The following is a 109,951-nucleotide window of genomic DNA, read 5'->3' as shown; positions in this document are numbered from 1 at the left end:
GGTGCCAGGTGAAGTCAGACGGATACACCTCGACAGGCAGCGGCAACCTGCCGAGGGTGTCGGGTGCGGTGATGAAGAACAGCCGCTCACCCATGGTTGTCGGCGACCGCACCAGCACCATGGACTCGCAACCCGTATCACTGCCACTGAGGTTGAAGGTTGTCCCGTCGACCGTCACCGGAGAGGGGAACTCAGACGCCTTCCCGTCAGCGAGCAGCTGGATTCCCCCCGGCCCGCACTGCCGGCGCGCCTGCACATATCCCCTGCCGTCACCGTTCACGAGTGCGGCACCGGCGAGGAAGCGCGTCGACGCCAGAGGCTCGAACGTCTTGTCGGCCGGCGAGTAGGTGAGCAGCTCCGTTCCGTCCCAGCCGCATTCGAGGGCCACCCCGAGGTCGCCGTCGGGGTCGGCGAACAAGAAGCTGAACAAGCCCGCTTCGCAGGCGGGCACCGCCGGGGCGCGCGTGAGAACGGCTTCCTCGCCGCTCCCGTCGGGCCGCTGCCGCCACACCTCGGCTACTCCCGAGCCCGAGGTCGAGGTCACCTCCCGCAGGTAGTAGACCCAGCCGTCGGCGGCCCACACCGGATGGAACAGGGAGACGGAATCCAGGAGCCCCGAGATCCGGCCGCACCCGCCCACCAGGATCACGGCCAGTACGAGGACCGACGTCAGAGCCGTACGCAGCGTCCGCACACGCGACCTTCTGGTGCTCACCTGCCTCATTCCGTCCGTCACTCAGCGGGCTCACCGTAGGCGCCGCCGCCGTTGCCGGGGACTGTACACCCGTTAGGTACTCAGGGTGGCGACCTGTGCCGGCCGTGGATACGGCCCGTCGATCGGGAAGCGCAATCGTCGCGACACCTAGCGGGACCGGACCACGGCCGTGACCTCGACCTCGAGCACAGCGCCCGGCAGGAAGAGCTTGCTGATCTCGACAGTCGTGCTCGCCGGCGGCGGTGTGCCAGTGAAGAGCCGTCGTCGGACGGCCGCGTACGCCGACAGGTCAGCCAGGTCCGTCATGAACGTGCGGACGTGCAGCACGTCGTCGAAGCTCGCACCGTGCGCCGCGAGCACGCCGCCCACGATCTCGAAGATCCGTTCGGCCTGGGCGCCGGCGTCTCCGGGGGCCACCACCTCGCCGTCGTCGTCGACGGCGACCTGTCCGGCGAGCATCAGCAGCGCGCCGCCGCCGACATCGATCCGGGCGACGTGCGCGAAGCGGTCGCCGAACGGGGCCGCGACGGATTCGGGGTTGTCCAGGGTGAGGCGCATCAGCGTCCCTTCGCAGAAGTCGGGGGAGACGAGGGAGGAGAGATCGGCGTCCTGGTCCGGCGCGGCCCGCATCAGGTCGAGGGCGGCCTCCAGCACGGGGGCCGGCACCGGGCGGCGCAGCGCCAGCCGCGCGTCCTTCGCCGCCATCGTGACTGCGAACGAGGCGCCCGGGGCTGTGGCCCGTCCGACCGCGCCGCCGAGGGCCCCACGGTCGAGCACGTCGAGGGCGGTCTGCCTGTCGACACCGAGCGCTGCGGCGACAGCCAGCGCGTCGTGCAGCGCGGCGACAGCCGTCACCAGGCCCGTGTTCGCGACGAGTTTGACGGCGGCACCTGCGCCGATCGGACCGCAGTGACGGACCGTCCCGAGCTGCCCCAGCACCGGAGCCGCCCTCTCCACGGCATCGGCAGGGCCGCCCGCGAAGATCACCAGCGTGCCGGCCCGGGCGGCGTTGACGCTGCCGCCGACGGGGGCGTCGAGGAGGTAGACGCCCGCCGGAAGCCGGCCGGCCACCGCTCGGACTTCGTCCGGCCCGATCGTCGACATCTGCACCACGACCGTCCCGGGTCGGAGCGCGGTGGCGGCGCCGTCCGGCCCGAACAGCACCGTCTCGACCGCGCCGGCGTCGGCGAGCATGACGACGACGACCTCGGCTCCGTCGACTGCGGCGGACGGGCTCGCGGCCACCGTCGCGCCGACCGCGGCGAGCGACTCCGAACGCTCCGGGCTGCGGTTCCACACTCTGACCCGGTTGCCGCCGGCCAGGAGGCGGCGCGCGATCGGCGTACCCATGTGCCCGGTCCCGAGGACCGCGATGATCTTCACGCGGTAACGCTAGGCCGGTGAGGGTAATGCGACCAACGAATGTCTCGCATGCCTGCCATGCGTGATTACCATGCCTGCCCATGGAGACTCAGCTGCTGGAGGTGTTCCGCGCCGTCGCGCGGCACGGCTCGATCACCACCGCCGCCCGCGCACTCCGCTTCACCCAGTCGGCTGTCTCCCGGCAGATCGCCGCGCTCGAGGCCGACATCGGCGCCCGGCTCTTCGACCGGCTGCCCCGCGGCGTCGCCCTCACCGAGGAGGGACGAGAGCTGCTCCCGCACGCCGAGGCGGTCCTCGACCGGCTCGCCGCGGCCCGGCGTGACCTCGACGACCTGCGCGGGCTCGGCCGAGGGCGGCTGCGTGTGGGCGCCTTCCCGACCGCTGTCGCGGCCCTCGTACCCCGGGCGATGGCGTCGTTCCGCTCGGCCTACCCGGAGGTCTCGCTTTCGCTGGTCGAGGGCGTGACGCCGCGGCTGCTGGAGCGCCTGCTCGCCGAGGAGGCGGATGTGGCAGTGGTCAGCACCTCGCCCACGGGCGAGCTGGACCGCGAACGATTCGACCTGCGACACCTGCTCGACGAGCGGCTCCTGGTCGCGGTCGCGCGTGACCACCGGCTGGCGCGCCGCCGCTCGGTGCGCCTGGCGGACCTCGCCCCGGAAGCGTTCGTCGTGGGCTCGGCCACCGCGGAGAACAGCCTGCTCCGCGCAAGCCTGCCCAGCGGTTTCTCGCCGCGCATCGACATCGTCGCGGCCGAGTGGACCGGCAAGCTGGGATGCGTCGCCGCCGGGTTGGGGGTGGCCCTGGTTCCGGCCCTGGCGGTACGCGGAACCCCGCCGGACATCGCCCTGCTCCGCCTGCACCCGGACGACGAGTCGGTACGGCAGATATTCGCGGCGACCGTGCGGGGCAGGACGCCGCCGCCGGCAGTCACGCATTTCCTGGAGCACCTGCGGGCGGAGGCGGCCCGCCTGGGCTGAAAAGCAGAACGCCGACCTGCGTATCCGCTGGTCGGCGTTCCTGTAGCCCGGCGAAAGGCTATGTGGCCAGGGGCGGGGTCGAACCGCCGACCTTCCGATTTTCAGTCGGACGCTCGTACCAACTGAGCTACCTGGCCGTGGTGCTCGGCACATGCTACCGCATGAGCCGATACGCAGAACGCCGCGCATTGAGCTGCGCGGCGTCAGCGCTTGCGGTCCTGACGGGACTTGAACCCGCGACCTCCGCCTTGACAGGGCGGCGAGCACTCCAACTGCTCCACAGGACCTGGCTGGTGTTGCATCCGGCGCGAGCCGGACCGTGCCCCCAACGGGATTCGAACCCGTGCTACCGCCTTGAAAGGGCGGCGTCCTGGGCCGCTAGACGATGAGGGCGGCCCCGCCATCATTGCACACTCGCAACTTCAAGCGGACTTGCTCCCATCCGGCCCCGCCGGAGGCAGGAGAAGCATATGTCATGTCTGCACGGACGGCCAAACCGGTATGGGCATGGCCGCGACGCCGGGCAAAACCGCAGTTCAGGGTAGTCGCGCGATCCCGTACCGCCGCTTCAGGTCCGGGATCAGGTGCCGGCACGCGGCCATCGTCTGGGCCCGGTCACCGCCCGCGTCGTGCATCAGCACGATCGAGCCGTTCCGGGTGGCGCCCTTCACCCGCTTGATGATCGTCTTCGCCGGCGGGTGGTCCCAGTCCTGCGGGTCCACGCTCCAGTGCAGCGGGCGCAGGCCCATCTGCCGGGCCACCACGATCTCCTCGGCGGTCCACCGGCCGCCGGGCTGGCGGAACCAGGTGATCGGCGCCTTGGGCGCGGCGGCGCGGATGGCGTCGTTTGTCCGTTCCAGGTCGGCCCGGATCTCGGTGGCCGACCGCCGGCCGAGGTTCACGTCGTGGTGCCAGCTGTGGTTGCAGAGCTGGTGACCCTCGCGGACGATCCGGGCCACCAGCTCCGGGTAGCGCTTGGCCTGCTGGCCGACCACGCAGAACGTCGCGGTGACCCGGGCCGCCCGGAGCTGGGCCAGGATCTGCGGGGTGTAGCGGGGATCCGGTCCGTCGTCGAAGGTGAGCGCCACCCCGCTGCTCCCGCTGGCCCGGTGCAGGCCCGCCGGGAGCTTCTTGGGCACCGGGCGCAGCTTCGGCTTCCTGGGGGTGGCGGTCGGGGTCGGTGAGGGCTTCGTCACGGGCGACGGCGACGCCGAGACCGACGGCGAGGCCGCCGCCTGATCGGGTGACTTGCCGGCTTCGCCGCAGGCGGTGACGAGGAGCACCAGGCCCAGGGCGAGCGCCGGCAGGGCGCGTGGACGCATTCGTCGCTCCCGGAGGGGTCGGGGTCAGACGGACTTTCCGACCGTAGTGGACGCGCCCCGGAGCGAAAAGGGCCGTCAGCCCTTCGTCGACTGGTCCAGCGAGTCCCGTACCGCCAGGGCGAGGGAGAGCGCCTCGGCCAGATCCACCGGCCGGACCACCCCGGCCGGCAGCGAGTCGGCCCGCCAGCCGGGCCCGGCGGCGAGCACCAGCAGCGGCCGGCGGGGGACGGTCAGCAGCGCGGTGAGCTGGCACGGGTCGGCGGTCGCGCGGGTGTGCGACCAGAGGACCACGGCCGCCGGCCCGGTCCGGTTGACCGCCTCAACCAGGGCGGGCAACGGCACCCGGGCGCCGAGCATGCGACAGCTCACACCGGCCTCCGCGAGCGCGGCGGCGAGCGCCTCCAGCGGCAACGAGTGCTGTTCCTCGTCGGCGCAGGAGAGCAGGATCCGGGGCGGTCCGCCGTTCGGGTGGGCCCGGATCACCGTGGCGAACGCCACCGAGACGCACCGGGACATCAGGTGTTCCACCTCGATCAGGCCGGCGGTGGCGGCGTGCCGTTCCCCGATCCCGGTGAGCACCGGCCGGAGCAGCCCCTCCCAGGTCGCCACCACCCCGTCGGCGGCGAGCGCCTCGGCGATGGTCCGCGCGATGGTCACCGAGTCCAGGCGCATCGCGGCACGGGCCAGCCCCCGTGCGGCGGGGCCGGCCCGGCCGACCGGGATGGTCGTGCCGCCGCCGTCGCGTACCGCCGAGGTCCGTGCCTTGAGCGCGAGCCGGTCCGGCGGCGGCACGGCCGGGGCCTGCCGGGCCCAGCGGGCCGCCTCGGCGGGCGCCACCCCCTCGGTGGTCAGCCGGCGCATGATCTCCAGGCGGGCGAGGTCGGCGGGCGTGTAGCGCCGGTGGTGGCCCGGCACGTGCTCGCTGGGACCGAGGCCGTACCGCTGGTGCCAGGTGCGCAGCGTGGTGACCGCCACACCCAACCGGCGTGCCACGGCCCCCGCGCTCAGCGCCTCATCGGCCACCCGACCGCTCCGGTGCCTCGGAGGCCGCGACGCCCGGCCGGGCCGGGCCCGCCGGATGCAGCAGCCGGTTGACCACGCCGCCCAGCCACGGGGCGTACGCGCGGGGGTCGGCGTCCAGGTCGGCCACCACCGCGCCGGGGTCGGCCCAGCGCAGCTCGGCCACCTCGTCCGGATCGGGCCGCGTCACCAGGTCGGCGGGTACGTCGGCGCGCAGCACGTGGTCGTACTCGAACTCGACGCGGCCGGTCGCCGGGTCCTCGGCGTAGTAGATGTAGACGCCCACCTCGGTGAGCTCGACCGGGCCGACGCCGAGTTCCTCGCCGAGCCGCCGGTTGGCGGCCTCGGTCAGCGACTGGCCCGGCAGCGGGTGCCCGCAGCAGGAGTTCGCCCAGCGCAGCGGGAACCGCGTCTTCACCGCGGCCCGCTGCTGCAGCAGCACCCGCCCCTGCGGGTCGACCAGGAGCACCGAGAAGGCCCGGTGCAGCCGGCCGGGTGGCTGGTGGGCGGTCGCCACGGTGGTCTCGCCGAGCACCTGCCCGTCGTCGCCGACCAGCTCGACCAGGTGTTCCTCCCGCTCGCTCATGCCGTCGCCCCGGTGATCCGGGCCGCCGCGAGCTTGCCGCTGATCAGCACCATCGGTACCCCCACGCCCGGCTGCGTGCCGGAGCCGACGAAGACCACGTTGTCCAGCTTCCGGTGCAGGTTGGAGGGGCGGAACGGCCCGGTCTGGAAGAGGCTGTGCGCGGCGGCGAACGGCGTGCCGGCGGCCATGCCCTGTGCCGCCCAGTCGGCCGGGGTGACGGCCCGCATCACCTCGATGCCGTCGCCGAAGCCGACGTATCCGCGTTCCTCCAGCGTGCCTACGAGCTGGTCGGCGTACCGCTGGGTGAGGTCGCCCGTCCAGTCGAACGGCGCCCGCTCCAGGTTCGGCACCGGCGCCAGCACGTAGTAGGTGTGCTTCCCGGCCGGCGCCACCGACGGGTCGGTGCGGCTCGGGTTCGTCACCAGCAGCGACGGGTCGGTCATCAGCTCGCCTCGGCGGATCACCTCGTCGAACGTCCCCTTCCAGGAGCGCCCGAAGTGGATGTTGTGGTGGGCGATCTTGCCATAGCCCTGCGTCGAACCGATGTGCAGCACCACGCAGGACGGCGAGTAGGTGAGCTTGCGTTGCCGGCTGGGCGGCAGCAGGTCCTCGTAGGCGACCGGCAGGTCGGGGTTGAGCACCACCGTGTCGGCGGGGACGAAGTCGCCGTCGGAGGTGATCACGCCGGTGGCGCGGCCGTTGGCGGTCTCCACCCGGGTCACCGTGGTGCCGTACCGGAACTGCACGCCGTGCTTCTCGGCCGCGCCGGCCATCCCGCGGGAGACCGCGTGGATGCCGCCGCGCGGGAAGCAGACACCGGCCACCGAGTCGAGGTACGCGATGACCGCGTAGATCGCCAGCGCGTCGTGCGGCGACAGGCCCGCGTACATGGCCTGGAAGGAGAAGATCCGCTGGGTACGCGGGTCGCGGAAGAACTGGTTGATCTTCGTCTGGAGCCGCCGGAAGGCGCCGTTGGCGAACAACTTCAGCAGGTTGCCGGTGAGCAGGTCGGTCGGCGCGTCGAGGTTGCGCTCGATGAAGTCGGCCCGTTCCCACTGCCACAGGTTGCGGGCGTAGTCGACGAAACGCAGGTAGCCGTCCGCCTCCCGGGGACCGCAGACACGCGCGATCTCGGCCGCCATCCGGGTGGTGTCGGTGATGACGTCGAGCGTCGACCCGTCCGGGTAGTAGGCGCGGTACGCCGGGTCGAGCGGGCTCAGGTCGAGCCAGTCGGTCAGCTCCTCGCCGACCGCGCCGAGCGCCTCGGCGATCAGGTCGGGCATGGTGAGGACGGTCGGGCCGGTGTCGAACTCGTACCCGTCGACGCTGAGCCGCCCGGCGCGCCCGCCGGGCACCGGCTCGCGCTCCAGCACCGTCACCTGCCGGCCGCTGCCGGCCAGGTGCAGCGCGCACGCCAGTCCACCCAGCCCGGCGCCGACCACCACCACCCGGTCGGTCCGTCCCTTGACGGTACGCATTCCGGCCCCCTTGCTCGCGAAGTTGCTCATCATGCCCGCCGCGCCGTGGCGGCGGTGGCGAGACCCGTCAGCGCGGTGCGCGCGGTCTCGTCGATCGGTGCGGTGCCGAGCGCGGCGAGCGCCTCGGTGACCCGGTCGGCGATCATCCGTTCCACCCGGGCGGTGGCGCCGGTGTCGCGGACCACGTCGGCAAGCCGGTCCACGTCGCGTGCCGTGGTGACCGAGCCGGCCCGGTCCAGCGCCCGGCGCTGCGCCGGGTCGGCGAGCTGCCGGGCCAGCATCAGCAGCGCGGTCGGCTTGCCGGTACGTAGGTCGTCCCCGGCCGGCTTGCCGGTGGTCTCCGGGTCGCCGTAGACGCCGAGCAGGTCGTCGCGGAGCTGGAACGCCTCGCCGACGGCCAGCCCGTACCGGGTGTACGCGGCGATGAGCGGGTCGTCCGGGTCGGTGCCGGCCAGGCAGGCGCCGAAGAGCAGCGGCCGCTGGACGGTGTAGCTGGCGGTCTTGTACCGGGCTACCCGTAGCGCCCGGTCGACGGTCCAGTTCCCCGCGTCGTTCTCGCCGAGCACGTCCAGGAACTGCCCGGCGACCGTCTCCACCCGCATCTGGTCGTAGCAGCGGCGCACGTCGAGCAGCCGCTCGGCGGGGACCGCCGCGTGGCCCATGAGCCGGTCGGCCCACACCATGCAGAGGTCGCCGATGAGGACGGCGACCGCTTCGCCGTACCGGTCGGGGTCGCCCGCGTGCCCGGCGGCGCGGTGCCGGGCGGCGGCGGCCCGGTGCGCGGTCGGCAGCCCGCGTCGGGTGTCGGAGGCGTCCATCACGTCGTCGTGCACGAGCGCGAACGTGTGCAGCAGTTCGAGGGCGGACAGGGCCGGGAGCACCGAACACATCGGTTCCTCCCCGCCGACAGCGCCCCGCCATCCCCAGTACGCGAACGTGGGCCGGACCCGTTTGCCGCCGGCCAGCACGCAGTCGCGCGCGGTTGCGGCGAATGCACCCATCGCTGCGTCGATCTCGGTCAGCGAATCGACTTCCGCGGCCAGGAACGCCACCAGCGTCTCATCGACCCCTTTGATCAGGTCTTTCGTGAACGCGGCCAGTACGCCGCGGACCGGATCGTCCGTCGCCCCGGCCTGAGCCGGCGCGACGCGGAGCGCATTACCCGCAACTGCGTCGTTGGCCATGTGGGCGAGCGTACCCTAGGGTTACGAGTTGCGTCGATTGCTGCGTCGAAACTGAGGAGGGTCGATGGACGTGGATCTGGCCGCCGCCTATGACCGCTGCCGCGAGCTGCACCGGCGTCACGGCCGTACCTACTATCTCGCCACCCGGCTGCTCCCCGCCTGGAAACGGCGACATGTGCACGCCTTGTACGGATTCACCCGCTACGCGGACGAGATCGTCGACCGCACCGAGGACCTGCCGCCCGCCGAGCGCGCGGCCCGGCTGCGCGAGTGGTCGGATCGATTCGTGGCCGGGCTGCACGGCGCGTCGGTCGACGACCCGCTGCTCCCCGCCGTGCTGCACACCATCGCCGTGTTCGACCTGGACCGCGACGACTTCGCGTCGTTCCTGCGCAGCATGGCGATGGACCTGACGGTGATGTCGTACCCGACCTACGACGACCTGCTCGACTACATGGAGGGCTCGGCCGCCGTCATCGGCACCATGATGCTGCCGATCCTGGGCAGCTCCGACCCGGCCGCCGCCCGGGAGCCCGCCCGCCAGCTCGGCTTCGCCTTCCAGCTCACCAACTTCATCCGGGACGTCGCCGAGGACCTCGACCGGGGCCGGACCTACCTCCCCGACGAGGATCTGGCCAAGTTCGACGTCACCCGCGCCGACCTCGTTGCGGCCAAGGCCGCCGGTCGCACCACGCCGCGCATCCGCGAGCTGATCGAGTACGAGGTGACCCGCGCGCAGGCCCACTACCTCGCCGCCGCGCCGGGCATCCCGCTGCTCAACCCCGCCTCGCAGGCGTGCATGCGCACCGCGTACGCGCTCTACGGCGGCATCCTGGACGAGGTCGCCGCGCAGGACTACGACGTCTTCGTCCGCCGGGCCCTGGTGCCGCAGCGGCGCCGGATGGCGGTGGCCGCGCGGGCGCTGCTCACCCCGCCCGGCACGCCGGTTCAGGTGCCCGGCCCGGCGCTGGAACCGGCCCTGGCCGGATGACCGGCCGGACGGCGGTCGTGCTGTTCACCCGCGACCTGCGGGTGCACGACCACCCGGCGCTGGCGGCCGCCTGCTCCGCGTTCGAGCGGGTGGTGCCGCTCTACGTGCTCGACCCGGAGTTGCAGCAGCTCTCGCCGAACCGCACCCGCTTCCTGCACCAGAGCCTGGCCGACCTGCGCGAGGCGCTGCGCAAGCGCGGCGGCGACCTGGTGATCAGGCGCGGCGACCCGGTGGCCGAGACGGTGAAGCTGGCCCGGAAGGTGGGCGCCGAGGGCGTCGGGCTCTCCGCCGACGTCAGCCACTACGCCCGCAGCCGGGAACGCCGCCTGCGCGCCGAGTGCGACCGGCACCGCATGTTCCTGCGGCTGTTCCCCGGCCTGACGATCGTCGAGCCGGGCGCGCTGCGCCCGAGCGGCGGCGACCACTACCGCGTGTTCAGCCCCTACTTCCGCGCCTGGCAGGGCGTGCGCCTGCGGGACGAACTGGCCGCGCCGAAGCGGGTCCGGCTGCCCGACGGCGTCGACCCGGGCCGCCTGCCCGACCCGCCGAAGGGCGACAGCCCGGCCGCCGCCGTGGGCGGGGAGAACGCCGCCCGCCGCCGGCTCACCGCCTGGCTGCCCACCCTCCATCGGTACGACGACATCCACGACGACATGGCCGGCGACGAGACCTCCCGGCTCAGCCCGTACCTGCGCTTCGGCTGCGTCTCCCCGCTGGCGGTGGCGACCCGGGCCGGCGACCGCGACGGCCCGTTCGTCCGGCAGCTCTGCTGGCGCGACTTCTACCACCAGGTCGTCGCCGGATTCCCGGACCTGTCCACGGCCGCCTACCGGCGGGGCGCCCGGGAGGACTGGCGGTACGACGAGCACGCGCTCGACGCCTGGGCCGAGGGACGGACCGGCATGCCGATCGTGGACGCCGGCATGCGTCAGATGCGCACCGAGGGCTGGATGCACAACCGGGCCCGCCTGATCACCGCCGGCTACCTGACCAAGCACCTCGGGCTGGACTGGCGGCCCGGCCTGGAAGTCTTCTTCCGGTGGTTGCTCGACGGCGACCGGGTCAACAACTCCGGCAACTGGCAGTGGGTGGCCGGCACCGGCAACGACACCCGGCCGTACCGCGGCTTCAACCCGGTACGGCAGGCCGAGCGCTACGACCCCGACGGCGCGTACGTGCGGCGGTGGGTGCCGGAGCTGGAATCGGTGGCGGGCAAGGCGGTGCACCAGCCGTGGCGGCTGCCCGACGCTGTGCGTCGCACGCTCGACTACCCGCCGCCGCTGGAGGTGCCCGGCGCCGACCCGGTCTGGCTCCGCTGACGCCCTCCCCCCCCCCTCGCCGCCCGCCGAGCGCGAACGTCACACGAGCCCAACGTCGCTGGCGCACAGCCCGCGCGGGTCGCGGCACGGCGCCCACGATTACTGCGGGTGACTGCACCTCTAGCCCGCGCCTATCCACCTCCGCCGACTTTGCTCTGCAGCCATATCCGCACCCGTTGCGGAACGTGACCGGTGCGGGCCTCTCGCGGATTTCGGACCTAGCGGAAATCCGCTGCTCAACTCGGTGCTGCGCCAATGGGTGCAGAGCAAAGTCGGAAAAGGGGAAGCCAGGCGCGACTGCCGGCCGAATGCGCTGCGTGACGACGCGCCGGAATCACAGAACGTGACTGACCGTCAGAGGCAGGAGTGCAGCGCCTCGACCAGCTCCTCCACCCGATCGTGGTCGGCCAGCCGGGCGGTCGCGTACGCGAAGGTGTAGCCCCGCTCCGGGTCGGCCCAGGCGCTGCTGCCGCCGATCCCGCCCATGCCCCAGCTGCCGTCCGGCTCCCACTGCATGCCGAGCGTCCAGTCCACCGGCCGGTCCAGCAGCAGGTCCGGCCCGGAATACTGCACCCGCGTCGCCTCGGCGACCAGCTCCGGGCTGAACAGGCGTACCCCGTCCAGGGTGCCGCCGGCGAGCAGGCCCGCGTACAGCCGGGCGAGCCCGGCGGCGGTGGCGTGCAGGTTCACCGCCGGGATCTCGGCGGCCCGCCAGAGGTCGCTGTTCACCATCGCGACGTCGCGCCCGCCGGGCGGGTTGTCCAGCGCCCGCGCCCGCAACGAACCCGGCTCGCCGCGCATCGCGTCCGGCCAGGCCGGATCGGCGTACGACAGGTCGGCGCACCGCCGCCGGTCGGCCTCACCCAGCCCGAAGGCCAGGTCCAGGCGCCACGGACCGGCGATCTCCTCGGCCAAGAACCGGCCCACCGGCCGCCCGTCCACCCGGCGGACCAACTCGCCCACCAGGTGCCCGTACGTCCAGGCGTGCTCGCCCGCGACGGCGCCCGGGTCCCACTCCGGCTCGGCCGCCGCCAGGTCGGCGCAGAGCAGGCCCCAGTCGGCGATGGCCGCGGCGGGCCGGGGTACCGGGAAGGCGGGCAGCCCGGCGGTGTGGGCGAGGACCTGCCGGACGGTCGCCGGGGTGCGGAACTCCGGCCAGTACGCCGACACCGGCGCGTCCAGGTCGACCCGGCCCCGGTCGACGAGCAGCAGCAGACAGAGCGCCACCACCGGCTTGCCGGTCGAGTAGACGTCCACGAGCGTGTCCGGACGCCACGCGCGGTCCGTCCCTGCCATCGGCACGACCGCACTGGGCGGGACCGCCGCCCCCGTGCCGCCCATCAGCTCGATCACCGGTACGCCGTCGTGCCACACCGCGAGCGACGCGCCGGTCTCCCGGCCGGTGACGAACAGGTCGTGGAAGCAGTCCCGGACCGGGGTGAAGCGCGTGTGCATGCGGCCACGGTAGGCGGTCGCGTTCGTGACGAGCGCGGGAATTCGGGGCCGGTGCGGTGGCCGGTGTCCCGAAGGTACGGAATGCTTGCGGAATGGCGGAGCCGGAACAGGTTGACGTAGTAGTGGTCGGGCTCGGCGTCGGCGGCGAGGAGGTGGCCGGACGGCTCGCCGAGGCCGGCCTCACAGTGGTCGGCATCGAACGGGACCTGGTCGGCGGCGAGTGCCCCTACTGGGGGTGCGTGCCGAGCAAGATGATGATCCGGGCGGCGAACGCGCTGGCCGAGGCGCACCGGGTGAACGAGTTGGCCGGGTCCGCCCAGGTGCGGCCGGACTGGGCGCCGGTGGCGAAGCGGATCCGCGCCGAGGCCACCGACACCTGGGACGACAAGGTGGCGGTGGACCGCTTCACCGGCAAGGGCGGCCGGTTCGTCCGGGGCAGCGGGCGGCTCGACGGCCCGAACCGGGTACGCGTCGGCGACCAGGTGTTCCAGGCCCGGTACGGCGTGGTCCTCGGCACCGGCACCCGGCCCTCGGTCCCGCCGATCGACGGGCTGGCCGACACGCCGTACTGGACGAATCACCAGGCCATCGAGGTGGAGGAGCTGCCCGCGTCGCTGCTGGTGCTCGGCGGCGGCGCGATCGGGCTGGAACTCGCGCAGGTCTTCGCCCGGTTCGGCGTGCGGGTGACGGTGATCGAAGCGGCCGACCGGGTGCTCGCCGTCGAGGAGCCGGAGGCGTCAGCGCTCGCCGCCGACGCGCTGCGCGCCGACGGGGTGGAGATCCACACCGGGGTCAAGGCCGGCCGGGTCGGCCACGACGGCGGCGCGTTCACCGTGTACGCCGACGGCGCCGAGTTCACCGGCGAGAAGCTGCTCGTGGTGACCGGCCGCAAGGCGCACCTGGAGGAGTTGGGCCTGGACACGGTCGGGGTGGACGCCGGGCAGCGCTACCTGCCGGTGAACGACCGGATGCACGTCACCGACGGGATCTGGGCGGTCGGTGACCTCACCGGCGAGGGCGCGTTCACCCACATCGCCATGTACCAGGCCGGCATCGTGGTGGCCGACGTCCTCGACCACATGCGGCGTACCAAGGGCGGCCCGGACGCCAGCGGCACCGCGAGCGTGGTCGGCGGCGCGGCCGGTGTGGTCAGCTCGGTCGGCGGCGCGATGAGCGCGGGCGGGTCGAGCGTCGCGCCGGGCAGCGTCCCGGTCGCCGACTACCGGGCGCTGCCCCGGGTCACGTTCACCGACCCCGAGGTCGGCGCGGTCGGCCTCACCGAGCAGCAGGCCCGCGAGCGCGGCGTCAACGTCCAGGTCGGATACGCCGATCTCACCTCGTCGGCCCGGGGCTGGATCCACAAGACCGGCAACGCCGGGTTCATCAAGCTGGTTGCCGACGCCGACCAGGGCGTGCTCATCGGGGCCACCTCGGCCGGACCGGCCGGCGGCGAGGTGCTCTCCGCGCTCGTCGTGGCGGTGCACGCGGCGGTGCCGATCAGCCAGCTCCGGCACATGATCTACGCGTACCCCACGTTCCACAGGGCCATCGAGGACGCGTTGCGCGCCCTGAAGTGACGCCTCAGCCGGCCGGCGCACCGTGCCGGCCGGCCCCGGCGGCGAACCGGCCGGCGCCGCGTACCCCGTCCACCGCCAGCGACTCCATGCCGTAGGCCAGCTCGGTGGCCATCGCCTCCGGCTCCGGCCGCCCCGCGCCGTCCAGCACCGCCGCCCGGTCGTTGCGCAGGCACGTCTGCGGATGCCCGGCGATCGCGGCGGCCAGTTCCTCGGCCGCCGCGCGGGCCCCACCCGGCGCGACCAGCCGGTTGACCAGACCCATCGCGTACGCCTCGTCGGCGCCGACCGGGCGTCCGGTGAGGATCAGGTCCATCGCCCGGCTCTCGCCGATCAGCCGGGGCAGCCGGACCGTCCCGCCGTCGATCAGCGGTACGCCCCACCGGCGGCAGAACACGCCGAGCGTCGCGTCCGACTCGGCGATACGCAGGTCGCACCAGAGCGCCAGCTCCAGCCCGCCCGCCACCGCGTACCCGGAGATCGCCGCGATCACCGGCTTGGACAGCCGCATCCGGGTGGGGCCCATCGGTCCGTCCCCCTCGGGCTCGACGCGGTTGCCGCGCGGCGTGCCGACGGCCTTCAGATCGGCGCCGGAGCAGAACGTGCCGCCCGCGCCCCAGAGCACCGCGAGCGCCGCGTCCGGGTCGGCGTCGAACGCGCGGAACGCGTCGGCCAGCGCTCGTGCGGTCGGCCCGTCCACGGCGTTACGGGCCTCGGGCCGGTCCAGGATCACAGTGGTCACGGCACCGGCGTGCTCGACGCGTACCCCCATGGGCTCAGCATGCCCGCGACGGCGCTGCCGTGGCTACGCCCTATTTGATCGAGCCGGGTCGGGTCAGCCAGCGCATCGGCTGGCCGGTGACGGCGCCGACCTGGTCGAAGTCCCGGTCGTAGTGCAGCAGCGAGAGGCCGTGGTACTCGGCGGTGGCGGCGATGAGCAGGTCGACCGCGCCCGCCGAGCGGTGCGTGCCCCGCGCGGTCAGCTCGCCCTGGATCTCGGCGGCGCGTTCGTAGATCCGGTCCGGCATGACCACCCAGCCGAAGGCGGCACGGAGCTGCTCGGTCAGGCGCGCCCGGTCGGCGACCGAGCGGGCGGTGTAGAGGAATTCCAGCTCGACCAGCGGGCACACGGCGAGCAGACCCGCTGTCACCTGCTGTTCCCAGCGAGCCAGCACGTCGGGATCACGCAGGAGCCGGACGAGGGCGCTGGTGTCGATCAGGTAGTCGGCCAGCTTCACGAGCGGTAGGCACCCTTGTCGAGCAGTTCGTCGAAATCACCGGCCTGCCCGCGCTCGGCCAGCTCCGCCAGTGCCCGGGCGCGGCGCAGTCGCGCCGCGCCCTCGCGGAGAGCGACGTTCACCGTGTCCTTCTTGGTCTTCGTGCCGAACGCCTCGGCGGCATCCGCCAGCGCCTCGTCGTCGACGTCCACCAGGATCTTGGTCATCGCGGCTCCCTATATACGACCAGCCGCCCGAGTATATCCAGCGCGGAGGTCGTGCGAGGGAATTCCGGGGCGTCCGGTTTGGGGGCTCTCCTGCCGGGAAGTCGGAACGGGTGCGCGAACTACTGACGAAGATCGAACAGGCCACCGGTCTCGACCGGGTGGGTGACCGGTTGCAGCGCGCCGTCCAGGGCACGTTGCGTTCCCAGCGGGTACGCGACGCGCTGCACGGCGTGTGGCTCGGCCATCCGCTGCACCCCGCGATGGTGCAGGTGCCGGTCGGCGCGTGGATCTCCGCCGCCGTGGTGGACCTGCTGCCCGGCCAGCGCCGGGCCGCCACCGCGCTGGTGGGTCTCGGTACGGTCAGCGCGCTGCCCGCAGCGGTCGCCGGGCTCAACGACTGGGCCACGCTCTCCCGCGACCAGCGCCGGATCGGCCTGGTGCACGCCGCCGCCAACACGGTCGGCCTGGCGCTGTACGCCGGCTCGCTGGCGGCCCGCCTCAACGGGCGGCACGGCCTCGGCCGGGCGCTGTCCTACCTCGGTCTGTCCGCCGCCAGCGGTGGCGCGTACCTGGGTGGGCACCTCGCGTACAAGCAGGGCGCCCAGGCCAGCCAGAGCGTCTCCGAGCTGCACCTGATCAGCGACGGCTGGCACCGGGTCGGCGATCTGGGCAGCCTGCCCCGGCACGAGCTGGTCACCAAGAAGATCGACGACGTCTCGGTGATCCTCTACCGGGACGGCGACGACGTCACGGTCATGCTGGAGCGCTGCCCGCACCAGAGCGGCCCGCTCGGCGAGGGCACTGTGGAGCAGATCGACGGCCACGCCTGCGTGGTCTGCCCCTGGCACGGCAGCGCGTTCCGGCTCAACGGCGGCGAGGTGGTGCACGGCCCGGCCGCGAACGACCAGATCGTGCTCCCCACCCGCGTGGTGTCCGGCCGGGTCGAGGCCCGGCTGCCCTGACTCAGTCCCGCCGGTGCCGCCCGCTGGAACCCGCGCGGGCGGGCACCGGCCGCTTGCGCAACCCCAGCAGCGCGCCGATCTGCGCGCCCACGATGCTCGCGACCGCCAGCACCGCCGAGATGGCGAGCGGACGGTTGATGCCCTCCTCAGCGGTGGGCCGGGACGCGCCCGCCGACATGGCCGGCGGCTGACCGACCGGCGCCTCCACTGTGGGCGTCGCATCCCGCGGGGTGGGCTTCGGCTTCGCCTGCGGCGCGCTCGACGACGCGCCGCCGCCACCCGGCTTGACCGGTGCGGTCTGGGCCGGCTTGGTGACCACCAGCCGTCCGGTGGCGTGCCGCCGGGCGCCGGAGTCCGTCGCGCCGTCCGGCAGCGTGATGAGCTGGCCGGGGCGGATCCGGTCCGGGTCGGCGAGCCGGTTCAGCCGGGCCAGCTCCTTGTACCTGTCGAAGTCGTCCAGGTAGCGGTCGGCCACCTCGCCCAGGTAGTCGCCCTTCGCCACCCGGTACACGGCCGGGTCGTCCGCCTTCGACGCGACCGGGGCCGGCGGCGCGACCCGGCTCGGCGCGGTGACGGCAGAAGCGGCGACCGCCGGCTGCGGGGCGGTCAGCGCGGCGGCGCTCGCCGCGGCCGGGCTCGCGGCCAGGATCAGCGCGACCGAACCGACGAGCGCGGCTGCGGCCTTCTGCTGGCGGTGCATGCCGGGCAGCTTCGGCGCCGGCCGGCGTACCGCAGCCGCGAGCAACTCCACCACGACGGAGAACGCGAACGTGGCCCAGCCGAACCAGCCCACCACCGCCAGCGCGCGCAGGAACAGTTGACCGTCGTCGCGGCTGGTCAACGTCGTACCGATCTCGGCGAACGTGGGCAGGTGATCCGGCAGCGGGTTGCCGGCGAACGCCAGCAGCGCGACCGGCCCGCCGGCCAGCACGCCGACGAGCACGACGAGGGCGCCGAGGCCGGTGAGAACCTGGCCGGCGCGGCGGACGGGGGAGCGTCGGGGTGCGCCCATGGCGGCCTTCCCTTCCTACGGTGGGCCGGTGAGCGCCCGAGCGGTGGCCTCACCGGTGACGGTGGCGGATTTCTGCACGCCGAACAGACTCAGCAGGTCCCGGCTGTAGGTGATCTGCACGCTCACCCGGATCTGGGTCTCGGCGCCGACCACGGGGAAGTCGACCTCGTGGTCCTGGACGCCGCCCGCCGCGTCGAGGTAGGCGGCGACCGCGGCGCGGGCGGCGACCTGGTCGATCTGCTTCGGGCCGCCCTCGATGGCCCGCGCGCGGTCGATCATCTGGCCGCCGGCGCGGGCCGCCTCGGCGGCCAGGTTGTCCGCGCGTTGGAGCGTGCGCAGCTGGCCGGCGCCGTCGTAGGCGAGGCTGATGATCGCCAGTACGCCGGTCATCGCCACGGCCAGGAAGAGACTCACCCGGCCGTTCTCCGCCGCGCGCCGCCCGGTCATCCGCGACTCCGGTAGGTGTCCAGCGGCGAGGTGAACCTCGCCGAGACGGTCTTGCCGCCGGGCACGCCGGGCAGGCCGGGCGCGCTCAGGTCGTCGAAGGAGACGGTGCAGGTCACAGTGACCGTCACGGTCGCCGGCACGCCTGCGGCGCTTGCGTACGCGGCGGCGAAGCTCGTCGTCGTACCGGCCACCGAGCCCGCGAGGTCGAGCTGGGGCGGGCCGGAGCAGTTCAGCCCCGCCCAGCCGAGCTGGTTCCGGGCCGCCTCCTCGGCGGCCTCCGCGCCGTCGTCGGCGTTGCGGGCCAGCGAGGCGGCCCGCGCGGCGTCGTGCGCGGCCGACTCCACCGCCTCGTCCGCGATCGCGGTCCGCCCGGCGACCCCGGCCAGCACCATCAGCCCGATGAAGGCGGGCGCGAGCACCGCCACCTCGATCGAGACGGAACCCCGGTCCCGCCGCGGCCCGGCGCTCATCCGGTGGTCCAGCGTTCGGCCGGGCCGTGCGCGGTCTGCGTGACCGCGAACGAGACACCCGGGATGACCGACAGGGAGCGCCCCTGCACCGTGCAGGTGACGGCGGTGGCGGTCTCGACGCACGTCGGGCCGGTCTGCTCCCAGCCGACCAGCCAGTCCCCGGACTGCTGCAGGAAGCTGATCGCCCGCTCCCGGCCGGCGTCCGGCCCGGCGTCGATCGTGCGCTGGGCGTTCACACCGGTCTGCGCGGCGTTGAGCGCCGTGGACCGGGCCACGAACCAGACGGCGACCTGGATCGAGCCGAACAGCATCACCAGGATCACCGGCATCACCACGGCCAGCTCGACCGGATTGGCGCCCCGCTCGCCCTCGGCCAGACGGGCGCGCAGAGCAGCGGCGATCCGCCCCGGACCGGGCGGACCGGCGGGCCGGCCGGCGGGCGCCGGCCGGCTCCGGACCGTACGGGCGGGGCGGGGCATCACGGGGCCTGCGGCGCCGTGTTGTTCGGGATGGCGTTCATCCAGTTGTTCGCCTTGGCCAGGGCCAGCCCGGTGACCGCCATGGCCACCGCGACCAGGCCGAAGATGATCACCGCGGTCGGCACCGGGCTGTCGCCGCGCTCGGAGTCCCGGCGCAGCTCGGCGAGGCGGGTGCTCACCGCCACGTACAGGTAGGCGTAGAGGTGCATGGTCGTCTCCTTCTCGATGGGGTTTACAGACGGGCGAGGAACGGATAGACGGCGAAGCCGAGCAGGACGAACACCAGCAGCGAGCCGGGGATGTCCAACTTGCTGGTGACCCCCTCGGCCCGGGCCAGGTTGTCGGTACGGATCTGGTCGCGCAGCGAGTCGGCACGGGACCGCAACGTCTCGTGCACCTGGGCGCCCTCGCTGCCGGAGGAGCGCATGATCGCGCCCACGTCGCCCAGCTCCGGGATGCCGATCCGGTCGGCCAGCTCCTGCAACTCGTCCCAGGGCGAGTGCATCTGGAGCTGGGCGAGCCGCAGCGCCTCCCGGATCCGGTCGAAGACCCAGCCGTCGCAGACCGCCGCCGCGCGTTCCAGCGACTGCACCGGGCCGTGCGCGGCGGACAGCTGCAGCGCCACCAGGTCGAGGTAGGTGCAGACCGCCTGCCGGAACTCGTCCCGGGCGGCGTCGGCCTTGGCGAGGACCGAGCGGTGCGCGAGCAGTCCGGCGCCGAGCGCCAGACCCAGGCTGGCCACCACCGGCACGGCCAGCGGCAGCGCCACCCCGCCGACGAAGAGCACCGCCGAGGCGACCGCCGGGGTGGCGAACCCGACGAGCGCGGAGAGCAGCACCGACAGCGCGTACTGTTCGGGGGTGCGGTCGAGCAGGGCGAGTTGCCGGTGCGGCGGGCGCAGCCAGCGGGCGAACCCGCCGAGCCAGTCCGGTCCGGCGCCGGCGGCCGGGGCCTGGCCGGGCGGCTGGTGCAGCCGGCGCAGCGCCGGGCCGAGCGCCGGGGTGGCCGGCAGCGCCTCGCGTACCACCAGGAACAGCCCGAGCCCGACCGCGCACCCGCCGAGGACCGCGATCGCCATCTGCCAGTTGAGGATCACCGTGGCCGCCTTTCGTTCGCGACTGCGGGGCTCGCAAGCTCACTCCTCGCGCTCACGCGATCGCCTCCTCCGGATCGGGCGCCGGGAGGAAGCGCGCGGGCCGGGGCGGCTGGCTCATCGAGCGCACCCAGACCAGCAGGCCGACGAACGCCGCGCCGAGCACCGCCATCACGAGCTGACCGGTGAGCGTCCCGTAGGGACGGATGTAGTCGCTGTTCACCAGCCCGTACGCCAGGGTCGCCAGCGTCATGCCGGTGAGGAAGCGGACCGCGAACCGGGGCTGGGTGCGTTTGGCCTCGACCTCGCGCCGCGTCGCCACCTCGGCCGAGGCGGCGGTGGCGATCGAGCCGAGCACGTCGCCGAGGCGCTCACCCCGGTCGGTGAGGTGCAGGATCAGCGCGGCCACCACCTGGTCGGCGACCGGGTCGGCGATCTCGTCGGCGAAGGCGAGCAGCGCGGAGCGGGCCAGCCAGCCGGCCTGGAGGCGGGCGGCGAGCGTGCGTACCTCCTCCTGGATCTCCTCCGGCGCGGTGGCGATGGTGCCGATGATCGCCTGCTGGAGCCCCTGGCCGGTGGCCGAGATGTCCTTGAGCCGGCGGGTCCACTCGCCTACGGCTTCGACCCGGGCGATGGCCCGCTGCTCGGCCCGGCCCACCGCGAACAGCCACGGCACGCCCGGCACCGCGAGCGCCACCAGCAGGCCGACCACCGGCAGCCCGGTGAGCAGGAACGCCGCCGCCCCGGCGACCACCGCGGCGCCGAGCAGGAGCTGGTAGCGGCGCTGGTCGGCGCGGCTCGCGCCGGAACCGGTCCAGAGCCGGCTCAGGCCGGGCCCGGCGCCCGGGGCCGGGCCCGGTGGGCGGCGGGTGCCGACGAGCGCGACCACCGCCAGCACCAGCCCGGCCACGCAGGCCGCGCCGGAGACCAGGGCGATCAGTTCGATCTGCGTCACGCCGGGCCTCCGTTCGGCCGTGCCCCGAGGCGGGTGTGCCGGGGCCGCCGCCACGCGCCCACGCCGGCCTCGACGAACCGGGTGAGCAGCCGGGCGTCGTAGCCGACGCGCAGCAACTGCTCGCGGATGCGTTCGGGCAGGTGGCGGGGGACCGCGCGGCCGTCCGGCCCGGGGCCGAAGACGGTCGTGGTGGTGATCCGGTTGCCTTCGCCGACGCCGATGACCTCCTCGACGTGCGAGACGAAGCGGTGCTTGCGCCCGCCGATCGCGGTCTCGTCCTCGACCGTCACGTAGACGATCAGGTCGAGCGCGTTGCCGGCCATCCGGCGGGCCTGGTCGACTGTCATCTCCCGGCCGTGCGACAGCGCCAGCTCGATGATGCGTTCGCTCACCCCCGAGGGGGTACGCGCGTGGATGGTGCACATCGACCCGCGGCTGGTGGTCATCGCCTGGAGCATCGGCACGATCTCCCGGGACCGCACCTCGCCGACGATGATCCGCAGCACGCCCATCCGCAGCGACACCGGGATCAGGTCGGCGATGCTGACCTCACCCGCCGGCCGTCCGTCCGCGCCGCGCTCGCCGTGCCCCTCCCGGGACTCGAAGCTCATCACCGCACGGTGCTTGTGCCCACGCCGGGCCGGCAGCAGTTCCCGGCTCTCCTCCAGCAGCACGTACGGCTCGTCGGACGGGATCTCGTCCATCAGCGCCCGGATGACAGTGGTCTTCCCGGCCCCGGCGAGCCCGGCGACCATGATGTTCAGCCCGGCCCGCATGGACGCGCGCAGGAAGTCGCGCAGCAGCGGGTCGATCATCTCGTCCAGGTCGGGCCGGCCGCCCGCGATGTCCTCCAGGCTCACCGCGAGCGTGTTGTGCTTGCGGATCACCGCGTACGGGCGGTGGCTGACCAGGAACACGGCGGCCAGGCGGCTGCCGTCGGGCAGTTGCAGGTCGAGCGTGGGCTTCGAGGTGGACAGCGACCGTTCGGTGGCACCCGCCCGGCGGGCCGCCGCCTGGAGGATCTCCACCAGCTCGTCGTCGGTCTCGGCGATCGGCTCGGCCCAGTCGACGCCGCCGCCGTGCCGGGTGATGCGTACCTGGTCGCAGCCGAGGATGTGCACCTCCTCGATGCTGTCGTCGACGAGCAGCGTCTGGAGCCGGCCCAGCCCGACGAGTTCGGCTGTCACCTGGTCGAGCAGCAGCCGTTCCTCGTCCGCCGCCATCGGCGTGCCGGACCGGCGTACCGAGTCGGCGTACGCGGAGACCACGGTGACCGCCAGCCGGGCGCGCTCGACCTCCTCGGCGTCGGCGTCGAACTCGCGGCCGCGCTGCCAGTGGGTGAGCCGTTCGCTCAGTTCCCGGCGCAGCTCGCGGACCACGGCGAAGTCGATCCGGGGGCGCGGCGGTGGCGGGGGCGCGGCGGGGAGCGGGCCGGGCACGTGGTGCCGCCCGTTCGGCGGCGCCAGCGGCGGAACCGTGGAGACGACGCCGGGCTGCTGCCCGCGCGGGTCGTGGGAGACCGGCTCAAACCGCACCGGACACCCCCGGCACGCTCGGGGCGGTCACCGCGCGCGGTGTGGTCGCGCCCGGCCAGGCGAGCCGGGCCCGCCGCCGGTCCAGCAGCGCCCGGACCGGCACCTCCAGGGCGCCGGCCGCGCGCATCAGCGGCCGGTTCGCGCGTACGGTGCCGCCGTGTGCGAGCACCTCGGCGGTACGCGGGTCGTGCGGCAGGCGGGCGATCACCGGCAGCCGCAGCGCCTTGCTGATCTCGCTGGTGCCGTGCCCGTCCCCGACCACGAGCAGCCGCAGCGTGCCCGGCGGTACGCGGTGCTCGGTGAGGTCCCGTTCGATCGCCCGGGCGGTGGCCCGGGTGGCGGAGAGGTCGGGAAGGGTCGCCCGGGTGACCAGCAGCACCACGGTGGCGGCCCGGAGCAGCGGCCACGGTGGACCGCCGACGGCGAGCCGGCCACAGTCGACGAGCACGTCGTACGGCGGTTCGCCGCGCTCCAGCCCGGTGAAGTAGTCGGCGAAGCGCTGCCACAGCGGGATCACGCTGCCGGCCTGGGCCGGGTCCACCACGCCGGGCAGCAGCAGCCGCTCACGCCGGGGCGCGTCCAGGTCGACCAGCTGGGACCAGAACGTGTGCTCCAGGCTGCCGTCGCGCAGCTCGCCCACCGCCAGCTCACCGATGCCGCGCGGGCCGTCCAGGGCCCCGCCGAGGTAGCCGGCGAGGATCGAGCCGCCCGCCGGGTCGCACTCGGCCAGCACGAGCCGCCGGTGCCAGCTCAGCGCGGCGGCGAGCGCCGCGGTGGTGACGCCCGGCGATCCCTTCGCCGAGACCAGGGCGATGATCGCCATCAGGCCGCCTCGGTGAGCACGAGCGCGATCCGGTCGGCGGCGGCGAGCGCCACGACCGCCAGCACGTCCCGCACGGTCAGCGCCAGGTAGACCACCACGTCGCCGTTCTGCGGCGTGGCGGTGTCGATCACGGTGCCCTCGAACCGGGTTCCGCCGGCACGGGACGCGTCGGAGCCGTTCGTGGCGTTGCTCGGGGTGCTGACCAGCAGCACCTTGTCGCCGGGGTTCAGCTTGCGGGCCGGCACCTGCTCGGGTTCCAGCCCGAGAGCGATCTGCTGCTGGCCGGCGCCGAGCAGCGGGGCCTCGGTGAGCTGCGCCTCGGTGAGCAGCGTGCCCGGGGTGAGCCGGACGGCCGCCCGCAGTCCCAGCACCTCGTCCATCCGGTCGGCCGGCACCGGCTGGAGTTCCCGCCCGCCGGAGACGCGCACCGGCACCAGGTCGTCGGCTGTGAGTTGCCGGCCCACGTCGACCGGCCGGGCCACGGCCAGGTACGTGCCGGTGGAGCGCACCGAGGTGACCGCGAACGCCGCGCCGAGCCCGCCGAGGGCGATCAGCAGGATCGCCAGGCCGAGCAGGCCGGGCCGGACACGTCGCTGCCGGACCACCTTCGGCGGCGCGACCGGCGCCTCCATCGGGGTTCCGTTGCGGGCTGCCACCACACTCATCGGGTCACCACCTGAAGCTCGTTGATCTGTACCGGGATGACGCCGCTGGACCGGCTCTGGGCGATCACGCCGCTCTCCCCGCCGCCGGACCACTCGACGGTCCAGAACGTGGTGGCGCTGACCTGGTAGGTGTCGGCCTTCGGATAGCCGGCGTCGAGACCGCAGTCGGGCGAGGTCAAGCCGGCCCGCGGCCCGTCGGCCCGGTACGGTGTGCCCGGTCCGTGGCAGGTGACGTCGATGTCGTCGGACATGTGCCAGACGATCCGGTCCACCTTCGCCGTGATCCTCACGGTCAGCCCGCGGTCGGAGGCGGAGGCGCTCAGCGGCCCGAAGTACGCCTCGCCCGGGCTGGCCCACATCCAGACCGGCAGCCCGACCAGGCCGGGTCCCTGACTGCGCCGGGGCGCGACCGAGGCCCGGGGCGGGAGCAGCGAGATCGAGGCCAGCGCGCGCCGGGCCAGCTCCTCCGGGTCCGGCGGGGCGCCGTAGCCGGGCGGCGGGGCGTCCAGGAGCTCCTGGCGCATGCTGCCCGGGCTGGTGTCGCCGCCGTTGCAGGTGAGCTGGTACCACTGCTTGCCGGGAGGTGCCTCGTCCTGCGGCTCGGCGAGCTTGTAGTAGCAGCCGTCGGCGTTGTTGAACCAGCCGAGCGTCTCGTTGTAGCAGGGGATGACGCGGCCGTTCCACTGGCACTTCGGCGCGCCGCCGCCGTTGCCGCCGCCGCCGTTGTCCCCGCCGCCCGGCCCGCCCGGGCCGCCCGGGGTGCCGGGGTCGTCGTCCCACACGTCGCAGTCGGTCTGTTCCGGCGGGCACGAGCCACCGGGGTCGGCGGCACGCGCGGGCGCGCCGGTGAGCGTCAGCAGCGCGGCGAGGCCGGCGGCGAGCAGCACCCGGCGGAGCGTCCCGGCCCGGGGCGGGCGGGCCGGGACACCCCTTCCTCCCCAGGTCAGCACGGCTGGTCCTGATGTGCGGCGCCGCCGTTGATCAGCCACCGGCCGTCCGGGAAGCGGGCCGCTGTGGCGGTGGCGAGGTAGCGCCCGCCGCGGGTGCCCGGCACGGCCTTGCGGTCCTTGGCGTAGACGAGCCGGTAGCCGCTCGCGTCCAGGCAGTCCTGGATCTCGACGGTGGGTGGGCGGGCGGTCAGGTCGACTGAGACCACTGTGGGGTCGGAGACCAGTTTCCCGGTACGCATCGCGCCGTGCTCCTTCGCGTCGAGAATTGCCATTCGCACCCGGGTCAGCAGCGGATCAGCCAGAAAACGGGCCAGAGCGGGATGGGACGGATCGCTTCGGGCGCTCGCCGCCCGGGACGCGTCGAGATAGCCGGAATACGCGGCAAGCGCCGCCTTTTCGGCTTCCTTCTCCGCCTCGGCGGAATGGGTGGCGGGGGCGGCGGCGCGGCCGGTGAGCGGTCGGTTGGCCGCCTCCGGCTCGGTGCCGCAGCCGGCCGCGCCGACCGCCAGCGCGAGGCTGAGCAGGTAGATTTCCCATCGGCGGGATTGCCGTGTGCGCAACGCCGATCCCTCCTCGGTGCCGGCCCGGGGCGATCACGCCGACCCGCTCCGGGCATGCGGAAGCGCACCCGGAACTGTCGCTCCGGGCCCCCGTCGCCGCCACTCGTATTGACCTGTACTGATAGCTGCGGGTTCTGTGCCCTGACTCCTCCGACGCCAATTGATCGGGGGTTGCGTCGTACCCAAGGGGCGAGCATAAGCTCACGTCCGCCGATGCAACAGAGGCAATTCACGTGAACACGGTGAGTGAAGATGGGAGGTGGTGGCCGGTGTGTGTCGTCACGATGACGAGCGGGCTTCCGGTGGGCTCCGGGCCGGCGGGCGTGTGCTCACCCGTACCCGCCGTGGCGGTGGCGACGAGCCGCCGGTATGGGTGGGGAGCGTGCCGCTCGTCCGATCCGTCCCGCCGGTTCGATAGGGCTCACACCGCGGTCGGTCCCGGCCGGTCGCGCGTCGCGCCGCACGCCGCTGCGGGCTCCCCCGTCACATCAGCGCGAACGAGAAATCACTCTGCGTGCTCCACCATGGAACGTGCGGCGACCGGACGGGGGAGCCGGCGTGACCACTGAACGGGTACGGCGTACCGGACCGGTGGCCGAGGCCAGCCGTCCGGTCGTCCGGCTGCTGGCCGCCCTCGCGGTCGTACCGCTGCTCCGGCTGGCGGTGGCGCGTTACGCCGTACCCCCGGATTGTCCGGACCGGACGGCGTGCGACGGCTGCGCCGCCCCGATCGGGCTGGACCGGCCACTGCCGGCGCTCGGCCCCGCGGCCCGGTGCCCGGCCTGCCGGGCCCGGGTCGGCGCGGCCCCGGCCGTGGCCGAGGTGGTGCTGCTCGTGGCGGTCGCCGTGCCGGTGCTTGCCGGCGGCGTGCCCGCCGCGCGCCTGGCGCTCGCCTGGTGGCTGCTCTGGGCGGTGCCGATGACGATCGTGGACGCGATGGTGCACCGGCTGCCCGACCGGCTCACCTGGCCGGCCGCGGCCGGCGCGTGGGCGCTGCTCGGGGTGGCCGCGCTGACCGGCACGGGCGCGGACCCGTGGATCCGCGCCACAGCCGCCGCTCTGGCGCTCGGCGGCGGCTTCGCCGCGACCACGCTGCTGCTCGGGCGGCGCGGTTTCGGCCTCGGCGACGCCAAGCTGGCGCTCGGCGCGGGCGCGCTGCTCGGCTGGTACGGCTGGCCGGTGCTGGTGGCCGGGCTGGTGCTCGCGCTCCTCCTCGCCGGGGCGACCGGAGTGGCGCTGCTCGCCGCCCGGCGGGTCCGCTGGTCCGGGCACCTGCCGTTCGGGCCGTTCCTGGTGCTCGGCACCGCCGCCACGCTGGTGCTCGTCACCGTGTGATCGGCCACCCGCAGGTGCGGGCGGGGTCGCCACGGGTATCGGGGTCCCAGCCGCCTCCCAGCCGGGTCTGGTTCGGTGGCGGTCCAGGCTTCGGACTCGGGAGGGCACGTGTCGCACGGCGACGACGGTTGGCGGATCCGGCGTACCAGCGCGGACCTGGACCGGCTGGGCGAGACCGAGTCGGTCTTCGCGCTCGCCAACGGCTGGGTGGGCTGGCGCGGGACGCTCGACGAGGGCGAGCCGTGCGGCATGCCGGGCAGCTACCTCAACGGGTTCCACGAGCAGCACGAGCTGAGCTACCCGGAGAGCGGGTACGCGTTCCCGGAGCGCAGCGACACCGTGATCAGCGCGCCGAACGCCGCCCTGATCCGGCTCTGGGTGGGCGACGAGCCGCTGGACCTGGGCACCGGCACGATCCGGCGGCACCACCAGGAGCTGGACCTGCGCGCCGGGGTGGTCCGGCGGGAGACCGAATGGGTCTCGCCGGGTGGCCGGGGTGTCCGGATCCGCAGCACCCGCCTGGTCTCGCTGACCCGCCGTCCGGTCGCCGCCGTCGACTGGGCTGTCGAACCGCTGGACGAGCCGGTACGGCTGCGGATCGGCGCCGACCTGCTCGCCAACCAGCGTGTGCCGGAACGTGCCGACGACCCCCGGGCCGCCTCGGTGATCCACGACCCGCTCACCGGCGAGATCCGCCGCGACGACGGCCTGGACGGGGTGCTCGTGCACCGGACCGGGCGCAGCGGCCAGCGGGTCGCCGTCGCCGTCGCGCACCGGGTCGAGGCACCCGACGAGATCGCCACCGGCACCGAGCTGACCGCCGACCGGTTCCGGCTGGCGCTGTCCGGTCCGGTACGCCCCGGCGAGCGGATCCGGGTCACCCGGTTCGCCGCGTACGAGTGGGCGGAGGTCGACGGCACCCCGCCCGGTGAGCTGGCCGACCTGGTCGTCGCGGCGGCGGACGCGGCCCGGGCCGACGGGTTCGACGCCCTGCTCGCCGAGCAGCGCGCCGCGCTGGATGCCGCGTGGGCCACCGCCGACGTCGAGCTGGACGGTGACCCGGAGCTGCAGCTCGCGGTGCGGTTCTCGGTGTTCCACCTGCTCCAGTCGGGGCGCGCCGACGGGGCCCGGACCATCCCGGCGAAGGGGCTGACCGGCAACGGCTACGACGGGCACGTGCTCTGGGACACCGAGGGCTACGTGCTGCCGGTGCTGACGTACCTGGCGCCGGAGCTGGCCCGCTCGGCGCTGCGCTGGCGGCACGCCCACCTGCCCGAGGCCCGCGAGCGTGCGGCCGAGCTGCGTCTGACCGGCGCCACCTATCCGTGGCGGACGCTCAGCGGCCGGGAGTGCTCCGGCTACTGGCCGGCCGGCAGCGCGGGCCTGCACGTCAACGCGGACATCGCGGACGCGATCCTGCGGTACGTCGCGGCCACCGGCGACACCGCGTTCCTCGCCGAGTGCGGCGCCGAGGTGCTGATCGAGACCGCCCGGCTGTGGCACGGCTACGGCCATTTCGACGACGCCGGCGCGTTCCACCTGACCGGCGTCACCGGCCCGGACGAGTATTCCGCGCTGGTCGACGACAACGTCTTCACGAACCTGATGGCCCGGCGCAACCTGCGCGGCGCCGCCGACGCCGCCGAGGACTGGCCCGAGGTGGCCGCCCGGCTGGGTGTCGACGCCGCCGAGGTGGCCGGCTGGCGGGCCGCCGCCGACGCGATGTTCGTCCCGTACGACGGCAAGCGCGGCGTGCACGAGCAGTCGGCCGGGTTCACCGCGCAGCCGGAGTGGGACTTCGCCGGCACCGGCGAGGACGACTATCCGCTGCTGCTGCACTTCCCCTACCAGGAGCTGTACCGCAAGCAGGTGGTCAAGCAGGCCGACCTGGTGCTGGCCATGCTGCGCTGCCCGGGGGAGTTCACCGCCGAGGAGAAGACACGCAACGTCGCCTACTACGAGGCGCGGACCGTCCGGGACTCGTCGCTGTCGGCGTCCGCGCAGGCGATCCTCGCCGCCGAGGTCGGGCACCTCGACCTGGCGTACGACCTGTTCGCCGAGACGGCGTTGCAGGACCTCGCCGACCTGGGCGACAAGACCGCCGACGGGCTGCACCTGGCGTCCCTGGCCGGCGCCTGGCTGGTGGTGGCGCAGGGCTTCGGCGGGCTGCGCGACGACCGGGGCGTGCTCGCGTTCGAGCCGCGGCTACCGGGGCGGATCACCCGGCTGGTGTTCCACCTGCGCCGGCACGGGTACCGGCTGCGGGTCACGCTCACGCCGCGGGAGGCCCGCTACGAGCTGCCGGACGCCGGTCCGGGCGACGCGGTCGAGCTGTGGCACCACGGCGAACAGCTCCGCGTCACCGGCGACGGGCCGGTCACCCGGCCGATGCCGCCGGTGCCCGACCCCGGCCCGGAGCCGCAGGCTCCGCCCGGCCGCCGTCCGGAACGGCGCGCTCAGGAGGCGGCGGGCGGCGACGACTGAGCCGGCAGGCCGGACATCCGGGCGACGACCTCCTCCAGCGCCTCGAACGCGTACGCCCAGTTGTGGCACTTGAAGCTGCGCAACCCGGTGATCGGGGTGCGGCAGTCGGCACAGTGGACGCCCAGGATCGCGTCCGGGACCTCGGTGTTCACGTACTTGCGTTCGCCGAGGATCACCCGGGCGATCATCGTGCGGTCGTGCACGCCGTGCAGCGCGGACGCGACGATGTCGTACCAGGTCGGCCGCCGCCCGCACTTCGGGCAGTCCGGCTCGTCGCCGCTGACCCACAGCGGAGCGCCGATGCTGCGCGCCGGCATGTTCAGCAGCTTCTCCAGCCGGCGTACGTCCGCCTCCGGGGTGGTCCAGCGGTGCCGCCCGGGCAGCGACGCGGGCGAGTCGTAGACGGCGCGGAACACCGCCGGCTCGACCTCCACTGTCTCCCGTCCACCTGTCATCGGTACCTCCTCGCGACGGCGTGTCCCACCGTCGTACCAGGTGGACGGCGGGATCGGCCGGATCGTCGACACGACGGGTCAGCGGTGTGTCGCGCAGAGTGCTAGACATCGAGGCGTGACGGAGGCTGAGAACCGACCCAATGTCGCCCGGATGTACGACTACTACCTGGGCGGCTGCCACAACTTCGCCGCCGACCGGGCCGCCGCCGAGGAGGTCCTGAGGATCTTCCCGGACACCGGCGTCGCCGCGCAGAGCAACCGCGCGTTCCTGCGCCGGGTCGTGCGCTGGGCCGCCGAGCAGGGCATTCGCCAGTTCCTCGACATCGGCGCCGGCCTGCCCACGCAGGGCAACGTGCACGAGGTGGTGCGCGCGATCCGCCCCGACGCCCGGGTGGTCTACGTCGACCACGACGAGGTGGCGGTCGCGTACGCCCGGCGGTTGCTGCCCACCGACGGCCGCACCGTGGTGCTCCGGGGTGACCTGCGGCGGCCCGGCGAGTTGCTGGCCGACCCGACGCTGCGGGCCACCATCGACCTGAGCGAGCCGGTGGCGGTGCTGCTGTTGGCGGTGCTGCACTTCGTGCCGGACGCCGACGACCCGTACGCGGCGGTGGCGACGCTGCGCGACGCCACAGTGCCGGGCAGCGTGCTCGCGCTGTCCCACCTCACGCTGGACGGCCTGCCGACGCTGCCCACCGAGCAGGGCACCGCGATCTACCGCCGCAGCAGCTCCCCGCTGGTGCCCCGCACCCGCGACGAGGTGGCCCGCTTCCTCGACGGGTACGAGCTCGTCGATCCGGGCCTGGTCAAGGTGGCGGACTGGCGGCCCGACGGCGAGCCGCAGGCCGCGGTGTCGCACGGCTACGGCGGGGTGGGCGTGCGCCGCTGAGGCGGGAGTCAGTCCAGGCCGCCGTGCGCGGCCCAGAGCGCGGCGGCGCGGTCGGCCGCCGCCGCCACGAGCGCGGCCAGTTCGGGCCGGTCGGGCACCCGGAACGACACGTACGCGCCGCGGCCGCCGGCGGTGGGCCGGCCGTACGCCTTCGCGGCGAGCCGCCCGTCCGGCAGCAGCCGCACGTTGAGCGTGGTCAGGGTGAACTCCTCGCCGCGCCGGGTGTCGGTCCAGCGCAGCTCCTCCGGCACCGTCACGTTGATGGCGAGGGCGCTGACGTCGGGTGAGGCGGCGCTGCTCATCCGGCGATCGTCCCACGACCACGCGCTCACCGGCGCAGTGTGGTTTCCCGGGTCATGCGGGACAGCTTCTCCGGGTTGCGCACCGCGTAGAGGCCGCTGATCCGGCCGTCGTCGAGGCGTACCGCGACGACGGTGTCCAGCTCGCCGTCGAGGCGTACCAACAGTGCCGGGTAGCCGTTCACCTGCGCCGGTTCCATCGACGCCACGGCGGCGATCCGGGACCAGCCGCCGGCCAGCAGCCGGGCCACCTTGTCGCCGCCGGTGACCGGGCGGGCAAGCGCCTGCTTGATCCCGCCGCCGTCGCCGACCAGGACCGCGTCCGGGGCCAGGACGCGGAGCAGCCCGTCCAGGTCGCCGGTCTCGACCGCCCACCGGAACGCGTCGAGGGCGTCGCGGGCCTCGGCAGCCGGGACGGTACGCCGGGGGCGGCGCGCCGCGACGTGGGCGCGCGCCCGGTGCGCGATCTGCCGCACGGCGACGGGCGTCCGCTCGACCGTCTCGGCGATCTCGTCGTAGCCGACGTCGAACACCTCACGCAGCACGAACACGGCCCGCTCGGTCGGCGTCAGCGTCTCCAGCACCAGCAGCATCGCCATCGACACGCTCTCGGCCAACGCCACGTCGTCCGCCACGTCGGGCGCGGTGAGCAGCGGCTCGGGCAGCCACGACCCGACGTACGACTCCTTGCGCCGCCCGAGCGTGCGCAGCCGGGTCAGCGCCTGGCGGGTGGTGATGCGCACCAGGTAGGCGCGCCGGTCCCGCACCTCGCCGAGGTCGACGCCGGCCCAGCGCAGCCAGGTCTCCTGCACCACGTCCTCCGCGTCGGCGGCCGAGCCGAGCATCTCGTACGCGACGGTGAAGAGCAGGTTCCGGTGTGCGAGGAAGTCCTCGGTGGCCTGGTCCGCCATGACTGGCTCCTCCCTGTCCGGCTGCGCTCCCCACCAGACGCCGCCCGCCGCCGCCGTGTGACATCGGGTCGCTGTGGTGGTCCTCACCCGCCGGCGCCGTCACGCCGGAGCGGTCTCCGGCATCTCGTGTTCGTCCGACACCACCGAAGCAGAGAGGGCCAACCCATGCAGACCCGATTCAACCTGTTCGAGAACCCGGTCTCGGCGGCGTTCATGAAGCGTTTCGCCGGCGCGGGCCTGGCGATCCACCAGTCGACGTTGCCGCGCACCGTCCAGGAGCTGGTGTCGCTGCGGGCCAGCCAGATCAACGGCTGCGGCTGGTGCATCGACATGCACACCAAGGAGGCGGTGGCCGGGGGTGAGAGCGCGGTGCGGCTGAACCTGGTCGCCGCCTGGCGCGAGTCGACAGTCTTCACCGAGGCCGAGCGCGCGGCGCTGGCGTTCGCCGAGGAGGGCACCCGGTTGGCCGACGCGCATCAGGGCGTGTCCGACGAGACGTGGGCGCGGGTACGCGAGCACTACGACGACGACCAGATCGCCGCGCTGGTGTGCCTGCTCGGGCTGATCAACGCGGCGAACCGGTTCGCGGTGCTCGTGCACCAGCGCGGCGGCTCGTACGAGCCGGGGATGTTCGCGGCGGCGATGAGCTGAGCGTCGCCGTCACCGTAGGTTCCAGAAGAACGACCGGACGTCGTCGACGAACAGGTCCGGCACCTCGAGCGCGGCGAAGTGACCGCCCCGGTCGAACTCGCTCCAGTGCCGGATCGTGTACGTCAGCTCGGCGATCGGGCGTACGGACCGGGTGATGTCGTGCGCGAACACGGCGACTCCGAGCGGGGGCGGGCAGGGCGCGGGCGGGCCACCGAACGCGCTCTCCCGCACCAGCCGCGCGGACGAGGCGGCGGTGCCGGTGAACCAGTAGACCGAGACGTCGGTGAGGATGCGGTCGACGCTGACGGCCGATCCCGGGTCGGTCCACTCGGTGAACTTCTCCGCGATCCACGCGAGCTGCCCGACGGGTGAGTCGTTGAGCGCGTACGACACGGTCTGCGGGCGGCTGGCGTAGAGCACCTGGTGCGGGTGCCGCTGCGTCTTGAGTCGCATGATCCGGGCGAGCCGGTCCCGGTCCTCGCCGGACAGTCCGGCCTCGCCGGTCCAGCCGGGTGGCGGGGGCGTGGGCAGGTAGTTGAGGTGCACGCCGACGACGTGTTCCGGGTCGATGCCGCCGAGCCGGGTGGAGATCACCGAGCCCCAGTCGCCGCCCTGGGCGCCGTACCGCCGGTAGCCGAGCCGGCGCATCAGCTCGGCCCAGGCGCGGGCGACGCGGTCGACGTCCCAGCCGCGTTCCCGGGTCGGGCCGGAGAAGCCGAAACCGGGGATCGACGGTACGACCAGGTGGAACTGTTCGGACAGCGGGCCGATCACGTCGAGGAACTCCACGACCGAGCCGGGCCAGCCGTGCGTGAGGATCAGCGGCAGCGCGTCCGGGTCGGCGGCCCGTACGTGCAGGAAATGGATGTTCTGCCCGTCGATGGTGGTGGTGAACTGCGGATACCGGTTCAGCTCGGCCTCGGCCCGCCGCCAGTCGTACGCGGTGCGCCAGCGCTCGGCCAGCTCGCGTACGCGGGCCAGCGGGATGCCGTAGTCCCACCCGGCGCCTGGTAGCTCGTCGGGCCAGCGGGTGCGGGCCAGGCGGTCGGCCAGGTCGTCGAGGTCGGCCTGGGGGATGTGGATACGGAACGGCTCGATCACGGTAGCTCCGATCGTTGGTGTCACTAACGTTTGTGCGGCGAACGATAGCGCAGATCGTTGGGGACGCCAACGTTTTTGGATAGGCTGGGCATGTGGAGAACCCGGAGCCGGACGTCGTACCCACCCGCCTGGCCGGCTTGCCGAGCTGGCTGATCACCCAGACCGCCGTACGCGCCGGCCGGCTGGTGAGCGACGGGCTGGCGGCGGTCGACGCGCGTGGCTACCACTTCCGGCTGCTCGCCACGCTCGACGAGTTCGGCCCGGCCAGCCAGGCGGCGCTCGGCAGGCGTAGCGGCATCCACGTCAGCGACGTGGTGGCGGCCCTCAACGAGCTCGCCGAGCGGGAGTTCGTGGTCCGCGCCCCGGACCCGTCCGACCGGCGGCGCAACGTCGTCACCATCACCGCGGCGGGGCGGCGGCAGTTGCGGCGGCTGGAGAAGCGACTCGCCGAGGTGCAGGACGACCTGCTCGCGCCGCTGACGCCGGACGAGCGCGTGGACCTGACCCGGCTCCTTGCACGGGTGCTGGCCCACCACACCCGTCCGTCCGTCTGATCGTCCGGCTTTCGCGCCCGGTCGCCCCACTCCTACCTCTATCACTATCGATAGTGATACGGTTCGGTCATGGCGATGTCGATGGAGCGGTGGGCGGAGGTGGCGCTGCACCCGGTGCGGCTCCGCGTCCTGCGTGCTGTGGCGGGCACCCGGGTGACCACTCACGACCTGGCCGAGCTGCTGCCCGACGTCCCGCACGCCACGCTCTACCGGCACCTGGCGACGCTCGTGAAGGCCGGGATGCTCGACGTGGTGCAGGAGCGCAAGGTGCGCGGCGCCGTCGAGCGGGTGTACGCGCTGCCCGCGCACGGCGCGGCGCTGGACCCGGCGGCCCTGGCCACGGCCACGCCGGAGGACCACGCGCGCTACTTCACCGCGTTCGTGTCGAGCCTGCTGTCCGAGTTCTCCCGCTACCTCGCCCGCGACCGCGTCGACTTCGTCGCCGACGGGGTCGGATACCAGCAGCTCGTACTGCACCTGACCGACGCCGAGCTGCACGAGTTCGCGGCCGGGCTCAACGCGCTGGTCGGCCCGTTGCTCGCCAGAGGGCCCGGCGACGGCCGGATCCCCCGGCTGCTGGCGACCGTCCTGATGCCCGCCGATCGCCCGGTGCCCCCCGGCGACACGCATACGTCAGCGCACGACTCCGACACGACGAAGGGCGACGACTGATGGCCTCCGTAATGCTCAACGGCGATGTGATCGACATCCGGTTCACCGGATGGGAGCGGATGTGGGTCGGGCGGGAGCGGTTCGCGCTGCGCCTGGCCGCCGTGCGGCACGCCGCCCCGGTGGACGAGCCGATCCGGCTGGCCCGGGGCGCCCGGCGCGGGTACGCCGTGTCCGGCTTCGCCAAGATCGGCGTCTGGGGTCTGTTCGGCGGTCCCCGGCAGCTCGTGGCGGCCCGGCGCGGTCAGCCCGGCCTGCACCTGGTGCTGGACCGCGCGGCGGCCGGCGGCGAGTTCGACGAGGTGGTGGTCTCCGACCCGGCCGCGCCGGGCCTCGCCGAGACGATCGGGCGTGCGACGCGGGGCCGGCCATGACCGGCGACCACCTGGCGATCGAGGCGTCGGGCCTGACCAAACGCTACGGCGACGTCACCGCCGTACGCGATCTGACCTTCACCGTACGACCCGGCGCGGTCACCGGCTTCCTCGGCCCGAACGGCGCCGGCAAGACCACCACGATGCGCATGCTGACCGGGCTGGTGACGCCGACCAGCGGCACCGCCACGATCGGCGGGCAGCCGTACGGCCGGCTGGCCCAGCCGGCACGGACCGTCGGCGCGGTGTTCGACGGCAACGCGTTCCACCCCGGCCACACCGCCCGTGACCACCTGGGCGTCTACGCCGCGATGGCCGGCTGCCCGGACAGCCGGGTCGCGGAACTGCTGGATCTGCTCGGCCTCGCGCAGGCCGCCGACCGTCGTACCCGGGGGTTCTCCACCGGCATGCGGCAACGGCTCAGCCTCGCCACGGCGCTGCTCGGCGACCCGCGCGTCCTGCTGCTCGACGAACCGTCGAACGGCCTGGACCCGGAAGGCATGTCGTGGCTGCGCGGGCTGCTGCGCGGCCTCGCCGACGAGGGCCGCACCGTACTGGTCTCCAGCCATGTCCTGCACGAGGTCCAGCAGGTGGTCGACGACGTGGTGGTGATCCGGCGCGGCGAACTCGTCGCCGCCGGGCCGTGGTCGCGGCTCACCGGCCCGCCGACGGTGCTCGTCACCTCGCCGGACGCGACAGCCCTGGCCGCCGCGCTGGCGGCCGCCGCCGGGTCCGTCGAGGCCGCCGGGCCCGGCCGCCTGCGGGTACGCGGACTGGACGCGCCGCGCGTCGCCGACCTGGCCGCCGACCACCGGCTGCGGGTCCACGAACTGGTCACCGAGACCACAAGCCTCGAACAGCTCTTCCTCGACCTGACCACCGAAAAGGCGGAGGCCCGATGAACCTGATCAGAGCGGAACTACGCCGGGTCCTGGCCACCCGGATGTGGGGTGCGCTGCTGCTCGCGGCCGTCGCGCTCGGCGGCGGCCTGGTCGGGCTCATGGCGCTCGTCGGGCCGGAGAACTTCGACCCGCCGATGCCCGGCCTGCACACCGAGGAGGGCCTGCGGTCCATCCTCGGCATCCTCGGCTTCACCGCCTTCGTGCCCGCCGCCGCCGGCGCCCTCGCGGCCACCTCCGAGCATCGGCACGGCACCGCCGCCGTCACGTTCATGTTCGCGCCGCGCCGAGGGCGGGTGCTGGCCGCCAAACTCGCCACCCACGCGATCGTCGGCCTCGCCTACGGCCTCGTGCTCGCCGTGGTCGCCGCGGCGGCCCTGTTCACAGTCGCCGCCGCGCGTGGCGTGTCGCCGGGCCTGCCCGCTCCCACGGTGCTGGCGTTGCTCGCCCGCATCGGCGTCGCGATGGCGGTGTACCTGCTCGTCGGCACCGGCGTGGGCGCGCTGCTCCGCAACCAGGTCGCGGCCGTGTGCGTCGTGGTCGGCTACCTGTACCTGGCCGAGCCCGTACTGATGATGATCCCCGGCGTCAACGCGCTCTACCCGCTCCTGCCCGGCGGCGCCACCGCCGCGCTCACCGACTTCACGTACGTCGCCGACGCGATGTCCGCGCAGCTCGGCAGCGACGCCGTCGCGCTCCTGCCGCCGGCGGCCGGCGCGCTGCTGCTGACCGGGTACGCGCTCGCCGCAGCCGCGATCGCCGTGGTCGTCCCGATGCGCCGCGACATCACCTGAGGGTCGCGAGCCGGACGATCTCCTCAGCGGTCAGCGGGCTGCGGGGATGGTGGGTCAGGCACATGGGAGCTTGCATCTTGACGAACCGGGCCCCCTCGACCGCGGCGTAGAACTGGCCGGTACGCAGTTTGCCGATGTCCGGGACGTCGGTGCCCTTCGCCCTGGCCACATCCCGGGCCGCCTCGATCTGCACCGGCACGGTGAGCAGGCCGAAGAACTGCGTGGCGGCGTTGCCGGGGATCTGGTTGTGCAACGCCTTCGGTGCCTGGGTGGCGAAGACCAGCCCCAGCCCGTACTTGCGGGCCTGCGAGGTCAGCGCGAGCGTGCTCTGGGTGCAGGCGGTCACGGCGCCGGACGGGGCCAGCGTCTGCGCCTCGTCCATGACGAAGAGTCCACCGAGTGGCCGGTCCCCGGCCGGATGACGCTTGATCCAGGTGAACAGGGCGAGCTGCAACTGGTTGACGAAGCTCTGCCGCTGATTGTCCTCGGGCAACCCGGCGAGGTTGATCACCGAGACCCGGGCGCGGCGACCGGGGGGCGGGGTGAGCAGCTCGCCCGGGTCGACAGGCGTTCCGACGCCGCCCAGGAGCGGATCGTTGATCAGGGCGGCCTTGAGCAGCTGGGCCATGCCGGCGGCCAGCTTGGGCGCGCTGTCGAGCTGACTCACCCCGTCCGGTAAATCGTTGAGGACGTCGGTGAACTCACGCAGGTCACTCGCGCCGCTGCGGGCGTAGCCGATCAGCGCCTCGCGCAGCACGGCCCGGCCGAGCCGGGCCTTGTCGGTGCCGCCGTCCACCCGGGCGTGCGGGGCGAGCGTGGCGACGGCGGCGTTGACGGCCGAGGTGAACCCGTCCGGGTCGTCGAGCACGTCGGCGAAGGCCGGCAACGGCTGGAAGCTCAACGGCCGACCGGCCTGCCGTCCCGGCGTCCAGACGACCACGTCGGTGCCGGCCAGATATTCCGCCGCGCGGCGGGCGTCGTCCGCGCCCCAGCCCGGCGGTGCGGCGGGCCAGGTCTCGCCGAGCCGGGCCAGGTCGTTGTTGGGGTCGAGCACGATGGCCGACACGCCACGCAGGGCGCACTCCTCGACCAGGCGGCGGATCAGTACGGTCTTGCCGGAACCGGAGCCGGCGAAGATGACTGTGTGCCGGCGCAGCGCTTCCAGGTCGAGGCCGACCGGTTCGGGCCGACCGGTGACAGTGCCGATCTCCATCCGCTCCGGGTCGATGCCCGCCACCGGTGGCAGGGGAGCGACCACCGGCGGCGCCGGGTCGAGCCCGGCGGAGCGCGGCGTCGGGACGGGACCGGCGGAGCGCGGTGCAGCGGTGACCGGCGGTGGCGTCCCGACCGGGGGTCGGTCCGGCGCCTCCTCTGGCCGCTCCTCGGTCCGGACGGCTTCCGGCGCACCCGGCCAGTCGCCCAGCGCCTCCCGCAGGCAGGTGATGTCGGAGGCCGGCCGGCGATCGGCGAACCAGGGCCGCAGCGTCTCCCGCCCGTAGTCCTGGATGAGTTGTTCGAGCGCGGCCAGCCGGGCGACGTCCGGCGCGTCCAGGGGAAGCCGCCGACCGCCGGCCCGCTCGAACGCGTCAAGCACCTCGCGGGTACGGGCACCGGCCGACCACTCCGCGCTGCGCAGCAGGAAGAGCCGTCGTTTGGCGACCCCCTCGGTGAGTCCGGCGGTCGTGATCGCGTTGCGGATCCGGTTGAGCACGGCGATGTGGTGCGGCGCGGAGATCGCCCGGAACGACCAGTGCTCCTCGTCCTCGCTGTCCTCGCTCAGGCTGTGCCGTAGCCGGGCGTGCAGCGCCGGCTTGGTTCCGGCGGGGATCGGGTCGAGGCTGAACGCGTCGACTGCCGCGCCCTGCGCGGCGATCCACGCGGTCAGGCCGGCTTCGAGCAGGCGCGGGACGCGGGCGTCCTCCGTCTGCGGGGACAGGGCGGTGTCGGCGGCGGCGACCAGCTCCGCGTACCGGGCGTCGAGCTTGCCGAATCCGTTCGTCCGGCTCTCCGGTGGCGGCCCGGTGACCGTGGCGGGCGCGATATCCCCGGCGACGCGCTCGCCGGTCGCGTGCAGCAGGTGCCGCAGTTCCCGCGCCTCGCCGTCGGCCAGGCAGGCGCGGACGTGCGTGTCGATCCGCCGTAGCAGCTCACGAGGGGTGAAGCCGACAACCTCCTGGAACGCGTCCGGGTGGACCGGCCAGGTGGGGTGCGGCGGGGTGAACCCGAGGCCCTCGAAAAGCACCGCGAACCGCTTCTCGACCAGCTCGCGGCCAACCTCGACGGAGGGGATCTCCTTGAGCGGGGCGGCCTCCCGGAACCGGTCCTGGACGGTGTCCGTCGCCTGCTGCTGGATGCTGCGCCACGTCTGCGGCAGGCACGAGACGACGGACAGCGTCCGGCGAGTGGTCTCGCGTAGCGCCATCAGACCGCTGGCGACCTGTTCGAGCAGGAGCGAGGTCTGCCAGTCCGCCTCGCCCCGGGCGTCCTGGTTCGTGGCCTTCACGGACTGGGCGATCATCAGGTCGATCTGGTCCACCGCGATCACGGTCGGACCGACGACGGCGAGCAGCCGGGAGATGTCCCGGACCACCTCCTGGGGCGCACGACGATTGCGCCGCAGCCCCCACCCGGCCCGTTGGCCGGGCTCCTCCTCGTCCATCGAGGAGAGGAAGTCGTAGCCGATGTCCTGCACGGCTGACTGCTCGGCCGCGTAGAGCACCAGGGCCCGCGCGGTGTCCTGGCACTCCGTGCCGATCTGCCGGTCCTTCTTGCGGATCAGGTCGACGAAGGCGTCGAGCGTCGGACGGCTGAGTTCGGTCTCACCGGCGACCGCGCGCCGTACCGTCCGGGGCGCACCCACCGCGTCGGCCAGCCGGCGCAGGAACGCCCGTAGCTGGGTCGTCTCGTCCGGCATCGGACGGACCAGGCCCTCCAGCATCGAGATCGCGGTGCGTTGCCAGAACGTCCGGGCTTCGAGCAGTTCGACCAGGAAGAAGAAGCCGCCGCGTCCCTGCACCTGCTGGCGGACCGTGCCGATGAGGTGGGTCTTGCCGGTGCCGCGCTGGCCGAGGATGGCCACGCCCACCGGACTGGAGTCGGTGCTGGCCTGAGCCTCCGCGAAGCTGTCCAGCACCGTCGTGACGACGTCGTGGTGCAGACCCTCCACGTGGAACGGTGTGGGTTTCCAGACGTCGTCCGGGGTCGGAGCCCAGTTGAACCTCAGCGCCGCCAGGGCACGGCGTTGCTCGTCACCGATCATGACGAGATGGCGACCAGATGCTTGTCCTGGTTGCCGATGGTCACCGCCGCCGCCCGCTCCTGCGGCTTCAGCACCTTCTGGTTGGACTCGGGCACCAGGTGCACGCCGCGCTCCCGGTTGAGCGTCACGAGCGCGGCGTCGAACTCGGGGCGGGGCAGGTCGGAGAGGGCGTCGCGAAGATCGGCCAGCATGACGTAGTCGCCGGGCTTGGCGGCCAGCTCGTGGTACGCCTGCCGGATCAGCGCGACCGCGTCCGCGGCCGGGGACGCCGACGACGCCACCGGCGGCGGCGCGACGACCTCGTCCCGGTTGATCTGCATCCGGAACAGGTCGTCGGCGCGGGTTCCGGAATGGTCGATCAGCCGGCGCAGGAAGTCGAGCGCGACGTAGAGCGTTCCGCCCGCGGTACCGGCGCCCTTTGGCGGTTCCGCGCCCAACTCCTCGGTGGCGCGGTCCCATCCCTTGTCGGTGAGCGCCAGCGTGATCGGCTTCTCGGTGACCTCGATCAGGCCGAGTGATTCAAGTCGACGGCGGTGATCGGCTTTCAGGCCGATACCGGCGACATTGGTGAAGTAGGTCTGCGGCAAAGGCGCCGCCTTCACCATCAGCGTGACAAGAATGCACCGGTCGACGAGGGTCAGTTCCTTTTCCGGCATGCGGATGCTCCTCTGCGGCACGAGCTCCCACCGCGTCGACGGTGTGATCGAAGGCTCGGAAGGGGTGGCCATGATCGAGGTGGGCAACGGGGACGGCCCCGGCGCACGGGCCGATTCTGCCGACGGCGCCGGACTCGCGCAAGGTCACCGATCTCGCTGACGAAAGCCGACAGGGCCGCGTAGTGGATCTCCAACGGTCCTGCGTGGACGCCTCGATTGAAACGCCTGTTCGGCGGCTTCGGCGCGGTCGGTCGACCCGACCATTGCGAAATGACAAGGACAGCGGGCAGCATGGCAGACCGGCGCGAGGGCCGGAGTTCTGCTCCGCCGCGAACTCTCCCGCCTGTTCTCCAGAAATACGTCACGGAGGTGACCGTGCAGTCTGAGGTGGTCCGCTACCAGGTCGACGACGAAACGGTTGCCTTGATCGAAGTCGAGCCGACACCCGGTTTCCAGCCCGCAGGCTTCGGCGACGTCGCCGGCTGGGTACGCGAATCCGCGGCACCGGCGGTCGCCGCCGCCCGGGAATTGCTGGAACAGGTCAAGACCGTCTCTCCCGACGCGGTGGAGGTGCGCTTCGGGATCAAGGCCACCGGCACGGCGAGCTGGGTGGTGGCGAAGGCGACCGGAGAGGCGAACTTCGAGGTCACCCTCGCCTGGCAGCCGGACGGCCCCACCGATCGCGGTGCCGGTCCACGGCGCTGACGGACGGCTCGGCCCGTGACAACGGCCCCGGACGAGAGCTCGTGGGCGGTTGCCCTGCACCGTGAGGCGGACCCGCACACGGCACTCGGCACCGGCATCGTCATCGCCGCCAACCTGGTGCTCACCTGCCACCACGTGGCGTTCGCCGCCGATGGTACCCTCCGCCCCGATCTCACTGTCGCCTTTCCGCGCGCGCCCAAGGTCGCCTACTTCGACCGGCGCAAGGTCCGCCGGTGCCGGCACGACGGCATGCCGGCGGCGCACGTCGACGTGGTGGTGCTCGAACTCGTCGAGCCGGTGCCGGCGACCGTCACCCCGGCGCGGCTGCGCTGCCTCGCCCCCAAGCCGCTGCTCGACCGCCCCTTCTGGGCGTACGGCTTCCCGGCCGGGGTGGTCGGCGGCCTGCAGGCGACCGGTTCCGTTGTCGAAGACGGCGGGTACGGCCGCGTCACCATCGACAGCGGCGCTGCCGGGCCGCTCAGCAAGGGGTTCAGCGGGGGCGCGTTGTGGTCCCCGGAGTACCAGGCGGTGGTCGGCGTCGTCGTCACGGCCGACGGCAAGGGCAAGGGGCAGGCGGTGACGCTGCACCACGTCGACGAGCAGGTGCCGGCGATGACGTTGGGCGCGTTGTCGGCCTGGCGGGTCGAGGACGCCGACGACGCCGCGCTATCGGCCTGGGGGTGGACGTTGAGCACCGACGGTGAGGCCGGCCGGCACTGGCTGCCCCGGGCGCGGGGCGTCGCCGTGGACACCGAGGGCGGCGCGCGGTTCCGGGGTCGTACGGCCGCGCTCCGGCGGATCGTCGACTTCATCGACGGGAAGGCGCCCGCCACCCGGCCGCTGATCGTCACGGGTTCGCCAGGCGTCGGCAAGTCCGCCGTCCTGGGCCGCGTGGTGACCACGGCCGACCAGCAGATCCGGGACAGCCTGCCGGGCGGCGACACCGCCGTACGGGCCACTGTCGGCTCGGTGTCCTGCGCCGTGCACGCCAAGGGCAAGACCGCGCTGGAGGTGGCGCTCGAGATCGCCCGGGCGGCCGCCGTCGACCTGCCCGGTGCGCCGGCCGATCTGATGCCGGCCGTGCGGGACCGGCTGGCGCGGCGTCCGGCTCGCTTCGCGCTCGTCATCGATGCGCTGGACGAGACGGCCGACCCCGGTCAGGCCCGGCAGGTCATCGACGACGTCCTACTGCCGCTGGCCCGGGAGTGCGGCCGGTACGGCGTGCGGGTGGTTGTCGGCACCCGGCGCGGCGACGACCGGGGTGACCTGATCGCCTGCTTCGGTGATCCGGTCGAGCTGGTGGATCTGGACACACCGGAATACTTCGCCGGGGCCGATCTGGTGAACTACGCCCTGGCGACCCTGCGACTGCTCGGCGCGGAACGGCCGGGCAACCCGTACAGCGACTCGGCGGCGGCTATCCCGCTGGCGCGCCGGATCGCCGAGCTGGCGAAGGGAAACTTCCTGGTGGCCGGTCTCGTCGCACGGGCACACGCGCTGCGCGACATCGAGCCCGTCGACCCGGCTTCGGTGTCGTTCAGCGCGACAGTGGCCCATGCGCTCGACTCCTATCTGGCCGGGCTGCCGGCTGCCGGCTCGGCCTCCGCCCGGCTCGCCCTCACCGCCCTGGCGTACGCCGAGACGCCGGGTCTGCCGCTGTCGCTCTGGCGGATCGCGGTGACCGCGCTCGGCGGCACGGTCACCGAGGACGAACTCCTCGCGTTCGCCCGTACGTCGGCGGCGAACTTCCTGGTCGAGACCGGTGGCGGCAGCCGGCCCGCGTACCGCCTGTTCCACCAGGCCCTCAACGACGCGTTGTTGGACGGCGCGTCACGCCGGGACGACCAGCGACGGCTGGTCGCCGCCTGGGCGGACCTGGCGGCCGAGGTGGGATGGGCCTCGGTGCCCGACTACCTACGGCGCTCCCTGCCCCAGCACGCCTCCCGCGCCGGGCTCGTGGAGCGGCTCCTCGCCGACGAGGGCTACCTCCTGCACGCGCACCTGGAGCGGTTGCTCTCGGTCGTCGACATGGAGAGACCGCTGGAGCCGCTGTCCCGATCACGGGTGCGGCTGCTGCACCGGACGCCGCTCGCTGTCGCGGCGGCACCGGCCGAGCGCGCCGCCCTCTTCTCGGTCGTCGACCGGCTCGACGGACTGGGCAGCGGGATCGAGGCCGACGGCGCGCCGTACCGTGCGCGCTGGGCGCACACCCCGCCCCGGCAGGAGCGCAGCGTGCTGGACGGGCACTCGCAGTCCGTCTACGACGTGGCGGCCGTCGAGCTGGACGATCGGTGGTTGCTCGCCTCCGCCGGTGACGACGGCACGGTCCGGCTCTGGGACCCGATGACCAACCAGGCCGTGGGAGTCTTCCCGTGTCACAACGACACGATCCGCGGGCTGTGCGCTGTCCGTACCGGCGGCGGCGAGACGCTGATCGCCACCGCCAGCCACGACGGGACCGTCGGCCTGTGGGATCCCCGGACCGGCCAGCGTCGGCACGAACTGAGCGGGCACGACGACTGGGTCCGCAACATCTGCGTCATTCCACTGCCGGACGGCGACCTGCTCGCCTCGGCCGGCGACGACCGGACGGTCCGGATCTGGGATCCGGTGACCGGGACGCAGCGCTACGCGTTGACCGGACACTCGGGCTGGGTGACGGCCGTGACGTACGTCCCGTCGGACGGCCGGCACCTGCTCGCCTCCACCGGCTTCGACGGCGTGGTCCGGGTCTGGGAGCCGACGGCCGACACGCGCCCGACGCTGACCCTCACCGGACATGTCGGCTGGGTGACCACGCTCTACGCCGTTCGAGCGCCGGGTGGCACGTTGCTCGCCTCGGCCGGCTACGACGGCACGGTCCGGCTCTGGGACCCGCAGATCGGCGAATGCGTCCACGTCCTTGCCACCGGTGGACCGGTCACGGATCTGTGCACGGTCGAGGTCGACGAGGGCTGTCTGCTCGTGTCGACGGGTGAGGACGGGCTCATCCGGGTCTGGGACGTGCCGACGTGGACGAGCCGGCCGAGCCTGCGGGGGCACGCGAGCTGGATCCGTGCGGTCTGCGAGCTGCGTACGGCGAAGGACCGGATGCTGGCGACGGCGGGTGACGACGGCACCGTGCGGCTGTGGGACCCGGCCGGCGGCCGACCCGACACGGTCGCCGAGCGGGACCGGCTCGGGCCCGTGCACAGCCTCTGCGCGGTCCCTGACGAGCGACCGGGCCTGGTCGCCTCCGGCGGTGCCGACGGCCGGGTGCGGATCTGGGACGCCGCCACGGGCGAGCGGCTGCGGGAGATCCCGACACCCGGCGGGCCGGTGAACGCGATGTGCGCGGTCGCCGACGTCGAGGAGCCGCTGCTCGTCACCGCCCAGGACGACAACACGGTCGGAACCTGGAGTGTGCGGCACAGCGCCCTGGTGGGGGAGATGACCGAGCACCACGCTCCGGTGGCGGCGGTCTGCCCGATCGTCATCGGCGGTGAGACGCTCGTCGCGTCGGCCGGCGACGACCAGGCCATCCGGCTCTGGCACCCGCAGACCGGCACCGTGCGGGCGGTCCTGCTCGGGCACGTCACCCGCGCATGGGTGACGGCCCTCGCGACGGTTCGGTGGCCCGAGGTGGAGGCGCTCGCCTCGGCCGACAAGAGCGGCACGGTGATGCTGTGGGGCGGTGGTGACACGCCGGTCTGGACCCGGCAGGGACATCAGGACGCGGTCACCGCGCTCTGCGGCCTGGTCGTGGCGGGTCGCCGGATGCTGGCGTCGGCCAGCGCCGACCACACGATCCGTCTGTGGGACGCCGAGTGGGGTGAGCCCGTGGACGTGTTCACCGGCCACACGGCTGCCGTCACCGGGCTGAGCCTGGTGCGGGTCGGCGAGCGGGATCTGCTCGCCTCGACCAGCCGGGACCGGACGGTGCGGATCTGGGACCCGTCCACCGGACGGGCGCTGCACACCATCCCCGTCTATCACCCGGCGCTGACGTGCTGCACTGTCGACGGAACGTTGCTCGTCGGTCTGGATCAGGGCCTGCTGGCGTTGGACGTCGACGGCCGGAGCGACCTGCCACCCGAGGCCGCGGACCGTGCGGTCGCTCGGGTGGCGGTGCGCTGCTGATCAGGGGCGCAGCACGTAGCGTCCGCGTACCCCGCCCTCGGCCGCCGCCCGGTGGGCGTCCGCCACCCGGTCCAGCGGCACCACCGCGTGCACCCGAGCCGGCAGCTCACCGGCGGCGGTGCGGGCGAGCAGGTCGGCCAGACGTGTCCCGTCGGCGTGCACCTCGACCGCGCGCACCGTGACACCGCGTTCGGCGGCCGGGTGGGCGTTCGGCCGTACCCCGACGAACACGCCGCCGTCGCCTACCAGCGCGAGCCCTCGGTCCTGGAGCGCCGCGGCGTCGGCGACCGCGTCCCAGCCCGGCTCGGCGGCGGTGGTGAAGTCGGCGCCGAGCCCGCGGACGAACTTCTCGTCCCCGGCCCGCGCGAGGCCGGTCACCCGCCATCCCCGGTCCCGGGCGAGCGGCACGACGTAGCCGCCGACCGCGCCGGCGGCGCCGGTGATCAGCAGCCGGCCGCCGGCGGGCGGGTCGCCGAGCAGGTCGACGATCTGCGCCGCGGTCAGGCCGTTGAGCGGCACTGTCGCCGCCGCCACCAGGTCCAGATCATCGGGTACGACGGCCAGGTCGGCCACTGGTACGACGAGTTGCTCGGCGTACGTGCCGAAGTCGCGGTCGAACCCGCCGACCAGCCCGGCGACAGGGGTGCCGACGGCGAGGTCGACGCCCGGCCCGGCCGCGGCGACGACACCGGCGAAGTCCCAGCCCAGGCCGGTGTGGTGCGGCTGGTGGATGAGCCCCAGCGAGTGGAAGAAGCCGCTGACGACACCGAGGTCGGCCGGGTTGACCGGCGCCGCCGCGACGTCCACCCGGACCTCGCCGGGTCCCGGCTCGCGCTGCGGGACGTCGATGATCTCGATGGCGTCGGGTCCGCCCGGGGTGCGGACGACTGCGGCGCGGAAGGTACGCGTACCCATGGTTCTGTCTCCTTGGTCGTGAGGGATGCCCTGCTCCACGATGGAGGGGTAACTTTCCATCGGGAAGTACGCACTTCGGAGTGCGTTGGGTACCCCCGGGTAGGAGGCGCGGACGATGCCGACGCAGACGGCGGCGGAGAAGCGGGCGCAGGCGCGGGAGGAGTACGACGCGTTCCTCGCCGGCTGCCCGAGCCGGCAACTCCTGGACCGGATCTCCGACAAGTGGGTGGCGCTGATCCTGGCCGCGCTCGGCCGCGACGGGCCCGACCGCAACGCGGAACCGCGGGTCATGCGCTACTCCGAGCTGTCGCGGCGGCTGGCCGGGGTCAGCCAGAAGATGCTCACCCAGACGTTGCGCTCACTGGAACGCGACGGCCTTGTCACCCGGACCGTGACGCCGAGCGTGCCGGTGACTGTCACCTACGAGCTGACCGACCTCGGTCAGTCGCTGCACCGGCTGATGTACGGCATGAAGCTGTGGGCCGAGGCGCACATGGACGAGGTGCACGCCAACCGCGAGCGGTACGACGCCGCCGGTCACTGACCGGATCCCCGAAACTTTCGGTCGTGCTCGCGCTTCTCGGCGCCCTTCGCTCGCACGGTCATCCATGGACTCCCGCGCTGATCAGCCGGTTGAGTCCATGTTCGCGTCGACATCGACATTGACCGATCGTGCCGTCGCGGATATCTTCCCAGGGAAGTTACCGGTACATCTTCGAAAAGTTTCAGGGCAGTGACGCGGGGGGTGGGCGCACCGCCTACTCCACTCGCGTCAGGCCGGGCATCGCCAGCGCATCATCGTCCGATATGCAGAGGAGTGTCATGAAACATCTACCGAGGCGCAGCCACCGCGTGGTGCTGGCCGCCGTCAGCAGCGCGCTGGCTCTCGCCGGCGCCGCGCTCGTGGTGCCCACCATTGCCCAGGCGGCGGCGAGCACGCTCGGTGCCGCCGCAGCACAGTCGGGCCGCTACTTCGGCACCGCCATCGCGGCGAACCGACTGGGCGACTCGACGTACAGCACGATCGCGGCGCGTGAGTTCAACATGATCACCGCCGAGAACGAGATGAAGCCGGAAGCGCTCCAGCCCAACCGGGGCCAGTTCAACTTCTCCTCCGGCGACCAGATCTACAACTGGGCCACCCAGCGGGGTCTCCAGGTCCGCGGCCACACCCTCGCGTGGCACGCGCAGCAGCCGGGCTGGATGCAGAGCCTGAACGGCAGCAACCTGCGTCAGGCGATGATCGACCACATCAACGGCGTGATGGCCCACTACAAGGGCAAGCTGGCCGCGTGGGACGTGGTGAACGAGGCGTTCAACGAGGACGGCAGCCGTCGGCAGTCGAACCTGCAGGGCACCGGCAACGACTGGATCGAGGTCGCGTTCCGCACCGCTCGCGCGGCCGACCCGTCGACCAAGCTCTGCTACAACGACTACAACATCGAGAACTGGTCGTACGGCAAGACGCAGGGCGTGTACAACATGATCCGGGACTTCAAGTCCCGTGGTGTCCCGATCGACTGCGTGGGTCTGCAGACCCACTTCACCGGTGGCAGCTCGCTGCCCGGCAACTTCCAGACCACGCTGCAGAACTTCGCCGCGCTGGGTGTGGACGTGGCGCTGACCGAGGTCGACGTCACGAACTCCTCGACCAGCCAGTACGCCGGTCTGACGCAGGCGTGCATCAACGTGCCGCGCTGCATCGGCATCACCGTGTGGGGCGTGCGTGACAGCGACTCGTGGCGCTCGAACGAGAGCCCGCTGCTGTTCGACGGCGGAGGCAACAAGAAGGCCGCGTACAACTCGGTCCTCAACGTCCTCAACTCCGCGTCGCCCAACCCCACGCCGACCGCGACCGTCTCGCCGACCGTGTCCCCGACCGCCGGGCCGACCGGCGGACCGACCACGCCGCCGCCGACCACCGGCGCGAGCCGGATCGTCGGCAACCAGTCCGGCCGGTGCATCGACGTGCCGAACTCCTCGCAGAGCAACGGCACCCGGGTGCAGCTCTACGACTGCCACGGCCAGACCAACCAGCGGTGGACCTACACCTCCAGCCGGCAGCTGACCGTGTACGGCTCGATGTGCCTGGACGCCGCCGGCTCCGGCAACGGCTCGGCGGTCCAGATCTACAGCTGCAACGGCCAGACGAACCAGCAGTGGAACGTCAACTCCAACGGCACCATCACCGGAGCCCAGTCCGGCCGCTGCCTCGACGTCTGGGGCACCGGCAACGGCCAGCAGGTGCAGATCTACGACTGCAACGGCCAGGCCAACCAGCGGTTCCAGCTCGTCGCGACGAGCTGACCTTCGCGTACGGAAAACGGCTCACCGTCGTGGTCTCGGCCACGGCGGTGAGCCGTTTCGTGGTGCTCGCGTGCTGCCGGTGTCAGCCGATCAGCAACTCCGTGCGGTAGTCGGCGGCCAGCGCGGCGGCCCGGTTCCGGCGCTCGGCCTGCTCCTCCTCGGTGAGAGCCGGCGGCGGCGAAGTGGGACCGTCCACCCGGTCGCCGACGCGCAGGAAATACTCGTCCTGCCCGGCCGGCGTGCACATGCACAGCAGCCGCGCCGGCTGGTCGAAGGAGTTGCGGAAGAAATGCGGCGCGTTCGCCGGAATGTTCACCGTCTCCCCGGCCCGCGCGACGGTCTGCTCGCCCCGGAACGTGAACTCCACCGCCCCGTCGAGCACCGTGAACATCTCCTCGAAGTCGTGCCGGTGCGGAGGCGGCCCACCACCCGGCGGAACCCGCATGTCGATCAGGCAGTACCGGCCGGCCGTCTGCTCACCGGTGACCAGGATCGTGTAGGTGCCGCCCGCGATGGCGAGGTGCGCCAGGCCGGGGTCGTCGGGCCGGGCATGGACGAGGGTACGGGTCGGATCGTCGGACGGGATCGCACCGCTGGCCATCGGCTTTCTCCTCGATCGTCGGTCTGCGGATCGATTCCCCTCATAGCCATCCGGCAAGCTGCTAAACCTGGGCGCTTCCCGTGCTGGGACCGTCATGCCGGGCGGCGGGCGACAACCGCCAGGGCCATGCCGAAGAACTTCAACGGCGAGCGTTCGATCGCGTCGGTCACCGGCCGGATGCGACGCCCGAAGCGCGACCTGTCGAACGGCGGCATGATGTAGTCCACCGCTACCGGCTCCAGCCCGGCCCGCCGCAGCTGCGCGGACAAGCCACGGGCGGTGAAGGAACGGGCGTCGGAGAGCCGACGGTGCAGCGGCACGATCCACGGCAGGAACGGGCCCCGCGCCGGCCGGTACCGCCGGCCCCGGATCAGGAAGCCGTGCGTCTCGAACGGGAACCACCGGTTGGGCGTCGTCAGCGCGAACCGGCCGCCGGGCACGAGCACGCGGTGGACCTGCCGCAGGGCGGCATCCAGGTCGTCGATGTGCTCCACCACCTCGATGGCGGTGACCAGGTCGAAGCTGCCGTCCGGGTAGTCCAGCTCGGTGGCGGACAACTCCCGTACGTTGATCTTCCGGGCCGCCGCCGGATCGCCGGCCAGCCGCTCCCGGAACAGTTTCAGCCGATCCTGCTGGATGTCGACGGCCTCGATCTGCGCGAACGCGTCGACCAGCCGCATCGTGTACGTGCCGTCCCCGCAGCCGATCTCCAGTAATCGCCGGCCGGTCAGCGATGTGTGCCGGCTCAATGTGCCGAGCCTCTTCGCCACCCCACGCTCGCCGAATGCGCTGCCGTGCCCCAGCCCCAGATTGCGATTCGTATTCATCATGGTCGCTGACCATAGACCTAACGAGCGTTAGCGTGGGGGCACCCGAGCGGCCGGCCGCGTACCGCGTCGTCGTCAGCCGCTGTTGGTCACGTAGATGTAGTAGCGGGTGACATCGGTGTCGGTGCCGTCCGCCTTGTGACCCGTCACCGACAATGTGTACGTCTGGTAGTTCTGCGTCGGCGTGTAGGTGATCGACGCCTTCCCCTGGCTGTCCGCCGTTAGGTCCGTCGTCGATCTACCAGGTGAAGGAGACGATCCCGTTCCCTCACAGCCGTTGACAGCGCTTGTCGACCGCAGTTGTGCCCGATGGTCTTGTCGGTTCAATATGCGTCTGCCGTCGGTCGCTGCTGTCGCTCTTTCTGCCTTCTGATGAGTCGGACGTGTCGTCAGGTGTGGCGCGATGCGGCAGCGCTACCGGGCCCTTGATGCGTCTTCTTCGCTCCAGATGGAGATGACGTGCCCGTCTCCGTACTCCTTGATCACGTTGGTGGTCGCCTCATCGAGCGACCTGGCGAGGATGCGTAGGCGGATGCCGGGATCGTCGTCAATCCAGATCAAGCCGGTGTACTCCCGTATGGGGCTTTGGTCTGCGCTCATGGGGCACTCCATGGTGGCACTGGATCGAAGGCACCAACGCATAGCGAAGCGTGCTGTCGGTCTGCTTCTCGGTGGTCTCGTCGGCGGTCACCCGCGGCTTGCTCAAGCGACTTGGTCAGACGCTCGACCCATGACGGCAAGGGCTCCTGGTTCGGTCAAGTCCGCTAGCGGTCGCCGTAGTGGTAGCGGCAGGCGATGATCTCGACGTCGTCCTTGGTGATCCGGTACACCAGCCGGTGTTCGCGATCGATCCGGCGGGACCAGAAGCCGGACAGCTCTCCCCGCAAGGGCTCCGGCTTGCCGATGCCCTCGTATCCGTTGCGCATCACGTCCGTGATCAGGTCGTTGATGCGCTTGACCAACTTGCGGTCGGTGTGGCTGAGGTACTGATTCCAGGCCGTCGCGGTGAAGACCAGCCTCACGCGACGTCTCGCACGGTGGCCGGGTCGACGAGGTCCCGCTCAGCCGCGTCACCCTGCTCAAGCTCGGCGATCGATCGGCGCAGGGCTGCGGCGTTGGCCGGGTTGCGCAGGAGGTATTCGGTTTCCTTCATCGCCTCGTACTCGGCAAGCGGGACGATGACCACCGGTTCGTGGCCCGAGCGGGTCACCACCACTTCCTCGGCGTCGTTGATGACGCTGTCGAGTTCGGCGGCTAGGTTCTGGCGCAGTTGGGTGAAGTTCACGGTCCGCATGGGCCACCTCCAGGGCAGGTACAGAAAACTGTACCTCAGGCGGGCGATGTTGGCCCAACTCCTGGTCGCCTGCTGTACGGCACCGGGATCGCGGTTCGACAGGCGTCCGGGAAGGCTGCTGACCTGCGGAAGAGTGGGCCGCCAGGGACTCGAACCCTGAACCTATGGATTGCCGGCGAGCTGGCTGGATCAGGTGCAGTGCGAGGTCATCCGGCCTGCTGGCGTGCTTCTCGGCATGGTTCGGCTGGCACGGTTGCTGTACTTCGCTGCTGTACTGCTGGCACGGTGCCGCCCGTTCCCCGAGTCCATCCGAGGAACCTGCGGTGCAGGGCGCCGGCCGGCACCCACGTCAGGTCTTCGGCGGCCTGGACGAGGTAGGAGCCGAGGTAGAGGGCGAGGGAGACCGGGGCGTCGGCGAACTCGGCCTGTAGCTCCCGCCTGCGGGTCGGGCAGGGCCAAGCGGCGTTGCAGCCGCCGCAGCTCCAGATCGGCATGACCGGGCCGTGGGTGGTCACCGCACACCGCCGAGGATGCGGGTCGTGATCGTCCGCGCCCGCCGGCTGGTGGCCCAGTCCAACTGCCAACACGGGTACGGGGCCAGGCGCGACCACCAGGCGCGGCAGCCGACGCACATGCCGTCGATCCCTCGGACGTGTACGGCCAGGATCGCGTGCTCCTGGTCGGCTCTCACTGCGTCTCCTCTCCTGGCCAGTGGCCGCGGTTGATGGGGATGCGGTGCCGGGCGTGGCAGGGCAGATCGGCTCCGCAACGGCAGATCCGCCGCCACTTGCGCCAGGACCAGACCGGCCGGTGCCGCGGGGCGAGGGTGAGCGCTACTGCCAGGAGGTACTCGTCGTAGGACACGCGCCCTTTGTTCTCCGACCCCTGCTGCGAAGGGCCGATATCCCGGGCAGAGCAGCTGGCATCTGTGGTCGAAGCACTCGCATCGTTCGGTCCGGTCATCGCGCCTCCCGCCGACGCATGGGGTCCGTGGGCACCCCGCCAGCCGTGTCCAGAGACAGGGCACCCACGGCAGGACACCCGGCCGCCAAGCTGGGTAGCCCCACGAGCAACTTAGAACGCAATGTGCGCAGGGTCAACAGCTACGACACATAGCGTTGTAAGTCGAGCCCGCGATGTGGTCTGCTTGCACCAGCCGCCAAGCTGGGAGCACCACCTATGTCTGAAGCTGCCTACCTGCAGGTCGCCCGAGATATCCGCGAGCAGATCAGCTCCGGACAGTTGAAGCCGGGCGACAAGCTGCCCTCGTTCGCCGCCCTCTGCGAGCACTACGAGGTCAGCAACACCGTCATCCGCGCTGCCATGCTCTTGCTTAAAGCTGAGGGCCTGATCGACGGCCGGCAAGGCAAGGGCGTGTACGTAACTAGCCCCCTGCCGAGGTAGGCCTTGGGCAATAGGCCGGTCCGGATGCCTCGCCTACAGGCGCTGTGCGTCTCGCCCGCACACGTTCGGCAACGGCTGCACGCTCGGGGTTTCGTCCGTGCCTACGCTCGTCAGTGCGCTGCCGTCCGGCGCCGTTGCTGTCGGCAGCCGTTCTGCCATGCGGCTTTCCAGGTCCGCCCAGTGCCGTTCGTGTCCGGTTGACAGCGTCCGTGCCGCAGGTGCGGGCAAGGAGGTGGACGTTGTCGATTGCCCCTGGTTTGCCATGAACGAGACGGGAACTGAGACGACCCAAGCTTCGGCCGTCAGCACGTAGGAAGTAGCCATCTGCGGGAACAGCATGATGGCGTGATGGAGGCAGCCGAGGCGTGGGTTTTCGCCTATTCGCTCACTCGCTGCAGGGGCGCCTCGCCTAGGAGCTACGGGAGCGCTTGCCTGCAGCGACACCGCTACGTCGACGGATCAAGCATTTCCGCCAAGTTCTCTATCCCAAGAAACAGCTCATCATACGTAATGATGCTGAGATCCTTGAGCGATGTTCGGAATATCTCGAAAGAACGCCTTTGCGGCTCGGTCAAGGGAGTCTGGTGAGCGTCCCCCGCGATAACTACAGCGGTAGGACTATGTGCGGTCAACTCCGGCGATTCATGGCGAAGTGAATGAAGGTAGTTCATGAGAGTCATGCGATACTCCAACGCCTGCACGCAGGCTCCCATCAGCTCCGCTGATGGCGGGTATGCATTGTTGCGGTACTGAACTCCCACGAGTTTGGTGGAAGGCGTCTTTAGCTCAACCAGGACAGCATTCCCGTAACATTGCACTAGGAAATCGGCCACTCTGCCGCCGTGATTCGCTACGGATTTGCCACCAACGTAACACTGCTCGTTAAGCACATACGGACGACCGCTGAGGGTGGGCATCAACAGCTCAGGCCGGCCCCGAAACAACCTCTGCCAAAAACCTTCGGAAGTGTTAAGCCGCTCCGACTCCCAAATATCCAGCGCCTCTCGAAACCGATTAGCGCGAGAGAGTGGAGCGGCCTCGCTATTGAGGGAGGAAATAATGGTTGCGACGCGGTCAATGTGCCGCTGGCGCATCAAGGCTAACCGCTCTGCGGTGTACTCATCGGGCAGGCGATCGATTAATTCGTGATGGCTGGGACAAAGCAGAAGAAGGTTTTCGTACGCCGCCTCCCCTGAAGCGGCCGTGTCGGGGTCATACCGGGGCGCTCCGGGCATGGCTGACTTTATATAAACAACCTGTAAGATCGGCGTGCCGTCGGGAAGCCGAGATGGGTAAGGGCAGTCGCCGGCTCCACAGGTCCCGCCAAAGTCGGCATATAGCCTCTTGATGAACGCGCGCCTGACAGCGCTTCGGCGGATCCGCAGTGTTGTAATCCGTTGAAGCCGGGGTTCGAAGTCCACCGACCTTCCATACACGCAGTCGCCATGGCTTGTCGAGTGACAGGTCCGAGATTTGGAACCTTGTTCACCACTGCCCCCTCCTGCCTGACGAGCTGGTGGGGCACAGCGCGGACTTGAACCCTGAACCCGTCCAGCGGGCCGCCGATCATCTCAGATCGGGCGGATCGGCGTCCTGACCTGGGCCGGACCTCTCGTTGCCTTACGTCGGTTGACAGCCCTTGTCGATGTCAGTTGTGCCCGGCTTGTGCCCGATGATCTTGTCGGCCCATGGCTGTGGCGAGAGCGCGACGATGCAGAGAACTGGACATGCAGGCTAAGAGGCCGGGACTGGGACGCTCCAGGGTCGACATCGACCAGCCACAACTTGCACCCGCACGGACAGTCGCTCAACCGATCTCCGTCTGCAACGATGAACCGGACGTTCGGATCGATGGAGGCACAAGTGACGCGTAGGGGCCGGAGTAAGAGGCAGTTACAGGCCGTCACTGCACCCGCGACTCCTCCCAAGCCTGCCGGCACACTCCTACCGAAGGGGGTAATGGACAAGCTCAACGTGGGCCAGTCCTTTGCTGAGTACGATCCAGCCCTCGGAGATCCGAACGTCTACGTCCACACGCCCGCCTTCAATGCCGCCTTGGACCCTAGTAGCGGCAAGTACTTCTTCGTTGGACGGAGAGGTACCGGCAAAACCGCTCTTCGTAGTTACTGCGAACTGCACGGCGATCACGCCAGAGTCGTTATACCCGAGATTTTCTCGCCCGCATCAACGGCTTTCGACTTAAGTCTTTTTCAAAATCCACGGAAGGGCCCCTTCCGTGCACTGGTATCCGCCTTCAAGCGAGTCCTGCTCGGTGAACTCCTTTTGCTTTGGCGAGAACATCACCGCACCTACGCCGAATTGAACGAAACAGTTTCGGCGGAACTTGAGGGGCCCTGCCAGGTCGACTTCGATACACGCGCCCTATCTGCGATAGCCGAGGTAGCCCGAGCCGTTGCGTCCGAAGACGACCAGCAGATCGTTTCTGCAAATAAGCAAACAAAATCTCTTGTCGAATCGATGAAGCAACTCCGTGGCGGCGGAAGCTACACGCTCTTGATAGATAGCATTGATGATTTTTGGGACGCTTCCGACCAAGCGCTCACTTATCTCACGGCATTCCTACACGCTTGCCTTGAGGTCTCTACCCAGATCCCATGGGCAAGGGCTCTGATCTTCCTGAGAGAAAACATCTTCGAGCGAGTGCGGGCGCGTGATTCGGAATCCTCCCGCCTGGAGACCTCAATTGCGGGCTTGGGATGGACCCAGCGACAGCTCGTGGAGCTCGTAGAAAAACGCTTAAATCGCGCTCTGACCGCGAAGATTGCCCTGGGTGGTGCAACATGGGATGCCTTCTTTGAAGACGGAGCCGCGGCCCGTAGAGACATCTTTGACTTTTGCCACGACCGCCCCCGAGATGTCCTCATCTATGTTTCTCACGCGATCGACGGGGCAAGGGAACGGGGCCACGATCGCATCCTGCTTGAAGATGTCGAGGGAGCCCGCCGCAAGTTTTCGGACAACCGGTTAAAGGACCTCGGCGATGAATACGCTGAAAACTACCCACAGATCGCCGTTGTGCTCACTCGTTTCTATGGTCTGGGCCAGAGATTCACGCTTAGTGGAATTGAGGCTCTGATCCGAGGGCTGCTGGCAGATGGCGAGGTGAAGCGGCTTTGTGCCTCATGGATCTTCGACAACCAAGCACCCGAACTTTTCGTTCGACTACTTTACAACATCGGGTTCGTGGGCCTGCAAAAGCCTGGCCGATCGCTCAAATTCAGAGCATTGGGCCCTCAAGACACGAGCCCGCCGGCGATCGATTCCGATGTAACCATCGAGGTGCACAAGTGCTACTGGGATGCCCTTGACCTGCAAGACAGCCTTGTCCGAGAGCTTCCCGAGGCCACAGAGCTGGGCCGGGTCGGACTTGTGAGCGAATTGCCAGGCGGCCTCAATCTCACAGAGTATCAGGAGCACCTTGTCGAACTTGAAGAGCGCTTGGATTCTATCCCGCTGGGCAGGCCGGGTGCTAAGGACTTCGAGGAGGCTGTTGGCGACGTTCTTCGGTTGTGCTTCTTTAGAGCGCTAGAGAATGTCGAGTCGCGTGTTCGCACGGTCGACGGCGAGGCCATTCGAGACTGGGTGGCCGCCATCCGCGCCCACACGGGCTTTTGGGCGAGGATCCGGCATCGCTACAATGCCATGCAGGCAATCTGGGAGTGTAAGAACTATCAAGACCTGAAGGCCGATGACTTCCAGCAGGTCAGCTATTATTTGAGCGACGCTATGGGCAAGTTTGCGGTCATTGCATTTCGAGGTGAAATGCAAGCCAGCTACCTCACGCACATTAAACGAATATCCAGCGACAAGGGCGGGCTCGTGCTTCCGCTCGGGATTCGTGACCTCAAAGTGTTCGTTCGTCAGGCAAAGAATGGGAAGCTTAAAGAAGACCACATCGAAGATCGGTACGACGCAATCGTGCGAAAGATTTCGTAGCCGCGACTCCTATGCCGCCCCCCATCTTCTCGCCATCCCGTCTGCCCTCGACCCGCCCTCCTGGGGGGCGGTGGTCTGCTCGGCTCGCCCGGGTCGAGGGCAGGCGGGATGGCCTACCGCCACCACCCACGGACCGTCACCCGCCGGCGGAGCCCCGGCCATCCTGGAGCCGGAGCGCCCCCGCCGGAGGCGCAGTGACCGCGACCCCGCGACCGCCGCCAGCTCGCCGACGCGGCCGGCCCGGCCTGGCAGCCGTCGGATCTGATCTTCACCACCCGCTACGGTCGGCCGGTCGAGCCGCGCAACTTCAACCGCTTCTGGGACCGGCGCTGTGACGCAGCCGGCGTCCGCCGGATCACCGTCAGGGACGCCCGACGGACTTGCGCCTCGCTCCTGGCGGACCTGGACGTGCACCCCCGGGTGGCGATGCAGATCCTCCGGCACGCCCAGTTCGCCATCACCATGGAGAGATCTACACGGTGGTCTCCTCGGCGGCCACCCGCGACGCGCTCAAGCGGCTCGGCCAAGCGCTGGATCGGTGAAGGGCCCCTTATCGATGCGCTGTCGGCGTCCCGTCGGTCCTCCTGGTTAGGGTGCTGCCGTGGATCACGATGGTCGTACGTTGCCGACTCCGCTGGCCGAAGCTCATGAGGTCGGCTTCGACTACAGGGATGGGGCCGGCGTCGACTTCGAGCCGTACTCCCACTTTCTCGACTCGGGCGAGATTGCCGAGTGGTGGCGGGCGTGGACGGGAGATGGGGAGCTGGACGGGTCCGAGTTCCGGGCCTTCGGGCAGGACGGCACTGGTGGTCTTGCCGCCTTTTGGGTCGTGCGCCGTGGTGAACCGATCGAGCAGCAGCCGGTGGTGTTTCTCGGCTCGGAGGGCGAGATGGGCGTCGTGGCGCAGAACCTGTGGGACTACCTGTGGCTTCTCGCCGACGGCTTCGGTCCGTGGGAAGCGACGGCTTACCCCGATCACGAACATGAGCCGCGCACGGACATCCGCCTCGCGGAGATCGCCCAACGCTGGGCACCCTCGCACCGCAGGTCGGCGAATGAGGTCATCACCGGAGCGCGGGAAGAGTTCCCCGACTTCGAGGAGTTGATCGGCTCACTCTGCCGGTAGCTGGCGTGCGGCATGGGCAGCGGCTCGGCAGCGCGCTGGATCGGTAAGGCCCCTACTGCTGTACTTCGCTGCTGTACGAGCCGTGCTGACAAAGACAGCGACCCCGCGAAAGGGCCGCTGAGCTGGAACGGAGTGGGCCGCCAGGGACTCGAACCCTGAACCTATGGATTAAAAGTCCACAGCTCTGCCATTGAGCTAGCGGCCCGCCCGCTCAGGTTACCGGAACCCACCCGCCCTAAGCTCGCGGCTTCCACCGCCTGTCGATCTTCAGACCCGAACCAGGCGACGCGCCAGGCGCGAGGCGTGAACCTCCCCGCCCGGGGAACCGGGGCAACCATGCGAGTGACCAGCACCGCCGCCGTCGCGGCCTCCCGCGAGGTCCCGGGCGCCGACGGCGTACGCCGGCCCGGCGGCGAGGTGCACGCCTGGCTGCCGGGCCAGAACCAGACGCTGTGCGGGCTGCCGCTGAGCCGTACCCGCCTGCGCCGCTTCCCGCACGTGCCGTTCGACTACTCCGGCACCGACGTCCTCACCGAGGCCGACCCGGAAGGCTGGGTCTGCCCGCGCTGCCTGGCCGCCACGTCGGGTCGCCGCGATCGGGAGAAGGGCTGGGTGCGCACGAACCCCCGTCCGTGAGCGGTTGCTGCCCGGTTCAGCGGGTACCGCACCGGACATGCGCATCGTGATCGTGGGAGCGACCGGCAACGTGGGGACGGCCGTGCTGCGCCGGCTGCGGCGGGAGGCAGAAGCGGAACTGGTGGGCGTCGCGCGCCGGCTGCCCGGACCGGACGCCGGTGAGCCGTACGCCGACGTGGAGTGGCATTCCTGCGACATCGGCGCGCCCGGGGCGGCCGACCAGCTCGTGCGGATCTTCGCCGTGGCGCGGGCGGTGGTGCATCTGGCCTGGCAGATCCAGCCCAGCCACGACCGCCGCACGCTCTACCGGACCAACGTCGGCGGCAGCCGCGCGGTGATCGAGGCCGTCGTCCGGGTCGGCGTTCCGGCCCTGGTGTACGCCTCATCGGTCGGCACCTACGCGCCCGGCCCGAAGAACCATCCGGTCAGCGAGAACTGGCCGGCGACCGGGGTGGAGACGTCGTCGTACAGCCGGGACAAGGCGGAGGTGGAGGCGCTGCTCGACGGTGTGCAGCGGGAGCACCCGAAGCTCCGGGTGGTACGGCTGCGCCCGGGGCTGATCTTCCAGCGGGAGGCCGGTACGGAGATCAGCCGCTACTTCCTCGGCCCGCTGGCGCCGGTGCGCCTTCTCCGGTACGGCCGCATTCCGCTGGTGCCGTCGAACAAGCGACTGCGGATGCAGGCGGTGCACGCCGACGACGTGGCCGACGCGTACGCCCGGGCGGTTCTGGGGGATGCGAGCGGCGCCTTCAACGTGGCGGCCGACCCGGTGCTGACGCCGGAGCTGGTGGCCCGGCACTTCCACGGCTGGACGGTGCCGGTGGCGACGCCGGTGTTGCGCGCGGCGGCGGCGTTGACCTGGCGGGCGCGGCTGCAACCGGTCGACACCGGCTGGGTCGACCTGGCGCTGAACGTGCCGCTGATGTCCAGCCACCGCGCCGAGACCGAACTGGGCTGGACCCCGGCGGTCGACACGGTGACCGCCCTGAAGGACCTGTTTACCGGCATGGCCACGAGAGCCGGCACGGATTCCCCGCCGCTGTCCCCGGACCCGACCCTCCCCGGCCGCCCCGCAGCCCTGACCCGAGGCCACCTCCCCGGCCACCCCAACCCCTACTGATCCCACCCATCGCCGCTGCCCGCCGCTGTCCCATCCGCTCCGGCGTCGGCCCCGCCCTCGCCCCACCCCGCCACCCCGCCCCACCCCGCCCTGTTGATCAAGGAGTTTGTGTCACGCGCAGAGATCAACTGGAACACAAACTCCTTGATCACCGAGTTGAAAGGGCGGGTGCGAGGGTGGGGCGGGTGGGGCGGGGGCCGTAGGGCGGAGGACTGGCCGGTGATCATGAAGTTGGCGGGTCGACACGCCGATATCGGGACCGGCAACTTCATGATCGACGGGGCGGGGTGAGGGCAGCGTCCATGCGCCGGCTGTTCAGGCGGCGATCATGAGGTTGACGGCGCGACACGCCGATGGCGAGGCCGCCAACTTCATGATCGACGGGGCGAGGCGAGGCGAGGCGGGGCGAGGCGGGGCGAGGCAGGGCAGGGCAGGGAGGGGGTCAGGAGATTTGGGCACCCAGGAAGAAGATGCCGGGGTGGCCCTTGGTCTCGAAGCCTCTGCTCGGGTTGCGGCGCAGCGTCGAACTGTCGATCTGCAGCGTGCCGGTGCGGTTGTTGCTGACGAAGAAGATTGCGCCGCCGCCCTCGTTCGCGCTGTTGTCCTCGATCACCGTGCCGGCGATCCGTACCGCGAACTCGTTGCCGTCGCAGTAGATCGCGCCGCCGCTGCCACCACCCGGCGTGCCGCCCCGGGCCGGGTTCGCGCCGGTGCCGACCGCCCGGTTGTCGCGGAAGACGCTGTTCAGCACCGTCCAGGAGACGCCGATGCTGCTCAGCGCCCCGCCGTTGGCGCACACTCCGCCGGTGAAGGTGCTGCTCACCACGTACACCGGTTTGTTCTCGAACTGGCTGAGCACGCGCAGCGCCGCGCCGCCCAGGTCGGGGCCGGTACGGTCGCAGCGGTTGCCGACGAACCGCGAGTTGACCACCTTGAACCGCCCGCCCCGGACGAAGATCGCCCCGCCCCCGCCGCCCTCGGTCCGCTCGCCGGTGGAGTCGCCGTCGGCGAACGTCAGGTTCTGCACGGTGAGCTGCGGGTGGTCCTGATTCTGGCAGTGCGAGGTGGTGAAGCCCTGCGCCTGGTCGCAGGTGTTCATGTAGAGGATGCGGCGCTTGCCGCCGCCGCTGAGCGTGACAGTGCCGCCGCCGTCCAGCACGATGCGCGGGCCGTGCGAGTTCACCACCTTGGCGGTGGCCTTCATGGTGATGGTGACCGGCGCGGGCCCGCAGTCGAAGGTGATGACGCCGCCGGCCGCGACGGCCTTCACCACCGCCTCGGAGGTGCAGCTCGCCGGGGTGCCGCTACCGACGGTACGGGTCGGGCGCGAGGTGTCCACCGGACGCGCCTCGGCTGGCGCGCTCGCCCGGCCCGCGGGGTTGCCGGCGCGGAACGCCACTGTGGCGGGGGTGGGGCTCGGCCGGGCGCTGCCGAGTCCGGAACGCCCGCTCGGGGAGAGCGAGGGCGACGGGGCGGCTGCCGGACCGGCCGGCGAGCCGGGGTCGGCGGCGGGTGCGGGGGCCGGCTCGTCGCCGCAGGCGGGCAGCGTCGCCGTCGCCAGGGCGAGGACGAGGAGAGTGACAGCCGACTTCACGCGCACCGCTCGATGCTAGGAGGCCCGGCCGCCCCGGCACGACTCCACAGCCGATCCTTAACCCGCCGCTAAGCCGCAGCGAGCGGCCGCGCGACGGTCAGGCGTGCGACAGCGCGAACGCGACCAGGAAGCCGAGCACGGTGATCAGCCCGACCAGCAGGTGCGCGTCCGCGAACGCCTCCGGCACCATCGTGTCGGTGATCATCGCGAGGATCGCACCCGCCGCGAGCGCGGTGATCGTCGCCAGCACCTCCGGCGGCGCGCCGCCGAGCAGCGTGTACCCGGCCAGCGCCGCCGCGCCGGAGATCAACGTGATGGCCGTCCACAGCCCGAACACGTAGCGCCGGGTGCGTCCGGCCTGCCGCATCCCGGCCGCGCTGGACAGCCCTTCCGGCACGTTGCTGAGGAAGACCGCGATGACGGTGACCAGGCTGACCGGGCCGCCGGCGAGCAGGCTCGCGCCGATCACCACCGATTCGGGTACGCCGTCGAGCAGCGCGCCGACAGCGATGGCCGTACCCGAGCCGGGCTGCTCCCGCTCGGAGGGCTGCTCGTCGCCGGAGCGCTTGCGGTGCCGCGCGCCGTGCCGGGCCAGCAGGACGTTCGCCCCGGTGTACGCGAGCGCGCCGATCGCCGCGCCGATCACCACCGGCCGCAGGCCGCCCTGCTCGTGCGCCTCGTCGATCAGCTCGAACGAGACGGCGGACAGCAGCACGCCCGCCCCGAACGCCATCACCGAGGCGGTCGTCCGGCGCGGTACGCGCGCGAAGAACCCGACGGCCGCCCCGATCAGCAGGGCCGACCCGGCGAGCAGGCCCCAGAATCCCGCTTCCAGCCATTCCGGCACGCGCTGGACCCTACCCCCGGCCGCGTGCCGCCAACCGGGTCAGAAGTCGGCGAACAGGTGCGGCAGTTCGCGGGGGAAGAGGCGGCGCAGCTCACCGGCCGCGTCCACCGGCACGTCGCCCAGGCCGCGTACCACCACCTCGGCCGGGTCGAGTACCCCGTACGCCAGGGCGGACAGCCCGGCGGCGGTGAGCCGCGCGGCCGGCACGCCGCCCTCGGCGGTGGTCTGCGCGGGCAGCACCGCGAGCTTGCCGGTGGTGCCGTCGAGCAGGTGCCGGCCGGCGAGCCAGCGGTCGCCGACCACCTCGATCAGCACCCGGCCCACCCCGACCGGCTGGTCGGCGAGCGCGTCCAGGCTGAGCAGCCGGGCCATCGGCGCGGTCGGGTCGGGCCGGGCCACCCTCGCCTCCACCTGCACGTCGAGGTCGGTGAGCCACAGCTCCGGCAGTTCGTCCGGGGGAATCTGGACGCTGATCCGGGCCACCTGGTCGACGTGCCGGGCGAAGAACTGGAGCACCGACGCCCGGGCGTACGGGTCGTCGACGAGCAGGTCGTCGGCGTGCAGCGTGCCGGCGTGGTCGTCGATCCGGTAGGTGACAGCGCCGACCGTCTCGCCGCCGCGCACCACGCTGACCAGCCAGCGGTCGTCGCGGTCGCGCAGCCCGACCGCCCGGAAGTCCGGGAAGACCGCGAAGCCGTGCCGTTCCCGCAGGCACCGTTCGGTGTACGCGCGCCACCGCGCATAGCCGGTGCCGATCCGCTCCCAGACCAGCTCGTCGGGCAGTTCGGCGCGCAGCAGCGGCGCCAGGTCCGCCGGGTTGAAGACAGCGGTACGCCGCCGGGGCAGCCCGATGTAGCCGAAGCGCTCGTAGAACGAGGCGCGGAACGGGTGCAGCGCGCTGAGCTGCTGCCCCTCGTCCCGCATGCCGTCGAGGAGCTGGTGCATGAGCGTGCGGACGTGTCCGCGCCGGCGGGCCAGCGGGTGGGTGGCCACGCCCGCGACACCGGCCATCGGCAGCACGGCGCCGCGCAGGTTCTGCCGCATCGGGATCGCCGAGACCGCCGCCGCGGTGACGCCGTCCTCCTCGGCCACCAGTGTCGTGTTCCCGGCGTTGTACGGCAGGTAGGCGCGGAACTGGTCGGTCCGGGAGGCGCCCATCGGCGAGGCCTCGAACGCGTACGCCTGGAGCGGGAAGCTGGTGGTCAGTCGTTCATCGGCGGCCAGCCGGCGGATGTGCATCCGTTCATCCCAACCGCAGCGGGCGCGCTCCGCAACCGGAAAGGACGCCGACTCACGCCTCGGTGACGTCCGAGATGACCACTGTCACGTTGTCCGGCGCGCCGGCCTGGTGGGCCAGCTTCACCAGTTGCTCGCCGCACTGCTGGCGGTCGCCGTAGGTGGCGAGCGCCGCCGCGATGGCGGCGTCCTCCACGTAGTCGGAGAGGCCGTCGCTGCACAGCAGCAGCCGGTCGCCGGGGAACACGGTGAGCGCCCCGACGGCGGGTGGCGCGTCGGAGCCCTGCACCGCGCGGGTGACCAGCGAACGCTGCGGGTGGTGGCGGGCCTGGTCGCGGGAGAGCGCGCCCTGGTCGACGAGCGCCTGCACGAACGTGTCGTCGCGGGTGAGCTGGGTCAGCTCGTGGTCGCGCAGCAGGTAGCAGCGGGAGTCGCCGACCTGGGCGAGCACCAGGGTGTCCCCGGCGAGCAGGGCGGCGGTCAGCGTCGTGCCCATGCCGTCGCGGGCCGGGTCGACGGTGATGGCCGCGCGGATGCGCTGGTTGGCGGTGCTGACCACGGCGCGCAGCGCGTCGGCCGCCTCGTCGGCGCCGGTGGGCGGGGTCAGCTCGTCCAGGATCCGGATGACGATCTCGCTGGCCACCTCGCCGGCGGGGAGCCCGCCCATGCCGTCGGCCACCGCCACGAGGCGGTCACCGGCGAGGGCGGAGTCCTCGTTGTTGGTCCGGACGAGGCCGACGTCGTTGAGGATGGCCGAGCGGAGGATGAGCGTCATGAGGACAAGCTTGCCAAGAAGAACGGCTCCGCGTCTCTACGCGGTGGCGGGTCTGCTGAAAGAAATGTCATCCGCTTGCATCCTGGGTATGCGTCAACTGTCCGGTGTGGACGGTCGAGGATAACGCAGCAGCAGGCTCGCGTGGACCTCCTCCTCACCCACCGCCGCGTACGTGTGCGGCACGTCGGAGACCCACCGCAGGTAGCCGCCCGGACCGGCGGTGAGCGGGGAGTCGACCGGGCCGGCTCGCAGTACGCCGGAGAAGACTGTGACGTGCTCGGTCACGCCGCTGGAGTGGGCGGGGGAGAGCTGCGCCGGACCCGGGGTGACCCACATCCGGTACAGCTCGAAGGTCGCCTCCCGGTCGCCGAAGACCTCCAGCAGCGTGGCGCCGACAGCCGCCCCGCGTACGGTCGGTGCCTGCTCGGGCGCGGAGAGTACGGCGGTCAGCGGCACGCCGAGCTGCGCGGTGATCGCGTACAGGGTCTCAAGCCGGGGGTTGCGTACGCCGTTCTCCAGGCCGGAGAGCGTGGCCTTGCCGACGCCCGCGAGGCGGGCCAGCTCGGACAGGGAGATGCCCCGTTCGGTGCGGAGCGAGCGGATGCGCCGGCCGACCTCCCGGGCGCCCCGGTCATCGGGTGGTGCGGCGGCTGTCATGAGGGCTATCGTGCTACACCGTGCCGTTCCGTAAACGGAACGGCGGAGGAGGAGAGCATGGGGGGTCGGCTCCAACCCGTCCTGGCCGGCGTGGTGACCGCCCTGGTCGGCTTCGCCAGCTCGTTCACAGTCGTCCTGGCCGGGCTGCGCGCCGTCGGCGCCGACCGGGACCAGGCCGCCTCCGGCCTGCTCGCGCTCTGCGTCGCCAGTGGCGCCTGCGCGGTCTGGCTCGGCCTGCGGCACCGGCTGCCACTGTCGATCGCCTGGTCCACGCCGGGCGCGGCGCTGCTCGTCGCCACCGGGCCGGTCACCGGCGGCTGGCCCGCCGCGGTCGGCGCCTTCCTGCTCGCCGGCCTGCTGATCGTCGCCGCCGGGCTGATCCCCGCGCTCGGCCGCGCGGTCGCCGCGATCCCCGCCCCGATCGCCTCCGCCATGCTCGCCGGGGTGCTGCTGCCGCTGTGTACGGCGCCCGTACGCGCCCTCGTGGAGGTGCCCCGGCTGGCCGGGCCGGTGGTGCTGGTCTGGCTCCTGCTGCACCGGTTCGCCCGCCGCTGGGCGGTACCCGGCGCGCTCGCCGTGGCGGTGGTGGCGATCGCGCTCACCACCTCCGGCCCGGCCCGGATGGACGCCGCGCCGGTCGTCGCGCTCACCGCGCCGGCCTGGACGCTGCCCGCCGTCGTCGGGCTCGCCCTGCCGCTGTTCCTGGTCACCATGGCCGCCCAGAACGTGCCCGGCACCGCCGTGCTCGCCGGCTACGGCTATCGGGCCCCGCTGGGCTCGGCGCTGCGGGTGACCGGGCTCGCCACCGCCCTCGGCGCTCCGGCCGGCGGGCACGCGGTGAACCTGGCCGCGATCACCGCCGCGCTGGCGGCCGGGCCGGACGCCCACCCGGACCCGGAACGGCGCTGGATCGCCTCGGTCACCGCCGGGATCGGGCTGGCGCTGCTCGGGCTCGGCGCGGGCGTGGCCACCACACTGGTGCTGCTCTCCCCGCCGGTGCTGGTCGAGGCCGTCGCCGGGCTCGCCCTGCTCGGCGCGCTGGCCGGGGCTGTCGCGGCGGCTGTGGCCCAGCCGGACGCGCGGGAGGCGGCGGTGGTGACGTTCGTGGTCACCGCCTCCGGGGTGAGCCTGTTCGGGGTGGGCGGCGCGTTCTGGGGGCTGGTCGCGGGCTGGCTGATGCTGCTGCTGTTCCGCCGCCGCGCGGCCGCGTCCCCGCCGGCCGGGTCGCCCGAGGCGGAACCCGCCCCGCCGGTTCCCAGCCGGGCCGGGTGACGACCGGTCATCCCATGGCGGTCTGCTGAGGCGGGAGCCGCAGTTCGAGTTCGATGCTCTGCACCTCCTCCTGGCTCACAGTTATCGGTTCCGGCCGCCCGATCTGGTAGCCCTGCGCGAAGTCGACCTCCGCGGCGCGCAGGAGATCCAGGGTCTCCTGGTCCTGGACGTACTCGGCGGCGACCCGGATGCCGAGCGTGTGGCACAGTTCCACGAGCGCCGACACCACAGCCTGGTCGGCCGGCGACCGGCACAGGTCGACGATGAACGCGCCGTCGATCTTCACCAGGTCCACCGGCAGGTATTTGAGCTGGGCGAGGGCGCCGTATCCGGTGCCGAAGTCGTCGAGCGCCAGGTGGCAGCCGACCTCTCTGATTCCGGTGGCGAAGGCCAGCGCCTCGTTGCGGTTCTCGATGAGCGCGGTCTCGGTGATTTCGAACGTCAGGCATTCCGGCTTGACGTGGTGCCGGTGGATCGCCCCGGTCACGAAAGCGAGCAGTCCCGGGTCGGCGAGCGACTTCCCGGAAATGTTCACCTGGTAATGGGAGGTCTGTGCCCCGCGGCCGATCAGTTCCAGAGCGTGGTCGATGACCCACTTGTCCACCGCCAGGATTTCGCCGACCCGCTCGGCCATGTCGAGAAAGGCCCACGGCGCGACCGGTTCACCGGTGTCGCTGCGAACGCGCAGCAGAATCTCGTGACGGGCCACCTGATTGAGCCCGAGATCGATGATGGGCTGGGCGTACAGGGCGAACCGGTTGGCCGAGACGGCGCGGTGAATCCGGCGGCGGCACCGGTCCGTCCGTTCCCGCTCGGCGACCGGCCGCTCCAGGACCTTGACGGCGGTGGCGTTGCGGTGCGCGTCGCGGGCCGCGTGCTCGCCGTCCACGAGAAGGTCGAAGCCGGTGTCCGGGATGTCGTTGTCGAAATGGACCACGCCGGCCGAGGTGTTGAGCCGCAGGGGCTTCTGCCGGACGCTGAACAGATGGTTCCGGAACTTGTCCACGATCCGAGCGGCCAGGGCCTCGGCCTTCCCCGCGTCGTCCCGGGGGGCGAGCAGTAGGCCCCACGAGCCGGAACCCACCAGCCCGCTGGTGACGCCGTCCCCGGCGACTGCGCGCAGGGTCCGGGCGATCTCCGCCGTCACCTGGTCGCGGTCCTCGTCGGTCAGCGCGTCGGGCAGCCGGGTGGCCGGTTCGGTCGCCACGACGATCAGGGCGCCGCCGGTGGTGCGCCGCGCCCGGTCGACCTCGTCGATCACGTACCCGCGGGTCTGGAGCCCGGTGAGCACGTCCCGGACGGCCGGGTCGGGGCCGAGCATCCGGCTGCGTACGGCGAGCCGGCGCTGCTCCTGGCGGGCGAGTTCGAGCGCGGTGATGTCCTCGCCGGTGGCGATGACGCCGACCGGCCGGCCCGCGTCGGTGAGGATCTCGAGGTGGCAGTACACGTGGCGGACGCTGCCTCCGGGCTGGACCACCCGGAAGCCGATCTCGTCGGGGCGGCTCTGTTCCCACGCCGTCCGCACCGCGGCGAGGACGCGCTCGACATCGGCGGGATGAACGAGGTCGGCGAGCGTCCGCGGGGTGAGGCGGAGCGTTCCCGGCGCGTGCCCGACGATCATCGCCATCTCGTCGGACCAGGAGAGCCGCTCGAAGCGCTCCGCGTCGCGGTCGCCGGGCAGCCAGGTGACGGTGCCCTGCTTCGCCAACTGGGCGGCGCGGGTGACCCGGACGGCCTCGTCGGCGTCCCAGGTCAGGGGATCGGCGAGGTCGGTGTCCACGATGATCTTGTAGCCCTCGGCGAGGGACAGGTCGTGCTGGCTCTGCACGGTCCGCGCCACCCGGCGGGCGCGCGCGAGCTCCAACGGGCTGGGTGTGGTCTCGGCGAGCGCCAGGATGTCATCGAGATCCACGGCCGGCCCCCTGCCGCCGCTCGCTCTCCGAGCGGGTGAAGCCGGCCTTCTCGGCCAGTTCGCACAGCTCCTTCTTGGCGGCGGCCTTGTAGGAGCGGACGCTGTTCTCGGTCAGGCCGAGGATGCGGGCGATCTCCTGGTTGGAGAAGCCCTCCTTCGACATCTGGAACACCTCGGCGTGCCGTACCGGCAACTGGTGCAACCAGCCGCGCAGCGTCTCCTGCGCCTCCCACGCGTCAGCGATGTCCGAGTGGGACGACGGCGGCAGGTCCTCCGGCGCCACCGCGGCCTCCCGCAGTCGTCGGTCGTGATCCTTCAACATCTTGAACCGCGCCGTACGAACGATCCACCCGATCGGCCGGACGTGGTCGCGGAGCTTGGACCACTCGACCCGACCGTGCAGAAAGGCTTCGTGAAGCGCGTCCTCCACCGCCTGACGGTCCCGGCATCTCGCCCGGAGAATCCGTTCCACGGTGTGGTACGAGCCTTCGGTGAATTCGGCGAACTCCCGGTCGTGAACGGCCTTCAGGCGGGCCGCCTCCGCCTCGCGCAGAGCGTCGTTGTCGTCGGGATCCGGTGTGAGAGCGGCGGTGCCCTTGATGTCTGTCACGCCGCCTCCTCGACGGGGCCGGGCTTCGACGCGCCGCGCCCGCCCAGTTCGACCTCCCGATGCCCGTCGCGATCGCGCTCCACGATCCGTACGACGTCATGGTCCGCCTCGGCCAGCCGGATCAGCCACGTGACCCGCGCTGTGGTGCGTGTTGTCGCCTCGCGTTCCTCGTTCATCCGGGCGCGGTATGCCACGTAGGCCCGCACCAGGCCCGCCACCACTCCGGCGACGGCAGTGGCCACGGCCACCACCTGATATCCGGTGAGCGGTTCCGCCAGCGCTTCGTTCATTGTTCCCCCTCGGCCCCCTTGGTTCGCCAATTACTATCCGTGGCGAGAGGCCGATGTAGATACCAGAACGCGCGCAATGTTTTTGAAGATCAACGATCAAGTCGTTCATCAGCGATTAAAGCGCAAAGTCATGGCATTGAGACTCTGCGCAAGGGGATTGACGGGCGGCTTTTCCGGGCAACTTGCATTGATCACCTATTACTGCGGGTGACAAATCCATCACCTCGGCGGGCGTCACTCCTCGGCGGGCAGCTCCGTGGCCGGGACGGTGAGGCGTACCGCGCCGTCGTGCACCGCGGCGATCCGGTCGGCCAGCACGTAGACCGCGCCGGTGCGGACCAGCTCGGTGGAGACCTTGAGGTAGCCGTCGCGCAGCAGTCGCGCGGCCAGGTCGGCCGGCACGTCCGGCTCCTCGACCGCCGCCGACTCGATCAGTTCGTCCAGGCTGCTGCCCGGGTCGACCGGCGCGGGTGCCTGCACGGTCACCGCGGCCGGGTCGCCGCGCTGGACGAGATCGACTGTGCCCACCTCGACGCCTGCGGAGTCGACCACCCGCATGCCGGTGGTGACCCGGGAGACGGTGTCCTGCTGCTGGCTCATACGGCAGCGGTTCCCGGGTCGCGCGGGCGCTAAACGGACGGGGCCCAGCCGCCCGGCGGGCGGGGGGACAGCTCGCGCCACGTGTCGGTGCCGTCCAGCAGCGCCCGGACCGTCTCCTCCGCCTCCTCGACGCTGGCGTGCTCGTAGAACCGGGAAACCCCCTCGGCGCCGCCGGCCCGCTGCTCCACGTGCCAGCGGTCGCCGTCCACCCGGAGGAAGACGTCACGCCGGGCGAGGCGTCCCCATTTCCCGTTCCACCAGTGCCTACGCTGCTCCATGCCCGGACTCTATCGAACATGTGTTCGATACGCGTCGGCCCCCGCGAGATTGTCGCGGGGGCCGATCGGCTATGGCGTCAGCGCGGCGCGGGTGGCTCCTGCCGGCGGCCGAGCACGTCGTCCAGGGCGCTGCGCTGCCCCGGCGTGCCGTGGTTGCCGGCGAGCAGCGCGTCACGGATCTCGGTGAGCAGCTTGACCTCCTCGCTCGGGGCCGACGGCGGCGGCTCCTCGCCGCGCTTGCGGCGCTCGGCGAGCTTGTTCATCGGGTAGACGACCAGGAAGTACAGCGCCGCCGCGGTGAGCGCGAACGTGATCACCGCGTTGACGAACGCCACCCAGTCGAACGGGATGCCCCGGAACTCGGGGGTCGAGCCGGTGAGCCCGTTCTTGCTGCCGGTGATCAGCGCAATGAACACGCGTACCAGCGGTTCCAGGAACGACTTGGTGAGCTGGGTCACCACGCCGGTGAACGCCGCGCCGATGACGACACCGACCGCCAGGTCGACGACGTTGCCGCGCATGATGAAGTCTTTGAAGCCCTTGAGCATCCGTACTCCCGTGCCCTGATGAGTCTGCGTCGGGGACAACCTATGCCCCGGCGGGCCCTTCGAGAAAAGCACCGGCCTCGATCGCCGCCCGCTGCGGGTCGCCGGCCCGGATCGCCTCCACCAGCCGGCCGTGATCCACGTACCGCTCCGGGGTCAGCGCCTCGCCCATCGCCTGGGCCACGGTGCTGCGCAGCGCGGCGCCGACCGAGGCGTACAGCTCGGCCAGCATGGCGTTGTGCGCGGCCGCCACCACTGCCGTGTGCAGCGCGGCGTCCGCCTCGACGAACTCGTCCACCCGGCCGCCGCGCCACGCGGCCTCGCGGGCCGCGAGCGCGCCGTCGAGCGCCACCAGGTCCTCAGGGGTACGCCTCAACGCGGCGAGCCGGGCGGCCTCCACCTCGAACGCGCGCCGGACCTCGATCACCTCGGTCATCCGGTCGTCGGTGAGCCGGCGGGCCACCACCGGGGCCAGCTCGTCGGTCGACACCACGTACGTGCCGGAGCCCTGCCGGCACACCAGCACCCCGGCGTGCACGAGCGCCCGGACCGCCTCGCGGACCGTGTTCCGGCCCACACCGAGCTCGGCGACGAGTTGCGGCTCGGTGGGGATGCGCCCGCCCACCGGCCACTCGCCGCCGAGGATGCGCTCCCGGAGCTGCTCGATGGTCTGGCGGACCCGGTGACCGCGCGGCGGCACGACGACGGAATCCACGGCGGGTGTCACCGGTTACACCTCGTGCCGAAATTCATCCCATGATTGTAGGTTCGAGGTCATGACTCCGCCACCCGCGCCCGCCGCGACAGTGCCCGCCCCCGGCGCCGGCTCCGCGGCCCTCCCCACCCCGGCGCCCCGCGCGGTCCGAGGCGGACTGCTCGTGCTGACCGGGATGCTGCTCGTCGCGCTGAACCTGCGCGCGGCGGTGACCAGCCTCGGCGCGCTGCTCGACGAGGTACGGGTCGGTCTCGGCCTCTCCGGGGCGATGGCCGGCCTGGTCACCACGCTGCCCACCATCGCGTTCGCCGGACTGGGCGCGCTCACCCCGTGGCTGGTCCGCCGCTGGGCCGCGCCCCGGGTGCTGGTGCTCGCCATGCTGGCGCTCACCGTCGGGCAGGTGCTGCGCGCGCTCACCGGCTCGGCGGCGGTCTTCGTGGCCACCAGCGCGCTCGCGCTGGCCGGCATCGCGGTGGCGAACATCCTGCTGCCGATGCTCGTCAAGCAGCACTTCCCGCACCGCACCGGGCTGGTCACCGGGGCGTACACGATGGCCCTGACGGTGGGCACGACGGTGGCCGCCGCCGCGGCGGTGCCGGTCGCGCACGCCTTCGGCTCCTGGCGGGCCGGACTCGGCGTCTGGGCCGGGCTGGCCGCGCTGGCCGTACTCCCGTGGGTGCCGCTGGCGCTGCGGGCCCGCGCGGCGCGACGGGCCGCGCCCCCGGCGGTGGCCGTCGCCACCCCGGCCCGGGTGCAACCCGCCCGGACCCGGCTCGGCTGGGCCATGGCGGTCTACTTCGGGGCGCAGTCGCTCAGCGGGTACGCGATCATGGGCTGGCTGGCCCAGCTCTTCCGGGACGCCGGGTACCGCCCGGAGGCGGCCGGGCTGCTGCTCGCCGGCGTGACCGCGCTGGGCGTGCCGGTGGCGCTGATGATGCCGGCGCTGGCCGGCCGGCTGGCCACGCTCCGGCCGCTGGTGCTGTCGCTCACCGTGTTCTCCGCCGCCGCGTACACCGGTCTGGCGCTGGCCCCGCACGGCCTGGCGCCGCTGTGGGTGCTGCTGCTGGCGCTCGGCCAGGGCGCGTTCCCGCTCATCCTGACCACGATCGGGCTGCGCGCCCGGACCGCCGAGGGCACCGTGGCGCTGTCCGCGTTCGCGCAGAGCACCGGGTACGTCATCGCGGCGCTCGGACCGCTGCTGGTGGGCATCCTCTACGAGGCGACCGGCGGCTGGACCGCCCCGATCGGCTTCCTGCTGGTGGCGCTGGCCGTGCAGACGGCTGCGGGCATGGTGATCGCCCGTCCCCGCTACATCGAGGACGAGCGCTGAGCGGAACCGGTCAGGAGGAGGGCGGGGTGGGATCGCCCGCGACGGCCTGCTCAACGGTCGGGTACGTGTGCAGCACCTCGACCAGCCCGCTGACCTCGAGGATGCGCAGCACGCCGCGCTGCGGAGCGGCCAGCCGGACGACGCCGCCGGCCTCGTCACAGTTGTTCTTCGCCCGGACGAACACGGACAGGCCCGTGGAGTCGCAGAACGACACCTCGGCCAGGTCGAAGACCAGGCGGTTGCGCCCCTTGTCCAGCAGATCCGTGATCTGGTCCTGCAGCTGCGGTGCCGTGGCCATGTCCAGCTCGCCCGCGACCGACACGACGACCACGTCGCCGCGCTGTTCCGTGTGCACCGTCAAGGACATTCGTCGACCTCCTGTGTTCGGGGGAAACGGTATCCCACGACGGGCGCGCCGCGCAGAACGGGAGCGGTCACGGGTGCGGTCGATCATTCTTTGCTCCGCGACAAGTACCGCGTCAGCCCCCGGTGATAGAGTCCGCCCGTCCAAATCAGGGAGGTCAGGATGGCGTTGAGCGCCGAACAGGGTGGTCGGCTCGCCCACCTGCTCAGTCAGCACGCGGACCGGCTGACCAACCGCTGGACGGAGATCGTCGCCAGTTCGCTGCGCGGTCGCCTGAGCCGGGCCGAGCTGGCCCGGCAGGTCCAGGAACTGCACCGCGCGCTGGTCGACGCCGGTCGCCAGGGCGTCTCCGACCTGGCCGACGAGCACGGCGGTGAGCTGCGGGCGGTGCTGTCCGAGCTGTCCACCAACCGGGCCCGGCAGGGGTTCTCCGCCACCGAGACCGCGATCAGCGTGTTCGCGTGCAAGGACGCCCTGCTGGAGCTGATGGAAGAGGAGAAGGGTGACGACACCCTGCGCGACTTCGTCGCCTTCTCCGCGCTCGTCGACCAGATGGGCCTGTTCACGTTCGAGACGTTCGTCCGGGCCCGGGAGAGCCTGATCGCCGACCAGGCGGAGCAGCTGCTGGAGCTGTCCACCCCGGTGGTCAAGCTCTGGGAGGGCGTGGTCGCCGTCCCGCTGGTCGGGACGCTGGACTCGGCCCGCGCCCAGGTGGTGATGGAGCGGCTGCTCCAGACCCTGGTCGACACCGGCTCGCCGTACGCGATCATCGACATCACCGGCGTGCCGGCGGTGGACACCCAGGTCGCGCAGCACATCCTCAAGACCGTGGTGGCCGCCCGGCTGATGGGCGCCGACTGCATCATCTCCGGCATCCGCCCGCAGATCGCCCAGACGATCGTCGCCCTCGGCATCGAGTTCGGCGACATCGCCACCAAGGCGAGCCTCGCCGACGCGCTGCGCCACGTGCTGCGCCTGACCGGGGTCGAGACCACCGCTCGCCGCCCGCGGCGGGAGTCCTGATGGAACGGGTGCCGATCCTCAAGATCGGCGACATCCTGCTGGTCTCCATCCAGGTCGACATGTCCGACCAGACGGCGATCCAGTTGCAGGAGGACCTGGCCGAGCGGATCGTCGCCACCGGCTGCCACGGCGTGATCATCGACATCACGGCGCTGGACATCGTCGACTCCTTCGTCGGCCGGATGCTCTCCACCATCGCGTCCATCTCGAAGGTGCTGGACGCCGAGACGGTGGTGGTCGGCATGCGCCCGGCCGTCGCCATCACGCTCGTCGAGCTGGGGCTGTCGCTCAACGGCATCCGTACCGCGCTGAACGTCGAGCGCGGCATGGAGCTGATCGCGGCCAGCCGGGCCGACGAGTGGGACGAGGGCGCCGACGACGAGGACACCGAGACGACGGCGACGGCATGACCACGGGCGTCGACCTCGGCGTGCCGGCGACGCAGGCGATCCGCAGCGACGAGGACGTGGTGCGGGTCCGGCAGTTGGTGCGTACCACGGCCGTCGCGGTCCGGCTCTCCCTGGTCGACCAGACGAAGCTGGTGACCGCCGCCAGCGAGCTGGCCCGCAACACGCTGATCTACGGCGGCGGGGGCAGCGCCGAGGTGAGCACAGTGGAGGACGGCCGCCGGCGTGGCGTACGGATCCTCTTCGCCGACGAAGGGCCGGGCATCCCCGACCTCGACCTGGCGCTGACCGACGGCTACACCACGGGGGGCGGGCTGGGCCTCGGGCTCAGCGGGGCCCGCCGGCTGGTGGACGACTTCGACATCCAGACGGCTGTCGGCGAGGGGACGAGGATCACCGTCACCAAGTGGTCGCGATGACCGCCGACGTGGTCCCCGACCACGGGGTGTGGTTCCGGGTCGACAACGGCGCGACCGCCGGCGGCGTACGCCGGGCCGCCGAGCGTCTCGGCCGGCAGCTCGAACTGAGCACCGATCGTGTCGCGGACCTGGCCATCGTCACCGCCGAGATCACCAGCAACCTGGTCAAGCACGCCCGCGAGGGCACGCTCCTGCTGCGCCCGGCGCGCCGGGCCGGACGGGCCGGGGTGGAACTGGTGGCCATCGACTCCGGCCCCGGCATGGCCGACCTCACGCTCTCGTCGGTCGACGGCCACTCCACCGCCGGCACGCTCGGCATCGGGCTCGGCGCGATCACCCGGCAGTCGAGCCGGTTCGACGGCTACTCGACGCCCGGCCGGGGCACGGTCCTGGTCGTCCAGGTCTGGGACGGAGCGCCGCCGGAGCCGGACTGGGCGGCCGGGCTGGCCCGGCCGATCACCGGCGAGCAGAGCAGCGGCGACGGGTACGCGGTGCGCGAGGTGGACGGCCGTCGTCAGGTTCTGGTCTCCGACGGCCTCGGCCACGGGCCACTGGCCGCCGCCGCGACCGGGGCCGCCGTGTCCGCGTTCCGCTCGGCGCCGGACGGGCCGCCGGACGTCGTGGTGCGGCACCTGCACGCCGCCATGTCGCACACCCGGGGCGCGGCGCTCGCGGTGGCCGAACCGGATCCCGCCGCCGGGCTGCTCCGCTTCGCCGGCCTGGGCAACATCGCCGCGATGATCGTCGCGCCGGGCGAGCGGCGGCGCGGGCTCGTCTCGCTGCCGGGCATCGCCGGGCACCAGCGTCCGGCGATCCGCGGGTACGACTACCCCTTCTCGCGTGACTCCACCCTGGTCATGCACAGTGACGGGGTGGTGGATCGCTGGGACCTGGACGACTACCCCGGGCTGGCCGGGCGCAACCCGTTGCTGGCCGCCGCGACGCTGCTGCGTGACGCCGCCATCCGTCGCGACGACGCCTGCGTCCTGGTCGCGCGGGGGGCGGCATGACCGAACCCCTTCTGCACCTGGCACTCCGGGTCGAGCAGGACATCTTCCTGGTCCGGCAGCGCGGCCGCGAGGTGGCCGCGGCGGTCGGGCTGGAACACCAGGACCAGGTGCGGATCGCCACCGCGCTCAGCGAGGTGGCCCGGGAGTTGTTGAGCGGCGCCGACGGCGCGGACGTCACGTTCGCTCTCGACCGGGACGCCGTGGGCCGCCGGATCCTCCAGGTCGACCTGTCGCCGTTGCGTCCACTGCCAGGCGGCCGGTACGAGCCGAAGTCCGGCGCCGTCGCGCGTCTGGTGGACACGTTGCAGGTCGTGGCCGTCGAGGGCGATACCGTCGTGAGGATGTCCAGACGGGTGCCCGACCACGCCGAGGAGCTGACGCCGGAACGCGCCGGCCGGCTCCGGGCCGAGCTGGCCGAGCGTGCTCCGGCCTCCGCGCTGGACGAGCTGGCCGCGCAGAACTCCCAGCTCATCGCGGCCCTCGACGAGGTACGCAGCCAGCGCGACGAGCTGGCGGTGCTCAACTCCGAACTGCAGGAGACCAACCGGGGCGTGATGGCGCTCTACAACCAGCTCACCGAGGAGCTGGAGGAGACCAACCGGGGCGTGGTGGCGCTCTACGCCGAGCTGGAGGAGAAGTCCACGCAGCTGCGGGCCGCGAGCGAGTCGAAGAGCCGGTTCCTCGCCAACGTCAGCCACGAGCTGCGCGCGCCGGTCACCGCGATCATCGGTCTGGCCCGGCTGCTGGCCGACTCCGCCTCCGACCCGCTCACCGGCGAGCAGGCCCGCCAGGTGGGGCTGATCCGGTCCTCCGCCGGTGACCTGCTGGGGCTGGTCAACGAGCTGCTCGACCTGGCGAAGGCGGAGTCGGGCCGGATCGAGCCGGACTGGTCCGAGGTCGACCTGCGCGCGGTGTTCGGGCAGCTGCGCGGCACGCTGCGGGCGCTCACCGTCCGCTCCGATGTGGAGCTTGTGGTCGAGGAGCCCCCGGCCCCGGCGACGCTCCGCTCGGACGAGGTGCTGCTCGCCCAGGTGCTGCGCAACCTGCTGCACAACGGCCTGAAGTTCACCGAGCGCGGCGAGGTACGCCTGCGCGCCGAGCGCCGGGGCGAGCAGTGGACGCTGTCGGTCACCGACACCGGCGTCGGCATCCCGCCCGAACTGCACGAGCGGGTCTTCGAGGAGTTCTACCAGGTGCCCGGCACGACGCGGGTCGGTGGCACCGGGCTCGGCCTGCCGTACGCGCGGCGGCTGGTCACGCTGCTCGGCGGGACGCTGGAGCTGACGAGCGAAACCGGCCGGGGCAGCACGTTCACAGTGGTCCTTCCCGCGGGCGGAGCGTGACGGTGGACAGCGGGCCGGTGACCGTGCTGGTGGTCGACGACAGCGGCCCCAAGCGGTACCTGCTGGTGAACTGGCTCACCCGGGCCGGTTTCGTCACCGTGGAGGCGGAGAACGGCACGGAGGCGCTGGACCGGGTGGCCCGTGAGCACGTCGACCTCGTGGTGCTCGACGTGCGGCTGCCCGACATGAGCGGCTTCGAGGTGTGCGAGCGGATCAAGGAGACGCACCCGTACATTCCGGTCATCCACGTCTCCGCCCACGCGGTGGACGTGGTCGACCGGGCGCAGGGTCTCACCCGGGGCGCGGACGCCTACCTGGCCGAGCCGATCGAGCCGGAGGAACTGGTCGCCACCGCGCACGCGGTGCTGCGCTACTACCAGGCCCGGCTGCGTGCCGAGCAGCTCGCCGAGCGGCTCGCCGCGCTCGCCGACGCCACGGTGGAGATGCACGCGACGCCGAACTTCGTCCGGCTGCTGGAGGCGGCAGCGAGCGGCGCGGCGCGGATCTTCAAGGCCCCCGCGGCGGTGGTCGCCGAGACGTTCGACGGGGACTGCCTGGCCGGGGTGGCGGTCGACCCGCACACGCCGGCCACGATCGTGCCGTGGGTGGTGGACGACACCGGCGTGCCGATCGGCACCCGGGTACGGGTCGACGACCCGGGCAACTGGGCGCTGACGGGCTGGCCGGACGGGGACACGGTGACGGTGGCCGCCTCCCGGCTGCGGGAGGACCGCGCCCCGCTGTACGTGGTGGTGCCGACCGCCACCCAGACCGTCCGTACGCCGGTGCTGGTGCAGCTCGCCCAGGCCGTCGCCTCGGCGGTGGAGGCGCAGCGCTCCTTCGACGAGGAGCACCGGATCGCCGTGACGTTGCAGCGCAGCCTGCTGCCGCAGCGGCTGCCCGACGTCGTGGGCCTGGACCTGGCCGTGCGGTACGAGCCGGCGAGCGCGCAGACCGAGGTGGGCGGCGACTTCTACGAGCTGGTGATGCTCGACGGGCACCTGCTGGTGGCGATCGGTGACGTGGCCGGGCACTCGCTGCACGCGGCCACCGTGATGGCCGAGCTGCGCCACGCGGTACGGGCGTACGCGGTCGAGGGCCATCAGCCCGGGGTGATCCTGGACCGGGTCAACGAGCTGATGCGCAACCTGCTGCCGAATGAGCTGGCCACCATCTGCGTGCTGCTGCTCCAGCCGTCGACCGGGCTGGTCCGGATGGCCAGCGCCGGGCACCTGCCGGCGTTGCTGAGCCGGGACGGCCGGGTCGAGTTCGTGGCGCAGTCCGCGCCGCTGCTCGGGGTACGCGCGCCGCGCCCGCCCGACCTGGAGTTCGTGCTTCCCGCCGGGGCGACGCTCGTGCTCTACACCGACGGGCTGATCGAGCGGCGGGACGCCACCATCGACGACGGCATGGCGGCGCTCGGCGTGGCCGCCGCCCGGGTGGACGACGACCTGGACCAGTTCTGCCAGCGGCTGCTGGTCGAGTTGGCGCCGCCGGAGATCCAGGACGACGTTGCGGTGGTGGCGGTCCGCCGCCGCTGACGCGCGTTCCCGGTCACGTACCGTAGCCAAGCTGACTGTAACACTGCGTCACGGCCGCCGCCGGGCGAGTGAGTGGGCTTGCTGCCGACTTTGCTCTGCAGCCATCGGTGCAGCAGGCGCCTGAGCAGGCGCTTCCTGTTGACCATGGTCGGCGGCGTCGCACCGCCACCGTCACCGTCGGTGTGCGTTGCGTCAGTGGCTGCAGAGCAAAGTCGGCGCGAGGCGAGGCCCGCCGCTCGGGCCGACTGTCACCTTGCGTAACCGCGCGGAGTGAGGGTTGGCCCGCGCTCGGCAGGCCTGACCCGCGTCACGGCCGCAGGGCCGCCAGCGAGCGGGCGTACGCCGCGGGCGAGACCCCGGCGACGGCGGTGAACTCGCGCACCAGGTGGGCCTGGTCGGCGTACCCCAGATCGGCGGCGACCCGCGACCAGTCCAGCGGCCCGGCGGCGGCCTGTTCGATCGCCTCCTGGAGCCGGTAGCGGCGGATCACCCACTTCGGACCGACGCCCACGTGGTCGAGGAAGAGGCGCTGGAGCCGGCGGACGGAGACGCCGCGCCGCCGGGCGAAGTCGGTCACCCGCAGCACGGTCCGGTCGGCGCGGATCTCCTCGACCAGCGTGGTGGCCTCCGCGGCGAGCGGATCCGCGACCGGCGGCCACGAGGTCAGCAGCTCGTCCAGCCTCGCGCATCGCTCGTCGTCGGTCCCCGGGCAGATCGGCCCGCCGGGGATCGGCACGCGCCGGCCGGTCAGTTCGGCGACCGGGCGCCGCCAGAACGGCCGGAAGCCGCCCGGGCGGAACTGGACGCCGGAGACCCGGCCGACGCCGTGCAGCGTGACGGCGAACAGGCCGGTGTCGACGCCGGCGATCTCGCCCTGTTCGGGCGCGCCCTCCTGCGCCTGGAACACCACGTTCACGGTGGGGTGCGGCACCACCCGCTGCTCGAACGGCTCGGTCAGATCCCAGTCGATCAACCAGTAGTGCTCCACCCACCGGCGCAACGCCGGGGCGGCCATCCGGCGCCGGAACCGGACCTGCTGCCGCAGCCGGCCCGGATCGAGGATGCCCCGGTTGTCACGCCGCGGTTCGTGTCGCATTTCTTCAAGACCGCCCTCATACGCTGCCCCTATGAGCACGAAGACTAGTGAGCTGCTCGCCGTCGCGGCGCCGCGTACGGTCGCTGTGGTTCGCGGCATCTCCGACGAGCAACTCGGCCTGCCCACCCCGTGCCCCGACTACACGGTGCGCGACCTGCTCGGGCACCTGTTCGACGTGGTGGTCAACTTCCAGGCGCTGGCCCGCCGGGAAGAGGTCGACTGGTCCGGCAAGACCGATCACCTGACCGAGGGCTGGCGTGACCGGTTCGCGACCGAGACGGCCCGGCTCACCGAGGCCTGGTCCGACCCGGCCGCGCTGGAGGGCGTGTCACCCGGCATGGGGCTACCACAGGAGACCGTCGGGTCGATGGCGCTGATCGACCTCACGGTGCACGGGTGGGACCTGGCCCGGGCCACCGGCCAGGAGCTGACAGTGGATCCGGCCGTGGTGTCGGCCGGGCACGAGTTCATGGACCGGATGGGCGACATGGGGCAGAAGATGGGCGCGTTCGGCCCGCCGGTGCCCACCGAGGCGGCGCCGGCCAGCATGGACGCGCTGCTCGGCCGGGCCGGACGGAACCCGGCCTGGACCCGCTGACGTTGCTTGCTCGCCGGCACGGGGCGGCGAGCGGCACGGACGGCGGCGCCCGCCGGGCCGGGACGGCCGGCGTCCGGCCCGGCGGTCAGCGACCGAGCAGCCCGGCGGAGCCGGCGACGACCAGCCCGATCACCGTCGAACAGCAGCAGACGACGAGCGCGGCGGCCACCACCACGAGGATCAGCCAGGTCGGTCCGCGTCGCGCCGCCGAGGGCTCCTCCGCACTCATGCCGGCAGTCTAGGTTGGTGCGATGGAGCTGATCTCGATCGCCGACATCCGCGACGCGGCCGAGGACGTGGCCGGCACCGTGCTGCGGACCCCGTTAATGCCGGTGCTCTGGGACGACCAGCTGTGGCTCAAGCCGGAGAACCTGCAACCGGTGGGGTCGTTCAAGCTGCGCGGCGCCACCCACGCGGTGGCCCGGCTCGATCCGGCGACCCGCTCCCGGGGGGTGGTCACCCACTCGTCGGGAAACCACGGGCAAGCCCTGGCGTACGCGGCCCGCGCCCTCGGCGCGCCCTGCACGGTGGTGGTCCCCGAGGGTGCGCCGGAGGTCAAGGTGGCCCGGATGCGGGCGCTCGGCGCGGACGTACGGCTGGTGCCGCCGGCCCGGCGGCTCGCCGAGGCGGAGCGGATCGTGGCCGGGACCGGTGCGACGCTGGTGCCGCCGTTCGACCACCCGGCGGTCATCGCCGGTCAGGGCACCGTCGGGCTGGAGATCGTCACCGACCTGCCGGACGTGGACGTGGTGCTGGTGCCGGTGGGCGGCGGTGGGCTCGGCTCGGGCGTGGCCACGGCGGTCAAGGCGCTGCGCCCGTCCGCCGCCGTGATCGGCGTCGAGCCGGCGCTGGCCGCCGACGCCCAGGAGTCACTCGCCGCCGGTGAGGTGGTCGTCTGGGACGTCGAACGCACCTACCGGACGTGCGCCGACGGGCTGCGGACCAGCCTGTCCGCGTTGACGCTGGCCCACCTGCGGGACCGGCTCGACGGCATCGTCACGGTGACCGAGGACGAGATCATGGCGGCCACCGGCCGGCTGATCCGGGACGCGCGACTGGTGGCCGAGCCGAGCGGCGCGGTCGCCCTGGCCGCCCGGCTCTTCCACAGTGGTGAGCTGCCGGCCGGCCGTACCGTCGCGGTGGTGACCGGCGGCAACGCCGACCCGCAGGTGCTCACCGCGGCACTGGCCGCCTGAACCCCGTCACGCGCGGCCGACGCGGTCCAGGATCCAGGCGTTGACGAACGCCTCCTCACGCCACGAGTCGTACCGGCCGCTCGGCCCGCCGTGGCCCGCGCCCATCTCGGTCTTGAGCAGGTAGTCGCCGGCCGGCGCGAGCGCGCGCAGCCGGGCGATCCACTTGGCCGGCTCGTGATAGAGCACGCGGGTGTCGTTGAGGCTGGTCACCGCCAGGATGGCCGGGTAGTCGGCGGCGGTCACATTCTCGTACGGCGTGTACGACTTCATGTACGCGTACACCTCGGGGTCGTCCAGCGGGTTGCCCCACTCCTCCCACTCGGTGACCGTCAACGGCAGCGACGGGTCGAGGATCGAGGTGAGCGCGTCCACGAACGGCACCTGCGCGACGATCCCGGTGAACGCGTCCGGGGCGAGGTTCGCCACCGCGCCCATCAGCAGGCCACCGGCCGACGCGCCCCGGGCGACCAGCCGGTCGCTCGCCGTCCAGCCCGCCTTCACCAGGTGCCGGGCGCAGGCCACGAAATCGGTGAACGTGTTCTTCTTGGCCAGCAGCTTGCCCTCGTCGTACCAGCGCCGGCCCAGCTCGCCACCGCCCCGGATGTGCGCCACCGCGAAGATCACGCCGCGGTCGAGCAGGCTCAGCCGGGCGATCGAGAACCACGGGTCCATGCTCGCCTCGTACGACCCGTAGCCGTAGATGACGGCGGGCGCCGAGCCGTCGCGCGGGGTGTCCCGGCGGCAGACCAGCGAGATCGGTACCCGGGTGCCGTCGTCGGCGAGCGCCCAGTCCCGGTGCTGCTCGTAGTCGGCCGGGTCGTACGGCCGACCGTCCGGCCCGGGGCGTACCGGCTTCTGCCGCCGCAGCGTCAGCTCCCGGGTCACCAGGTCGTAGTCGTAGACCGAGTCCGGGGTGACGAGCGAGGTGTAGCGCAGCCGTACCTCGTTCGTGCGGTACTCCGGGTTCGCGTCCAGCCCGACGCTGTAGATCGGCTCGGGGAAGTCGATGTCCCAGCTGTCGTCGCTGCCCACCGGCAGCACCCGCAGACCGGTCAGTCCGTTGGCCCGCAGCGACACCACGAGGTGGTTCTCGAACGCGTCGACCGCCTCCAGCCGGGTGCCCGGCGTGTGCGGGATCAGCGGCGTCCACTCGCCCGGCGCGTCCGCCGAGGTGTACGCCAGCGCGAAGTCCTCCGCGCCGTCGTTGTGCAGGATCAGGAAGCGGTGGCCGTGGTGCTCCACCGCGTACTCGATGCCCTGACGCCGCGGGGCCACGACGGCGGGCTCGCCGGTCGGGTTGGCGGCCGGGATCACCCGCACCTCGCTGGTGATCTTGCTGTGGATGTCGATCACCACGAAGCGCTCGGAGCGGGTCAGCTCGACGCCGACCCAGAACCGCTCGTCGTCCTCCTGGTAGACCACCACGTCCTCGGTGGACGACGTGCCGACGGTGTGCCGCCAGACCCGGTTCGGCCGCCACGCCTCGTCCACCGTCACGTAGAACAGCGTCGAGGCGTCGCTCGACCACGCCGTGCCGTAGAACGTGTCCGGCACCTCGTCCGGCAGCGACTCGCCGGTGGTCAGGTCCTTGATCCGCAGCGTGAAGCGCTCGTCGCCGGAGAAGTCGGTGGAGTAGGCCAGCCAGCGGCCGTCCGGGCTGACGTCGAACGCGCCGAGCGAGAAGAAGTCGTGCCCCTCGGCGAGCTGGTTGCCGTCGAGCAGCACCTCCTCGCCGTCGAGCGGCGCGCCGTCGGCGCTGACCGGGGGCGCGGTCTCGCCGGGGCGGACCGCGCGGCGGCAGTGCACGCCGTACTGCTGCCCCTCGACGGTGCGGGTGTAGTACCAGTGACCGTCCTTGCGGGTCGGCACCGACAGGTCGGTCTCCTGGGTGCGCCGGCGCGTCTCCTCGAACAGCTCCGCGCGCAACTCGGCCAGGTGGGCGGTGCGCGCCTCGGTGTAAGCGTTCTCGGCGTCCAGGTAGGCGATCGTGTCCGGGTCGTCCTTGGCGGCGAGCCAGGCGTACTCGTCGAGGACTGTGTCACCGTGATGGACGCGCTCGGTCGGGACGCGCTTGGCGACGGGCAGTGGGGTTTCGGTCACGGCGCCACGTTACCGGGCGCCGGACCGCCGCCGGGGCCGCCCGCCGCGCGAATCCGGCGACTCGCCGCCAGGGCTTTCGAACATGTGTACGATAAGCGCCATGGCGGATGCAGCTCGTTCCACCAACCGACCCGGAGCCCTCGACATCACCCGGAAGCTGGCGGAGATCTGTGGTTCGCCGTTCGCCCGCTTCGCCGGCCCGGCCGACGAGGTGGCCGGGCGTACCGCCCGCTGGGTGGCCGTGCCGGGCGGCCCGCACGCCGCCGCCGAGGTGTTGCGGCTGGCCGCGGCGTACGACCTGACAGTGGTGCCCCGCGGCGCCGGCACGAAGATCGACTGGGGCGCCGCTCCGGCGCAGGTGGACATCATGCTCGACACCGGCCGCCTCGCCGGCGTCTGGCACGAGCCGCATGCCGCGGCGGTGGCCGAGATCGGCGCCGGTACGCCGCTGCGCGCCGTCCAGGCCACGCTGGCGCGCACCAACCGGCGGCTGCCCGTCGACGCGCCCTCGCCGGGCGCGACGCTCGGCGGGGTGCTCGCCGCCGACGAGTCCGGTCCGCTGCGGCACCGGCACGGCAGCCCGTGCGCCCAGCTCATCGGCGTGCGCTATCTCGACGCCGACGGCGAGTTGGTGAGCGTCGGCGAGTCCGGCACGGAGGCGTTCGGCCGGGCCGCCCCGGGTGTCGGCGGTGGCCGTCCGGGCGGACGCGCTCCGGCGGCCGATGCCGGTGCCGACGGAGGTCCGGGTCGCGGTGGTGGCGATGCGATCCTCGGTCGGGGTGGGATGCCCGGGCTGGACGTGGCACGGCTGCTCTGCGGCTCGCAGGGCGGGCTCGGCGTGCTGGTCTCGGCCACCATGCGGGTGCAGGCCGTGCCCGCGAGCCGGGTCTGGGTGTCCCGTCCGGTCTGGACCCCGCTGGAGGTGCACGACCTGGTCCGTGCCGTACTGGCGTCCGGCGTCGGCCCGGCCGCCGTCGAGTTGGACCTGCCCGTGCCGGTGCCGTTGCCCCGTCGCCGGATTCCGGCCACGCACCCGTCGGTGATCAACCGCCCCGATCACCCGGCCGTGACCGGCCGGCCCGCGGCGGGCAGCCTGGTGGTGCTCCTGGAGGGCGGCCCGGCCGACGTGACCGAGCGGGCCGAACGGCTCACCGCCGTGCTCGGCGCCCCGGCGATGGTCAGCCACCACGCGCCGGAGTGGTGGGGGCGCTATCCCTTCGCGCCCGGAGACACCGCGCTGCGCATCGAGGTGCCGATCAACGACCTGCACGCCGCCGTCTACGCGCTGCGCGACGCCGCCGGCACCCCCGTGCCGGTACGCGGCTCGGCCGGCGGCGGCGCGGTGCACGCCGCCCTGCCCGGCGCGCTGCCGCCGGAGCGGGTCGCCTCGATCCTCACCGCCGTCCGCAGCGTGCTGATCGCCCGGCGAGGCCGGTGTGTGGTGGTGGCCGCGCCGACGGCGGTGCGCCGTGCCGTGGACCTCTGGGGCGAGCTGCCCGCGTTGCCGCGCCTGCGCAGCGCCAAGGCCCACCTGGACCCGCACCACCGGCTGGCCCCCGGCCGCCTCCCCGGTGGTCTCTGAATCCGGCCCGCCTCGGCCTGCTCACCCAGCACCCCGACCTGCCTCCACACAGGACGCCCGTCCCAGCGGGCGCGGCAGCGGCAGGCACCAGTTCGGGGTGGTGGTTGTGTCCACGTGCGCCGGATGCCGCCACTTCGGCGAGCTGGCGCCGCCCACCCGCCACCGACAACCCGCACTCCCCACCACTGTCGTGATCAAGGAGTTTGTGTCACGTTTCGCGCCTCCCCAAGCCACAAACTCCTTGATCACCGCCGGGTCGGAACCGGGGTCGGAACCGGAGTCGGAACCGGGGGCGGGGCGCGGGGAGAGGGCTACGGGGTGTCGTTTCGGAGGACCAGGACGGCTATGTCGTCGCGCGGTGGCTCCACCGAGAAGGCGATCGTCGCCGCGCGCAGCCGTGCCGCGACCACGTCGGCCGAGTACCCGGCCAGCGGCGCCGCCGACTCGCGCAGCCGTTCGGTGCCGAACAGCTCGCGTCCGCGCCGCCGCTCGGTGACCCCGTCGGTGTAGAAGATCAGCGCGTCGCCGGGCTTGAGCGCCAGCTCGGCGGTCGGCGTGGTGATGGTGTCGAGCAGGCCCAGCGCCGTACCGCCGGTGCCGACGAAGGTGGCGCCGCCTCCGCCGTGCAGCAGCACCGGGCGGTCGTGGCCGGCGAGGTGCAGCGAGACGTCGAGCTGGTCGCCGTCGCCGGGTGAGACGGCCGCCAGCGCCAGCGTGCAGTAGCGTCCGCCGCCGCGCTCGACGAGCGTCTCGTTGAGCCGGCTGAGCACCTCGGGCAGCGGTTTGCCGTCGCCGACGAGGACCCGGATCACGTCCCGGACCAGGCCGGTCACGGCGGCGGCCTGCACGCCCTTGCCGGATACGTCGCCGACCACCACGAGCCAGCGGCCGTCCGGCAGCGGGACCACGTCGTAGAAGTCGCCGCCGACCTCCGCGTCGTCGCCGGTCGGGACGTACTCGGCGGCGAAGCCGATGCCCTCGACCACCGGGAGCACCGGCGGCAGCAGGGACTGCTGGAGCGTCTGGGCGACCCGGCGGCGTTCGGCGTGGATGCGCGCGTTCTCGATGGCGAGGGCGGCGCGGCGGGCCACGTCCTCCAGCACCGAGACCTCGTCCGGGTCGTGCCGGTGCCGCTGGTGCCGGCCCACGGCGAGGGTGCCGAGCCGCTGGCCGCGGGCGATCAGCGGTACGGCGAAACCCTCCATCGGTCCGCCGAGCGGCACCTGGGCGGCGTTGCGGGACGCCTCGCGCAGCCGGGACTGGATCGAGTCCGGGCCGGTCTCCTGGAGGATCCGGTGCAGCTGCGGCAGCATGGCCTCGTCGGCGTGGCTGGACGCGGCGAGACGCAGCCGCCCCCACTCGTCGGTGGTGTGCACGGCGCACCACTGGCCGAGCCGGGGCACCACGAGCTGCGGGATGAGCGCCATGGTCAGTTCGACGTCCAGCGACTGGGCGAGCAGTTCGCTGGCCTCGGCGAGGAACGTCAGCCAGGTGGACCGGCGTACGTCGGCGCGGCGCAGCCGGTCGTTCTCCAGGTGCAGCGACAGCCGCTCGGCGGCCAGCACCGCCAGCGGCCGCGCGTACGTGGAGGGCGCCGCGTCCAGTTCCAGCTCACCGGTGTACGGGCGGTGCACGGCGAGCGGTACGCGCAGCAGTTCGTTGCCCTCACGCGGGTGCCGGCCGTACCGGGCGAACACCTGGGTGCCGAGCCCGTCGCCCCGGTCCAGCCGGACCGTGCCACCGGCGGCGCCGACCATTTCGCCGACCCGGCTCAGCAGGGCGGTCGCGAACTCGGGCAGTGGCTCGTCGGCGTACGGGTCGGGGGTGATCTGCATCAACTCGCTCATCGCGGCGGCGCTGGGCGTACCGTCGCCGGTCCGTTCCGGCTCGGTCACCGGCGGCGGGCCGGCCGACGGGCGGGCGGGGCCGCCGGGGCCGGGCCGGTCGAGGCGGAACCAGACGCCCTTGCCGGTGGGCAGGTACGTGGTGCCCCACCGGCTGGAGAAGTGGTCGACGAGCAGCAGTCCGCGTCCCCGCGCCGCCACTTCGGTGATGTCGGAGGTGGTGTTGCGCACGCCGACGATCAGTTCGTCGACGGGTCCGGAGGCGAAGTCGGTGACGGTGACGGTGAGGCCGTTCGGGTCGGCTTCGACCTCGATGTCCAGTTCGGTGCGCGCGTGTTCGACGGCGTTCGTGGTCAGCTCGGTGGTGAGCAGCAGCGCCTCGTTCAGTAGTTCGGGCAGCCGCGCTTCGAGCAGCATGGTGCGTACCACCGCGCGGGCCGCCGCCGGGGTGCGGCGGTCTGCGGGGAGGCGGACGCGGCGGACGTGCTCGTCCGCACCGCCGCTCCGAGTGGCCCCCGCCTCCGCTGACACCTCCGTATCCTCCACCGGTCCGGCCCCGGGTGCCAAGGGTCCGGCGAACCGGCCAGTCGGGCGGATACGGCGCGTGACGCGCGGTTGCACGCCGTGACCTCGACGGATCGCGCGGCAGAATGATGGGATGGCCGCGTGACGGCACGAGCCCGAGCGGAGCGAGGAACCATGACCACGGCAAAACAGTCGGTGACCACGGACCCGTCCGCGCCCGACCACGAGGTGCTCCTCGGCGAGCTGGTCGACGCGTTGCGCCGGGTGGCGCACGGTGACCTGCGGGTACGCCTGCCGCGCCGGGCCGGACTGCCCGGTGAGGTCGCCGACGCCTTCAACGACGTGGTGTCGTTGCAGGAGCGGCAGCACCTGGACCTGCGCCGGATCAGCCGGATCGTCGGCCGCGACGGCCGGCTCACCGAGCGCCTGGACGACGAGGGCCTGGACGGCTCCTGGGCGGAGGGGCAGCGGGCGGTCAACTCGCTCATCGACGACCTGGGCCGGCCCACCACGGAGATCGCCCGGGTGATCGTGGCGGTCGCCGACGGTGACCTCTCCCAGCACATGGCGCTGGAGATAGACGGTCGTCCGCTCCGGGGTGAGTATCTGCGCATCGGCCGCACGGTGAACACGATGGTGGACCAGCTGTCGTCGTTCGCCGACGAGGTGACGCGGGTGGCCCGTGAGGTGGGCACCGAGGGCAAGCTGGGCGGCCAGGCCGACGTGCGTGGCGTGGCCGGCACCTGGAAGGACCTCACCGACTCGGTGAACACCATGGCGTCGAACCTCACCGGCCAGGTGCGGTCGATCTCGCAGGTGGCCACCGCCGTCGCGAAGGGCGACCTGTCGCAGAAGATCACGGTCGGTGCGCGCGGCGAGGTGGCCGAGCTGGCCGACACGATGAACTCGCTCACCGACACGCTGCGGCTGTTCGCCGAGCAGGTGACCCGGGTGGCCCGCGAGGTGGGCACCGAGGGCAAGCTGGGCGGCCAGGCCGAGGTGCCGGGCGTGGCCGGCACCTGGAAGGACCTGACCGACAACGTCAACTCGATGGCGTCGAACCTGACCGCGCAGGTGCGCAACATCGCCCAGGTGTCGACGGCGGTGGCCAAGGGTGACCTGTCGCAGAAGATCACGGTGGCCGCGCAGGGCGAGATCCTGGAGCTGAAGGACACCGTCAACACGATGGTGGACCAGCTGTCGTCGTTCGCCGACGAGGTCACGCGGGTGGCGCGCGAGGTGGGCATCGAGGGCAAGCTGGGCGGCCAGGCGCAGGTGCGCGGCGTCTCCGGCACCTGGCGGGACCTCACCGAGAACGTGAACCAGCTCGCCGGCAACCTGACCAGCCAGGTGCGCAACATCTCCCAGGTCTCCACGGCGGTGGCCAAGGGCGACCTGGGTCAGAAGATCACCGTGGACGCGCAGGGCGAGATCCTGGAGCTGAAGAACACCGTCAACACGATGGTGGACCAGCTCTCGTCGTTCGCGGACGAGGTGACGCGCGTGGCGCGTGAGGTGGGCACCGAGGGCAAGCTGGGCGGCCAGGCCCAGGTCAAGGGCGTCTCCGGTACGTGGCGCGACCTGACCGACAACGTGAACTCGATGGCGTCGAACCTGACCAGCCAGGTGCGGAACATCGCCTCGGTCACCACTGCGGTGGCGAAGGGCGACCTGTCGCAGAAGATCACCGTGGACGCCCGGGGCGAGATCCTGGAGCTGAAGTCGACTGTCAACACGATGGTGGACCAGCTGTCGTCGTTCGCCGACGAGGTCACCCGGGTGGCCCGTGAGGTGGGCACCGAGGGCAAGCTGGGCGGCCAGGCGCAGGTACGCGGCGTCGCCGGCACCTGGCGGGACCTGACGGACAACGTCAACTCGATGGCGTCGAACCTGACCGCGCAGGTGCGCAACATCGCCCAGGTGTCCACTGCGGTGGCGAAGGGTGACCTGTCGCAGAAGATCACCGTGGACGCGCAGGGCGAGATCCTGGAGCTGAAGTCGACTGTCAACACGATGGTGGACCAGCTCTCGTCGTTCGCCGACGAGGTGACGCGGGTGGCCCGTGAGGTGGGCACCGAGGGCAAGCTGGGTGGTCAGGCCCAGGTCAAGGGCGTCTCGGGTACGTGGCGGGACCTGACCGACAACGTGAACTCGATGGCGTCGAACCTGACCAGCCAGGTGCGGAACATCGCCTCGGTCACCACCGCCGTGGCGAACGGCGACCTGGGTCAGAAGATCACCGTGGACGCGCAGGGCGAGATCCTGGAGCTGAAGAACACCGTCAACACGATGGTCGACCAGCTCTCCTCGTTCGCCGACGAGGTCACGCGCGTGGCGCGCGAGGTGGGCACCGAGGGCAAGCTGGGTGGTCAGGCCCAGGTCAAGGGCGTCTCCGGTACGTGGCGCGACCTCACCGAGAACGTCAACCAGCTCGCCTCCACGCTCACCACGCAGTTGCGCGCGATCGCGCAGGTCTCCACGTCGGTGACCCGCGGCGACCTGACCCAGCGGATCAACGTGAAGGCGCAGGGCGAGGTCGCCGAGCTGAAGGACAACATCAACCAGATGATCGTCACCCTCCGGGAGACGACGAAGAAGAACGCCGAGCAGGGCTGGCTCGACTCGAACCTGGCCCGGATCGGTGGTCTGCTGCAGGGCCAGCGCGACCTGGGCGAGGTCTGCCGCATGATCATGATGGAGGTGACCCCGCTGGTGGACGCGCAGCTCGGCGCGTTCTTCCTGGCGGACAGCTCCGAGGGCAGCATGCGGCTGCGGCTCACCGCCTCCTACGGGTACGTGGCCCGGGGGCACGACGTCACGTTCGGCCCGGGTGAGGGGCTGGTCGGGCAGGCCGCGTTGTCCCGCCGGACCATCCGGGTCAAGGCGCAGCCGGACGGGCGCCTCGTGGTGCGCTCCGGGCTGGCCGACACGCCCCCGGCCGACCTGGTGGTGCTCCCGGTCCTGTTCGAGGGCGAACTGCTCGCCGTGATCGAGTTCGCCGGCGTGGCCACGTTCTCCGACCTGCACCTGGCGTTCCTGGAGCGGCTGGTGCTCACCATCGGCGTCGCGGTCAACACCATCCAGGCCAACCGGCGTACGGAGGAGCTGCTGGCGCAGTCGCAGCGGCTGGCGCACGAGATGCAGGACCAGTCGGCCGAGTTGCAGCGCACCAACGCCGAGCTGGAGGACAAGGCGAAGCTGCTGTCCGAGCAGAAGGCCAACATCGAGACGCAGAACCGGGAGATCGAGCTGGCCCGACTCGGCCTGGAGGAGAAGGCGCAGCAGCTCACCCGGGCGTCGGCGTACAAGTCGGAGTTCCTGGCGAACATGAGCCACGAGCTGCGTACGCCGCTGAACTCGCTGCTCCTGCTGGCCCGGCTGCTGGCCGAGAACCCGGAGCGCAACCTCAGCGCGAAGCAGATCGAGTTCGCGCGGACCATCCACGGCGCCGGCTCGGACCTGCTCTCGCTGATCGACGACATCCTCGACCTGTCGAAGATCGAGGCGGGCCGGATGGACGTGGAGCCCACCGAGATCCAGTTCGCCGAGATCCGGAGCTACGTGGAGCAGGCGTTCGCGCCGCAGGCCGAGGAGAAGGGCCTGGACTTCCAGGTACGGGTCAGCAGCGATCTGCCGCCGGCGCTGGTGACCGACGCCCAACGGTTGCAGCAGATCCTGCGCAACCTGCTCTCCAACGCGGTGAAGTTCACCGACAACGGCGCGGTGACGCTGCGGATCGGGCCGGCGGCCGAGAACGCCGTCTTCGACGTGCCGGCGCTGACGAACGCGCAGCGGGTGATCGCGTTCACCGTGATCGACACCGGCATCGGCATCTCCGACGACAAGCTGTCGCTGATCTTCGAGGCGTTCCAGCAGGCGGACGGCACCACCAGCCGGCGGTACGGCGGGACCGGCCTGGGCCTGTCCATCAGCCGTGATCTGGCCCGCCTGCTCGGCGGCACGATCACCGTCTCGTCCGCGCCCGGTCAGGGTTCGACGTTCACTCTCTTCGTACCCGATGTGCTGGCGCCGGACGCGGTGGTGGCGCCGGCGCCGCCGTCGCCGAGCCGCGCGGGCCTGCCGTCGTCGCTGCTCATGCCGATGGAGCTGCCGCAGCCGCAGGAGACGCCGGCCACCCGGCGGCTGGACGGCGTGACCGTGCTGATCATCGACGACGACGTGCGGAACGTGTTCGCGTTGACGTCCGCGTTGGAACTGCACGGCATGACCGTGTTGTACTCGGACAACGGGGCGGACGGCGTCCGCCAGCTCGCCGAGCATCCGGAGGTGGACATCGTCCTGATGGACGCCATGATGCCGGACCAGGACGGGTACGAGACGACAGCGCAGATCCGCCGCAACCACCGGTTCGCGGACCTGCCGATCGTCTTCCTGACCGCCAAGGCGATGCCCGGCGACCGGGAGTCGGCGCTCAGCGCCGGCGGCAGCGACTACATCACCAAGCCGGTGGACCTGGACGAGCTGATCGAGCTGATGGCGTCCTGGATCGGCCGCAGCCGAGGCGAGGAGAACGCGTGACGCAGACGGCCAAGGCCCTGCTGGTGGACGACCGGCGGGAGAACCTGATGGCGCTGGAGGCGATCCTCCAGGGTCTCCCGGTGCAGTCGGTCGCGGTGGAGAGCGGCGAGGCCGCGCTCAAGCAGCTCCTCGTGGACGACTTCGCGGTGATCCTGCTGGACGCCCAGATGCCCGACATGGACGGCTTCGAGACGGCGACGCACATCAAGCGGCGCGAGCGCACCCGGCACGTACCGATCATCTTCCTGACCGCTGCGGACAAGGACGCGCAGCTCGCGTTGCGCGGCTACGCGGCGGGTGCGGTCGACTACCTGACCAAGCCGTTCGATCCGTGGGTGCTGCGGGCGAAGGTGACCGTCTTCGTCGACCTGTGGGTGAAGACCCGGCAGCTCGCCGCCCAGTCGGACCTGGTGCGGGAGCGGGATCTGCAGTGGCGGCACCTGACCGACGCGGTGGACGAGGCGACGGCGCTGCTGCGCGCCGACGACGACCCGTCCACCCGCGAACGCGCGGTCGAGCTGCTGGAGCAGGCGCGCTGGGGCAACACCCGCTGACGGTTCAGCCGCCGGCCGGGCCGCCGTGCCCGGTCGCGGCCCGCCGGGCCCGCCACCGGTCGCCGAGCGATTCCAGTTCCTCCTGTACGAAGAGGAAGAAGTCGCGCATCTCGGCGACCCGTTCACCGGCCGGGGTGCTGCGGCCGTGCAGCGCGTCGACCCCGCCGGCGGCGATGTCGATGAAGTTCTTGTAGAGCGTGGTCTTGGTGATCGTCGCCTCGTACCAGGGGTTGTCCGGCATCCGGTAGCGGTCGCGCCGGGACCCCTTGACCGGCTCGCGGACCAGCATGGCGAACTGGGTCAGGTAGCGGACCGCGCCGCTGACCGCCGCCGCGCTGACGCCGAGCCGTTCGGCGATCTCGCCCGCGGTGAGCGGGTCGTCGGCGCTCATGACTGTGAACAGGACCCGGGCGGCCATCCGGGGGAAGCCCACGTCGGCGAAGGCCATCGCCATCCGCTCCACGAAGAGGTGGACCTCCTCCTCGTCGTGGCGGAACGGCTTGTTCATGGTCGGCTCCTCGACACTCACCCCGTGACCCTACAGTCTTCACAAGTTTGTGAAACGAGCGTAGCTTCTGAATTATGGAAACGGCAATCGATGTGTCCGGCCTGGTGAAGACCTTCGGCCGCACCCGGGCCCTCGACGGGCTCGACCTGACCGTCCGCACCGGGGAGGTGCACGGCTTCCTCGGCCCGAACGGCTCCGGCAAGTCGACCACCATCCGGGTGCTGCTCGGCCTGCTGCGGGCGGACGCGGGGGCCGCCCGGCTGCTGGGCGGCGACCCCTGGCGGGACGCGGTCGCGCTGCACCGCCGCCTCGCGTACGTGCCCGGCGACGTCACGCTCTGGCCCAACCTCAGCGGCGGCGAGGTGATCGACCTGCTCGGCCGGATGCGCGGCGGGCTCGACCCGAAACGCCGCGCCGAACTGCTGGACTCCTTCGAGCTGGACCCGCGCAAGAAGGGCCGCACCTACTCCAAGGGCAACCGGCAGAAGGTCGGCCTGGTCGCCGCGCTCGCCTCCGACGTCGAACTGCTCATCCTCGACGAGCCGACCTCCGGGCTCGACCCGCTGATGGAGGAGGTCTTCCAGCACTGGGTCCGCCGCGCCGTCCACGACGGACGCACAGTGCTGCTGTCCAGCCACATCCTCGCCGAGGTGGAGGCGCTCTGCGACCGGGTGACGATCATCCGGGCCGGCCGGACGGTGGAGTCCGGCACGCTCGGCGACCTGCGCCACCTGCACCGCACCGCCATCGACGCCGAGGTCGCCGCGCCGCTCGACGGCCTGGCCGACCTGCCCGGCGTACACGACCTGCGGGTCGACGGGCGGCGGGTGCGCTTCGACGTCGACACCGCCGCGCTCGACGCCGCGCTGCGCCGGCTCACCGAACTGGGCGTACGCAGCCTGGTCAGCACGCCGCCCACGCTGGAGGAACTGTTCCTGCGGCACTACGAGACGGCGGACCGGGCATGAGCACGCTCACCGGCACCCGCCACCTGGTCCGGCTGATCCTGCGCCGGGACCGCCTCCTGCTGCCGCTGTGGGTGCTGATCCTCGCGGTGCTGCCGATGACGTACGCGGCCAGCTTCGCCGGGCTGTTCCCGACCGCCGCCGAGCGGGCCGCGTACCTGGAGGGCACCGCCCGCAACCCGTCGATCGTCGCGCTGCTCGGCCCCGCCTACGGCGACAGCATCGGCGGGCTGACCGCGCAGCGCAGCGGCTTCCTGCTGCTCATCGTCGCGCTGGCCAGCCTGCTCACCGTCATCCGGCACACCCGCACCGAGGAGGAGGCCGGCCGGCGGGAACTGCTCGGCGGCAACGTGCTCGGGCGGCACGCCGGGCTGACCGCCGCGCTGCTCGTCACGTACGCGGCGGATCTGCTGCTCGGCCTGCTCACCGCCGCCGGGCTGGTCGCGACCGGGCTGCCGGTCGGCGGCTCGCTGGCGTACGGCCTGGTCACCGTGCTGACCGGCGTCGTGTTCGCCACGCTCGGCGGGCTGGCGGCCCAGTTGACCGAGACCGCGGGTGGGGCGCGGGGCATCGGCCTCGCCGGTCTCGGCGCCGCGTTCGGGCTGCGCCTGGCCGGGGACACGGCGGGCAACGACTGGCCGAGCTGGCTGTCCCCGCTGGGCTGGGCCGCCCGGGTCCGCCCGTACGAGGGGGAGCGGTGGTGGGTGCTGCTGCTGCCGCTTGCCGCCACGGCGCTGCTCGCCGCGTTCGCGTACCCGGTCTCGGTCCGCCGCGACCTGGGCGCGGGCGTGCTGCCGCCCCGGCTCGGCCCGGCCACCGCCGGTGGTGGCCTGTCCGGTCCGTTCGGCCTGGCCTGGCGGCTGCACCGGGGGCAGATCCTCTGGTGGTCGGTCGGGTTCGGCCTGCTCGGGCTGATCCTCGGTGGCGCGGCCGAGGCGGCCGGACGGTCCGTCGAGGGGAGCCCGCGGATGGAGGAGATCGTGGCCCGGCTCGGCGGGGCGTCCGGCATGGCCGACGCGTACCTGGGCGTGACGCTGAGCCTGGCCGGGCTGGCCGCCGCCGGGTACGGCATCCAGGCCGCGCTGCGGATGCGCGCCGAGGAGTCCGCCGGGCACGCCGAGCCGGTGCTCGCCACCGCCACCCGCCGCTCGACCTGGCTGCTCTCGCACGTGACGTTCGCGCTGCTCGGCCCGGTGGTGGTGCTCGCGGTGACCGGGCTGGCCACCGGCCTGACGTACGGGCTGAGCACCGGTGACGTGCCCCGGCAACTCGGCCGGATGCTCGCCGCGGGCCTGGCTCAGGTGCCGGCGGCGTGGGTGCTGGCCGGGCTCGCTGTGCTGCTCTACGGCCTGCTGCCCCGGCTCGCGCCGGTCACCTGGGCGGTGCTGGCGGTCTGCGTGCTGCTCGGGCAGCTCGGCGCGGTGCTGGAGCTGGACCAGTGGCTGCTGGACCTGTCCCCGTTCACGCACACCCCGCAGGTGCTCCGCGACGCCTGGACCCCCACCCCGCTCTACCTGCTCACGGCCCTGGCGGTGACCCTGGCCACGGCTGGCCTGCTCACCTTCCGCCGCCGCGACGTCCCCGTCCTCTAGCAGCGTTGATCTTGCACTTGCGGCCCCGGCGAAAGGGGTGAATCACCCTCATGGAGGGCCGCAAGTGCAAGATCGCGGAGGAAAGCGAGGGTCGGGCTACGGGGTGGCTTCGTTGCGGATCATCAGGGCGCTGCGGAGACCGGTGATGTCCAGGACGCGGATCAGGAAGTCGCCGACGTTGGTGAGTATCAGCAGGCACTGGGCATGACTGGCCTTGCGGCTGAGCACCACGAGCGTGCCGAGGCCCTGCGAGTCGCAGAACGTGACCCCGGCCAGGTCGAGCACGATGCGCGGGGGCGGATCCGCCAGCACCTCGTTGACCACCGTCGAGAGCTGGGCGGCCGTGAGCATGTCGATCTCACCGGCCAGACGAAGCACTGCTTCGTCACCGGTCCGCTGTACGGCGATGGACAGTTCGGCACGATCCACCCGGTCAGCCTATCGCGATCTCGACCGACGGGCCTGTCGAGCGGATCGCTGGCGGCCTGCCGCCGCTCACCGGGGTGAGCCTGGTAACCCCCGTCGCGGGGTGCGTGCCAGGCAGTGCTCCGACGCTGACACAATGGGCCCATCGTGACCGAGACGCTTTCCGCCGGATCCGGCCGCTACCCGGCCGACGCCCCGGCCTCCGAGGCCCTGTTCGACCGCGCCAAGGCCGTCGTGCCCGGCGGGGTGAACTCTCCCGTGCGCGCGTTCCGTGCCGTCGGCGGCACCCCGCGCTTCATGGTCCGGGGGGAGGGTCCGTGGCTCTTCGACGCCGACGGTCGTCGGTACGTCGACCTGGTCTGCTCCTGGGGCCCGCTCATTCTCGGCCACGCGCACCCGGCAGTGGTGGAGGCGCTGCGCGAGGCCGCCACGCTGGGCACGAGCTTCGGCACGCCCACCCCGGGTGAGGTGGACCTGGCCGAGGAGATCATCGCGCGGACGCCGGTCGAGCAGGTGCGCCTGGTCAACTCCGGCACCGAGGCGACCATGTCGGCGATCCGGCTGGCCCGCGGCTTCACCGGCCGCTCCAAAATCATCAAGTTCGCCGGCTGCTACCACGGCCACTCGGACGCGCTGCTCGCCGCCGCCGGCTCCGGCGTGGCCACGTTCGGCCTGCCCGACTCGCCCGGCGTGACCGGCGCGGCAGCGGGCGACACGATCGTGCTGCCGTACAACGACCTGCGCGCGGTCGAGGAGGCGTTCGCCGCCCAGGGGCAGCACATCGCCGCGATCATCACCGAGGCCGCCGCCGGCAACATGGGCGTGATCGCCCCGCGTGACGGCTTCAACGCCGAACTGGCCCGGATCGCGCACGCGCACGGCGCGCTGCTCATCGTCGACGAGGTGATGACCGGGTTCCGGGTGTCCCGCGCCGGATGGCACGGCCTCGACCCGTCGGACGCGGACCTGTGGACGTACGGGAAGGTCATGGGTGGCGGCCTGCCCGCCGCGGCGTTCGGCGGGCGCGCGGAGATCATGGCGAAGCTCGCCCCGGCCGGCCCGGTCTACCAGGCCGGGACGCTCTCCGGTAACCCGCTGGCCTGCGCCGCCGGACTGGCCACGCTGCGGCTGGCCGACGACGCGCTCTACCGGCGGCTCGACGAGACCTCCGCCGCGCTCGGCAAGCTCACCACCGAGGCGCTGTCCGCGGCCGGCGTGCCGCACCGCCTCTCCACCGCCGGCAACATGTTCTCGGTCTTCTTCACCGACGCGGACGTGCGCGACTACGACAGCGCCCGTACCCAGGTGGTGCCGGCGTTCAAGGCGTTCTTCCACGCGATGCTCGCCGGTGGCGTCTACCTGCCGCCGAGCGCGTTCGAGTCGTGGTTCGTCTCGACCGCGATCGACGACGCGGCGTGGGAGCAGATCGCCGCCGCCCTGCCGGTGGCGGCGCGGGCGGCGGCAGCGGCGGGAAGCGGGGGGTAACTATGGCGGAGACCGTGGTGCACGTGCTGCGGCACGGTGAGGTGCACAACCCGGACGGCATCCTCTACGGCCGCCTGCCCGGGTTCCGCCTCTCCGAGCTGGGCGTGCAGATGGCGAAGGCGGCGGCGCAGGCGCTCGCCGACCGGACCGTGGTGCACGTGGTGGCCAGCCCGCTGGAGCGCGCCCAGCAGACCGCCGAGCCGATCGCGGCGCAGTTCGGCCTCTCCGTCGGCGTCGACGAGCGGCTGATCGAGAGCGCGAACTGGTTCGAGGGCAAGAAGGTCTCGCCCGGTGACGGCTCGTTCCGCGACCCGCGCAACTGGTGGGTGCTGCGCGACCCGGTGACCCCGTCCTGGGGCGAGGCGTACCGGGCCATCGCCGAGCGCATGTTCGCCGCGCTGCACGCCGCCCGCGTCGCCGCCGAGGGCCGCGAGGCGGTGCTCGTGTCGCACCAGCTCCCGATCTGGACGCTGCGCCGGCACGTCGAGCGCAAGCGCCTCTGGCACGACCCGCGCCGCCGCCAGTGCGGCCTGGCCAGCCTCACCTCGTTCCACTTCGACGGCGCCAAGATCGTCGGCATCGGGTACTCCGAGCCGGCCGCCCACCTGGTGTCGATCTCGCCGACCGCCCGGACGGCCAAGGGGGCCTGATGCTCACCCGGAGGCTCGCCGCCGCCCTGCTCGCCGCCGTCACCGCCGGTACGGCGCTGGTCGGCTGCTCCTCCGGCAGCCAGGAGAGCCGGTGCGCGGCCGACGGCTCCGTCGTCACCTGCGCACCCGACCAGCGCTCGAAGACGCCGAAGGTCAGCGGTGAGCTGCTCACCGGCGGCGGCTACGACATCTCCCGCGACCGCGGCCAGGTCGTCGTGGTCAACTTCTGGGGCTCCTGGTGCGCGCCCTGCCGTGCCGAGGCGGACGACCTGGAGGACACCTACCAGGCCACAAAGGGCTCCGGCGTGACGTTCCTCGGCATCAACGTGCAGGACAGCAAGGACAAGGCGCTCGCCTTCGAGGAGGGCCGGGTCACGTACCCGAGCATCTTCGACCCGGCCAGCCGGCAGGCGCTCAACTTCGACATCCCGCCGAACACCACGCCGGCCACCGTCGTGCTCGACCGTGAGGGCCGGATCGCCGTGGTGATCCGCCGGGCCGTCACCCGCGACGAGCTGCGGCCGATCGTCGAGAAGATCGCCGCCGAGTCACCGGCGCCGAACGGCGCCCGCTGATGGGCGAGACGTTCCGCCAGCTCGCCGAGTCCGGCCCGCTGCTGTTCGCGGTGGGCGCGGCCGCACTGGCCGGGCTGGTGAGTTTCCTGTCCCCGTGCGTGCTCCCGCTGATGCCCGGTTACCTGTCGTACGTGACCGGCCTGGCCGGCGCCGACCTGGAGGGTGCAAGGAAGGGCCCCCTGTTAACGCCTTCGGTAGAGGAAGGGCCCCTTGTTAACAGCGGCGGCGCGAGTGGGGGCGGTGTGGGCGTCGCCGAGCGGGCGGCGCCGGCCCGGACCACCGCGGCCGTCAAGGGCCGGGTGCTCGCCGGCACGCTGCTGTTCATCGCCGGCTTCACAGTCGTGTTCGTCGCCACCGCGATCCTCTTCTCCGGCGTCGGCAAGCTCTTCTTCCGGTACGAGCGCACGCTGGAGATCGTCATCGGCGCGCTCGTGGTGGTGCTCGGGCTCGGCTACCTCGGGGTGATCCCCGGCATGCAGCGGGAGTTCCGCATCCGCTGGCTGCCCTCCGCCGGGCTGCTCGGCGCGCCGGTGCTCGGCGCGGTCTTCGCGCTCAGCTGGCTGCCCTGCACCGGCCCGACGCTCGGCGCGGTGCTCGGCATGGCGGCCACCGAGGGGGGCACCGACCGGGCCGTGGTGCTCGCCGTGGCGTACTGCCTCGGGCTGGGGATACCGTTCGTCGTCTTCGGGCTGGGCTTCCAGCGCCTGCTCGGGGTGTTCCGCGCCGTCCGGCGCAACAGCCGCTGGGTCACCCGCATCGGCGGGGCCCTGCTGATCGCGATCGGCCTGGCGCTGATCACCGGCGGCTGGGTGAACGTGGTGATCTGGCTGCAGACGAACGTGGGCGTGGGCGAGGTGAGCATCTGATGACGACCGTCGACGACCGGCCGTCGACCCCTCCGGCGCAGGCGCCCCGACGGCGGGTCAACCCGGTGCTGGCCCTGCTGCGCAACTCGTGGCGGCAGCTCACCAGCATGCGTACCGCGCTGATCCTGCTGTTCCTGCTCGCCGTCGCGGCCATCCCCGGCTCGGTGCTGCCGCAGCGCGGCGTCAACCCGGAGCGGGTCAACCAGTGGTTCGTGGACCACCCCGACCTCGCGCCCCGGCTGGACCAGATCGGCGCGTTCGAGGTCTTCGGCTCGGTCTGGTTCTCCGCGATCTACCTGCTGCTGTTCACCTCGCTGATCGGCTGCATCCTGCCCCGCGCCCGGGACCACGTCCCCGCGCTGCGGATGAAGCCGCCGGCCGCGCCGAAGCGGCTCGAACGGCTGCCCCAGCACACGGTGCTGGAGGCCCCGGCCGCCGCCGACCCCGAGGCGATCGCGGCGGTGCTGCGCGGCCGCCGGTGGCGGGTCACCGTGCGCGGCAACGAGGTCTCCGCCGAGAAGGGCTACCTCAAGGAGACCGGCAACCTGCTCTTCCACGTGTCGCTGGTCGCCGTCCTGCTCGGGGTCGCGCTCGGTTCCTGGTACGGATGGCACGGCAACCGCATCCTGGTCGCGGGCGAGGACAACGCCTTCTGCAACACCCGTCAGCAGTACGCCGAGGCGTCGCTCGGCCCGCGCGTGGACAGCGCCGACCTGCCGCCGTTCTGCCTGACGCTGGAGAAGTTCGAGGCCGACTACCTGCCGTCCGGGCTGGCGTCCCGCTACTGGGCCACGGTGACCGTGGACGAGCCGGGCGGCGAGGCGCGGACCGCCGGCTTCTCGGTCAACTCGCCGCTGCGGCTCGGCTCGGCGAACGTCTACCTGCTCGGCAACGGCTACGCGCCGCTGCTGAAGTACACCGACAAGTACGGCCGCAGCCAGACCAGCGAGGCGCCGTTCCTGCGTACCGGCGACTCCAACGCGACCGAGGAGGGCGTGGCGATCTTCCCGGACGCCAACGTCGACCCGAAGACCGGCGCGCGGGCCCCGGACCAGCAGATCGCCTTCGACGGGCTTTACCTGCCCACGGGGCCGGAGAGCGCGCCGTACGTGGCGTCGCAGTATCCGGCCGAGCGCAACCCGATGGTGAACCTGACCGCGTACCGGGGGAACCTCGGGATGGACGCCGGCATCCCCGGCTCGGTATACGCGCTGGACCGGCGGCAGATCGACGACGGCAAGCTCAAGGAGATCGGCACCAAGCTGCTGCGGCCGGGGGAGAAGTGGACCCTCGACGACGGCAGCACGCTGGAGTTCGTCGGCACCAAGCCGTACATCACGCTCGCGGTCCGGCACGCGCCCGGGCAGACGCTGCTGCTGGTGGCCAGCGGCACGCTGCTGCTGGGCCTGATGGGCTCGCTGTTCGCCCGGCGGCGACGGGTGTGGTTCCGGGTTTCGCCCCCGGAGGGTGGATCTCCGACGGGCGGTAGTAGTTTGGTGGAGGCCGGTGGGCTGCCGCGCACCGAGCACCCAGGGTTCGCCGACGAGTTCGCGCAGCTCGTCGCCGCGGTGAGCGGCGACGAGCCGGACGCGCGGCGGGCGCGAGAAGGAGACGAGTGATGTCCGCACTCTCCGACCAGCTGGTCGCGTACGCGATCCTGGTGTACCTGATCGCGATGATCAGCCACGCCGTGGAGTTCGCGCTGGGCAACGCGCGGAAGGTCCCCGCGGCCGCGCCCGCGCGGGAACTGGTCGGCGCGGGCGTCGGCGGCGCCGGCGGCACCGTCGACGAGCCGGCCGCGCCGCCGCGGCCGGACCACTCCGCCGCCCGGGCCGTGCTGGCCGGCCGGATCGCCGGCTGGCTCACCGCGGTCGCCGCCGCCGTGCACCTGGGCGCGGTGATCACGCGGGGCGTCGCCGCCGACCGGATGCCCTGGGGCAACATGTACGAGTTCGTGCTGACCGGCACCTGGATCGGTGTGGCGGCCTGGCTCGTGGTGCTCTGGAAGCAGCCGTGGCTGCGCCGGCTCGGGCTGTTCCTGACGCTGGTGATGGTGCTGCTGCTGGCGTTCGCCGAGCTGAAGCTCTACGTGCCGATCGAGCCGCTGATGCCGGCGCTGCAGTCGTGGTGGTTCATCATCCACGTCTCGACGATCATCTTTGCCTCGGGCCTCTTCCTGCTGGGCGTGGTGCCCGCTGCCGCGTACCTGATGCGGGCCGGCTGGGAGCAGGGGCGGCGCAGCTTCCCGTACACCCTGGCCCGCCGCCTTCCGGCGGCGGCCGGGCTGGAGCGGTTGACCTTCACGCTGCACGCCTTCTCGTTCCCGATCTTCACGTTCGCGGTGATCGCGGGCGCGATCTGGGCCGAGGCGGCGTGGGGCCGCGCCTGGGGCTGGGACCCCAAGGAGACCTGGGCGTTCATCTCCTGGGTGGTGTACGCGGGCTACCTGCACGCCCGGGCCACGCCGAGCGTGAAGCGCAACGTGGCGACCTGGATCTCCATCGTGGGCTTCCTGACCGTGATGATGAACCTGTTCGGCGTGAACTTCTTCTTCACCGGTCTGCACTCGTACGCCGGGGTGTAGTGGCCGGGCGCGCGCTCAGCACCTCGTCCACCCGGCGCGTGACCTGGTAGGCCACCTCCGGCAGGTCGGCCAGTTCGAGGCGGTCGGCCCGGAGCGCGAACTGGGCGTGCAGTTCGCGGGCCACCGCGTCGCGGATCTCTGCCTGGAGTGGGCTGAGGCCGTCCGGGTCACCCACCACGTATGCGTCGTCCATCCGCCGATGATGAACCGCCGTCGGCGATCCTGTCAGTGACGAATTCATCCGCCGAACCAGCCGGGGACGTCGAGGCGGAACACGTCGGCGGGAACCATCCGGCGCAGGTCGTCCTCGATGGCGGCGACCCGGTCCGCGCCGAGCGTGGCCGCCCAGCGGTCGCGTAGCTCGTCGAAGACCGCCGCCGAGCGGTGCAGCCCGTCGCGGCCCTTCGCGGTCGTCCGGACCAGCTTGCGTCGGGCGTCGGCCGGGTCGTCCACGCGTTCCAGGTAGCCGAGCGCGACCAGCCGGTCCACCGTCTTGCCCGCTGCCTGCTTGGAGACGCCGAGACGCTGGCCGAGGTCGGAGGCGGTGGTGCCGTCCGGGCCGACGGCCTGGAGGACGAACCCGTGGGCCGGGCGCAGCTCGGGGTGCCCCTGGCGGGCCAGCTCGGCGTGCAGGTCGTCGACGAGCGTACGGAAGCCGGCGAGCAGGAGCAGCGGCAGCGCGAAGCCGGGGCGGTCAGGCGTTGCCACGTTCGACAACCACGTTTACTATTTCGTCAACCACGTTGACCATCTTACGAGAGGGGCACAGTCATGTCCCGCTTCACCACGTACGAGCCGGACACCGCACCCGCCGCCGCCCGCCCGGTCATGGCCGGGGTACGCCGCACACTGGGCCACCTGCCCGCTGCCGTCGGCCTGATGGCGGGCTCACCCGAACTATTGAAGGGCTTCCTCGCCGCCAACGCCGCGTTCGAGGCGACCGACCTCGACCCGGTCGCCCGGGAGGTGGTCGTGCTCGCCGTCGCCACCCGCAACGGCTGCCACCTCTGCGTGGCCATGCACACCGCTACGCTCGTCCGGCACGCCGCCGCGCCGGAGCTGATCGAGGCGCTGCGGACCGGCGCGACGCTGCCCGACCCTCGGCTGGAGGCGCTGCGCCGGTTCACCGTCGCCGTCCTCGACCACCGGGGCGCGGTCCCCGACGCCGACCTCGACGCGCTGCTCGCCGCCGGGTGGCAGCGCCGGCACGCGCTGGACGTGGTGCTCGGCGTCGGCACGTACACCATCTCCACGTTCGCCAACCGGCTCACCGAGGCGCCGCTCGACGCGCCGCTGGCCGCGTACGCCTGGACGTCCGCGGCCTGAGCTGCGGGGTGTTAAGAAGGGGCCCCTCCTCTACGGGAGGCGTTAACAGGGGGCCCTTCCTTACCTCCCAGGAACGTGCGGGAGGATGGCGGCATGGCGGCTCGTGGCTTCCCGTACACCGATCTCAAGGACTTCCTCGCGGCGCTGGAGCGCGCGGGCGAGCTGCGGCGGGTGAGCGCGCCGGTCGACCCCACGCTGGAGATCAGCGAGATCGTCACCCGCACCGTCCGGGCCGGCGGGCCGGCGCTGCTGTTCGAGCGCCCCACCCGGGGCGAGATGCCGGTGGCGATCAACCTGTTCGGCACCGAGAAGCGGATGGCGATGGCGCTCGGGGTGGAAGACCTCGACGAGATCGGCGCGCGGATCGGCGACATGCTCAAGCCGGAGCTGCCGCAGGGCTTCTCCGGGATGATGGGTGGCCTCGGCAAGGTCATGCAGCTCAAGTCGATGCCGCCGAAGAAGGTCAAGACCGCCCCCTGCCAGCAGGTCGTCTACCGGGGCGACGACGTCGACCTGAACCGGCTGCCCGGGTTGCAGGTGTGGCCCGGCGACGGTGGGATCTTCCACAACTTCGGGCTGACCCACACCAAGCACCCGGAGACCGGCAAGCGCAACCTCGGGCTCTACCGGCTCCAGCAGCACAGCCACAACACGATCGGCATGCACTGGCAGATCCACAAGAACTCCACCGCGCACCACGCGGTCGCGGAGCGGCTGGGCGAGCGGCTGCCGGTGGCGATCGCCATCGGCGCGGACCCGGTGGTGGCGTACTCGGCCAGCGCGCCGCTGCCCGCCGACATCGACGAGTACCTGTTCGCCGGGTTCCTCGCCGGTGAGCGGGTCGAGATGGTCGACTGCCTGACCGTCCCGCTCCAGGTGCCGGCGCACGCGCAGATCGTGCTGGAGGGCTACATCGAGCCGGGCGAGCGGCTGCCCGAGGGCCCGTTCGGCGACCACACCGGCTTCTACACGCCGGTCGAGCCGTTCCCGGTGATGCACATCGAGTGCATGACCATGCAGCGCGACCCGGTCTACCACTCGATCGTCACGTCCCAGCCGCCGCAGGAGGACCACGGTCTCGGCAAGGCCACCGAGCGGATCTTCGCGCCGCTGCTGCGCTTCCTGATCCCGGACATCGTCGACTACGACCTGCCCGCCGCCGGTGTCTTCCACAACTGCGCGATCGTGTCGATCCGCAAGCGCTACCCGAAGCACGCGCAGAAGGTGATGAACGCGATCTGGGGCGCGCACATGATGTCGCTGACCAAGCTGATCGTGATCGTGGACGAGGACTGCGACGTCCACGACTACAACGAGGTCGCGTTCCGCGCCTTCGGCAACGTCGACTACGCCCGGGACCTGTTGCTCACCGAAGGCCCGGTGGACCATCTCGACCACGCCTCGTACCAGCAGTTCTGGGGCGGCAAGGCGGGCATCGACGCGACCCGCAAACTGCCCGAGGAGGGCTACACCCGGGGCTGGCCGGAGGAGATGCGGATGTCGCCCGAGGTGGTCTCACTGGTGGACAAGCGCTGGAAGGAATACGGGATCTGATGACGGCGGCGGTACAGGAACGGCCCGGCCGGGTCGCGTCCTTCCTCAAGCTCGTCGCCATCGAGCACTCGGTCTTCGCGCTGCCGTTCGCGTACCTGTCGGCGCTGACCGCCATGCAGCTCAACGGCGGCCGGGTGCGCTGGGGCGACCTGCTGCTGATCACCGTGGCGATGGTCGGCGCGCGGACGTTCGCCATGGCCGCGAACCGCATCCTCGACCGGCGGATCGACGCGCGGAACCCGCGTACGGCGAACCGGGAACTGGTCACCGGCGCGGTGAGCGTGCGGACGGCCTGGACCGGCGCGGCCGTCGCGCTCGTGGTGTTCCTGGCCGCCGCCGCCCTGCTCAACCCGCTCTGCCTGGTGCTCGCGCCGCTGGCCGTGGTGCCGCTGATCGTCTACCCGTACGGCAAGCGGTTCACCAACTGGCCGCACGCCATCCTCGCGGTGGCGCAGGCGGTCGGCCCGGTCGGCGCCTGGCTGGCGGTCACCGGCACGCTCGACGGCTCCGGCCCGGCCTGGCTGCTCGGCGCGGCGGTCGGCCTCTGGATCGGCGGCTTCGACCTGATCTACGCCTGCCAGGACTCGGAGATCGACCGGGAGATCGGCGTGCACAGCGTCCCCGCCCGGTACGGCCGGCGCTTCGCGCTGCACGCCTCCACCGTCGCGCACGTGGTGACGTTCGCGCTGTTCATCTGGTTCGGCGCGTGGGTCGGCTTCGGCTGGCTGTGGTGGATCGGGCTGGCGCTGACCGCTGCCGCCTTCGCGTACCAGCACCTGGTGGTCAGCCCGACCGACCTGAGCAAGGTCAACCGGGCGTTCTTCACCGCGAACGGCTTCGTCGGCATCGCGTTGTTCGTCCTCGCGCTGCTCGACCTGGTGATCCGGCTCGGCCTGCGGCCGTAACGGCAACGTCGGAACGCGGTCAGGACGCCGGGGTGACCGGATAGCGGGCGCTCTCCAGCGTCCAGTCCACGGTGCCGCGCACGGCGGCGGCCAGGCCGTCGAGGTGGACGGCGACGGCGTCGTCGAGCGTCGGGCCGAACGACGGCGCCGCCGCGCGGAGCGCCGCGAACCGGTCCATCTCGGCCCGCCAGTGCCCGGCCACCAGGTCGACCGCCGCCGGCAGCGGCACGCCCCGCTCGGCGGCCACCGCCAGCACCAGGTTGTGCCCGCCGCCGGTGGCGTGGTCGCGCTCCAGCGAGGCGATGTCGTTGAACCAGGACAGCAGGTCGTTCGCGAGGTCCGCGAGCCGCCGCAGCGCCGGGTGGTGGTAGACCGCGTCGGGCAGCGGGCGTCCGGACGCGAACTCGATGAGCGGGTACGACACGTACGCCGCCGAGGTGGCCCGGCGCAGCCGCACGTACTCGGCGACGCCCGGCGGACGGCCCGACCCGGTGGCGGTGGCCTCCCGGTGGACGCCGTCGAGGTGGTCGGCGACCGCGTCGGCGAAACGTAGCCGCCAGCGGGCCGGCATCCGGCGGCGGGGCTCCCGCCACGCCTGCACCAGCAGGCGGCGCAGCGGGCCGGAGAAGCCCGGATGGCGGGCTCGCGGACCTTCGCGCAGCAACGCGAGCGCGCCGTCGCGCAACGCGCGGATCTGCCCCGGCGTCAGCCCGTCCCGCCCGTCGCAGGCGTCGTCGACCAGGAAGAACCAGGTGAACAGCGCGGTCAGCACCCGCAGGTCCGCCTCGGTGGCGTCCGGGTAGAGGCGGCCGGCGTACCGGGCGAACCCGGCCCGCGCCAGCCGCCGTCGGGTGGCCGGGTCGGGCGGCAGACCGAGCCGGTCGACCAGTTCCACCAGCCAGCCCTGCACGTCGTCCGCGTACGGGGAGAGGCGGGGCGTGATGGGGCAGTCGGAGCGCAGCGCCCGCAGCACCGCCGCAGTCATCACCGGCCCTTCCCACGGAAGTGGATTTGCCGATCGAAGAATTTCACGCCGAGGGAACTCCCGTGAACCCTCTGGACATCCCGGGCGGGCCGCCCGAACGGGGGTCGTGGTCCGCCGCCCGCGGCGACCAGGCACGCTTGAGGGCATGCGCGAACCATGGGTGGTGGGTGTCTCCGGCGCCTCGGGCACGCCGTACGCGGCGGCGGTCGTCCGGGCGCTGCTCGACGCGGGCCAGGCGGTGGACCTGATCGTGTCCCGGGCGGCCCGGCTGACAGTGCTGGACGAGACCGGCCGGCCCTTCCGGGACGGGCACTGGGCCGAGGACCTGGCCGCCTGGCTCGACCGCGACCTCACCGGTGCGGACATCCGGCACTGGCCCGCCGGTGACCTGGCCGCCGGCCCGAGCAGCGGCTCCTATCGGGTACGCGGGATGGCGGTGGTGCCGGCCAGCACCGCCGCGTGCGCCGGCATCGCCATCGGGCTCTCCAAGGATCTGCTCCAGCGTGCCGCCGAGGTGAACCTCAAGGAGCGCCGCCCGGTAGTGGTGGTGCCCCGGGAGACCCCGGTGACCCGCAGCCACCTGGAGCACCTCATCGCGCTGCACGACGCCGGCGCCGTGGTGCTGCCGGCCAGCCCGGGCTTCTACGGCGCCGGGGCGGCGGCCTCCGCCGGGCAGCTCGTGGACTTCGTGGCCGGCAAGGTGCTGGACGCGCTGGGCGTCCCGCACACGCTGTTCCGCCGGTGGGCCGGCGAGCTGGCCGCCGGTCGCCGGGAACCCGGCCCGGCCTGACCGGACCCGGCGTACGACGAGCGGGGCGCGGCCTCGATCGGACCGCGCCCCGCACGTTCAGTACATGCCGGCGTTCGCCGGGCCGGGGCCGGTGGAAGCGGTCGGGCCCATGTTGCGGGCCTTGCCCATGTCCTCCGCCTCGTCCAGCATGCCCTCCCCCTCGAGCAGGGCCCGCACCTCGGATTCCCGAAACCGGCGGTGCCCTCCTGGAGTCCGGATACTGCCGATCCGGCCGGCCGCTGCCCATCTGGTCACGGTTTTCGGGTCAACCCGAAACAGCGCAGCGACCTCACCCGGTGTCAGCAGGCGATCTCCAGTGTCCACAGCCCCCTCCTCGCGTCGACGAAGCCCCCGGCTGAACACACTGCCCCCGGCCGGTGCGAGCCCAGAGCCGTCATGAGGGACGTATGGCAATTACAGCACCGGCTACCGGACGTGTCCGCCAAACGCGAAAAACGCACACACTGGGAAGTTAGGAAATGGTACCGGCGGAGAACCCCCGTGAGCGCACGTTTGTGATAGGCGCGGCCCGACCTCATCGTCGCCCGGTGGCCGCAGTGCCGGGCCCCGATCGAGATAGGGTCACTCTCCGTGGACACGATCGACCTGAGCCTTGTGGAGCTGTTGCGAGGCAACGCCCGTCTGTCGTACGCCGAGCTGGCCCGTCAGGTCGGCCTCTCCGCCCCGGCCGTGCACGAGCGGGTCGGCAAGCTGGAGTCCAGCGGCGTGATCCGGGCGTACCGGGCCGAGGTCGAGCCGGAGTCGATCGGGCTCGGCGTCACCGCGCTCATCGGCATCATCGAGGACTCCGACGCGGACACCGACGACGTGCTGGAGGCGTTCCGGCGCATCCCCGAGATCGAGTCCTGCTACTTCATGGCCGGCGTCGAATCCTTCCTGCTCAAGGCGCGGGTCGGCACGATCGCCGAGCTGGAGCAGCTGATCGTCCGGCTGAACCGGACGGCCGGCGTGGCATCCACCCGTACCAGCATCGCCCTGTCGACCAAGTGGGAGAACCGCCCGCAGCCGCTGGAACCGCCCACCGCCTGATCACTCTGGCCCCGGCGCGGGGATTGCGGTTACCGTGCGCCGATGACGATCTCGGGACGCGGCGCCGCAGTGGTCACCGGCGCGGCCGGCGGGCTGGGCCGGGCCATCGCCGTCGCGCTGCACGCCGACGGCTGGAACGTGCTGCTCACCGACGTCGACGCCGATGCCGTGGCGACCGCCGCCGCGCCGCTGGGTGGCTGGTCGCGCCCGCTCGACGTACGCGACGAATCCGCCTGCGCGGACGTGGCCGCCGAGGCGGCGGCCGTACCCGGCGGCCTCGGGCTCTGGGTGAACAACGCGGGCATCCTGGTCACCGGGCCCTCTTGGGCGCACGACGCCCCGACCCGGCGCGCGGTGGTCGAGGTGAACGCGCTCGGCGCGATGAACGGCACGCTCGCCGCCGTCGCGGTGATGCGCGAGCAGGGCCGCGGCCACGTACTGAACGTCGTCTCGCTGGCCGGGCTGATCGCCGCGCCCGGCGAGACGGTGTACGCGGCCAGCAAGCACGCCCTGCTCGCGTTCAGCCTCGGCACGCTGAGCGACCTGCGGATGGCCGGCGTCCGGGGCGTACACGTGTCGTGCCTGTGCCCGGACGGGATCTGGACGCCGATGCTGCACGACAAGCTGGACGACCCGGGCGCGCTGGCATCCTTCACCGGTTCGCTGCTCACGCCGGAGCGGGTGGCCGCGCGGGCCGTCCGGCTGGCCCGGCGGCCCCGGCCGGTGGTCAGCCTGCCGCGCTGGCGCGGCGCCCAGGTACGGCTGCTCGACGCCTTCCCCCGGCTCGCCCTGGCGCTCACCCCGGTGATCCGGGCCACCGGCCGGGCCGGTCAACGGCGGCAGGCCCGCCGGGTCCGGGAAAACCCGAGCCCACCTCGCTTGTAACGTTGCCGACGTGACTCATCTCGACCGGTGCGACGAGGCCAGCCGGCGCTGGGTGACCGAGGCGATCGCCGCTGTCGAGGCGGACGCCAACCGCTCCGCCGACACCCACCTGCTGCCGTTCCCGCTGCCCCGCGAGTGGGGGATCGACCTCTACCTCAAGGACGAGTCGGTGCACCCCACCGGCTCGCTCAAGCACCGGCTCGCCCGCTCGCTGTTCCTCTACGGGCTCTGCAACGGCTGGATCGGCCCGGACACCACCATCG

General features: G+C 72.2%; 112 protein-coding genes, 4 tRNA genes and 1 pseudogene (2 of these 117 cut by a window edge). 52 read left to right on the top strand and 65 right to left on the bottom strand.

Translation table 11 applies throughout. From position 1 onward, the window contains the following. Both O7542_RS24915 and O7542_RS24910 read right to left on the bottom strand, forming a co-directional pair. On the bottom strand, positions 1-694 hold the 5' portion of the coding sequence (locus O7542_RS24915) for a PD40 domain-containing protein (RefSeq protein ID WP_187692736.1). 272 nt of this gene lie to the left of the window's left edge; the window shows 694 of its 966 coding nt (coding positions 1-694); the start codon lies at positions 692-694; the stop codon falls past the left edge of the window. A gap of 168 nt (positions 695-862) precedes the next feature. Beyond that, complete coding sequence (locus O7542_RS24910; protein ID WP_198033307.1) at positions 863-2,098, bottom strand: NAD(P)-binding domain-containing protein; 1,236 nt, start codon at positions 2,096-2,098, stop codon at positions 863-865. Between the two features lie 80 nt (positions 2,099-2,178). Here O7542_RS24910 and O7542_RS24905 point away from each other — a divergent pair, with 80 nt between their 5' ends. Further along, positions 2,179-3,075 carry a LysR substrate-binding domain-containing protein gene (locus O7542_RS24905; RefSeq protein WP_281605280.1) on the top strand — a complete coding sequence of 299 codons (897 nt, stop codon included), beginning with the start codon at positions 2,179-2,181 and terminating at the stop codon, positions 3,073-3,075. A 63-nt stretch (positions 3,076-3,138) separates the two neighbouring features. Here O7542_RS24905 and O7542_RS24900 read toward each other — a convergent pair. From O7542_RS24900 to O7542_RS24865, 8 genes are all read right to left on the bottom strand, one after another. Continuing rightward, a tRNA-Phe gene (locus tag O7542_RS24900) sits at positions 3,139-3,212 on the bottom strand. Positions 3,213-3,288: 76 nt separating this feature from the next. Beyond that, positions 3,289-3,362 (bottom strand) — tRNA-Asp (locus tag O7542_RS24895). A 33-nt stretch (positions 3,363-3,395) separates the two neighbouring features. Continuing rightward, positions 3,396-3,468: transfer RNA gene (locus tag O7542_RS24890), tRNA-Glu, on the bottom strand. Between the two features lie 143 nt (positions 3,469-3,611). Beyond that, positions 3,612-4,397, bottom strand: coding sequence for a polysaccharide deacetylase family protein (locus O7542_RS24885; RefSeq protein ID WP_043327523.1), 786 nt, complete (start codon positions 4,395-4,397; stop codon positions 3,612-3,614). Positions 4,398-4,472: 75 nt separating this feature from the next. After that, the gene (locus O7542_RS24880) at positions 4,473-5,420 is read right to left on the bottom strand and encodes a MerR family transcriptional regulator (RefSeq protein WP_064448346.1); all 948 of its coding nucleotides are present in this window, start codon (positions 5,418-5,420) and stop codon (positions 4,473-4,475) included. Next, positions 5,410-6,003: an isopentenyl-diphosphate Delta-isomerase gene (gene idi / locus O7542_RS24875; RefSeq protein WP_043327521.1), complete on the bottom strand. Its 594-nt coding sequence runs from the start codon at positions 6,001-6,003 to the stop codon at positions 5,410-5,412. Before idi ends, O7542_RS24880 begins: the two co-directional genes overlap by 11 nt. Next, on the bottom strand, positions 6,000-7,481 hold the full coding sequence (gene crtI, locus O7542_RS24870) for a phytoene desaturase family protein (protein WP_181373707.1): 1,482 nt from the start codon (positions 7,479-7,481) through the stop codon (positions 6,000-6,002). The genes idi and crtI overlap by 4 nt, the downstream gene beginning before the upstream one ends. Positions 7,482-7,510: 29 nt before the next feature. Further along, on the bottom strand, positions 7,511-8,665 hold the full coding sequence (locus O7542_RS24865) for a polyprenyl synthetase family protein (protein WP_069088148.1): 1,155 nt from the start codon (positions 8,663-8,665) through the stop codon (positions 7,511-7,513). 64 nt (positions 8,666-8,729) lie between these two features. Here O7542_RS24865 and O7542_RS24860 point away from each other — a divergent pair, with 64 nt between their 5' ends. Beyond that, entirely contained in the window at positions 8,730-9,656 is a 927-nt protein-coding gene (locus tag O7542_RS24860; protein ID WP_043327518.1) for a phytoene/squalene synthase family protein, read from the top strand. Next, positions 9,653-10,975, top strand: a complete 1,323-nt coding sequence (locus O7542_RS24855; RefSeq protein WP_281605279.1) for a deoxyribodipyrimidine photo-lyase — start codon at positions 9,653-9,655, stop codon at positions 10,973-10,975. The genes O7542_RS24860 and O7542_RS24855 overlap by 4 nt, the downstream gene beginning before the upstream one ends. A gap of 354 nt (positions 10,976-11,329) precedes the next feature. Here O7542_RS24855 and O7542_RS24850 read toward each other — a convergent pair whose 3' ends face one another. Next, positions 11,330-12,430 carry a serine hydrolase domain-containing protein gene (locus tag O7542_RS24850; protein ID WP_281605278.1) on the bottom strand — a complete coding sequence of 367 codons (1,101 nt, stop codon included), beginning with the start codon at positions 12,428-12,430 and terminating at the stop codon, positions 11,330-11,332. 92 nt (positions 12,431-12,522) lie between these two features. On the opposite strand from O7542_RS24850, the gene O7542_RS24845 reads away from it, so the two are divergent. After that, positions 12,523-14,007 carry an FAD-dependent oxidoreductase gene (locus tag O7542_RS24845; RefSeq protein ID WP_043327516.1) on the top strand — a complete coding sequence of 495 codons (1,485 nt, stop codon included), beginning with the start codon at positions 12,523-12,525 and terminating at the stop codon, positions 14,005-14,007. Between the two features lie 4 nt (positions 14,008-14,011). Here the strand turns inward: O7542_RS24845 and O7542_RS24840 are convergent, their stop codons facing one another. Genes O7542_RS24840 through O7542_RS24830 form a run of 3 tightly spaced genes read right to left on the bottom strand, consistent with a single transcriptional unit; the run spans position 14,012 to position 15,448 of the window. Then, positions 14,012-14,776 carry a crotonase/enoyl-CoA hydratase family protein gene (locus O7542_RS24840; protein ID WP_281605277.1) on the bottom strand — a complete coding sequence of 255 codons (765 nt, stop codon included), beginning with the start codon at positions 14,774-14,776 and terminating at the stop codon, positions 14,012-14,014. Positions 14,777-14,816: 40 nt separating this feature from the next. Further along, positions 14,817-15,242: a PIN domain nuclease gene (locus O7542_RS24835; protein ID WP_043327514.1), complete on the bottom strand. Its 426-nt coding sequence runs from the start codon at positions 15,240-15,242 to the stop codon at positions 14,817-14,819. After that, positions 15,239-15,448, bottom strand: a complete 210-nt coding sequence (locus O7542_RS24830; RefSeq protein WP_030500628.1) for a type II toxin-antitoxin system VapB family antitoxin — start codon at positions 15,446-15,448, stop codon at positions 15,239-15,241. Before O7542_RS24830 ends, O7542_RS24835 begins: the two co-directional genes overlap by 4 nt. Before the next feature lie 110 nt (positions 15,449-15,558). Here O7542_RS24830 and O7542_RS24825 point away from each other — a divergent pair, with 110 nt between their 5' ends. Beyond that, positions 15,559-16,410 (top strand): Rieske 2Fe-2S domain-containing protein, encoded by an 852-nt coding sequence (locus O7542_RS24825; RefSeq protein ID WP_030500629.1) that lies wholly within the window; start codon positions 15,559-15,561, stop codon positions 16,408-16,410. Between the two features lies 1 nt (position 16,411). Here the strand turns inward: O7542_RS24825 and O7542_RS24820 are convergent, their stop codons facing one another. Genes O7542_RS24820 through O7542_RS24765 form a run of 12 tightly spaced genes read right to left on the bottom strand, consistent with a single transcriptional unit; the run spans position 16,412 to position 25,399 of the window. Continuing rightward, positions 16,412-17,422, bottom strand: a complete 1,011-nt coding sequence (locus O7542_RS24820; RefSeq protein ID WP_064448357.1) for a LysM domain-containing protein — start codon at positions 17,420-17,422, stop codon at positions 16,412-16,414. A 15-nt stretch (positions 17,423-17,437) separates the two neighbouring features. Further along, a complete protein-coding gene (locus O7542_RS24815) occupies positions 17,438-17,869 on the bottom strand; it encodes a hypothetical protein (protein ID WP_043327511.1) in 432 nt (143 codons plus the stop codon). Next, positions 17,866-18,339, bottom strand: coding sequence for a TadE/TadG family type IV pilus assembly protein (locus O7542_RS24810; protein ID WP_043327510.1), 474 nt, complete (start codon positions 18,337-18,339; stop codon positions 17,866-17,868). Before O7542_RS24810 ends, O7542_RS24815 begins: the two co-directional genes overlap by 4 nt. Then, complete coding sequence (locus O7542_RS24805; RefSeq protein WP_069088178.1) at positions 18,336-18,818, bottom strand: TadE/TadG family type IV pilus assembly protein; 483 nt, start codon at positions 18,816-18,818, stop codon at positions 18,336-18,338. Before O7542_RS24805 ends, O7542_RS24810 begins: the two co-directional genes overlap by 4 nt. Further along, a complete protein-coding gene (locus O7542_RS24800; protein ID WP_013283462.1) occupies positions 18,818-19,027 on the bottom strand; it encodes a hypothetical protein in 210 nt (69 codons plus the stop codon). The genes O7542_RS24805 and O7542_RS24800 overlap by 1 nt, the downstream gene beginning before the upstream one ends. Before the next feature lie 23 nt (positions 19,028-19,050). Then, a complete protein-coding gene (locus tag O7542_RS24795) occupies positions 19,051-19,911 on the bottom strand; it encodes a type II secretion system F family protein (RefSeq protein WP_043330747.1) in 861 nt (286 codons plus the stop codon). A 55-nt stretch (positions 19,912-19,966) separates the two neighbouring features. Then, positions 19,967-20,866 (bottom strand): type II secretion system F family protein, encoded by a 900-nt coding sequence (locus tag O7542_RS24790; RefSeq protein ID WP_043327509.1) that lies wholly within the window; start codon positions 20,864-20,866, stop codon positions 19,967-19,969. Continuing rightward, on the bottom strand, positions 20,863-22,401 hold the full coding sequence (locus O7542_RS24785) for a CpaF/VirB11 family protein (RefSeq protein WP_274477136.1): 1,539 nt from the start codon (positions 22,399-22,401) through the stop codon (positions 20,863-20,865). The genes O7542_RS24790 and O7542_RS24785 overlap by 4 nt, the downstream gene beginning before the upstream one ends. Further along, positions 22,391-23,224: a hypothetical protein gene (locus tag O7542_RS24780; RefSeq protein WP_043327507.1), complete on the bottom strand. Its 834-nt coding sequence runs from the start codon at positions 23,222-23,224 to the stop codon at positions 22,391-22,393. Before O7542_RS24780 ends, O7542_RS24785 begins: the two co-directional genes overlap by 11 nt. Continuing rightward, entirely contained in the window at positions 23,224-23,889 is a 666-nt protein-coding gene (locus tag O7542_RS24775) for an SAF domain-containing protein (RefSeq protein ID WP_281605276.1), read from the bottom strand. Before O7542_RS24775 ends, O7542_RS24780 begins: the two co-directional genes overlap by 1 nt. Beyond that, positions 23,886-24,839, bottom strand: coding sequence for a hypothetical protein (locus O7542_RS24770; protein ID WP_043327505.1), 954 nt, complete (start codon positions 24,837-24,839; stop codon positions 23,886-23,888). The genes O7542_RS24775 and O7542_RS24770 overlap by 4 nt, the downstream gene beginning before the upstream one ends. Continuing rightward, the gene (locus O7542_RS24765) at positions 24,833-25,399 is read right to left on the bottom strand and encodes a hypothetical protein (protein WP_043327504.1); all 567 of its coding nucleotides are present in this window, start codon (positions 25,397-25,399) and stop codon (positions 24,833-24,835) included. The genes O7542_RS24770 and O7542_RS24765 overlap by 7 nt, the downstream gene beginning before the upstream one ends. 558 nt (positions 25,400-25,957) lie before the next feature. Between O7542_RS24765 and O7542_RS24760 the strand changes: the two genes are divergently transcribed. Together O7542_RS24760 and O7542_RS24755 are read left to right on the top strand one after the other, a co-directional pair. Beyond that, entirely contained in the window at positions 25,958-26,734 is a 777-nt protein-coding gene (locus tag O7542_RS24760; RefSeq protein ID WP_281605275.1) for a prepilin peptidase, read from the top strand. Positions 26,735-26,842: 108 nt separating this feature from the next. Further along, entirely contained in the window at positions 26,843-29,218 is a 2,376-nt protein-coding gene (locus O7542_RS24755; protein ID WP_281605274.1) for a glycosyl hydrolase family 65 protein, read from the top strand. Here O7542_RS24755 and O7542_RS24750 read toward each other — a convergent pair. Beyond that, a complete protein-coding gene (locus tag O7542_RS24750; protein WP_281605273.1) occupies positions 29,191-29,673 on the bottom strand; it encodes a hypothetical protein in 483 nt (160 codons plus the stop codon). The two genes, O7542_RS24755 and O7542_RS24750, sit on opposite strands and share 28 nt — an antisense overlap. Before the next feature lie 115 nt (positions 29,674-29,788). Here O7542_RS24750 and O7542_RS24745 point away from each other — a divergent pair, with 115 nt between their 5' ends. Beyond that, a complete protein-coding gene (locus tag O7542_RS24745) occupies positions 29,789-30,562 on the top strand; it encodes an SAM-dependent methyltransferase (protein ID WP_064448364.1) in 774 nt (257 codons plus the stop codon). 8 nt (positions 30,563-30,570) lie between these two features. Here the strand turns inward: O7542_RS24745 and O7542_RS24740 are convergent, their stop codons facing one another. Then, positions 30,571-30,894: a hypothetical protein gene (locus tag O7542_RS24740; RefSeq protein WP_231915634.1), complete on the bottom strand. Its 324-nt coding sequence runs from the start codon at positions 30,892-30,894 to the stop codon at positions 30,571-30,573. Continuing rightward, positions 30,891-31,772 (bottom strand): RNA polymerase sigma-70 factor, encoded by an 882-nt coding sequence (locus tag O7542_RS24735; protein ID WP_281605272.1) that lies wholly within the window; start codon positions 31,770-31,772, stop codon positions 30,891-30,893. Before O7542_RS24735 ends, O7542_RS24740 begins: the two co-directional genes overlap by 4 nt. A gap of 165 nt (positions 31,773-31,937) precedes the next feature. Between O7542_RS24735 and O7542_RS24730 the strand changes: the two genes are divergently transcribed. Beyond that, positions 31,938-32,423, top strand: coding sequence for a carboxymuconolactone decarboxylase family protein (locus O7542_RS24730; protein WP_043327495.1), 486 nt, complete (start codon positions 31,938-31,940; stop codon positions 32,421-32,423). A gap of 9 nt (positions 32,424-32,432) precedes the next feature. Here O7542_RS24730 and O7542_RS24725 read toward each other — a convergent pair whose 3' ends face one another. Beyond that, positions 32,433-33,524, bottom strand: a complete 1,092-nt coding sequence (locus tag O7542_RS24725; protein WP_274477142.1) for an epoxide hydrolase family protein — start codon at positions 33,522-33,524, stop codon at positions 32,433-32,435. A 92-nt stretch (positions 33,525-33,616) separates the two neighbouring features. Between O7542_RS24725 and O7542_RS24720 the strand changes: the two genes are divergently transcribed. The 5 genes from O7542_RS24720 to O7542_RS24700 all read left to right on the top strand — a co-directional run bounded on the left by O7542_RS24720 (position 33,617) and on the right by O7542_RS24700 (position 36,814). Next, complete coding sequence (locus O7542_RS24720; protein WP_281605271.1) at positions 33,617-34,078, top strand: MarR family transcriptional regulator; 462 nt, start codon at positions 33,617-33,619, stop codon at positions 34,076-34,078. 69 nt (positions 34,079-34,147) lie between these two features. Then, complete coding sequence (locus tag O7542_RS24715) at positions 34,148-34,750, top strand: helix-turn-helix domain-containing protein (RefSeq protein ID WP_223201265.1); 603 nt, start codon at positions 34,148-34,150, stop codon at positions 34,748-34,750. Continuing rightward, a complete protein-coding gene (locus O7542_RS24710; RefSeq protein ID WP_064448368.1) occupies positions 34,750-35,121 on the top strand; it encodes a hypothetical protein in 372 nt (123 codons plus the stop codon). Before O7542_RS24715 ends, O7542_RS24710 begins: the two co-directional genes overlap by 1 nt. Then, a complete protein-coding gene (locus O7542_RS24705) occupies positions 35,118-36,023 on the top strand; it encodes an ATP-binding cassette domain-containing protein (RefSeq protein ID WP_274477144.1) in 906 nt (301 codons plus the stop codon). The genes O7542_RS24710 and O7542_RS24705 overlap by 4 nt, the downstream gene beginning before the upstream one ends. Then, a complete protein-coding gene (locus O7542_RS24700; protein ID WP_281605270.1) occupies positions 36,020-36,814 on the top strand; it encodes an ABC transporter permease in 795 nt (264 codons plus the stop codon). Before O7542_RS24705 ends, O7542_RS24700 begins: the two co-directional genes overlap by 4 nt. Here O7542_RS24700 and O7542_RS24695 read toward each other — a convergent pair. Next, a complete protein-coding gene (locus O7542_RS24695; protein WP_113972239.1) occupies positions 36,807-40,073 on the bottom strand; it encodes a DUF87 domain-containing protein in 3,267 nt (1,088 codons plus the stop codon). The genes O7542_RS24700 and O7542_RS24695 overlap by 8 nt on opposite strands. Then, complete coding sequence (locus O7542_RS24690; RefSeq protein ID WP_231915635.1) at positions 40,070-40,816, bottom strand: hypothetical protein; 747 nt, start codon at positions 40,814-40,816, stop codon at positions 40,070-40,072. The genes O7542_RS24695 and O7542_RS24690 overlap by 4 nt, the downstream gene beginning before the upstream one ends. A gap of 288 nt (positions 40,817-41,104) precedes the next feature. Here O7542_RS24690 and O7542_RS24685 point away from each other — a divergent pair, with 288 nt between their 5' ends. Next, positions 41,105-41,434: a CU044_2847 family protein gene (locus O7542_RS24685; protein WP_013283485.1), complete on the top strand. Its 330-nt coding sequence runs from the start codon at positions 41,105-41,107 to the stop codon at positions 41,432-41,434. A gap of 15 nt (positions 41,435-41,449) precedes the next feature. Then, positions 41,450-45,553: a WD40 repeat domain-containing protein gene (locus O7542_RS24680; RefSeq protein WP_281605269.1), complete on the top strand. Its 4,104-nt coding sequence runs from the start codon at positions 41,450-41,452 to the stop codon at positions 45,551-45,553. Here the strand turns inward: O7542_RS24680 and O7542_RS24675 are convergent, their stop codons facing one another. Then, positions 45,554-46,468, bottom strand: a complete 915-nt coding sequence (locus tag O7542_RS24675; RefSeq protein WP_281605268.1) for an NADP-dependent oxidoreductase — start codon at positions 46,466-46,468, stop codon at positions 45,554-45,556. Positions 46,469-46,583: 115 nt separating this feature from the next. Between O7542_RS24675 and O7542_RS24670 the strand changes: the two genes are divergently transcribed. Both O7542_RS24670 and O7542_RS24665 read left to right on the top strand, forming a co-directional pair. Next, on the top strand, positions 46,584-47,012 hold the full coding sequence (locus O7542_RS24670; RefSeq protein WP_281605267.1) for a helix-turn-helix domain-containing protein: 429 nt from the start codon (positions 46,584-46,586) through the stop codon (positions 47,010-47,012). Between the two features lie 278 nt (positions 47,013-47,290). Then, a complete protein-coding gene (locus O7542_RS24665) occupies positions 47,291-48,775 on the top strand; it encodes an endo-1,4-beta-xylanase (protein ID WP_281605266.1) in 1,485 nt (494 codons plus the stop codon). A gap of 82 nt (positions 48,776-48,857) precedes the next feature. Here the strand turns inward: O7542_RS24665 and O7542_RS24660 are convergent, their stop codons facing one another. The 6 genes from O7542_RS24660 to O7542_RS24635 all read right to left on the bottom strand — a co-directional run bounded on the left by O7542_RS24660 (position 48,858) and on the right by O7542_RS24635 (position 52,416). After that, positions 48,858-49,376, bottom strand: a complete 519-nt coding sequence (locus tag O7542_RS24660) for a cupin domain-containing protein (protein ID WP_043327473.1) — start codon at positions 49,374-49,376, stop codon at positions 48,858-48,860. A gap of 92 nt (positions 49,377-49,468) precedes the next feature. Next, positions 49,469-50,125 carry a class I SAM-dependent methyltransferase gene (locus O7542_RS24655; RefSeq protein ID WP_348651583.1) on the bottom strand — a complete coding sequence of 219 codons (657 nt, stop codon included), beginning with the start codon at positions 50,123-50,125 and terminating at the stop codon, positions 49,469-49,471. A 492-nt stretch (positions 50,126-50,617) separates the two neighbouring features. Continuing rightward, positions 50,618-50,803: a hypothetical protein gene (locus tag O7542_RS24650; protein WP_281605265.1), complete on the bottom strand. Its 186-nt coding sequence runs from the start codon at positions 50,801-50,803 to the stop codon at positions 50,618-50,620. 164 nt (positions 50,804-50,967) lie between these two features. Further along, the gene (locus O7542_RS24645) at positions 50,968-51,225 is read right to left on the bottom strand and encodes a Txe/YoeB family addiction module toxin (RefSeq protein WP_184681101.1); all 258 of its coding nucleotides are present in this window, start codon (positions 51,223-51,225) and stop codon (positions 50,968-50,970) included. Further along, the gene (locus O7542_RS24640; RefSeq protein ID WP_274477148.1) at positions 51,222-51,497 is read right to left on the bottom strand and encodes a type II toxin-antitoxin system prevent-host-death family antitoxin; all 276 of its coding nucleotides are present in this window, start codon (positions 51,495-51,497) and stop codon (positions 51,222-51,224) included. Before O7542_RS24640 ends, O7542_RS24645 begins: the two co-directional genes overlap by 4 nt. Before the next feature lie 511 nt (positions 51,498-52,008). After that, the gene (locus O7542_RS24635) at positions 52,009-52,416 is read right to left on the bottom strand and encodes a hypothetical protein (protein ID WP_281606503.1); all 408 of its coding nucleotides are present in this window, start codon (positions 52,414-52,416) and stop codon (positions 52,009-52,011) included. Between the two features lie 260 nt (positions 52,417-52,676). On the opposite strand from O7542_RS24635, the gene O7542_RS24630 reads away from it, so the two are divergent. Then, complete coding sequence (locus O7542_RS24630; protein WP_281605264.1) at positions 52,677-52,901, top strand: winged helix-turn-helix domain-containing protein; 225 nt, start codon at positions 52,677-52,679, stop codon at positions 52,899-52,901. 33 nt (positions 52,902-52,934) lie between these two features. Here O7542_RS24630 and O7542_RS24625 read toward each other — a convergent pair whose 3' ends face one another. Both O7542_RS24625 and O7542_RS24620 read right to left on the bottom strand, forming a co-directional pair. Further along, positions 52,935-53,240, bottom strand: a complete 306-nt coding sequence (locus O7542_RS24625; protein ID WP_281605263.1) for a hypothetical protein — start codon at positions 53,238-53,240, stop codon at positions 52,935-52,937. A gap of 107 nt (positions 53,241-53,347) precedes the next feature. After that, the gene (locus O7542_RS24620) at positions 53,348-54,322 is read right to left on the bottom strand and encodes a Shedu immune nuclease family protein (protein WP_281605262.1); all 975 of its coding nucleotides are present in this window, start codon (positions 54,320-54,322) and stop codon (positions 53,348-53,350) included. A gap of 538 nt (positions 54,323-54,860) precedes the next feature. On the opposite strand from O7542_RS24620, the gene O7542_RS24615 reads away from it, so the two are divergent. From O7542_RS24615 to O7542_RS24605, 3 genes and pseudogenes are all read left to right on the top strand, one after another. Further along, positions 54,861-56,858 (top strand): hypothetical protein, encoded by a 1,998-nt coding sequence (locus O7542_RS24615; protein ID WP_281605261.1) that lies wholly within the window; start codon positions 54,861-54,863, stop codon positions 56,856-56,858. A 231-nt stretch (positions 56,859-57,089) separates the two neighbouring features. Next, a pseudogene (locus O7542_RS24610) lies at positions 57,090-57,400 on the top strand (tyrosine-type recombinase/integrase); the annotation flags it as partial. A gap of 59 nt (positions 57,401-57,459) precedes the next feature. Beyond that, complete coding sequence (locus tag O7542_RS24605) at positions 57,460-57,984, top strand: SMI1/KNR4 family protein (protein WP_281605260.1); 525 nt, start codon at positions 57,460-57,462, stop codon at positions 57,982-57,984. Between the two features lie 133 nt (positions 57,985-58,117). On the opposite strand, the gene O7542_RS24600 is transcribed toward O7542_RS24605, so the two are convergent. Next, positions 58,118-58,189 (bottom strand) — tRNA-Lys (locus O7542_RS24600). A 131-nt stretch (positions 58,190-58,320) separates the two neighbouring features. Between O7542_RS24600 and O7542_RS24595 the strand changes: the two genes are divergently transcribed. Beyond that, entirely contained in the window at positions 58,321-58,620 is a 300-nt protein-coding gene (locus O7542_RS24595; RefSeq protein WP_043327456.1) for a hypothetical protein, read from the top strand. Positions 58,621-58,657: 37 nt separating this feature from the next. Next, positions 58,658-59,740: an NAD-dependent epimerase/dehydratase family protein gene (locus O7542_RS24590; protein ID WP_281605259.1), complete on the top strand. Its 1,083-nt coding sequence runs from the start codon at positions 58,658-58,660 to the stop codon at positions 59,738-59,740. Between the two features lie 442 nt (positions 59,741-60,182). Here the strand turns inward: O7542_RS24590 and O7542_RS24585 are convergent, their stop codons facing one another. The 5 genes from O7542_RS24585 to O7542_RS24565 form a co-directional block, all read right to left on the bottom strand. Continuing rightward, positions 60,183-61,334 (bottom strand): hypothetical protein, encoded by a 1,152-nt coding sequence (locus tag O7542_RS24585; RefSeq protein ID WP_281606502.1) that lies wholly within the window; start codon positions 61,332-61,334, stop codon positions 60,183-60,185. Positions 61,335-61,431: 97 nt separating this feature from the next. After that, a complete protein-coding gene (locus O7542_RS24580; RefSeq protein ID WP_281605258.1) occupies positions 61,432-62,181 on the bottom strand; it encodes a ZIP family zinc transporter in 750 nt (249 codons plus the stop codon). Positions 62,182-62,220: 39 nt separating this feature from the next. Continuing rightward, on the bottom strand, positions 62,221-63,420 hold the full coding sequence (locus O7542_RS24575; RefSeq protein WP_187694287.1) for a GNAT family N-acetyltransferase: 1,200 nt from the start codon (positions 63,418-63,420) through the stop codon (positions 62,221-62,223). 52 nt (positions 63,421-63,472) lie between these two features. Beyond that, positions 63,473-64,192: a protein phosphatase 2C domain-containing protein gene (locus O7542_RS24570; protein WP_013283512.1), complete on the bottom strand. Its 720-nt coding sequence runs from the start codon at positions 64,190-64,192 to the stop codon at positions 63,473-63,475. Positions 64,193-64,285: 93 nt separating this feature from the next. Continuing rightward, a complete protein-coding gene (locus tag O7542_RS24565; protein WP_281605257.1) occupies positions 64,286-64,849 on the bottom strand; it encodes an XRE family transcriptional regulator in 564 nt (187 codons plus the stop codon). Between the two features lie 57 nt (positions 64,850-64,906). Here O7542_RS24565 and O7542_RS24560 point away from each other — a divergent pair, with 57 nt between their 5' ends. Then, the gene (locus O7542_RS24560; protein WP_113972227.1) at positions 64,907-66,121 is read left to right on the top strand and encodes a benzoate/H(+) symporter BenE family transporter; all 1,215 of its coding nucleotides are present in this window, start codon (positions 64,907-64,909) and stop codon (positions 66,119-66,121) included. Between the two features lie 7 nt (positions 66,122-66,128). On the opposite strand, the gene O7542_RS24555 is transcribed toward O7542_RS24560, so the two are convergent. The 7 genes from O7542_RS24555 to O7542_RS24525 all read right to left on the bottom strand — a co-directional run bounded on the left by O7542_RS24555 (position 66,129) and on the right by O7542_RS24525 (position 71,083). Continuing rightward, positions 66,129-68,033, bottom strand: coding sequence for a GGDEF domain-containing phosphodiesterase (locus tag O7542_RS24555; RefSeq protein ID WP_281605256.1), 1,905 nt, complete (start codon positions 68,031-68,033; stop codon positions 66,129-66,131). Further along, entirely contained in the window at positions 68,020-68,643 is a 624-nt protein-coding gene (locus O7542_RS24550; protein ID WP_113972225.1) for a sigma-70 family RNA polymerase sigma factor, read from the bottom strand. The genes O7542_RS24555 and O7542_RS24550 overlap by 14 nt, the downstream gene beginning before the upstream one ends. After that, positions 68,640-68,933: a hypothetical protein gene (locus O7542_RS24545; RefSeq protein WP_043327445.1), complete on the bottom strand. Its 294-nt coding sequence runs from the start codon at positions 68,931-68,933 to the stop codon at positions 68,640-68,642. Before O7542_RS24545 ends, O7542_RS24550 begins: the two co-directional genes overlap by 4 nt. A 234-nt stretch (positions 68,934-69,167) precedes the next feature. Continuing rightward, positions 69,168-69,533, bottom strand: a complete 366-nt coding sequence (locus O7542_RS24540) for a hypothetical protein (RefSeq protein WP_043327443.1) — start codon at positions 69,531-69,533, stop codon at positions 69,168-69,170. Positions 69,534-69,562: 29 nt separating this feature from the next. Further along, positions 69,563-69,811, bottom strand: a complete 249-nt coding sequence (locus O7542_RS24535; protein WP_026268772.1) for a hypothetical protein — start codon at positions 69,809-69,811, stop codon at positions 69,563-69,565. A 77-nt stretch (positions 69,812-69,888) separates the two neighbouring features. Beyond that, positions 69,889-70,359 carry a large conductance mechanosensitive channel protein MscL gene (gene mscL, locus O7542_RS24530; RefSeq protein WP_064448387.1) on the bottom strand — a complete coding sequence of 157 codons (471 nt, stop codon included), beginning with the start codon at positions 70,357-70,359 and terminating at the stop codon, positions 69,889-69,891. A gap of 40 nt (positions 70,360-70,399) precedes the next feature. Continuing rightward, positions 70,400-71,083, bottom strand: coding sequence for a FadR/GntR family transcriptional regulator (locus O7542_RS24525; protein ID WP_043327439.1), 684 nt, complete (start codon positions 71,081-71,083; stop codon positions 70,400-70,402). A 163-nt stretch (positions 71,084-71,246) separates the two neighbouring features. Here O7542_RS24525 and O7542_RS24520 point away from each other — a divergent pair, with 163 nt between their 5' ends. Then, positions 71,247-72,401 (top strand): MFS transporter, encoded by a 1,155-nt coding sequence (locus tag O7542_RS24520; protein ID WP_124778804.1) that lies wholly within the window; start codon positions 71,247-71,249, stop codon positions 72,399-72,401. A gap of 10 nt (positions 72,402-72,411) precedes the next feature. On the opposite strand, the gene O7542_RS24515 is transcribed toward O7542_RS24520, so the two are convergent. Further along, the gene (locus O7542_RS24515; RefSeq protein WP_064448390.1) at positions 72,412-72,768 is read right to left on the bottom strand and encodes an STAS domain-containing protein; all 357 of its coding nucleotides are present in this window, start codon (positions 72,766-72,768) and stop codon (positions 72,412-72,414) included. A 159-nt stretch (positions 72,769-72,927) separates the two neighbouring features. Here O7542_RS24515 and O7542_RS24510 point away from each other — a divergent pair, with 159 nt between their 5' ends. Genes O7542_RS24510 through O7542_RS24485 form a run of 6 tightly spaced genes read left to right on the top strand, consistent with a single transcriptional unit; the run spans position 72,928 to position 78,508 of the window. Next, positions 72,928-73,788, top strand: a complete 861-nt coding sequence (locus tag O7542_RS24510) for an STAS domain-containing protein (protein ID WP_043327435.1) — start codon at positions 72,928-72,930, stop codon at positions 73,786-73,788. Then, on the top strand, positions 73,788-74,198 hold the full coding sequence (locus tag O7542_RS24505; protein WP_043327433.1) for an STAS domain-containing protein: 411 nt from the start codon (positions 73,788-73,790) through the stop codon (positions 74,196-74,198). The genes O7542_RS24510 and O7542_RS24505 overlap by 1 nt, the downstream gene beginning before the upstream one ends. Continuing rightward, on the top strand, positions 74,195-74,614 hold the full coding sequence (locus O7542_RS24500) for an ATP-binding protein (RefSeq protein WP_043327430.1): 420 nt from the start codon (positions 74,195-74,197) through the stop codon (positions 74,612-74,614). Before O7542_RS24505 ends, O7542_RS24500 begins: the two co-directional genes overlap by 4 nt. Next, the gene (locus O7542_RS24495; protein WP_043330732.1) at positions 74,611-75,624 is read left to right on the top strand and encodes a SpoIIE family protein phosphatase; all 1,014 of its coding nucleotides are present in this window, start codon (positions 74,611-74,613) and stop codon (positions 75,622-75,624) included. The genes O7542_RS24500 and O7542_RS24495 overlap by 4 nt, the downstream gene beginning before the upstream one ends. After that, the gene (locus tag O7542_RS24490) at positions 75,621-76,967 is read left to right on the top strand and encodes a sensor histidine kinase (RefSeq protein ID WP_064448391.1); all 1,347 of its coding nucleotides are present in this window, start codon (positions 75,621-75,623) and stop codon (positions 76,965-76,967) included. Before O7542_RS24495 ends, O7542_RS24490 begins: the two co-directional genes overlap by 4 nt. Positions 76,968-76,969: 2 nt before the next feature. Continuing rightward, complete coding sequence (locus O7542_RS24485) at positions 76,970-78,508, top strand: SpoIIE family protein phosphatase (protein WP_064448474.1); 1,539 nt, start codon at positions 76,970-76,972, stop codon at positions 78,506-78,508. 307 nt (positions 78,509-78,815) lie between these two features. Here the strand turns inward: O7542_RS24485 and O7542_RS24480 are convergent, their stop codons facing one another. After that, on the bottom strand, positions 78,816-79,604 hold the full coding sequence (locus O7542_RS24480) for an AraC family transcriptional regulator (RefSeq protein ID WP_104114820.1): 789 nt from the start codon (positions 79,602-79,604) through the stop codon (positions 78,816-78,818). A 31-nt stretch (positions 79,605-79,635) separates the two neighbouring features. Between O7542_RS24480 and O7542_RS24475 the strand changes: the two genes are divergently transcribed. Further along, complete coding sequence (locus tag O7542_RS24475) at positions 79,636-80,202, top strand: TIGR03086 family metal-binding protein (protein ID WP_043327422.1); 567 nt, start codon at positions 79,636-79,638, stop codon at positions 80,200-80,202. Positions 80,203-80,287: 85 nt separating this feature from the next. Here O7542_RS24475 and O7542_RS24470 read toward each other — a convergent pair whose 3' ends face one another. Next, a complete protein-coding gene (locus O7542_RS24470) occupies positions 80,288-80,431 on the bottom strand; it encodes a hypothetical protein (RefSeq protein ID WP_166455678.1) in 144 nt (47 codons plus the stop codon). A gap of 22 nt (positions 80,432-80,453) precedes the next feature. Between O7542_RS24470 and O7542_RS24465 the strand changes: the two genes are divergently transcribed. Continuing rightward, on the top strand, positions 80,454-81,398 hold the full coding sequence (locus O7542_RS24465) for a threonine/serine dehydratase (protein ID WP_166455679.1): 945 nt from the start codon (positions 80,454-80,456) through the stop codon (positions 81,396-81,398). Positions 81,399-81,404: 6 nt separating this feature from the next. Here O7542_RS24465 and O7542_RS24460 read toward each other — a convergent pair whose 3' ends face one another. Then, positions 81,405-83,498: a S9 family peptidase gene (locus tag O7542_RS24460; protein ID WP_069088716.1), complete on the bottom strand. Its 2,094-nt coding sequence runs from the start codon at positions 83,496-83,498 to the stop codon at positions 81,405-81,407. Positions 83,499-83,598: 100 nt separating this feature from the next. Between O7542_RS24460 and O7542_RS24455 the strand changes: the two genes are divergently transcribed. Continuing rightward, complete coding sequence (locus O7542_RS24455) at positions 83,599-85,080, top strand: FAD-binding oxidoreductase (RefSeq protein WP_247677852.1); 1,482 nt, start codon at positions 83,599-83,601, stop codon at positions 85,078-85,080. Positions 85,081-85,391: 311 nt separating this feature from the next. On the opposite strand, the gene O7542_RS24450 is transcribed toward O7542_RS24455, so the two are convergent. Then, the gene (locus tag O7542_RS24450) at positions 85,392-87,455 is read right to left on the bottom strand and encodes a SpoIIE family protein phosphatase (RefSeq protein ID WP_043327416.1); all 2,064 of its coding nucleotides are present in this window, start codon (positions 87,453-87,455) and stop codon (positions 85,392-85,394) included. Between the two features lie 168 nt (positions 87,456-87,623). Between O7542_RS24450 and O7542_RS24445 the strand changes: the two genes are divergently transcribed. Then, positions 87,624-91,988, top strand: a complete 4,365-nt coding sequence (locus O7542_RS24445; protein ID WP_281605255.1) for a HAMP domain-containing protein — start codon at positions 87,624-87,626, stop codon at positions 91,986-91,988. Continuing rightward, a complete protein-coding gene (locus tag O7542_RS24440; protein WP_013283536.1) occupies positions 91,985-92,542 on the top strand; it encodes a response regulator in 558 nt (185 codons plus the stop codon). The genes O7542_RS24445 and O7542_RS24440 overlap by 4 nt, the downstream gene beginning before the upstream one ends. 4 nt (positions 92,543-92,546) lie before the next feature. Here O7542_RS24440 and O7542_RS24435 read toward each other — a convergent pair whose 3' ends face one another. Next, positions 92,547-93,071, bottom strand: coding sequence for a MarR family transcriptional regulator (locus O7542_RS24435; RefSeq protein WP_244206219.1), 525 nt, complete (start codon positions 93,069-93,071; stop codon positions 92,547-92,549). A 53-nt stretch (positions 93,072-93,124) separates the two neighbouring features. Between O7542_RS24435 and O7542_RS24430 the strand changes: the two genes are divergently transcribed. Continuing rightward, the gene (locus tag O7542_RS24430) at positions 93,125-94,018 is read left to right on the top strand and encodes an ABC transporter ATP-binding protein (RefSeq protein ID WP_043327413.1); all 894 of its coding nucleotides are present in this window, start codon (positions 93,125-93,127) and stop codon (positions 94,016-94,018) included. Continuing rightward, positions 94,015-95,607 carry an ABC transporter permease gene (locus O7542_RS24425; protein ID WP_166455682.1) on the top strand — a complete coding sequence of 531 codons (1,593 nt, stop codon included), beginning with the start codon at positions 94,015-94,017 and terminating at the stop codon, positions 95,605-95,607. The genes O7542_RS24430 and O7542_RS24425 overlap by 4 nt, the downstream gene beginning before the upstream one ends. A gap of 96 nt (positions 95,608-95,703) precedes the next feature. Here O7542_RS24425 and O7542_RS24420 read toward each other — a convergent pair whose 3' ends face one another. Further along, positions 95,704-96,036: an STAS domain-containing protein gene (locus O7542_RS24420; RefSeq protein ID WP_043327409.1), complete on the bottom strand. Its 333-nt coding sequence runs from the start codon at positions 96,034-96,036 to the stop codon at positions 95,704-95,706. A 144-nt stretch (positions 96,037-96,180) separates the two neighbouring features. Here O7542_RS24420 and hemL point away from each other — a divergent pair, with 144 nt between their 5' ends. The 6 genes from hemL to ccsB are packed head-to-tail and all read left to right on the top strand — an operon-like array spanning position 96,181 to position 102,193. Further along, a complete protein-coding gene (gene hemL, locus O7542_RS24415; protein ID WP_166455683.1) occupies positions 96,181-97,518 on the top strand; it encodes a glutamate-1-semialdehyde 2,1-aminomutase in 1,338 nt (445 codons plus the stop codon). A gap of 2 nt (positions 97,519-97,520) precedes the next feature. After that, on the top strand, positions 97,521-98,168 hold the full coding sequence (locus O7542_RS24410; protein ID WP_013283542.1) for a histidine phosphatase family protein: 648 nt from the start codon (positions 97,521-97,523) through the stop codon (positions 98,166-98,168). Continuing rightward, positions 98,168-98,743: a TlpA disulfide reductase family protein gene (locus O7542_RS24405; RefSeq protein WP_030500717.1), complete on the top strand. Its 576-nt coding sequence runs from the start codon at positions 98,168-98,170 to the stop codon at positions 98,741-98,743. Before O7542_RS24410 ends, O7542_RS24405 begins: the two co-directional genes overlap by 1 nt. Further along, a complete protein-coding gene (locus O7542_RS24400) occupies positions 98,743-99,609 on the top strand; it encodes a cytochrome c biogenesis protein CcdA (RefSeq protein WP_043327404.1) in 867 nt (288 codons plus the stop codon). Before O7542_RS24405 ends, O7542_RS24400 begins: the two co-directional genes overlap by 1 nt. Further along, on the top strand, positions 99,609-101,228 hold the full coding sequence (locus O7542_RS24395; protein ID WP_281605254.1) for a cytochrome c biogenesis protein ResB: 1,620 nt from the start codon (positions 99,609-99,611) through the stop codon (positions 101,226-101,228). Before O7542_RS24400 ends, O7542_RS24395 begins: the two co-directional genes overlap by 1 nt. Beyond that, complete coding sequence (ccsB, locus tag O7542_RS24390; RefSeq protein WP_064448403.1) at positions 101,228-102,193, top strand: c-type cytochrome biogenesis protein CcsB; 966 nt, start codon at positions 101,228-101,230, stop codon at positions 102,191-102,193. The genes O7542_RS24395 and ccsB overlap by 1 nt, the downstream gene beginning before the upstream one ends. On the opposite strand, the gene O7542_RS24385 is transcribed toward ccsB, so the two are convergent. Next, entirely contained in the window at positions 102,162-102,386 is a 225-nt protein-coding gene (locus tag O7542_RS24385; protein WP_043327397.1) for a hypothetical protein, read from the bottom strand. The two genes, ccsB and O7542_RS24385, sit on opposite strands and share 32 nt — an antisense overlap. Before the next feature lie 44 nt (positions 102,387-102,430). Beyond that, the gene (locus O7542_RS24380) at positions 102,431-102,901 is read right to left on the bottom strand and encodes a MarR family winged helix-turn-helix transcriptional regulator (protein WP_113972218.1); all 471 of its coding nucleotides are present in this window, start codon (positions 102,899-102,901) and stop codon (positions 102,431-102,433) included. Between the two features lie 63 nt (positions 102,902-102,964). On the opposite strand from O7542_RS24380, the gene O7542_RS24375 reads away from it, so the two are divergent. The 3 genes from O7542_RS24375 to mqnP all read left to right on the top strand — a co-directional run bounded on the left by O7542_RS24375 (position 102,965) and on the right by mqnP (position 105,978). After that, complete coding sequence (locus tag O7542_RS24375; RefSeq protein WP_064448404.1) at positions 102,965-103,519, top strand: carboxymuconolactone decarboxylase family protein; 555 nt, start codon at positions 102,965-102,967, stop codon at positions 103,517-103,519. A 93-nt stretch (positions 103,520-103,612) separates the two neighbouring features. After that, a complete protein-coding gene (locus tag O7542_RS24370) occupies positions 103,613-105,073 on the top strand; it encodes a menaquinone biosynthesis decarboxylase (protein WP_043327390.1) in 1,461 nt (486 codons plus the stop codon). Then, the gene (gene mqnP / locus O7542_RS24365) at positions 105,073-105,978 is read left to right on the top strand and encodes a menaquinone biosynthesis prenyltransferase MqnP (protein WP_043327388.1); all 906 of its coding nucleotides are present in this window, start codon (positions 105,073-105,075) and stop codon (positions 105,976-105,978) included. Before O7542_RS24370 ends, mqnP begins: the two co-directional genes overlap by 1 nt. Before the next feature lie 19 nt (positions 105,979-105,997). On the opposite strand, the gene O7542_RS24360 is transcribed toward mqnP, so the two are convergent. Then, the gene (locus O7542_RS24360; protein WP_210870549.1) at positions 105,998-106,963 is read right to left on the bottom strand and encodes a terpene synthase; all 966 of its coding nucleotides are present in this window, start codon (positions 106,961-106,963) and stop codon (positions 105,998-106,000) included. A gap of 145 nt (positions 106,964-107,108) precedes the next feature. Between O7542_RS24360 and O7542_RS24355 the strand changes: the two genes are divergently transcribed. Then, the gene (locus O7542_RS24355; RefSeq protein WP_030500727.1) at positions 107,109-107,753 is read left to right on the top strand and encodes a UbiX family flavin prenyltransferase; all 645 of its coding nucleotides are present in this window, start codon (positions 107,109-107,111) and stop codon (positions 107,751-107,753) included. 57 nt (positions 107,754-107,810) lie between these two features. Here the strand turns inward: O7542_RS24355 and O7542_RS24350 are convergent, their stop codons facing one another. After that, entirely contained in the window at positions 107,811-108,077 is a 267-nt protein-coding gene (locus O7542_RS24350) for a BldC family transcriptional regulator (RefSeq protein WP_013473529.1), read from the bottom strand. Between the two features lie 267 nt (positions 108,078-108,344). Here O7542_RS24350 and O7542_RS24345 point away from each other — a divergent pair, with 267 nt between their 5' ends. The 3 genes in view from O7542_RS24345 to O7542_RS24335 are tightly spaced (at most 42 nt apart) and all read left to right on the top strand, a layout consistent with a single transcriptional unit that may run on beyond the window. Next, the gene (locus O7542_RS24345) at positions 108,345-108,803 is read left to right on the top strand and encodes an Lrp/AsnC family transcriptional regulator (RefSeq protein WP_030500728.1); all 459 of its coding nucleotides are present in this window, start codon (positions 108,345-108,347) and stop codon (positions 108,801-108,803) included. Between the two features lie 42 nt (positions 108,804-108,845). Beyond that, positions 108,846-109,688 (top strand): SDR family oxidoreductase, encoded by an 843-nt coding sequence (locus O7542_RS24340; protein WP_281605253.1) that lies wholly within the window; start codon positions 108,846-108,848, stop codon positions 109,686-109,688. A gap of 10 nt (positions 109,689-109,698) precedes the next feature. Then, positions 109,699-109,951, top strand: partial view of a PLP-dependent cysteine synthase family protein gene (locus tag O7542_RS24335; protein ID WP_281605252.1) — the start only. 839 nt of this gene lie beyond the right edge of the window; only the first 253 of its 1,092 coding nucleotides appear in the window; it begins with the start codon at positions 109,699-109,701; the stop codon falls past the right edge of the window.

This window comes from Micromonospora sp. WMMC264, from assembly GCF_027497275.1.
In the GTDB taxonomy this organism is placed as follows: domain Bacteria; phylum Actinomycetota; class Actinomycetes; order Mycobacteriales; family Micromonosporaceae; genus Micromonospora; species Micromonospora chalcea.
Note: the sequence above shows the minus strand (reverse complement) of the source record. Positions and strands in the feature narration are given on the sequence as shown.

Coding starts and splice junctions, on each gene's coding strand:
- O7542_RS24340 (WP_281605253.1), top strand. CDS start 108,846: ATGACGATCTCGGGACGCGGCGCCGCAGTGGTCACCGGCGCGGCCGGC.
- O7542_RS24715 (WP_223201265.1), top strand. CDS start 34,148: ATGGCGATGTCGATGGAGCGGTGGGCGGAGGTGGCGCTGCACCCGGTG.
- O7542_RS24560 (WP_113972227.1), top strand. CDS start 64,907: ATGGGGGGTCGGCTCCAACCCGTCCTGGCCGGCGTGGTGACCGCCCTG.
- O7542_RS24385 (WP_043327397.1), bottom strand. CDS start 102,386: ATGGACGACGCATACGTGGTGGGTGACCCGGACGGCCTCAGCCCACTC.
- O7542_RS24830 (WP_030500628.1), bottom strand. CDS start 15,448: ATGACCAAGATCCTGGTGGACGTCGACGACGAGGCGCTGGCGGATGCC.
- mqnP (WP_043327388.1), top strand. CDS start 105,073: ATGACGGCGGCGGTACAGGAACGGCCCGGCCGGGTCGCGTCCTTCCTC.
- O7542_RS24395 (WP_281605254.1), top strand. CDS start 99,609: ATGACGACCGTCGACGACCGGCCGTCGACCCCTCCGGCGCAGGCGCCC.
- O7542_RS24575 (WP_187694287.1), bottom strand. CDS start 63,420: ATGCACATCCGCCGGCTGGCCGCCGATGAACGACTGACCACCAGCTTC.
- O7542_RS24355 (WP_030500727.1), top strand. CDS start 107,109: ATGCGCGAACCATGGGTGGTGGGTGTCTCCGGCGCCTCGGGCACGCCG.
- O7542_RS24735 (WP_281605272.1), bottom strand. CDS start 31,772: ATGGCGGACCAGGCCACCGAGGACTTCCTCGCACACCGGAACCTGCTC.
- O7542_RS24570 (WP_013283512.1), bottom strand. CDS start 64,192: ATGACGCTCATCCTCCGCTCGGCCATCCTCAACGACGTCGGCCTCGTC.
- O7542_RS24705 (WP_274477144.1), top strand. CDS start 35,118: ATGACCGGCGACCACCTGGCGATCGAGGCGTCGGGCCTGACCAAACGC.
- ccsB (WP_064448403.1), top strand. CDS start 101,228: ATGTCCGCACTCTCCGACCAGCTGGTCGCGTACGCGATCCTGGTGTAC.
- O7542_RS24855 (WP_281605279.1), top strand. CDS start 9,653: ATGACCGGCCGGACGGCGGTCGTGCTGTTCACCCGCGACCTGCGGGTG.
- O7542_RS24780 (WP_043327507.1), bottom strand. CDS start 23,224: ATGGCGATCATCGCCCTGGTCTCGGCGAAGGGATCGCCGGGCGTCACC.
- O7542_RS24615 (WP_281605261.1), top strand. CDS start 54,861: ATGGACAAGCTCAACGTGGGCCAGTCCTTTGCTGAGTACGATCCAGCC.
- O7542_RS24840 (WP_281605277.1), bottom strand. CDS start 14,776: ATGGGGGTACGCGTCGAGCACGCCGGTGCCGTGACCACTGTGATCCTG.
- O7542_RS24505 (WP_043327433.1), top strand. CDS start 73,788: ATGGAACGGGTGCCGATCCTCAAGATCGGCGACATCCTGCTGGTCTCC.
- O7542_RS24820 (WP_064448357.1), bottom strand. CDS start 17,422: ATGGGCGCACCCCGACGCTCCCCCGTCCGCCGCGCCGGCCAGGTTCTC.
- O7542_RS24625 (WP_281605263.1), bottom strand. CDS start 53,240: ATGCTGTTCCCGCAGATGGCTACTTCCTACGTGCTGACGGCCGAAGCT.
- O7542_RS24520 (WP_124778804.1), top strand. CDS start 71,247: ATGCTGCTCGTCGCGCTGAACCTGCGCGCGGCGGTGACCAGCCTCGGC.
- O7542_RS24515 (WP_064448390.1), bottom strand. CDS start 72,768: ATGTCCTTGACGGTGCACACGGAACAGCGCGGCGACGTGGTCGTCGTG.
- O7542_RS24640 (WP_274477148.1), bottom strand. CDS start 51,497: ATGCGGACCGTGAACTTCACCCAACTGCGCCAGAACCTAGCCGCCGAA.
- O7542_RS24850 (WP_281605278.1), bottom strand. CDS start 12,430: ATGCACACGCGCTTCACCCCGGTCCGGGACTGCTTCCACGACCTGTTC.
- O7542_RS24775 (WP_281605276.1), bottom strand. CDS start 23,889: ATGAGTGTGGTGGCAGCCCGCAACGGAACCCCGATGGAGGCGCCGGTC.
- O7542_RS24660 (WP_043327473.1), bottom strand. CDS start 49,376: ATGGCCAGCGGTGCGATCCCGTCCGACGATCCGACCCGTACCCTCGTC.
- O7542_RS24495 (WP_043330732.1), top strand. CDS start 74,611: ATGACCGCCGACGTGGTCCCCGACCACGGGGTGTGGTTCCGGGTCGAC.
- O7542_RS24475 (WP_043327422.1), top strand. CDS start 79,636: ATGAGCACGAAGACTAGTGAGCTGCTCGCCGTCGCGGCGCCGCGTACG.
- O7542_RS24700 (WP_281605270.1), top strand. CDS start 36,020: ATGAACCTGATCAGAGCGGAACTACGCCGGGTCCTGGCCACCCGGATG.
- O7542_RS24410 (WP_013283542.1), top strand. CDS start 97,521: ATGGCGGAGACCGTGGTGCACGTGCTGCGGCACGGTGAGGTGCACAAC.
- O7542_RS24590 (WP_281605259.1), top strand. CDS start 58,658: ATGCGCATCGTGATCGTGGGAGCGACCGGCAACGTGGGGACGGCCGTG.
- O7542_RS24545 (WP_043327445.1), bottom strand. CDS start 68,933: ATGAACGAAGCGCTGGCGGAACCGCTCACCGGATATCAGGTGGTGGCC.
- O7542_RS24500 (WP_043327430.1), top strand. CDS start 74,195: ATGACCACGGGCGTCGACCTCGGCGTGCCGGCGACGCAGGCGATCCGC.
- idi (WP_043327521.1), bottom strand. CDS start 6,003: ATGAGCGAGCGGGAGGAACACCTGGTCGAGCTGGTCGGCGACGACGGG.
- O7542_RS24710 (WP_064448368.1), top strand. CDS start 34,750: ATGGCCTCCGTAATGCTCAACGGCGATGTGATCGACATCCGGTTCACC.
- O7542_RS24885 (WP_043327523.1), bottom strand. CDS start 4,397: ATGCGTCCACGCGCCCTGCCGGCGCTCGCCCTGGGCCTGGTGCTCCTC.
- O7542_RS24845 (WP_043327516.1), top strand. CDS start 12,523: ATGGCGGAGCCGGAACAGGTTGACGTAGTAGTGGTCGGGCTCGGCGTC.
- O7542_RS24540 (WP_043327443.1), bottom strand. CDS start 69,533: ATGAGCCAGCAGCAGGACACCGTCTCCCGGGTCACCACCGGCATGCGG.
- O7542_RS24535 (WP_026268772.1), bottom strand. CDS start 69,811: ATGGAGCAGCGTAGGCACTGGTGGAACGGGAAATGGGGACGCCTCGCC.
- O7542_RS24375 (WP_064448404.1), top strand. CDS start 102,965: ATGTCCCGCTTCACCACGTACGAGCCGGACACCGCACCCGCCGCCGCC.
- O7542_RS24490 (WP_064448391.1), top strand. CDS start 75,621: ATGACCGAACCCCTTCTGCACCTGGCACTCCGGGTCGAGCAGGACATC.
- O7542_RS24730 (WP_043327495.1), top strand. CDS start 31,938: ATGCAGACCCGATTCAACCTGTTCGAGAACCCGGTCTCGGCGGCGTTC.
- O7542_RS24805 (WP_069088178.1), bottom strand. CDS start 18,818: ATGCCCCGCCCCGCCCGTACGGTCCGGAGCCGGCCGGCGCCCGCCGGC.
- O7542_RS24650 (WP_281605265.1), bottom strand. CDS start 50,803: ATGAGCGCAGACCAAAGCCCCATACGGGAGTACACCGGCTTGATCTGG.
- O7542_RS24750 (WP_281605273.1), bottom strand. CDS start 29,673: ATGACAGGTGGACGGGAGACAGTGGAGGTCGAGCCGGCGGTGTTCCGC.
- O7542_RS24425 (WP_166455682.1), top strand. CDS start 94,015: ATGAGCACGCTCACCGGCACCCGCCACCTGGTCCGGCTGATCCTGCGC.
- O7542_RS24630 (WP_281605264.1), top strand. CDS start 52,677: ATGTCTGAAGCTGCCTACCTGCAGGTCGCCCGAGATATCCGCGAGCAG.
- O7542_RS24445 (WP_281605255.1), top strand. CDS start 87,624: ATGACCACGGCAAAACAGTCGGTGACCACGGACCCGTCCGCGCCCGAC.
- crtI (WP_181373707.1), bottom strand. CDS start 7,481: ATGCGTACCGTCAAGGGACGGACCGACCGGGTGGTGGTGGTCGGCGCC.
- O7542_RS24905 (WP_281605280.1), top strand. CDS start 2,179: ATGGAGACTCAGCTGCTGGAGGTGTTCCGCGCCGTCGCGCGGCACGGC.
- O7542_RS24695 (WP_113972239.1), bottom strand. CDS start 40,073: ATGATCGGTGACGAGCAACGCCGTGCCCTGGCGGCGCTGAGGTTCAAC.
- O7542_RS24470 (WP_166455678.1), bottom strand. CDS start 80,431: ATGAGTGCGGAGGAGCCCTCGGCGGCGCGACGCGGACCGACCTGGCTG.
- O7542_RS24670 (WP_281605267.1), top strand. CDS start 46,584: ATGCCGACGCAGACGGCGGCGGAGAAGCGGGCGCAGGCGCGGGAGGAG.
- O7542_RS24510 (WP_043327435.1), top strand. CDS start 72,928: ATGGCGTTGAGCGCCGAACAGGGTGGTCGGCTCGCCCACCTGCTCAGT.
- O7542_RS24860 (WP_043327518.1), top strand. CDS start 8,730: ATGGACGTGGATCTGGCCGCCGCCTATGACCGCTGCCGCGAGCTGCAC.
- O7542_RS24665 (WP_281605266.1), top strand. CDS start 47,291: ATGAAACATCTACCGAGGCGCAGCCACCGCGTGGTGCTGGCCGCCGTC.
- O7542_RS24405 (WP_030500717.1), top strand. CDS start 98,168: ATGCTCACCCGGAGGCTCGCCGCCGCCCTGCTCGCCGCCGTCACCGCC.
- O7542_RS24465 (WP_166455679.1), top strand. CDS start 80,454: ATGGAGCTGATCTCGATCGCCGACATCCGCGACGCGGCCGAGGACGTG.
- O7542_RS24800 (WP_013283462.1), bottom strand. CDS start 19,027: ATGCACCTCTACGCCTACCTGTACGTGGCGGTGAGCACCCGCCTCGCC.
- O7542_RS24370 (WP_043327390.1), top strand. CDS start 103,613: ATGGCGGCTCGTGGCTTCCCGTACACCGATCTCAAGGACTTCCTCGCG.
- O7542_RS24430 (WP_043327413.1), top strand. CDS start 93,125: ATGGAAACGGCAATCGATGTGTCCGGCCTGGTGAAGACCTTCGGCCGC.
- O7542_RS24455 (WP_247677852.1), top strand. CDS start 83,599: ATGGCGGATGCAGCTCGTTCCACCAACCGACCCGGAGCCCTCGACATC.
- O7542_RS24815 (WP_043327511.1), bottom strand. CDS start 17,869: ATGACCGGGCGGCGCGCGGCGGAGAACGGCCGGGTGAGTCTCTTCCTG.
- O7542_RS24810 (WP_043327510.1), bottom strand. CDS start 18,339: ATGAGCGCCGGGCCGCGGCGGGACCGGGGTTCCGTCTCGATCGAGGTG.
- O7542_RS24360 (WP_210870549.1), bottom strand. CDS start 106,963: ATGACTGCGGCGGTGCTGCGGGCGCTGCGCTCCGACTGCCCCATCACG.
- O7542_RS24595 (WP_043327456.1), top strand. CDS start 58,321: ATGCGAGTGACCAGCACCGCCGCCGTCGCGGCCTCCCGCGAGGTCCCG.
- O7542_RS24565 (WP_281605257.1), bottom strand. CDS start 64,849: ATGACAGCCGCCGCACCACCCGATGACCGGGGCGCCCGGGAGGTCGGC.
- mscL (WP_064448387.1), bottom strand. CDS start 70,359: ATGCTCAAGGGCTTCAAAGACTTCATCATGCGCGGCAACGTCGTCGAC.
- O7542_RS24675 (WP_281605268.1), bottom strand. CDS start 46,468: ATGGGTACGCGTACCTTCCGCGCCGCAGTCGTCCGCACCCCGGGCGGA.
- O7542_RS24480 (WP_104114820.1), bottom strand. CDS start 79,604: ATGCGACACGAACCGCGGCGTGACAACCGGGGCATCCTCGATCCGGGC.
- O7542_RS24400 (WP_043327404.1), top strand. CDS start 98,743: ATGGGCGAGACGTTCCGCCAGCTCGCCGAGTCCGGCCCGCTGCTGTTC.
- O7542_RS24865 (WP_069088148.1), bottom strand. CDS start 8,665: ATGGCCAACGACGCAGTTGCGGGTAATGCGCTCCGCGTCGCGCCGGCT.